The 115,343-nt window shown below is 28.8% G+C and carries 112 protein-coding genes, 1 other RNA gene and 1 pseudogene (1 of these 114 running past the window's edge); 12 read left to right on the plus strand and 102 right to left on the minus strand.

Features of this window, described 5'->3' with window-relative positions:
• Nucleotides 1–137: pseudogene (locus KQI30_RS16945) on the plus strand (IS110 family transposase); the annotation flags it as partial.
• A 227-nt stretch (nucleotides 138–364) separates the two neighbouring features.
• Here the strand turns inward: KQI30_RS16945 and KQI30_RS00005 are convergent.
• Together KQI30_RS00005 and KQI30_RS00010 are read right to left on the minus strand one after the other, a co-directional pair.
• Entirely contained in the window at nucleotides 365–559 is a 195-nt protein-coding gene (locus KQI30_RS00005) for a DUF4250 domain-containing protein (RefSeq protein WP_216461108.1), read from the minus strand.
• A gap of 60 nt (nucleotides 560–619) precedes the next feature.
• Nucleotides 620–1,150, minus strand: coding sequence for a macro domain-containing protein (locus tag KQI30_RS00010; protein WP_216461109.1), 531 nt, complete (start codon nucleotides 1,148–1,150; stop codon nucleotides 620–622).
• Between the two features lie 138 nt (nucleotides 1,151–1,288).
• Here KQI30_RS00010 and KQI30_RS00015 point away from each other — a divergent pair, with 138 nt between their 5' ends.
• Entirely contained in the window at nucleotides 1,289–1,519 is a 231-nt protein-coding gene (locus tag KQI30_RS00015; RefSeq protein ID WP_216461110.1) for a DUF1292 domain-containing protein, read from the plus strand.
• A 77-nt stretch (nucleotides 1,520–1,596) separates the two neighbouring features.
• On the opposite strand, the gene KQI30_RS00020 is transcribed toward KQI30_RS00015, so the two are convergent.
• Nucleotides 1,597–1,935, minus strand: a complete 339-nt coding sequence (locus tag KQI30_RS00020) for an arsenate reductase family protein (protein WP_216461111.1) — start codon at nucleotides 1,933–1,935, stop codon at nucleotides 1,597–1,599.
• A gap of 184 nt (nucleotides 1,936–2,119) precedes the next feature.
• Between KQI30_RS00020 and KQI30_RS00025 the strand changes: the two genes are divergently transcribed.
• A complete protein-coding gene (locus KQI30_RS00025; RefSeq protein ID WP_216461112.1) occupies nucleotides 2,120–3,439 on the plus strand; it encodes an aspartate kinase in 1,320 nt (439 codons plus the stop codon).
• A 136-nt stretch (nucleotides 3,440–3,575) separates the two neighbouring features.
• Here KQI30_RS00025 and KQI30_RS00030 read toward each other — a convergent pair whose 3' ends face one another.
• On the minus strand, nucleotides 3,576–5,027 hold the full coding sequence (locus tag KQI30_RS00030) for a catalase (RefSeq protein WP_216461113.1): 1,452 nt from the start codon (nucleotides 5,025–5,027) through the stop codon (nucleotides 3,576–3,578).
• Between the two features lie 180 nt (nucleotides 5,028–5,207).
• Nucleotides 5,208–6,260 carry a D-alanyl-D-alanine carboxypeptidase family protein gene (locus tag KQI30_RS00035; protein ID WP_216461114.1) on the minus strand — a complete coding sequence of 351 codons (1,053 nt, stop codon included), beginning with the start codon at nucleotides 6,258–6,260 and terminating at the stop codon, nucleotides 5,208–5,210.
• A 103-nt stretch (nucleotides 6,261–6,363) separates the two neighbouring features.
• Here KQI30_RS00035 and KQI30_RS00040 point away from each other — a divergent pair, with 103 nt between their 5' ends.
• Together KQI30_RS00040 and ytfJ are read left to right on the plus strand one after the other, a co-directional pair.
• Nucleotides 6,364–6,939 carry a DUF2953 domain-containing protein gene (locus KQI30_RS00040; protein ID WP_216461115.1) on the plus strand — a complete coding sequence of 192 codons (576 nt, stop codon included), beginning with the start codon at nucleotides 6,364–6,366 and terminating at the stop codon, nucleotides 6,937–6,939.
• A gap of 137 nt (nucleotides 6,940–7,076) precedes the next feature.
• A complete protein-coding gene (ytfJ, locus tag KQI30_RS00045; protein ID WP_216461116.1) occupies nucleotides 7,077–7,481 on the plus strand; it encodes a GerW family sporulation protein in 405 nt (134 codons plus the stop codon).
• On the opposite strand, the gene scpB is transcribed toward ytfJ, so the two are convergent.
• From scpB to KQI30_RS00110, 13 genes are all read right to left on the minus strand, one after another.
• Nucleotides 7,471–8,067, minus strand: coding sequence for an SMC-Scp complex subunit ScpB (gene scpB, locus KQI30_RS00050; protein ID WP_216461117.1), 597 nt, complete (start codon nucleotides 8,065–8,067; stop codon nucleotides 7,471–7,473). The two genes, ytfJ and scpB, sit on opposite strands and share 11 nt — an antisense overlap.
• Nucleotides 8,048–8,797: a segregation/condensation protein A gene (locus KQI30_RS00055; protein WP_216461118.1), complete on the minus strand. Its 750-nt coding sequence runs from the start codon at nucleotides 8,795–8,797 to the stop codon at nucleotides 8,048–8,050. Before KQI30_RS00055 ends, scpB begins: the two co-directional genes overlap by 20 nt.
• 67 nt (nucleotides 8,798–8,864) lie before the next feature.
• Nucleotides 8,865–10,043 (minus strand): D-alanyl-D-alanine carboxypeptidase family protein, encoded by a 1,179-nt coding sequence (locus KQI30_RS00060; protein ID WP_216461119.1) that lies wholly within the window; start codon nucleotides 10,041–10,043, stop codon nucleotides 8,865–8,867.
• Nucleotides 10,044–10,233: 190 nt separating this feature from the next.
• Complete coding sequence (gene fliY, locus KQI30_RS00065) at nucleotides 10,234–11,337, minus strand: flagellar motor switch phosphatase FliY (protein ID WP_216461120.1); 1,104 nt, start codon at nucleotides 11,335–11,337, stop codon at nucleotides 10,234–10,236.
• A complete protein-coding gene (gene fliM, locus KQI30_RS00070; RefSeq protein WP_216461121.1) occupies nucleotides 11,330–12,325 on the minus strand; it encodes a flagellar motor switch protein FliM in 996 nt (331 codons plus the stop codon). The genes fliY and fliM overlap by 8 nt, the downstream gene beginning before the upstream one ends.
• Nucleotides 12,326–12,347: 22 nt before the next feature.
• Nucleotides 12,348–12,740, minus strand: coding sequence for a chemotaxis protein CheW (locus tag KQI30_RS00075; RefSeq protein WP_216461122.1), 393 nt, complete (start codon nucleotides 12,738–12,740; stop codon nucleotides 12,348–12,350).
• A gap of 8 nt (nucleotides 12,741–12,748) precedes the next feature.
• Entirely contained in the window at nucleotides 12,749–13,108 is a 360-nt protein-coding gene (locus tag KQI30_RS00080; RefSeq protein WP_216461123.1) for a response regulator, read from the minus strand.
• A 17-nt stretch (nucleotides 13,109–13,125) separates the two neighbouring features.
• Nucleotides 13,126–13,728, minus strand: a complete 603-nt coding sequence (locus tag KQI30_RS00085) for a chemotaxis protein CheC (RefSeq protein ID WP_216461124.1) — start codon at nucleotides 13,726–13,728, stop codon at nucleotides 13,126–13,128.
• 9 nt (nucleotides 13,729–13,737) lie between these two features.
• The gene (locus tag KQI30_RS00090; RefSeq protein WP_216461125.1) at nucleotides 13,738–15,750 is read right to left on the minus strand and encodes a chemotaxis protein CheA; all 2,013 of its coding nucleotides are present in this window, start codon (nucleotides 15,748–15,750) and stop codon (nucleotides 13,738–13,740) included.
• A 12-nt stretch (nucleotides 15,751–15,762) separates the two neighbouring features.
• A complete protein-coding gene (locus KQI30_RS00095) occupies nucleotides 15,763–16,530 on the minus strand; it encodes a CheR family methyltransferase (RefSeq protein ID WP_216461126.1) in 768 nt (255 codons plus the stop codon).
• A gap of 1 nt (nucleotide 16,531) precedes the next feature.
• Nucleotides 16,532–17,107: a CheB methylesterase domain-containing protein gene (locus tag KQI30_RS00100; protein WP_367397816.1), complete on the minus strand. Its 576-nt coding sequence runs from the start codon at nucleotides 17,105–17,107 to the stop codon at nucleotides 16,532–16,534.
• A gap of 2 nt (nucleotides 17,108–17,109) precedes the next feature.
• Nucleotides 17,110–17,607 carry a chemotaxis protein CheD gene (locus KQI30_RS00105; protein ID WP_216461127.1) on the minus strand — a complete coding sequence of 166 codons (498 nt, stop codon included), beginning with the start codon at nucleotides 17,605–17,607 and terminating at the stop codon, nucleotides 17,110–17,112.
• Between the two features lie 12 nt (nucleotides 17,608–17,619).
• Nucleotides 17,620–18,072 (minus strand): chemotaxis protein CheW, encoded by a 453-nt coding sequence (locus KQI30_RS00110; RefSeq protein WP_216461128.1) that lies wholly within the window; start codon nucleotides 18,070–18,072, stop codon nucleotides 17,620–17,622.
• A gap of 768 nt (nucleotides 18,073–18,840) precedes the next feature.
• Here KQI30_RS00110 and KQI30_RS00115 point away from each other — a divergent pair.
• The gene (locus KQI30_RS00115; RefSeq protein ID WP_253287318.1) at nucleotides 18,841–19,800 is read left to right on the plus strand and encodes an L-lactate dehydrogenase; all 960 of its coding nucleotides are present in this window, start codon (nucleotides 18,841–18,843) and stop codon (nucleotides 19,798–19,800) included.
• 20 nt (nucleotides 19,801–19,820) lie between these two features.
• On the opposite strand, the gene KQI30_RS00120 is transcribed toward KQI30_RS00115, so the two are convergent.
• The 20 genes from KQI30_RS00120 to KQI30_RS00210 all read right to left on the minus strand — a co-directional run bounded on the left by KQI30_RS00120 (nucleotide 19,821) and on the right by KQI30_RS00210 (nucleotide 47,307).
• Nucleotides 19,821–20,642 carry an aminotransferase class IV gene (locus KQI30_RS00120; protein ID WP_216461129.1) on the minus strand — a complete coding sequence of 274 codons (822 nt, stop codon included), beginning with the start codon at nucleotides 20,640–20,642 and terminating at the stop codon, nucleotides 19,821–19,823.
• Nucleotides 20,643–20,767: 125 nt separating this feature from the next.
• A complete protein-coding gene (locus tag KQI30_RS00125) occupies nucleotides 20,768–21,130 on the minus strand; it encodes a DUF1292 domain-containing protein (protein ID WP_216461130.1) in 363 nt (120 codons plus the stop codon).
• 124 nt (nucleotides 21,131–21,254) lie between these two features.
• On the minus strand, nucleotides 21,255–24,773 hold the full coding sequence (gene nifJ, locus KQI30_RS00130; RefSeq protein ID WP_216461131.1) for a pyruvate:ferredoxin (flavodoxin) oxidoreductase: 3,519 nt from the start codon (nucleotides 24,771–24,773) through the stop codon (nucleotides 21,255–21,257).
• 143 nt (nucleotides 24,774–24,916) lie between these two features.
• Nucleotides 24,917–25,996, minus strand: a complete 1,080-nt coding sequence (locus KQI30_RS00135; protein ID WP_301281791.1) for an undecaprenyldiphospho-muramoylpentapeptide beta-N-acetylglucosaminyltransferase — start codon at nucleotides 25,994–25,996, stop codon at nucleotides 24,917–24,919.
• A 74-nt stretch (nucleotides 25,997–26,070) separates the two neighbouring features.
• On the minus strand, nucleotides 26,071–28,020 hold the full coding sequence (locus KQI30_RS00140; protein WP_216461132.1) for a sensor histidine kinase: 1,950 nt from the start codon (nucleotides 28,018–28,020) through the stop codon (nucleotides 26,071–26,073).
• Between the two features lie 83 nt (nucleotides 28,021–28,103).
• Nucleotides 28,104–29,888, minus strand: coding sequence for a single-stranded-DNA-specific exonuclease RecJ (gene recJ, locus KQI30_RS00145; RefSeq protein ID WP_216461133.1), 1,785 nt, complete (start codon nucleotides 29,886–29,888; stop codon nucleotides 28,104–28,106).
• Nucleotides 29,889–29,942: 54 nt separating this feature from the next.
• Complete coding sequence (locus tag KQI30_RS00150; RefSeq protein WP_216461134.1) at nucleotides 29,943–32,006, minus strand: heavy metal translocating P-type ATPase; 2,064 nt, start codon at nucleotides 32,004–32,006, stop codon at nucleotides 29,943–29,945.
• Between the two features lie 19 nt (nucleotides 32,007–32,025).
• A complete protein-coding gene (locus tag KQI30_RS00155) occupies nucleotides 32,026–33,219 on the minus strand; it encodes a M16 family metallopeptidase (protein WP_216461135.1) in 1,194 nt (397 codons plus the stop codon).
• A 116-nt stretch (nucleotides 33,220–33,335) separates the two neighbouring features.
• Entirely contained in the window at nucleotides 33,336–33,899 is a 564-nt protein-coding gene (locus KQI30_RS00160; RefSeq protein ID WP_216461136.1) for a DJ-1 family glyoxalase III, read from the minus strand.
• A gap of 10 nt (nucleotides 33,900–33,909) precedes the next feature.
• A complete protein-coding gene (locus KQI30_RS00165) occupies nucleotides 33,910–36,741 on the minus strand; it encodes a DNA topoisomerase IV subunit A (protein WP_216461137.1) in 2,832 nt (943 codons plus the stop codon).
• Nucleotides 36,742–36,758: 17 nt separating this feature from the next.
• Nucleotides 36,759–38,705, minus strand: a complete 1,947-nt coding sequence (locus KQI30_RS00170) for a DNA gyrase/topoisomerase IV subunit B (protein WP_216461138.1) — start codon at nucleotides 38,703–38,705, stop codon at nucleotides 36,759–36,761.
• A gap of 183 nt (nucleotides 38,706–38,888) precedes the next feature.
• Nucleotides 38,889–39,989: a DUF6398 domain-containing protein gene (locus KQI30_RS00175; RefSeq protein ID WP_216461139.1), complete on the minus strand. Its 1,101-nt coding sequence runs from the start codon at nucleotides 39,987–39,989 to the stop codon at nucleotides 38,889–38,891.
• Between the two features lie 129 nt (nucleotides 39,990–40,118).
• A complete protein-coding gene (locus KQI30_RS00180) occupies nucleotides 40,119–40,322 on the minus strand; it encodes a cold-shock protein (protein WP_216461140.1) in 204 nt (67 codons plus the stop codon).
• A 101-nt stretch (nucleotides 40,323–40,423) separates the two neighbouring features.
• An RNA gene (gene rnpB / locus KQI30_RS00185) (RNase P RNA component class A) lies at nucleotides 40,424–40,762 on the minus strand.
• A gap of 43 nt (nucleotides 40,763–40,805) precedes the next feature.
• Nucleotides 40,806–41,597: a Nif3-like dinuclear metal center hexameric protein gene (locus tag KQI30_RS00190; protein WP_216461141.1), complete on the minus strand. Its 792-nt coding sequence runs from the start codon at nucleotides 41,595–41,597 to the stop codon at nucleotides 40,806–40,808.
• Nucleotides 41,584–42,279, minus strand: a complete 696-nt coding sequence (locus KQI30_RS00195) for a tRNA (adenine(22)-N(1))-methyltransferase (RefSeq protein WP_216461142.1) — start codon at nucleotides 42,277–42,279, stop codon at nucleotides 41,584–41,586. Before KQI30_RS00195 ends, KQI30_RS00190 begins: the two co-directional genes overlap by 14 nt.
• Nucleotides 42,280–42,297: 18 nt before the next feature.
• Nucleotides 42,298–43,179, minus strand: coding sequence for a PH domain-containing protein (locus tag KQI30_RS00200; protein WP_216461143.1), 882 nt, complete (start codon nucleotides 43,177–43,179; stop codon nucleotides 42,298–42,300).
• 82 nt (nucleotides 43,180–43,261) lie between these two features.
• Nucleotides 43,262–44,344: an RNA polymerase sigma factor RpoD gene (gene rpoD / locus KQI30_RS16950; protein ID WP_253287319.1), complete on the minus strand. Its 1,083-nt coding sequence runs from the start codon at nucleotides 44,342–44,344 to the stop codon at nucleotides 43,262–43,264.
• A gap of 22 nt (nucleotides 44,345–44,366) precedes the next feature.
• On the minus strand, nucleotides 44,367–46,136 hold the full coding sequence (gene dnaG / locus KQI30_RS16955) for a DNA primase (protein WP_253287320.1): 1,770 nt from the start codon (nucleotides 46,134–46,136) through the stop codon (nucleotides 44,367–44,369).
• A 142-nt stretch (nucleotides 46,137–46,278) separates the two neighbouring features.
• Entirely contained in the window at nucleotides 46,279–47,307 is a 1,029-nt protein-coding gene (locus KQI30_RS00210; protein WP_216461144.1) for a deoxyguanosinetriphosphate triphosphohydrolase, read from the minus strand.
• 161 nt (nucleotides 47,308–47,468) lie between these two features.
• On the opposite strand from KQI30_RS00210, the gene KQI30_RS00215 reads away from it, so the two are divergent.
• Nucleotides 47,469–48,512: a CotS family spore coat protein gene (locus tag KQI30_RS00215; protein WP_216461145.1), complete on the plus strand. Its 1,044-nt coding sequence runs from the start codon at nucleotides 47,469–47,471 to the stop codon at nucleotides 48,510–48,512.
• 443 nt (nucleotides 48,513–48,955) lie between these two features.
• Here the strand turns inward: KQI30_RS00215 and ppdK are convergent, their stop codons facing one another.
• From ppdK to KQI30_RS00270, 12 genes are all read right to left on the minus strand, one after another.
• Entirely contained in the window at nucleotides 48,956–51,586 is a 2,631-nt protein-coding gene (ppdK, locus tag KQI30_RS00220; RefSeq protein ID WP_216461146.1) for a pyruvate, phosphate dikinase, read from the minus strand.
• Nucleotides 51,587–51,649: 63 nt separating this feature from the next.
• Nucleotides 51,650–52,288 carry a helix-turn-helix transcriptional regulator gene (locus tag KQI30_RS00225; protein ID WP_216461147.1) on the minus strand — a complete coding sequence of 213 codons (639 nt, stop codon included), beginning with the start codon at nucleotides 52,286–52,288 and terminating at the stop codon, nucleotides 51,650–51,652.
• A gap of 236 nt (nucleotides 52,289–52,524) precedes the next feature.
• A complete protein-coding gene (locus tag KQI30_RS00230) occupies nucleotides 52,525–52,881 on the minus strand; it encodes a hypothetical protein (protein ID WP_216461148.1) in 357 nt (118 codons plus the stop codon).
• Nucleotides 52,882–52,905: 24 nt separating this feature from the next.
• Nucleotides 52,906–53,463 carry an elongation factor P gene (gene efp / locus KQI30_RS00235; protein WP_216461149.1) on the minus strand — a complete coding sequence of 186 codons (558 nt, stop codon included), beginning with the start codon at nucleotides 53,461–53,463 and terminating at the stop codon, nucleotides 52,906–52,908.
• A 152-nt stretch (nucleotides 53,464–53,615) separates the two neighbouring features.
• Nucleotides 53,616–53,747 (minus strand): hypothetical protein, encoded by a 132-nt coding sequence (locus tag KQI30_RS17300; protein ID WP_294341624.1) that lies wholly within the window; start codon nucleotides 53,745–53,747, stop codon nucleotides 53,616–53,618.
• On the minus strand, nucleotides 53,744–54,211 hold the full coding sequence (locus tag KQI30_RS00240) for a hypothetical protein (RefSeq protein WP_216461150.1): 468 nt from the start codon (nucleotides 54,209–54,211) through the stop codon (nucleotides 53,744–53,746). Before KQI30_RS00240 ends, KQI30_RS17300 begins: the two co-directional genes overlap by 4 nt.
• Nucleotides 54,186–54,560 (minus strand): type II secretion system protein, encoded by a 375-nt coding sequence (locus tag KQI30_RS00245; RefSeq protein ID WP_216461151.1) that lies wholly within the window; start codon nucleotides 54,558–54,560, stop codon nucleotides 54,186–54,188. Before KQI30_RS00245 ends, KQI30_RS00240 begins: the two co-directional genes overlap by 26 nt.
• A complete protein-coding gene (locus tag KQI30_RS00250) occupies nucleotides 54,553–54,996 on the minus strand; it encodes a prepilin-type N-terminal cleavage/methylation domain-containing protein (RefSeq protein WP_216461152.1) in 444 nt (147 codons plus the stop codon). The genes KQI30_RS00245 and KQI30_RS00250 overlap by 8 nt, the downstream gene beginning before the upstream one ends.
• Nucleotides 54,986–55,360, minus strand: coding sequence for a prepilin-type N-terminal cleavage/methylation domain-containing protein (locus KQI30_RS00255; protein WP_216461153.1), 375 nt, complete (start codon nucleotides 55,358–55,360; stop codon nucleotides 54,986–54,988). The genes KQI30_RS00250 and KQI30_RS00255 overlap by 11 nt, the downstream gene beginning before the upstream one ends.
• Nucleotides 55,357–56,394, minus strand: a complete 1,038-nt coding sequence (locus KQI30_RS17460) for a type II secretion system F family protein (protein WP_367397818.1) — start codon at nucleotides 56,392–56,394, stop codon at nucleotides 55,357–55,359. Before KQI30_RS17460 ends, KQI30_RS00255 begins: the two co-directional genes overlap by 4 nt.
• Nucleotides 56,373–57,395 carry a GspE/PulE family protein gene (locus KQI30_RS00265; protein ID WP_216461155.1) on the minus strand — a complete coding sequence of 341 codons (1,023 nt, stop codon included), beginning with the start codon at nucleotides 57,393–57,395 and terminating at the stop codon, nucleotides 56,373–56,375. Before KQI30_RS00265 ends, KQI30_RS17460 begins: the two co-directional genes overlap by 22 nt.
• Nucleotides 57,396–57,484: 89 nt before the next feature.
• Complete coding sequence (locus KQI30_RS00270; protein WP_216461156.1) at nucleotides 57,485–58,495, minus strand: hypothetical protein; 1,011 nt, start codon at nucleotides 58,493–58,495, stop codon at nucleotides 57,485–57,487.
• Nucleotides 58,496–58,621: 126 nt separating this feature from the next.
• Between KQI30_RS00270 and KQI30_RS00275 the strand changes: the two genes are divergently transcribed.
• Nucleotides 58,622–60,283 carry an Rqc2 family fibronectin-binding protein gene (locus KQI30_RS00275; protein WP_216461157.1) on the plus strand — a complete coding sequence of 554 codons (1,662 nt, stop codon included), beginning with the start codon at nucleotides 58,622–58,624 and terminating at the stop codon, nucleotides 60,281–60,283.
• A 155-nt stretch (nucleotides 60,284–60,438) separates the two neighbouring features.
• Here KQI30_RS00275 and KQI30_RS00280 read toward each other — a convergent pair whose 3' ends face one another.
• Together KQI30_RS00280 and KQI30_RS00285 are read right to left on the minus strand one after the other, a co-directional pair.
• Entirely contained in the window at nucleotides 60,439–61,200 is a 762-nt protein-coding gene (locus KQI30_RS00280; RefSeq protein ID WP_216461158.1) for a hypothetical protein, read from the minus strand.
• A gap of 26 nt (nucleotides 61,201–61,226) precedes the next feature.
• The gene (locus tag KQI30_RS00285) at nucleotides 61,227–62,270 is read right to left on the minus strand and encodes a DNA polymerase IV (RefSeq protein WP_216461159.1); all 1,044 of its coding nucleotides are present in this window, start codon (nucleotides 62,268–62,270) and stop codon (nucleotides 61,227–61,229) included.
• Between the two features lie 264 nt (nucleotides 62,271–62,534).
• Between KQI30_RS00285 and KQI30_RS00290 the strand changes: the two genes are divergently transcribed.
• Nucleotides 62,535–63,950 carry a spore germination protein gene (locus KQI30_RS00290; protein ID WP_216461160.1) on the plus strand — a complete coding sequence of 472 codons (1,416 nt, stop codon included), beginning with the start codon at nucleotides 62,535–62,537 and terminating at the stop codon, nucleotides 63,948–63,950.
• Between the two features lie 73 nt (nucleotides 63,951–64,023).
• On the opposite strand, the gene uraA is transcribed toward KQI30_RS00290, so the two are convergent.
• From uraA to mraZ, 22 genes are all read right to left on the minus strand, one after another.
• The gene (gene uraA, locus KQI30_RS00295) at nucleotides 64,024–65,301 is read right to left on the minus strand and encodes a uracil permease (RefSeq protein WP_216461161.1); all 1,278 of its coding nucleotides are present in this window, start codon (nucleotides 65,299–65,301) and stop codon (nucleotides 64,024–64,026) included.
• A 10-nt stretch (nucleotides 65,302–65,311) separates the two neighbouring features.
• On the minus strand, nucleotides 65,312–65,845 hold the full coding sequence (gene pyrR / locus KQI30_RS00300; protein ID WP_216461162.1) for a bifunctional pyr operon transcriptional regulator/uracil phosphoribosyltransferase PyrR: 534 nt from the start codon (nucleotides 65,843–65,845) through the stop codon (nucleotides 65,312–65,314).
• A gap of 170 nt (nucleotides 65,846–66,015) precedes the next feature.
• Nucleotides 66,016–66,927: an RluA family pseudouridine synthase gene (locus KQI30_RS00305; protein WP_216461163.1), complete on the minus strand. Its 912-nt coding sequence runs from the start codon at nucleotides 66,925–66,927 to the stop codon at nucleotides 66,016–66,018.
• Nucleotides 66,899–67,372, minus strand: coding sequence for a signal peptidase II (gene lspA, locus KQI30_RS00310; protein ID WP_216461164.1), 474 nt, complete (start codon nucleotides 67,370–67,372; stop codon nucleotides 66,899–66,901). Before lspA ends, KQI30_RS00305 begins: the two co-directional genes overlap by 29 nt.
• Before the next feature lie 13 nt (nucleotides 67,373–67,385).
• Complete coding sequence (locus tag KQI30_RS00315; protein ID WP_216461165.1) at nucleotides 67,386–67,967, minus strand: TraR/DksA C4-type zinc finger protein; 582 nt, start codon at nucleotides 67,965–67,967, stop codon at nucleotides 67,386–67,388.
• 70 nt (nucleotides 67,968–68,037) lie between these two features.
• Entirely contained in the window at nucleotides 68,038–68,727 is a 690-nt protein-coding gene (locus KQI30_RS00320) for a 5'-methylthioadenosine/adenosylhomocysteine nucleosidase (protein WP_216461166.1), read from the minus strand.
• A 47-nt stretch (nucleotides 68,728–68,774) separates the two neighbouring features.
• Complete coding sequence (locus tag KQI30_RS00325) at nucleotides 68,775–69,446, minus strand: DivIVA domain-containing protein (RefSeq protein WP_216461167.1); 672 nt, start codon at nucleotides 69,444–69,446, stop codon at nucleotides 68,775–68,777.
• 12 nt (nucleotides 69,447–69,458) lie between these two features.
• Nucleotides 69,459–70,229, minus strand: coding sequence for an RNA-binding protein (locus KQI30_RS00330; RefSeq protein WP_216461168.1), 771 nt, complete (start codon nucleotides 70,227–70,229; stop codon nucleotides 69,459–69,461).
• Nucleotides 70,230–70,232: 3 nt separating this feature from the next.
• The gene (locus KQI30_RS00335; protein WP_216461169.1) at nucleotides 70,233–70,697 is read right to left on the minus strand and encodes a cell division protein SepF; all 465 of its coding nucleotides are present in this window, start codon (nucleotides 70,695–70,697) and stop codon (nucleotides 70,233–70,235) included.
• Nucleotides 70,698–70,708: 11 nt separating this feature from the next.
• Nucleotides 70,709–71,362, minus strand: coding sequence for a YggS family pyridoxal phosphate-dependent enzyme (locus KQI30_RS00340; RefSeq protein ID WP_216461170.1), 654 nt, complete (start codon nucleotides 71,360–71,362; stop codon nucleotides 70,709–70,711).
• Between the two features lie 94 nt (nucleotides 71,363–71,456).
• The gene (locus KQI30_RS00345; RefSeq protein ID WP_216461171.1) at nucleotides 71,457–72,164 is read right to left on the minus strand and encodes a DUF881 domain-containing protein; all 708 of its coding nucleotides are present in this window, start codon (nucleotides 72,162–72,164) and stop codon (nucleotides 71,457–71,459) included.
• Nucleotides 72,161–72,514, minus strand: a complete 354-nt coding sequence (locus KQI30_RS00350) for a small basic family protein (protein WP_216461172.1) — start codon at nucleotides 72,512–72,514, stop codon at nucleotides 72,161–72,163. The genes KQI30_RS00345 and KQI30_RS00350 overlap by 4 nt, the downstream gene beginning before the upstream one ends.
• 12 nt (nucleotides 72,515–72,526) lie before the next feature.
• Entirely contained in the window at nucleotides 72,527–73,267 is a 741-nt protein-coding gene (locus tag KQI30_RS00355) for a DUF881 domain-containing protein (protein WP_216461173.1), read from the minus strand.
• Between the two features lie 8 nt (nucleotides 73,268–73,275).
• Nucleotides 73,276–74,055 (minus strand): cell division protein FtsQ/DivIB, encoded by a 780-nt coding sequence (locus KQI30_RS00360; RefSeq protein ID WP_216461174.1) that lies wholly within the window; start codon nucleotides 74,053–74,055, stop codon nucleotides 73,276–73,278.
• A 346-nt stretch (nucleotides 74,056–74,401) separates the two neighbouring features.
• Nucleotides 74,402–75,538, minus strand: coding sequence for a putative lipid II flippase FtsW (gene ftsW / locus KQI30_RS00365; protein ID WP_437177714.1), 1,137 nt, complete (start codon nucleotides 75,536–75,538; stop codon nucleotides 74,402–74,404).
• Between the two features lie 34 nt (nucleotides 75,539–75,572).
• A complete protein-coding gene (mraY, locus tag KQI30_RS00370) occupies nucleotides 75,573–76,550 on the minus strand; it encodes a phospho-N-acetylmuramoyl-pentapeptide-transferase (RefSeq protein ID WP_216461176.1) in 978 nt (325 codons plus the stop codon).
• A gap of 17 nt (nucleotides 76,551–76,567) precedes the next feature.
• Nucleotides 76,568–77,911, minus strand: a complete 1,344-nt coding sequence (locus tag KQI30_RS00375) for a UDP-N-acetylmuramoyl-tripeptide--D-alanyl-D-alanine ligase (protein ID WP_216461177.1) — start codon at nucleotides 77,909–77,911, stop codon at nucleotides 76,568–76,570.
• Nucleotides 77,911–79,344, minus strand: coding sequence for a UDP-N-acetylmuramoyl-L-alanyl-D-glutamate--2,6-diaminopimelate ligase (locus KQI30_RS00380; RefSeq protein ID WP_216461178.1), 1,434 nt, complete (start codon nucleotides 79,342–79,344; stop codon nucleotides 77,911–77,913). Before KQI30_RS00380 ends, KQI30_RS00375 begins: the two co-directional genes overlap by 1 nt.
• 52 nt (nucleotides 79,345–79,396) lie before the next feature.
• Nucleotides 79,397–81,598, minus strand: a complete 2,202-nt coding sequence (locus KQI30_RS00385; protein ID WP_216461179.1) for a stage V sporulation protein D — start codon at nucleotides 81,596–81,598, stop codon at nucleotides 79,397–79,399.
• Nucleotides 81,599–81,612: 14 nt separating this feature from the next.
• Complete coding sequence (locus KQI30_RS00390; RefSeq protein WP_216461180.1) at nucleotides 81,613–82,095, minus strand: hypothetical protein; 483 nt, start codon at nucleotides 82,093–82,095, stop codon at nucleotides 81,613–81,615.
• An 18-nt stretch (nucleotides 82,096–82,113) separates the two neighbouring features.
• Nucleotides 82,114–83,052, minus strand: a complete 939-nt coding sequence (gene rsmH, locus KQI30_RS00395) for a 16S rRNA (cytosine(1402)-N(4))-methyltransferase RsmH (RefSeq protein ID WP_216461181.1) — start codon at nucleotides 83,050–83,052, stop codon at nucleotides 82,114–82,116.
• A gap of 13 nt (nucleotides 83,053–83,065) precedes the next feature.
• Complete coding sequence (mraZ, locus tag KQI30_RS00400; protein WP_216461182.1) at nucleotides 83,066–83,494, minus strand: division/cell wall cluster transcriptional repressor MraZ; 429 nt, start codon at nucleotides 83,492–83,494, stop codon at nucleotides 83,066–83,068.
• Between the two features lie 315 nt (nucleotides 83,495–83,809).
• On the opposite strand from mraZ, the gene ychF reads away from it, so the two are divergent.
• On the plus strand, nucleotides 83,810–84,904 hold the full coding sequence (gene ychF, locus KQI30_RS00405) for a redox-regulated ATPase YchF (protein WP_216461183.1): 1,095 nt from the start codon (nucleotides 83,810–83,812) through the stop codon (nucleotides 84,902–84,904).
• Nucleotides 84,905–85,067: 163 nt separating this feature from the next.
• Here ychF and KQI30_RS00410 read toward each other — a convergent pair whose 3' ends face one another.
• Complete coding sequence (locus KQI30_RS00410; protein ID WP_216461184.1) at nucleotides 85,068–87,293, minus strand: AAA family ATPase; 2,226 nt, start codon at nucleotides 87,291–87,293, stop codon at nucleotides 85,068–85,070.
• A 401-nt stretch (nucleotides 87,294–87,694) separates the two neighbouring features.
• A complete protein-coding gene (deoC, locus tag KQI30_RS00415; RefSeq protein ID WP_437177715.1) occupies nucleotides 87,695–88,351 on the minus strand; it encodes a deoxyribose-phosphate aldolase in 657 nt (218 codons plus the stop codon).
• Nucleotides 88,352–88,533: 182 nt separating this feature from the next.
• Between deoC and KQI30_RS00420 the strand changes: the two genes are divergently transcribed.
• Nucleotides 88,534–88,962, plus strand: a complete 429-nt coding sequence (locus tag KQI30_RS00420) for a hypothetical protein (protein ID WP_216461186.1) — start codon at nucleotides 88,534–88,536, stop codon at nucleotides 88,960–88,962.
• Nucleotides 88,963–89,174: 212 nt separating this feature from the next.
• Here KQI30_RS00420 and KQI30_RS00425 read toward each other — a convergent pair whose 3' ends face one another.
• Nucleotides 89,175–91,709, minus strand: a complete 2,535-nt coding sequence (locus KQI30_RS00425) for a cation-translocating P-type ATPase (RefSeq protein WP_216461187.1) — start codon at nucleotides 91,707–91,709, stop codon at nucleotides 89,175–89,177.
• A 159-nt stretch (nucleotides 91,710–91,868) separates the two neighbouring features.
• On the opposite strand from KQI30_RS00425, the gene KQI30_RS00430 reads away from it, so the two are divergent.
• Nucleotides 91,869–93,515 carry a putative manganese-dependent inorganic diphosphatase gene (locus KQI30_RS00430; protein ID WP_216461188.1) on the plus strand — a complete coding sequence of 549 codons (1,647 nt, stop codon included), beginning with the start codon at nucleotides 91,869–91,871 and terminating at the stop codon, nucleotides 93,513–93,515.
• A 317-nt stretch (nucleotides 93,516–93,832) separates the two neighbouring features.
• On the opposite strand, the gene KQI30_RS00435 is transcribed toward KQI30_RS00430, so the two are convergent.
• The 25 genes from KQI30_RS00435 to fliF all read right to left on the minus strand — a co-directional run.
• The gene (locus KQI30_RS00435; protein WP_216461189.1) at nucleotides 93,833–94,621 is read right to left on the minus strand and encodes a flagellar hook-basal body complex protein; all 789 of its coding nucleotides are present in this window, start codon (nucleotides 94,619–94,621) and stop codon (nucleotides 93,833–93,835) included.
• A 6-nt stretch (nucleotides 94,622–94,627) separates the two neighbouring features.
• A complete protein-coding gene (locus KQI30_RS00440; protein WP_216461190.1) occupies nucleotides 94,628–95,407 on the minus strand; it encodes a flagellar hook-basal body complex protein in 780 nt (259 codons plus the stop codon).
• On the minus strand, nucleotides 95,400–95,546 hold the full coding sequence (locus KQI30_RS00445; RefSeq protein WP_216461191.1) for a hypothetical protein: 147 nt from the start codon (nucleotides 95,544–95,546) through the stop codon (nucleotides 95,400–95,402). The genes KQI30_RS00440 and KQI30_RS00445 overlap by 8 nt, the downstream gene beginning before the upstream one ends.
• Before the next feature lie 65 nt (nucleotides 95,547–95,611).
• A complete protein-coding gene (locus KQI30_RS00450) occupies nucleotides 95,612–96,040 on the minus strand; it encodes a DUF6115 domain-containing protein (protein ID WP_216461192.1) in 429 nt (142 codons plus the stop codon).
• Between the two features lie 11 nt (nucleotides 96,041–96,051).
• On the minus strand, nucleotides 96,052–96,777 hold the full coding sequence (locus tag KQI30_RS00455; RefSeq protein ID WP_216461193.1) for a FliA/WhiG family RNA polymerase sigma factor: 726 nt from the start codon (nucleotides 96,775–96,777) through the stop codon (nucleotides 96,052–96,054).
• A 105-nt stretch (nucleotides 96,778–96,882) separates the two neighbouring features.
• Nucleotides 96,883–97,743: a MinD/ParA family protein gene (locus tag KQI30_RS00460; protein WP_216461194.1), complete on the minus strand. Its 861-nt coding sequence runs from the start codon at nucleotides 97,741–97,743 to the stop codon at nucleotides 96,883–96,885.
• Nucleotides 97,740–98,882 carry a flagellar biosynthesis protein FlhF gene (gene flhF / locus KQI30_RS00465; protein ID WP_216461195.1) on the minus strand — a complete coding sequence of 381 codons (1,143 nt, stop codon included), beginning with the start codon at nucleotides 98,880–98,882 and terminating at the stop codon, nucleotides 97,740–97,742. Before flhF ends, KQI30_RS00460 begins: the two co-directional genes overlap by 4 nt.
• Nucleotides 98,879–100,951: a flagellar biosynthesis protein FlhA gene (gene flhA, locus KQI30_RS00470; protein ID WP_216461196.1), complete on the minus strand. Its 2,073-nt coding sequence runs from the start codon at nucleotides 100,949–100,951 to the stop codon at nucleotides 98,879–98,881. The genes flhF and flhA overlap by 4 nt, the downstream gene beginning before the upstream one ends.
• A gap of 12 nt (nucleotides 100,952–100,963) precedes the next feature.
• Nucleotides 100,964–102,793 (minus strand): fused FliR family export protein/FlhB family type III secretion system protein, encoded by a 1,830-nt coding sequence (locus KQI30_RS00475; protein ID WP_367397817.1) that lies wholly within the window; start codon nucleotides 102,791–102,793, stop codon nucleotides 100,964–100,966.
• An 8-nt stretch (nucleotides 102,794–102,801) separates the two neighbouring features.
• The gene (gene fliQ, locus KQI30_RS00480) at nucleotides 102,802–103,071 is read right to left on the minus strand and encodes a flagellar biosynthesis protein FliQ (RefSeq protein WP_216461198.1); all 270 of its coding nucleotides are present in this window, start codon (nucleotides 103,069–103,071) and stop codon (nucleotides 102,802–102,804) included.
• 14 nt (nucleotides 103,072–103,085) lie between these two features.
• Nucleotides 103,086–103,850 (minus strand): flagellar type III secretion system pore protein FliP, encoded by a 765-nt coding sequence (fliP, locus tag KQI30_RS00485; protein WP_216461199.1) that lies wholly within the window; start codon nucleotides 103,848–103,850, stop codon nucleotides 103,086–103,088.
• Nucleotides 103,847–104,203 (minus strand): flagellar biosynthetic protein FliO, encoded by a 357-nt coding sequence (gene fliO, locus KQI30_RS00490; RefSeq protein ID WP_216461200.1) that lies wholly within the window; start codon nucleotides 104,201–104,203, stop codon nucleotides 103,847–103,849. The genes fliP and fliO overlap by 4 nt, the downstream gene beginning before the upstream one ends.
• Before the next feature lie 20 nt (nucleotides 104,204–104,223).
• Nucleotides 104,224–104,667 carry a flagellar basal body-associated FliL family protein gene (locus tag KQI30_RS00495; protein ID WP_216461201.1) on the minus strand — a complete coding sequence of 148 codons (444 nt, stop codon included), beginning with the start codon at nucleotides 104,665–104,667 and terminating at the stop codon, nucleotides 104,224–104,226.
• Between the two features lie 2 nt (nucleotides 104,668–104,669).
• The gene (locus KQI30_RS00500; RefSeq protein ID WP_216461202.1) at nucleotides 104,670–105,401 is read right to left on the minus strand and encodes a flagellar motor protein MotB; all 732 of its coding nucleotides are present in this window, start codon (nucleotides 105,399–105,401) and stop codon (nucleotides 104,670–104,672) included.
• Nucleotides 105,394–106,191 (minus strand): motility protein A, encoded by a 798-nt coding sequence (locus KQI30_RS00505; RefSeq protein WP_216461203.1) that lies wholly within the window; start codon nucleotides 106,189–106,191, stop codon nucleotides 105,394–105,396. The genes KQI30_RS00500 and KQI30_RS00505 overlap by 8 nt, the downstream gene beginning before the upstream one ends.
• Nucleotides 106,192–106,219: 28 nt before the next feature.
• Nucleotides 106,220–106,402, minus strand: a complete 183-nt coding sequence (locus KQI30_RS00510) for a flagellar FlbD family protein (RefSeq protein WP_216461204.1) — start codon at nucleotides 106,400–106,402, stop codon at nucleotides 106,220–106,222.
• 137 nt (nucleotides 106,403–106,539) lie between these two features.
• Nucleotides 106,540–107,916, minus strand: a complete 1,377-nt coding sequence (locus tag KQI30_RS00515; RefSeq protein ID WP_216461205.1) for a flagellar hook protein FlgE — start codon at nucleotides 107,914–107,916, stop codon at nucleotides 106,540–106,542.
• Between the two features lie 82 nt (nucleotides 107,917–107,998).
• Nucleotides 107,999–108,376 (minus strand): TIGR02530 family flagellar biosynthesis protein, encoded by a 378-nt coding sequence (locus KQI30_RS00520; RefSeq protein WP_216461206.1) that lies wholly within the window; start codon nucleotides 108,374–108,376, stop codon nucleotides 107,999–108,001.
• Nucleotides 108,376–109,059 (minus strand): flagellar hook assembly protein FlgD, encoded by a 684-nt coding sequence (locus tag KQI30_RS00525; RefSeq protein WP_216461207.1) that lies wholly within the window; start codon nucleotides 109,057–109,059, stop codon nucleotides 108,376–108,378. Before KQI30_RS00525 ends, KQI30_RS00520 begins: the two co-directional genes overlap by 1 nt.
• 12 nt (nucleotides 109,060–109,071) lie before the next feature.
• Entirely contained in the window at nucleotides 109,072–110,358 is a 1,287-nt protein-coding gene (locus tag KQI30_RS17465) for a flagellar hook-length control protein FliK (RefSeq protein WP_216461208.1), read from the minus strand.
• Nucleotides 110,355–110,792 (minus strand): flagellar export protein FliJ, encoded by a 438-nt coding sequence (fliJ, locus tag KQI30_RS00535; protein WP_216461209.1) that lies wholly within the window; start codon nucleotides 110,790–110,792, stop codon nucleotides 110,355–110,357. The genes KQI30_RS17465 and fliJ overlap by 4 nt, the downstream gene beginning before the upstream one ends.
• 16 nt (nucleotides 110,793–110,808) lie before the next feature.
• Complete coding sequence (gene fliI, locus KQI30_RS00540; RefSeq protein WP_216461210.1) at nucleotides 110,809–112,119, minus strand: flagellar protein export ATPase FliI; 1,311 nt, start codon at nucleotides 112,117–112,119, stop codon at nucleotides 110,809–110,811.
• A gap of 11 nt (nucleotides 112,120–112,130) precedes the next feature.
• Entirely contained in the window at nucleotides 112,131–112,877 is a 747-nt protein-coding gene (locus KQI30_RS00545) for a hypothetical protein (RefSeq protein ID WP_216461211.1), read from the minus strand.
• Nucleotides 112,861–113,874: a flagellar motor switch protein FliG gene (gene fliG, locus KQI30_RS00550; RefSeq protein WP_216461277.1), complete on the minus strand. Its 1,014-nt coding sequence runs from the start codon at nucleotides 113,872–113,874 to the stop codon at nucleotides 112,861–112,863. Before fliG ends, KQI30_RS00545 begins: the two co-directional genes overlap by 17 nt.
• Nucleotides 113,875–113,879: 5 nt before the next feature.
• Nucleotides 113,880–115,343, minus strand: the 3' portion of a protein-coding gene (gene fliF, locus KQI30_RS00555) for a flagellar basal-body MS-ring/collar protein FliF (protein ID WP_216461212.1). Its footprint extends 117 nt past the window's final position; the window shows 1,464 of its 1,581 coding nt (coding positions 118–1,581); the start codon falls outside the window, past its right edge; the stop codon is at nucleotides 113,880–113,882.

A 115,343-nucleotide genomic window follows, 5' to 3' on the forward strand; every position in this document is an offset into this window, starting at 1 on the left:
ATGATGAAGCATTAATTCACAAACATAAAAGGGCACTCGCACTAACTGGACGAAAACTTGTAAGATTGATTTTTTCATTGCTACGAAATAATCAACTCTATACCTCTAACGAGGTAGTTGATAAAGTAACAATTTAATAGTCACTTTTGCCGTCTGGTTCCCTGTAAAATTTTGTAATCAGAATGAGCTTTATTAAAGTTACCCTTTTTTTAATAAGACAAACTAGAAAATTTCCAATTTTAAAGTTTTTTTATCTTGACATATTACCAGTCGTCTTTTTTTAATCCCACATTTTAAATATAATTTATTATTAAATATAGAAATAGGGGCTATGCATTTATTTTATGCAGTAGCCCCTATTTTACTATAGAGATACAAAATTATTGGTCTCTTCTTCATATTTATATCCTACTGTTAATAATCTCTCTTTCAAAAGTTCCTTATCTATACCAATATCATCACAATAACTATCCAAATTACTATAAAAGTCCCTAAGTTTCATATTTACAATACTAAGCAGCATAAATGGATCCATTGTTTTTAATTTATTATTGTCCATTTTTTCACGTCCCTTCTAGATATATGATAATAGATTTAATGATTACTTAAAGTGAGTATATCACTTATTCTGTTGTTTTAAAAGCTCATCATATATTTCATAATTTTCTTCATCATATGATACAAATAATACTTCTTCTATTTCCTTATTTTCTTTTAAGAAATCCTCTGTGGCTTTTAAGGCTATTTTTGCTGCTTCTTTTTTAGGATATCCATATATACCAGTACTTATATTAGGAAAAGCAATTTTCTTACACTCTAATCTTACCGATTCTTTTAATGCATTAGTATAACAATTATACAATAATTCTGATTCTCTTTTTTCTCCACCTTTCCATACTGGTCCAACAGTATGAATTACATAACGTGCATCTAGATTTCCGGCATCAGTTACAACAATTTCGCCTGTCTTACATCCACCCAACCTTCTTCTAATATCCATACATTGCTGATCGATAACAATTCCACCAGCTTTATGTATATCTGACGATACTCCAGAAGTACCTATTAATGAAGTATTAGCAGCATTAACGATAACTTCTGTAGAAACCTTTGTAATATCTCCTTTAATAAGTTTTATTCTACGATACATATTCCCATCCCCTAATCTGAAATCGGTATTATAATTATATTACACATTCCATATTTTAACAAGTTATTTTGTATTAATTTCATAATTTAATTTCTTTTACACATACTAACTTATGAAAATATTATAGGAGGCTTGTTTATGAGTAATAAAGTTTATTCTTTTAGAAATGAAAATGGTGATTTACTATCTTACATAGTAAAAGAACAACTTTCTGTCAATTCTAATGATTACATTATCATGACACCAGAAAAAAATAAAAGTAAAATAGAAGTGTATAAATACAACTATGATGAAAATAATGAAGCACTAGAATTAGTAGATGACGAAAAAACCATAAAAATGCTAAAAACCGTTTCTAAAGTAATGTAAAAACTTTTAAAAAGAGATTTTGGAACTATCGTATTAATAGCTATTAATGCGATAGTTTCCATTTTCAATAAACAGAGTTATTCCCACTGATCCCATATGTCTTTTTTATATCCTACAGTAGCATATTTGCCATTTCTAACTATAGGGGTATTTAATAGTTTATAATTTGAAAGCAGCATATCTATTTTACTTTCTGAATTTCTTAACATAGATATATTACTTTTCTTATATTCCTTAGAATTACTATTTATAACATCTACTAATGTTACACTTTTCAAAACACTATTTAATTCACCTTTACTTATATTCTTCTTTGATAAATCTATATATTGAAATGGAATTTTTCTTTCTTTAAAATATCTTTCAGCTTTTTTAGTATCAAAACACTTACTTATCCCAAAAATCTGTATATTCATAATTATCTCCAATCTAAATTATATTTAGATATATTATAATACAATTTTTCAAATTAAAGAACAAAATATCACTATAAAAAAGTATATTCACCACATACATTAGTATTTTCCTTGAATACACAGTAAAGAAATGTTATTATTTATATATTAAACAATATTTTTATCATTAGGGGGCTAATACATTATGAATGAAACAATCGTAACAAAATTTGGGGGAAGTTCGCTGGCAAGCTCTGAGCAATTTCAAAAAGTAAAAAATATAATTGAATCTAATAAAAATAGAAAATATGTTGTTCCTTCTGCACCAGGAAGAAGAAATAGTAAAGATTATAAAATAACAGATCTTCTTTACTTATGTAATGCTCATGTAAATAGCGGTATAGCTTTTGATGACGTTTTTAAATTAATTGAAGATAGATATAAGGGCATCGTTAAAGATCTTAAACTTGACTTTGATATCTCAACTCCTTTAAATAAAGTAAAAGAAAATATAGCTAATGGTGCTTCCTCAGATTATGCAGCAAGTAGAGGCGAATATTTAAATGGACTTATTTTAGCAAATTATTTAGGATACGAATTTATAGATGCTGCTGAAGTAATTGTTTTTGATGAAGGTGGAAACTTTAATCATGAACTTACTAAAAAAGCTATAGCAGCTAGACTTAAAGATACAGAACGTGCAGTAATCCCTGGATTCTATGGTGCTGATACAACTGGAGAAATTGTAACATTTTCAAGAGGTGGTTCTGATGTTACAGGTTCATTAGTAGCTTCTGGTGTAAATGCAAAACTATACGAGAATTGGACAGATGTATCAGGATTTTTAATGGCAGATCCAAGAATTGTTAACAATCCAAAAACTATTAAAGAAATAACTTACAAAGAACTTAGAGAATTATCATATATGGGAGCTTCAGTTCTTCATGAAGAAGCCATATTCCCTGTAAAAGAAGCTAATATTCCTATAAGAATAAAAAACACTAATAGACCTCTTGATGAAGGTACATTAATAGTTAGCGATGTCCATGATTTAAGCACTCTTGGTACAATAACAGGTATAGCTGGTAAAAAGAACTTTTCTGTTATTGCCATTGAAAAAGCTCTTATGAATTCTGAACTTGGATTCTGTAGAAAAATATTATCTATCTTGGAAATGTATGGTGTATCATTTGAAAATATGCCTTCCGGAATAGATACTGTTTCTCTTGTAATAGAAGATTCACAATTAAAAGGTAAAGGTGAAAAAATTGTAGAAGAAATTAAAAAGCAATGTAATCCAGACTTCATCGAGATCCACCCACATATGGCTGTAATAGCTACTGTTGGTAAAGGTATGGCAAGTGCTCCTGGAATTGCAGCTAAATTATTTAACGCTTTATCTAAAGAAGATATAAATATAAAGATGATCGACCAAGGATCTAGTGAAATGAATATTCTTGTTGGTATCGACACTGATGATTTTGAAAAAGCAGTGAACCTAATTTATAATGCTTTTAATAACTAAATAAAAAGAAAAAAGTTATCGCTAATAAAAAATGTCATTAGCGATAACTTTTTTATAGGATAAAATAGTACACACGTGCGTATTTTTCTATCTAGTTATCAACACCTATAGATATTTGTGCTCTAAATTCAAATTTTTATAATCCCAAACCTTTTTTAACTCTAGTTCCATATTCCTTATCAGCACAAGTAAAATATTTTACCATCTTACGTTGTATCTTCTCATTTACCATACAAAGATCCATAACAATATTATGAATTAAGTTGTCTTGTTCTTTCTTTGTAAAAGATCTATATCTTTCTCCTGCCTGCCTAAAATTTTCTTCCTTATCTATTACTTTTCTTACTATTTCACCTTCTATATATAAAAAATCATCTTTATCACAAGGCGCTTCCTTTTTGGGATTCTTTTCTAGCGAACTAGGAAAGTAGTTAACTTTTCCTTTGTTAGGATAAAAATTCATACTTCCATCCTGCATATTATTATCAACTTTAACTCTTGGTTTATTTATAGGTAATTGTATAAAATTAATTCCAACTCTATATCTTTGAGTATCTAAATATGAAAACCCTCTTCCTTGTAACATTTTATCTGCTGAAAATTCAATACCTGGCACTACATTAGCTGGACAAAATGCTGCTTGTTCTACTTCTGCAAAAAAGTTTTTAGGATTATGTGTTAAAGTCATCTTTCCCACCTTAATTAAAGGAAAATCTTCCTCAGGCCATATCTTTGTATCATCTAATGGATTAAAATACTGATTACATGCCTCATCCAATTCCATTATTTGTACATACAATTCATATTCAACTACTTTACCACACTCCAATGTATCATATAAATCTCTAACTGCAACATCAGGATCTGTTCCTGCCAATCTTATTGCCTCTTCTCTTGTTATAGTCTCTATCCCCTCTAAAGGCTTCCAATGATATTTTATATATACCCTTTCTCCATATTTGTTCTTCCATACATAAGTGTTTACCCCAAATCCTTCTATTTTTCTATAACTTTTAATAGTTCCTCTATCAGAATACAGCCATGTTAACATATTAGTGGCTTCTGGTGTGTTAGAAAAGAAATCCCAATACCTTTCTGGATCTTGTATATTAGTATCTGGTGATGGCTTTAACGCATGAATTACATCAGGAAACTTTATAGCATCTCGTATAAAAAATACTGGCAAGTCGTTACCAACGATATCATAGTTTCCTTCCTCAGTATAGAACTTCACTGCAAATCCTCTAGGATCTCTTACAGTATCTGCAGATCCTCTTCCACCTATAACTGTTGAAAATCTAACAAAAACAGGAGTCTCTTTTCCTTCCTTACAAAGGAACTTTGCCTTTGTATACTTTTCCATAGACTTATAACACTTAAATTTGCCATGAGCACCTGCACCTTTTGCATGAACTACTCTCTCCGGGATTCTTTCTCTATCAAAATGCGCCAACTTCTCAATAAGTTGACTATCTTGAATTAGCACAGGTCCATTTTTCCCTACTGTCAAAGAATTGTTATCATCACAAATAGGACTTCCTTGGTTTGTAGTTAAATATCTATCATTTTTACACTCTTTAGAAGACATACGCTCCTCCAAATTATTTATTCTTTTATATTATATTATTAATATAAAAAGATATAACATAATATGATTCACAATTCATTTCATAGTTTCATAATTAACTACATGTTTATGTTTAATCAAAGTTAGCACAGTCAAATAATGATAAAAGACATAAATATATACTTAAGAGTTTATGTTTTTTTATACAATATATAAATTATATGAAATTAATTCTTCATTTTCACAATATACTCTTAATGATCCAAAAGGATCTCCTTTTTCAGGTTTAAACTTCATGATTTTTTCCGGTACTACAATCTCTACTTTATATGACTTATTTTTATTTTTAGGTATTATTATATCTTCATTCACACCTAATTTATAATTATTAGTTCCATAAGAAATCTCCTTTACTATATCATCTTTATTATAAATTTTATCAAAGATAAAGTTATCCTTTACATAATTATGCATCTTTACAATCTGATTGTATCTATCATTACAATTTAAAACTACTTCTATAAGTTCATTGTTATCAATCATAGAAGCACCTACTAAACATTTTCCTGCATTACCTGTATATCCTGTTTTTACACCTGTTGCCTCATTTAATTGATATAACAACTTATTTATATTTCCATAATCTCTTGTAAAATTATATTTATCCCTTGTTATCTGTTTTGTAGTAACTATTTCATTAAACAACGGAATTTTTTTCGCTTCTCTAGTTACTAATGCTAACTCTTTTGCTGTAATAAAATGCTCCTTAGAATCTAGTCCATTAGGTGTTTCAAAATTGCAATTAGTAAGCCCAAGAGTTCTTGCTTTTTCATTCATTAATTTTAAGAACTCTTCTACAGATCCACTAACCCCCTCTGCGATAGCTATAGCTGCATCATTTCCTGATCTCAACATAAGACCAAATAGCAATTCTTTTAATGCAATTTCTTCATTTTCCTTATAGCCAACTTTACATCCATTAATACTAATAGCTCTTTTAGATATTAAAACTTTCTTATCTAAATTTCCTCTTTCTAAAGCTACCAATGATGTAATAATCTTTGTTGTTGATGCCATAGGTATAGGATTGTTTTCATCTTTTCCATATAAAAGTATACCTGTTCTTCCATCTATAACAGCCGCACTTCTAGCTACAATATTTAAATTTTTGTTTTCACTTTTACCTAAAACTGCGCCATTTTTCAATAACAAAATAAATATCAATAATAGCGATATAATTTTCTTAAATCTCATACTATCACCTCAAAACTTATTTTGCCCCAAGGATATAAATATTATTATTATAAAATTTATATATATGGCAATAATATTACTTATAATCATTAGGGGGTATAGTATGTTTTATATTTTTTTTATTATATTATTGCTACTGCTTGTACCAATTAAAATAAATATTCATTTAATATATAAAAACAAAAAAACTACAGTACTTTTATGGAATCATAAAATTGATCTACATAAATTTAATAAGAAAAAATCAAATAATCCAAATATGACATCTTTAGATTATAAAAATACAGATAAGTTGACTGAAAAGAATGAGCCTTCTTTCAAACTAAAATACAAAAAATTTAAAATGTATCACATAGTTTTAAAAAAACTTTTACCAATTAACACTTTAGATATAAAGCTAAAATATGGTTTTGATGAGCCCCATATTACTGCTATTACTTATGGATTTAAAGATTTACTTAATTGCTATTTCATTAATATATTAAACTATTTTTTTAAAATAAAAAATTACTCAATTAATATAATTCCATCATTAAAGGAAAAAGATCTGTATATATCCGTAAACAGTATAATTTATATAAGTATTGGAAAGATTATATTTATAGCGATTAAGTTACTTTTAAAAAAATATAAGAATAAGGAGAATAAAGAAAAACTTCAACAAAATATGAAAGTTTAAAAATAAAAAAGAAAGGAGATGCTACGAAACAAAATATCCAAAATCAAAGTAGTTCTATAGAATAAAATGAAACAAATCGGAGACGGAATAATCTCGATATGGATATATTTGTTCATATTTTCAGTAGCAGATTTACAATGAACCCATTAGATAATCTTATTAATAGCACTCTAGAAAATTTAAGAGAAATAATTGATGTAAATACAATAGTAGGTGATGCAATTCCCCTAAATGATGACGGTGTCATTTTACCAATATCCAAAGTTAGTTTAGGGTTTGTATCTGGCGGTAGCGATATTCCAAGTACTGATCCTCCTGAATATCCTTTTGGCGGTGCATCAGGCGCAGGTGTATCATTAAAGCCAGTAGCTTTTCTTGTAATTAAAAGAGATAACATACGTCTATTACCTTTAGACGCTAGTACTACCATTGATAAGCTAGTAGATAGTGTTCCTCAATTAATTGATATTATAAAAGGAAAAACTAATTGTGATTCGTCAAGTACTTATTCATACAAAAATGAAACAGAGCCTATGGAGTAACCTCTGGCTCTGTTTCTTCCTCAGTATTAGCTGTATAAAAACTATCTAAATTAGGTAATTCTTTAATTGATTCTAAATTAAAATATCTTAAAAATTCATCTGTCGTTGAATATAATATAGGTCTACCTGGAACATCTAATCTTCCACAATCTTTAATTAGATTTTTTTCCATTAGTGTTACTATAGCTCTATCACTTTTTACTCCTCTTATTTCATCAATATCAACTCTTGTAATAGGTTGCTTATAAGAAATTATAGATAAAGTTTCTAGAGCAGCTTGTGATAATGATTGTCTACTATTTTTCTTTAATAATTTCTGTATATAACTACTATTTTCATTCTTTGTTACAAGTTGATATCTATCATTTACTTTAATTATTTTTATTCCTCTATCATTATTTTGACCATAATTTCTAATCATAGCATCTATAGTAGACTCAACCTCATTTTCTGATATATCTAATATATTTGCTATATCTTTTTTTTCTAAAGCATCTCCACTTACAAATAATAATGATTCAATTATTGAGTATCTACTATTATTAATATTCTCTATTTCTATTTGATTATAATTTTTCATTTGCATTTATCCTTTCAATTATAATATCTTGAAAATTTTCTGATTGCAACAATTGAACTTCCCTCAATTTAGCTAATTCTAATAATGCTAAAAATGTAACTACTACTTCCATTTTACATACCGATTCAAAAACAATTTCACTAAAAGCTACCATATCTTTATTACTAATCACTTTTCTTATTTTATCTATTTTATCTTCAATTTTAAAGCTATCTATAGGTATTTCTCTTTCAATTACATTTATATTTTGCTTATTATAATAACTATTTAAAACTTCTTCATATATCTTAAATAGCTTTAACATTGTCACACCTTTTAACAATTCCTCTGTAGATACCTCATGAGTATCTTCTATGATTTCACCCTTTTTACTATAAACAATTTCTGAATTTTTTTCTTTTTCTTTTAAATATAATGCCGCTGCTTTAAACTTATTATATTGAATTAACTTATTTATAAGTTCTTTTGATGGATCTATATCATCAGCATCTTCCTCATCATTTTTTTCTTTCGGTAATAATGCCCTAGATTTTATTTCTATCATCGTTGCTGCAGTTATTATAAATTCAGATGTTACTTCTAAGTCCATTTCTTCTAATGTCTTAATATATTCTAAATATTGAGTAGTAATTTCATACAACTTTATATTATATATATCCATTTTATTTTTTCTTATTAAATGCAAAAGAACATCAAATGGTCCTTCAAAATCCTTTATCTTTACCTTAAGTGACATTATTTTTTCTCCTTTAATTAATAAAAACACTCTATATATTTTAACATATATAGAGTGCTTTTTTCCTCTAAACAGCGCAATTAAATAAATTTTTTATATAATCCTTAAAGTTTTCAAATATAGATCCTCTAGATATATCTCTATCACAATATAAATCTACCTTACCTATTAGATTAGATCCATTATAAAATTCACATGTTCCTATAATTTCCCCAGCCTTTGCACATTTTTTCTTTTCATCTACAGTTATTTTTTGATCTAATTTGAATTCTTCTCCTCTTTCTACAATTGCCTTAACATCATCAACACTTTTTAATAAATAGAACTTTTCGCCATTCTTATCTAAATCTACTCTTTGTACCTCAGCATCTTTTTCAACAAGCTTTTTACATTCAAATTTAGAAAAACCATAATTCATTAAATTAGATGCATCTCTATTTCTAACTTTAAATGATGGTGCTCCCATTATAACAGTTAGCATTCTTACATCATCTCTCACCGCTGTAGCTGATATACAATACATAGCTTCAGATGTGAATCCTGTTTTTAAACCATCACAACCTTTAAAAAATCTTACTAGTTTATTGTGATTAACCAATTCTATAGGAGTCTTTCTTCCCTCACTTATTGTCTCCATGTATGTACCTGTATATTTCAATATTTGAGGATGTTTTAATAGCTCCATAGACATTTTTGCTATATCGCTTGCTGTCGTATAATGATTTGGTGCTGAAAGCCCAGTGCAATTTTGAAAAGAAGTATTATTCATTCCAAGCTCCTTTGCTCTCTTATTCATCATTACAACAAATGCATCTTCAGAACCTGCTAAATATTCAGCCATAGCTACAGCTGCATCATTTCCTGATGCTATACCTATTCCTTTTATTATTTCTTCTACTGTTCTAACTTCATTGTTATCTAAAAGCATTGAAGATCCTCCCATGCTTTTAACTTTCTCTGAACATGTTATTTTATCATCTAATTTAATTTTACCACTATCTACTGCTTCCATTGCTAATAACATAGTCATTACCTTAGTTACAGAAGCAGGTGGATACTTTTCATTAGAATTCTTTTCGAAGATTACTTTTCCACTTACAGGTTCTATCAAAATAGCACTTCTACATTCTGGATCTAAAGGATTATGATTTTCTTCACTCTTTCCACCTTCTGCTAAAGCAACAGAACTAAATGGAAATAATATGACAAATATCAATACAAATGATATAAATCTTAATTTTTTCATTTGTTTTACCTCCTATATAATTTCTATAATCTTATTTTTTCCTTTACTATAGAAATTATCACAGAGCTTATTGATTTTTCATTGTTAACTTAGTTATATTTAACCAATTATCCATATAGATTATTTAGATTTTTTCTAATAAAAAAAGATTGCCGCTAACGAACTTTCCATCGTTAGTGACAACCTCTTTTTACTTTGATAAAGTCTTTATTCTATCTTCATTACTTACTATTGAAGTAATTCTAACTCCAAAGTTTTCATCAACAACAACAACTTCACCATAAGCTATTCTTTTTCCATTTACTAAAATCTCTACCGGTTCTTCAGCAAGTCTATCTAACTCAATTAAGGAACCATTGCCTAGTGCCAATATATCTTTAATAGATTTTTTAGTTCTACCTAACACAACAGATATATCCAAATTTACATCCATTATTAAATCTATGTTACTTGGTAAGTTTTCTCTTGAAACTTCTCTTAATGGCTGAAAACTTGCTTTTTGTACCGAAACTGGAGCTTCTCTTTCCATATATTCTTCTCTAAATGCCGGCTGAGGTTCAACATTTTTCTCTATAACTTTTTTCTCTTCAACTTGTGGTGTTGTCTCCACAGCAACATTTTCCTCTGACTTTTTTTCCTCACCCATCATAATAGAACATATGTACTTTGCAGTTTCTAAAGGATAAATTTGCATTATATTAGAATCTACTAAATCTCCAATTGTAATTCTAAAAGATACTTTTACAATTTCTTTTTCTAATTGAATACCTGACTTTATAGCTTCTTCTGTATTATTCCACACTTCTGATACAGGTGGTGATATATTTACTTCTCTTCCAAGCATTGTTGCCATAGATGTAGCCGCAGAACCTATCATTTGGTTCATAGCTTCTTGAACTGCAGATATTTCTATCTCAGTTAGTTCTGAAACCTCGACCTTTCCGTCTCCACCCATCATTAAATTAGCAATGACACCTGAATCACTTATCTTCATAACTAGAAGATTTTCTCCAACTATTCCAGATATGTATTTTATATTTAATGCAAGATTAGGTATATCAAACTCTTCTCTTAAATCTTCGAATGTTGTAGAAGTAACTACTGGTGTAGTTATATTAACTTTACAATTTATGATTTGAGATAATGCTGTTGATGCCGTCCCCATGGAAATATTTCCAATTTCACCCAAAAGATCTTTTTCTAAATCTGTTAAAGTGTTATTATCTTCTTCATTTTCGATTTCTCCATTTAATAGAGCATTTATTTCATCTTGTGAAAGGAATCCTTCAGTCATCACCATCCACCTCCTCATTATTTACGCTTATAACTTGAACTCCTAATTTTTTACCTATAACTCCAGGTTTCGCAATAAAATGAACCTTATCATCTACTAAAACTTTTAATGGATCATCACATTTAGTATCTAAGGTTATTACATCTCCTGTCATAACAGTTAAAAAGTCATGCACAGAAATTTGGCTCTTCCCTAAAAGAACATTTATAGGTACTTCAACCTTATTTAAGTTTTCTACAATTTTTTCTTCAGTTTCAGCCTTGTCATTTTCATCACTTTCTTGATACCAATAGCTAAAAACGAGCTTGTCTAGTATCTTTTCTACACTTAAATACGGTATACACATATTCAAAAATGTACTGTTTTTCCCAATCTCTACAGATAGGGTAATGAGTACCACTGGTTCATGTGGTGCTAATGTTTGATTCAGTGCTGGATTAGTTTCTATTCCTTCAAACTCTGGCTCTACTGATAATACATCAGACCAAGCAAGCTTTAAATGTGCTACTAAAGCTTGATTTATTTTCATAATTATATTTCTATCAATATCAGAAATATTTCTAGTTTTATATGCACCTTCTCCTTTTCCACCCAATAAAATATCTATTATTTGATATGTAAATTGTTGATTAGTTTCAAACAACAATGTTCCACTAAGTGGCTGTAACTTAAACAAATTTAATATTGTAGGATTAGATATAGAATGCATGAACTCTTCGTATGTAGTCTGTTCTATATATTCTAAGTTTACTTTAACAGTAGTTCTAACTTGTGCCGCAAGGTAATTTGCAATTATTCTAGAATAATTATCATATATAAGCTCTAATGTTCTTATATGATCTTTTGAAAACTTTTGAGGGCTTCTAAAATCATATAACTTAACTTTTTGCTTCTCTTCTTCATTTGTAACTTCTTCCGGCTTTATCTCCCCAGAGTCTAAGGCTAATAATAAGGCGTCTATCTCACTTTGTGACAATACATCTGCCATATCATTCCCTCATTTCTTCTTTTCATAATAATTTTGCTACATCAATTAGTGTAACAATTCTATCCTTAAAATTCAATATTCCTGTGATATATGAATTTCCATCTTCTACTGAATTTCTTTCGACTACATTTTCGTCTACTTCTAAAACTTCTTTAACTTCATCAACAGTAATTCCAATTTCTTCTTCTTCCAATTTTAATATTATTGTATTAGTTGATTCATTATCATTATCTATTCCAAGTAAAAGATTAATATCTAATAGAGTTATTACATTTCCTCTCAGGTTAACTAATCCCTTAATGAATGCTGGAGATTTAGGTACCCTTGTTATGGTCATATTATCTCCTATATTTTGGACCTTTGAAGTTTCTACTCCAAATTCTTCATCCTTTAGTTTAAATATAACAACTTGCATATTATCACCTATCCTATAGCTTTATTAAGTGCTTCTAGAACTCTATCTGCTTGGAATGGCTTAACTATAAAATCTTTTGCTCCTGCACGAATAGCATCCATTACCATTGTTTGCTGTCCCATTGCAGAACACATAACTATTTTTGCATTAGGATCAAAAGCTTTTATTTCTTTAACAGCTTCAATTCCATCCATCTCTGGCATTGTTATATCCATAGTAACAACATCAGGTTTTTCTTTCTTATAAAGCTCTACCGCTTTTAATCCGTTTGGTGCTTCACCAACTATTTCAAAACCATTCTTTCCTAATATATCCTTAATCATCATTCTCATAAATGCAGCATCATCTACTATTAATACTCTAGCCATTTTGTTACCTCCCAAATTTAATTAAATTTTAATTTTTCTAATATATTATCTAATGAACCTGGAACTGGAATAAAATAAAATAAACAATCTTTCTTATCATCCTCTATAGTAAATTCTGTATCTAATTCTAACACAAAATCTTCATGTTGTCCTGATTCTATAAATATTGTTGATAAAATTGCTGTTAACATATCGTAACATAAAGCAGGAACAGATAGTGTTAAACTTTCTTCTGTAAAATTAGCAAAACTAGCTATTGTTTCTAAGAAAGTCCCAGACATAATATTACCAATTTCACACATAAGTGAAGTTCCCATTTCACCAAATATATCTTCCTTACTTCCAATTAAACCTTCAATAAGATTTTTAGCTATTTCTTCATTAAAAATAACTAAAATATTACCTTCAATTCCTTCTAATACTCTCACTACAACTGCAATAACAGCCCTATCTTCTAACTTATCATATATGCTTTCATAAGATATAATTCTTGCACATGGAACACTCATATCTACTTTTTTATTAATAAACTTCGATAAGGATGTAGCTGCATTACCAGCTCCAATATTACAAATTTCTTTTAAAACATCTAATTGTAGGTCACTTAGTCCTGTATTCATAATCTCCTCCTAAATCAATGCAGCTATATCTAAGATTAAAGTTACTAGACCATCTCCTAAAATTGTAGCACCTATATACTGTTTTAGATTCTTTAATATCTTACCTAATGGTTTAATTACAATCTCTTGTTGTCCCATAAGTGAATCTACTAATATTCCAGCAGTTTTTTCACCTACTTTAACTATAACAACAAATCCCTTCTTTTCATTTTGTGATTCTATATCTAATTTTTCATTTATTCTTATTAAAGGAATAATTGCACCTCTATAAATTATAACCTCTTGATTATTAGTCTTTTTGATATCTTCTTCTTTAAACTCAACAATTTCATTGACATAGCCTAATGATATTGCCATAGTTTCTGATCCTACCTTTACCAATAGAGCTTGTATAATTTGTAATGTTAATGGAAGCCTTATTATAAAAGAAGAACCTTCTCCTACCTCTGATATTAAATCTACAGTTCCACCAAGTGCAGCTATTTTTGTCTTAACGACATCCATACCTACTCCTCTTCCTGATATATCTGTTACTTCTTCATTGGTAGAGAACCCTTGATTAAATATAAGATTTTTAATATCATTATCATTCATTCCTTCTGTAGATATTCCTACTCTCTCTGCTTTTGCTTTTATTTTATCTACATTTATTCCTGCACCATCGTCTTGTACCTTAATTACAGCTTTAGTACCTTCTTGATATGCAATAAGCTTGATCTTACCTACTGGATTTTTTCCTGCAGCTTCTCTTTCTTCCTTACTTTCTATTCCATGATCTGCTGCATTTCTAATTAAATGAATTAATGGTTCTCCAATTTCATCAATTACTGTTCTATCTAACTCTGTCTCTTGACCTTCTATAATAAGTTCCATTTCTTTATCTAATTCTACACTTAAGTCACGAACCATTCTAGGGAATCTATTGAAAACAGTGTCTAATGGCAACATTCTAATTTTCATAACCAAATCTTGTAGATCTGATGTTGTTCTTGCAACTTGTTCTAAAGTTTCACTTAAATCTAAAATTCTATGTCCACTTGCTATTTGTTCTAATCTAGTTCTATGAATAACAAGTTCTGAAACCATATTCATAAAATTATCTAATCTTTCAAGATCTACTCTTACTGATTGATGAACTTTCTTATGTTGAGTAGATTTCTTTTCTTCCTTTTTCTTTGTAGATTTACTTGCAGATGGCTGTTTACTCTTTTCAACAACTGGTTTAGCTGCTACTTCTACATTAGGTTTTATTTCTAATTTTTCTTTAAAGCTATCATTTAGGAATTTCACATTTACTGATGCAACTTCTGAAATTCCCATAATTAATTCATAAACTTCATTATCTGTTTTCTTAGTAACATATATTGCTGTAAAATCTAAATCAAAATTTTCATTTTCTATATCTTCTGTTGACGGATGTATTTTAATTATGTCACCACTATCTTCAAGTGCCTTAACAATAAGAAAAGCTCTTGCAGATTTCAATAATGTTTTTTCATCTAAAGTTATATTAACTTCATAAACATTGTATTCTTTTTCTATAACTTGTTTAATAACGCTTATATCATACTCATTTAACACTATAGAACTTACTTTGTCATCTTCACCTTTATTTTCTTTATCTACTGATAAAGGTACTTCCAGGCTTTGAGAATGTAAAGATTCTAATTCTTTAATTATTCCCTCTATTTCTCCTTCTTCATTACCTTCTGATATAGCATCAACCATTTGTTCTAGCTTATCTAAACATGTAAAAAGAACTGTTACAACTTCTTGAGTTACATTTAAATCTCCATCTCTAAATCTTGATAAAACATCTTCCATCTTATGAGTCAATTCTGCCATCTTACTATAGCCCATTGTTGCCGCCATACCCTTTAATGTATGTGCAACTCTAAATATTTCATTTACTTTATCTATATTTTCTGGTTCTTGTTCTAACTGCAATAATGACTCATTTAATGCTTGAAGATTGTCCATAGATTCTTCTAAAAACATTGATAAATATTGTGATGTATCCATGGTATCCCCCTCCTATATTTTTCTATAAATAAATGTAGACACTTTTTCAAATCCATAATTCTTATAATTATATATGCTTTCTGTTGCGCCTACAAAAAATATACCACCTTGCTTTAATGACTTTGCAAATTTATTATATATTTCTTCTTTTACCTCTTGTTTGAAATATATAACTACATTTCTACATAAAATACAATCAAATCCTTTTTCATAATCATCTAATATTAGATCATGCTTTTTAAAAGTAACCATATCTTTTATGTTCTGATTAATGTAGTACTTTCCATCTTCTACTTTAAAATATTTATTTATCATTGTAGAATCCATATTTTTCATTTCTATATTTGTATATTCTCCAACTTTAGCTTTGCTTAAAATTGTAGTGTCTAAATCTGTAGCTAAAATATTTATACGTTTTGTCGTATTTATTTCCTTTACAATCATCGCTAATGAATATGGTTCACACCCTATAGAGCAAGCTGCACTCCATATTTTGTAGGTTCCACTAGAATTCTTTATTCCTTTACTTATCTCATTTTTTAATTCATCAAATAATTCAGGATTTCTAAAAAACTCTGTCACATTTATTGTTATAAAATCTAAGAAAATTTGTCTTTGTTTTTTATCATTCTTCAATAATTTTGAATACTCTTCCAAATCTTTTATATTACACTTATTCATTAATGAAAGTATTCTTCTATCTAATTGAACTTCCTTATATGCAATTAAATTTATGTTAAATTCTTTAAAAACCCACTTTTTAAACTCACTTATGTTCACATCAATGCTCCCCCTTAACATATGACACAATTCCCTTAGCTATATTTTGTAAGGGCATTACTTCATCAATCTTTCCAGTTTCATATGCAGATTTAGGCATACCATAAATTATGCTTGTCTCTTCAGATTCTACTAATACAGTACCACCTCTTGATTTAATTTCTAACACTCCATCAGTTCCATCTTTACCCATGCCTGTTAGTACTATTCCTAATAACTGATTTTTGTAAATCTTAGAAGCTGATATAAATAAATTATCTACTGATGGTCTTACACCACGCACATGTGGTTTCATATTTAGTCCAATTTTATCTTTTGAAGTTATCTCCATATGCTGTCCACCTGGGGCAATATAAACATAATTATTTTGTATTTTCATACCATCTTCAGCCTCAACCACATTTAGTTTGCATTTATCATTTAATCTATTAGCAAAACCTTTTGTTATTCCTTTTGGCATATGCTGAACTATAAAAATTGGCACATTTAAATTATTTGGTAGACTTATTAGGATTTCTTCAATTGCCTTTGGGCCTCCTGTTGATGCTCCAATAACTATTGCTGATATTTTTCCCACTTCTATATCTCCTTACTAAAAACTCCCAATGTTTTGATTTCTACTAAACCGGTTTCCAATTTAAAGATCATAGTACGACCTTTTGTACCACCAATTTCTTCAGCTAAAATAGGAATTTTATAGTAAGCCAATGTTTTTTTTACTGCTTCACTATTCCTTTTTCCTATATCCATCTTTATTTTATTATCACTAAAGTTAAACATAGATGCTCCACCAGCTATTTTAGCTGTAATTCGTGAAAGACTAGCTCCCATTTTCTCCATTTCTTTTATTACTAAAGGAATACCTGTATCAGCATACTTGTATAAATTTTCAACATTACTAAATTTACTACTATCAGGAAGCATTATATGTAATAATCCACCTATCTTGGTTTTTTTATCGTAAAATGCTACTCCTATACAAGATCCTAATCCTATTGTAATTATTCTATTAGGACTTTTTGATACTGCAGCATCGGCTATCCCAACTTTTTTTTCTGTTAGTTTTACAGCATCCATATATCACCTCTTTTATAAAAGCTTCTTTTCATCATCTGTTAAAATTGTACATAAATTAAGTAGAATTACTATTCTATCATCTAATTTTATCAATCCTTTTATATATCTTTCAGATATTCCCTTAACGATTTCTGGAGTTTCTTCTACTATATCCATAGATATATCTTTTACTTCTGAAACTAAATCTACCATTACACCATATTTACATTGTTCTTGTTTTGAAACTATTATCTTAGTTTCATCTTCATTATTTCCAACTAAGTTTTTCATAGAAAACTTTTTCTTAAGATTTATTATTGGAAGAATACTTCCTTCATAATTGATAACTCCTTCAACAAAATTAGGACTGTCCGGAATTTCTGTCAAAGGACTAAATGATAGTATTCTTTCAACTTCCATAATATCTATCCCGAAATACTCATCATTTATTAAAAAAATCAATATTTTCATTTCTTTACTACTCATCATATACCCCCCTCTACATAACTAATCGTTCCACTACTATATCTCCATCTTTATCTAAAAAACAATGAATGTGTATCTATAACTTTTAACAACAATCTATATTCACTGCTTTATTGATCTTATTGATTCCTTTAGTATAGTAACTTATTTATTTATTTCATTTAAAATATCGTTCATTTCTACATAATTCTTTATATTAACTGATACAATTCCTATTAATTTTTCTTTTAAAAAGCACATTTCTTGTAATTAATAGGTAAATAGGTATTTATTAGCCTGTATATAATAACATTTATTTCTTTAAAATGTTTTTATATCAACAATTTAGTATATATTCTATCGTTACATTCGTGCCTATTCTTTCCAATTCATCTTTTTGTAAAATTTAATACATTAATTTTATCTTCAGATTTTTTTCTTACAACATCATGTGCTTTTTCTCTATTTTTTACATAATGTTAAGATTTTATTTTACTTAGATATTTTACCTTGTCTTTGTAAATTCATATATTAATTTTTCTACAAATTTAGATTCAATTATCACATTCTAACTATAATAATGCCATTTTAAATTTATCCCAATTAATCTTTTTAATGAATTTATATAATTGGTATAACTTAATTCTAATAAAGAAATACTAATATCATAAAAATAAATAAATGAAAGAAAATTTTCATTTACAATTGATAAGTTTTCGTAAGTAGGCTATAATGTTTACATGAAACACTATTAATTTATATATTCGCAGGATTGAATGGAGGATTATTATGAGCAGAACTAAAATTTCTATCATTGGAGCTGGAGCAGTTGGTTCAACTACTGCATACGCAATAACTTTAGCTGGTTTAGCATCTGAATTAGTTATCGTTGACATTAACAAGGATAAAGCTGAAGGAGAAGCTATGGATATAGCTGATGGTGGTGCTTTATTTAAACCAGTAGAAGTTAGAAGCGGAGACTATGAAGATACTAAAGATTCTAACATAGTTATTATTACAGCTGGTGCTGCACAAAGACCAGGTGAAACTAGATTAGATCTTGTTAGCAAAAACTATAAAATCTTTTCAGGAATTATTCCTCAAGTAACTAAGTATAGTCCAAATGCAATTTTATTAGTAGTATCTAACCCTGCTGATGTATTAGCTTACATCACTTATAAACTTTCTGGATTCCCTAAAGAAAGAGTTATCGGATCAGGTACTGTTTTAGATACATCTAGATTAAGAACTGAACTTGCTGACCACTTTGGTATCGATGCTAGAAACGTTCACACTTACATCATGGGTGAACACGGTGATTCAGAAGTTGCAACTTGGAGCATAACAAACATTGCTGGTATGAGCATTCAAGAATACTGTGATTCTCACAGCATCAACTGGAATGAATCTTTACAAGAAGATATCCACCACAGAGTTGTTAGAGCTGCTTACGAAATCATTAATAGAAAAGGTGCAACTTTCTATGCAATTGGTGTAGCTGTTAAGAGAATAGTTGAAGCTATCTTAAGAGATGAAAATTCTATCTTAACTGTTTCAACTTTACTTGAAGGTGAATATGGTGTTAGTGATATATACCTTGGAGCACCTTGTATCGTAGGTTCTACTGGAGTTAAACAAGTACTTAACATTCCATTAGCTAAAGATGAATTAGAATTATTCCAATCATCTGCTAAAACATTAAAATCTGTTTTAGATAATGCTGAAAAAGAATTTAATGCAAGCAAATAATTAAAAAAAAGGAGTTGAAATCAACTCCTTTTTTTTATATATTTTTCTGTATTTTCATTAAACTTTTTCATAATTTTTTTCATATTTTTTTCATTACTGGAATTAAATTTCATTTTATTTACTTTTCTTATTGGTAAAGCATCTGGTGATGTACCTGTCATAAATATACCTTTAAAATTTTCTAATTCTGCTACTGAAACTTCTCTTTCTATTATATCTAAAGACAACTCTTTACATATATTAAAAATCCACTTTCTTGTAACACCTGGTAAAACACTTTTTACAGGTGGTGTAATAATTTTATCTTCTAATATAAAAAATATGTTACTTCTACTTCCTTCTGTAATAAAATTTTCCTTATTTACTAATAAAGCCTCATATACATCATTCTTCCTTATTTCCGCATTTACAGCTTTTCTTAAACCCATATCTATTATTTTTGAATTTGGATCTTTTCTCTCAGCATAATATAAAATAGTATCCACACCTTCTATATACTGCTGTTTACTAGGATAGCTGTGTTTTATAAAGTAAGTAATAAAATTTTTATCATCATTATTATAATTCAATATAAATTTTATATTTCCATTTGTAATATTATTAACAGAAATTAGTTTTTTAAGTTTTATTATTATTTCGTCGATAGAAATAAATAAGTCTAACTTATTAAGTTTTAAAGTTAATAATACTCTATCCATATGGTCTTCTAAAAATATCGGAACTCCTTCCTTTACTTTAATAACCTCATACACAGATTTTCCATCAAAAATGTACTTTTCATCAAATTCACTTTTATTCTTTATTTCATTATTAAGTATGAAATATTGCGAGTTACAATCCATATTTATTTACATACCTCCATAATAATAAGAAGGGAGCTCTTACACAATGAAATATCACCGCTTAAGCTCCCTTACTAATATAAATTTTTCTTTATATTGCTATAGATTCTGCATTTACAATACTATTATAAATCACTAGCTTTTAAACTTTCAAAATAAGCAACAGCTTCATTAAATTCCTTTTCTTCTGGAACTTCATAAGCTAATCCTTCTTCATCTTCTACTATTTTAAATAAGTAAATTGATCCATCGTTAGGATTTTGAGCTAAAGCATATTCATTATCTTCAAATTCAAATCCTTCAACTATTTCACATAATATTTCATTTCCTTCTTCATCTTGTAGTGGAAGGAATAATGCTTCTTCTTCATGGCCACCACAACCACATCCGCATGAATGTTCTTCTTCGTGGCTACCACAGCATCCTTCTTCATGATGATGGTGTTCTCCACAACCACATCCATTATTTAATACATTATTTTCATCCATATATTTATACCTCCTTTAGGTCTTCAATTCATTTTAACCTCAATTTCAATAAATTAAAAGCATTTTTTTCTTTAGATATTAATTTATTTTAAATTATATCCTTAAACTGCTCAATTATACAATATTAATCCATTGCTAATCTCTTATATGATGATAATCTATCCATTGCATCTTTCTTAGTTTTCTTAAATAATTCATCAGCAACATCTGGGAAAGATTTCTTTAATGACGCAAATCTTACTTCACCCATTAAGAAGTCTTCAAAATCATCCCATTTTGGTTCTTTTGAATCTAATATAAATGGATTTTTATCTGCATCTTTTAATTCTGGATTGTATCTATATAATGACCAGTATCCACAATTAACAGCTCTTCTTGTTTCTTCTTGAGAACTCATCATACCTGCCTTAATACCATGACTTATACATGGAGCATAAGCTATTATTAATGATGGTCCATCATATGCTTCTGCTTCTGCAATTGCTTTTAAAGTTTGATTTTTATCAGCACCCATACCAATTTGCGCAACATATACATAACCATAGCTCATTGCCATCATTCCTAAGTCTTTTTTCTTAGTTCTCTTTCCTGATGCTGCAAATTTAGCTACAGCAGCTGCTGGTGATGATTTTGAAGCTTGACCTCCAGTATTTGAATATATTTCTGTATCAAATACTAATATATTTACATTCTCTCCTGATGCTATAACATGGTCTAATCCACCGTAACCTATGTCATATGCCCAACCATCTCCACCGAAGATCCATTGAGATCTCTTTACAAAGAAATCTTTTTCTTTATAAATCTCTTGTAATAATTCATCTTTTTCTTTTTCATTTTCAAGAAGTGTGCTTAATCTATCAGCTCTAAATCTAGTTTCATTACCATTATCTATGTTATTAAGCCAATCTTCCATTGCAGATTTTAATTCTTCTGATATATCAAGACTTAATGCATTCTTAACTTTTTCAGCTAACCCTTCTCTCACTTGTTTTGTACCTAGCAACATACCTAATCCAAATTCAGCATTATCTTCAAATAAAGAGTTTGCCCAAGCTGGACCATGTCCTTTGTCGTTTTTAGTATATGCAGTTGCTGGTGCTGAAGCTCCCCATATAGAAGAACATCCTGTTGCATTAGCAACCATCATTCTATCACCAAATAATTGTGTTACTATCTTAGCATATGGAGTTTCTCCACATCCTGCACAAGCTCCTGAGAACTCTACTAATGGAGTTTCAAATTGTGAACCTTTCACTGTTTCTTTCTTCATTGGATTTTTCTTTACTTTAACTTCATTTTTAGCATAATCCCATATTTTTTGTTTATCCATTTGTGTTTCTATTGGCTTCATTACTAAAGCTTTTTCTTTAGCAGGACAAACTTCTGTACAATTTCCACATCCAGTACAATCTAACACATCTACAGCTATTCTGTAATTTAATTCTTTTGCGCCAGTAGCAACCTTAGTTTCAAATCCTTCTGGTGCATTTTTAACTTCTTCTTCATCCATTAAAAACGGTCTTATAGTTGCATGAGGACAAACATATGAACATTGATTACATTGAATACAATTTTCTATTTTCCATTCTGGAACGTTAATAGCTATACCTCTCTTTTCATAAGCAGCTGTTCCTGCTGGTAATGTACCATCAACCATTCCATTTTTGATAAGATCACCTACAGTTATCTTATCACCTTCTTGCTTATTTATAGGTTCTAATATATTCTTAACAAATGAAGGTACTTTTCTTGCTTCAGATACTTCAAGATCTTTTGCATCCTTCCATTCTTCTGGTATCTTTATTTCAACTATAGATTGAACTCCTTTGTCAATAGCAGCAAAGTTCATATCTATAACTTTTTGACCTTTCTTACCATAAGATGATACTACTGCTTCTTTTAAATACCCTATTGCAGTATCTATTGAAATTATATCAGAAAGTTTAAAGAATGCTGATTGCATTATCATATTGATTCTACCACCAAGACCTATTTCTTGAGCAATCTTAACAGCATTTATTGTGTAAAATTTAACCTTTTTGTTTGCAATTTCTCTCTTATAATGAGCTGGTAATTTACTTTCTATTTCTTTTTCAGACCATACTGTATTTAATAAGAAAGTTCCACCTTCTTTTATATCACTTAACATATTATATTTATATACATATGATTGATTATGGCATGCTACAAAATCAGCCTTATTAATTAAATATGGAGATTTTATTTTATTTTTACCAAATCTTAAATGTGATATTGTTATACCACCTGATTTTTTGGAATCATAAGCAAAATATCCTTGAGCATACATATCTGTATGATCTCCTATGATTTTTATAGCACTCTTATTTGCACCTACAGTTCCATCTGAGCCAAGTCCCCAGAATTTACATGCTTTTGTTCCCTCTGGTGTAGTATCAATATCTTCTCCACTTTCAATTGATGTAAATGTAACATCATCTACAATACCAACAGTAAAGTGATTTTTTGGTTCATCTTTATGTAAATTATTAAATACTCCTATAACATGAGATGGTGTTGTATCCTTTGAACCAATACCATATCTTCCTCCTACTATTACAGGTGCATCCTTTTTGCCAAAGAAAGCATTAACTACATCTAAATATAGTGGTTCTCCTTTTGCTCCTGGTTCTTTTGTTCTATCTAATACTGCTATCTTTTTAACTGTTGATGGTATTGCTTTTAATAAATAGTCTGTTGCAAATGGTCTATATAAGTGAACGTTTACTAAACCTACTTTTTCACCATTTTCATTCAAGTAATCTACTACTTCTTCACATAACTCACATATAGATCCCATAGCAACAATTACTCTTTCAGCATCTTCTGCCCCATAGTAATTAAACAAACCATAATTCTTTCCTGTTAATTTATTTATTTTCTTCATGTAACCATCTACTATTTCTGGTAACTTTTCATAGTACTCATTACATGTTTCCCTTTGTTGGAAATATATATCTGGATTTTCTGCAGTTCCTCTTGTCACAGGATGATCTGGATTTAATGCTCTTCTTCTAAAATCATTTACAGCATCCATATTTAATAATTCTTTTAATTCATCATATTCTAATACTTCTATTTTTTGAATTTCATGTGAAGTTCTGAATCCATCGAAGAAATTAATAAATGGTATTTTTCCTTCAATAGATGCTAAATGAGCTACTGCTGATAAATCCATAACTTCTTGCACTGAAGATTCCGCAAGCATAGCAAATCCTGTTTGTCTAGTAGCCATAACATCACTATGATCTCCAAAAATGTTTAATGCAGATGTAGCAATAGCTCTAGCACTTACATGGAATACACAAGGTAATAATTCACCAGCTATCTTATACATGTTTGGTATCATAAGTAGTAATCCTTGTGAAGCAGTAAACGTAGTAGTCAAAGCTCCTGATTGTAAAGATCCATGTAATGCTCCTGCTGCCCCTGCTTCTGATTGCATTTCCATTACCTTTACTTTTTGATTAAAAATATTTTTCTTTCCTTTACTCATCCATTCATCAAAACTTTCAGCCATTGGTGATGATGGTGTAATTGGATAGATCGCTGCTACTTCTGTAAAAGCATATGCAATATATGCTGCAGCAGTATTCCCATCCATTGTTTTCATATTTCTCATGTATTTCACCTCTTTATATAAATCTTCATCGTATATAATTGATAATTATTATTAATAATACTATATAGATAGCTAAATAACAACTGTAAAAACGAGACATATCTGCCTCGTTTTTATATATACTTATTATTTTAGCATATATTCTACTTTTTTTTCTTAATACTTTCTTTAATTATAGCTATTATTTTGTCTATAGCTCCTTGTAACTTAGATTCTCTCATATTATTAATATAAAGATCCCTATTTCTTTCCAATAAGTTGATTTTTTCAATTAATATATCACTATTTAAATCTTCTTCTTGAATAACTATAGAATAGCCTGATTTTTCAAAGGATGCAGCATTTAGAATTTGATCTCCTCTTGAAGCTGCTCTTGATAACGGAATTATTATATTTGGTTTATTTAATGCTAAAATTTCAAATAAACTGTTTGATCCCCCTCTAGTAATAATCATAGATGATAAAGCCATTATATCTTTTAATTCTTCATTAATATATTCAAATTGTCTATAACCTTCTTTACCTTTTAAGGAATCATCCAAATTTCCTTTTCCACATAAATGAACTATATCATATTTTCTAGTTAATAAATCTAAATTGTTTCTTATACTCTCATTAATCACTTTTGATCCTAAGCTTCCGCCCATTATTAAAATAACTGGTTTTCTACCAGAAAAATTTAAAAACTTTAAGGCATTTTCTGCATTACCCTTAAACAATTCTTCTCTTATAGGTGTACCAGTAACTACTCCTTTATTATCCTTTACATACTTGATAGATTCAGGAAATGTTACACATAACTTACTTACATATGGTTGTGATAACTTATTTGCAAGTCCTGGAGTAATATCTGATTCATGGGCTACTACTGGGACTTTTAACATACTTGCTGCTATAACTACTGGTACTGCAACAAATCCACCTTTTGAAAAAACAACATCTGGCTTTTCTTTTCTTATAATAGAAAATGCTTCTGCTAATCCTTTAATTACTTTAAAGGGATCTGTAAAGTTTTTAATATCAAAATAACGTCTTAATTTTCCTGAAGATATAGGATGGTATTTTATCCCTGTCTCTTCTATTAGTTTTCTTTCAATGCCATTAATAGATCCTATATAAAAAATATCGAAACCCTCTTGCTGCAATCTTGGAATCAATGCTAAATTTGGGACAACATGTCCCCCGGTTCCTCCACCTGTCATCAATATTTTATATTTGCTCAAAACACCATCTCCTAAATATTATTACATTTTTATATTATATAAATTCAAAATTTTTTTCAATAATAATATATGTACTACTCAATAACTGAAAATTCAACTTTAACCTTTCTAGAAATCTGATCATATACTCCTCTTTGTATCATATCCTCTTCAGGGCAATGTTCAAATCCTAATTCTATATCAAAGGTAGTTCCACTACCATATACAGAAGATACTTCTATCTTTCCACCCATTGATTCAACAAACTTCTTTACAATAGCTAATCCTAGACCTGTTCCTTCCATTTCTTTTTTCCCTTTACTTGCCTCTACATATTGATTAAAAATTAATGGTAGCTTTTCTTCTTCTATTCCTACCCCTTCATCCTTTATAGATATATATAACTTTGATATTTTTATATTAATAAACAAATTTACAAATATACTTTTCCCACTTGGAGTAAACTTTACAGCATTGGATAACACATTTAAAATTACTCTTTCTAATTTTTCACTATCTATACTTATATATAATTCCTCTATATTAGTATCAAATATAATATTTATATTTTTACTTTTAGAAAAAGATATAATTGAATCTACTAATTCTTCTACAAAACTTACAACTTCTATATTATCTTCATTAAGAACTAGATATCCAGCATCTATCTTTGACATATCTAATACATTATTAACCAACCTCATAAGCCTTCTAGAATTGTTATTTATTGTTTTTAGTATAGCATCAAACTTATCATTTATACTGTCACTATATAATGTATCTATAAGTTGCAATGAAGAATATATTACTGTAAGAGGAGTTCTAAGTTCATGAGAGATCATCGAAAAATATGAATTTCTTATATCTTGTAATCTCTCATTTTCATTAACCCTTATTACCTCATCAGTAATATCAATAGCATGAACATACATAATTGATATTTCTTTGTTATCTCCTATATAAGGATAAAAGAACACCTTCTTATAACGATCTTCATATTTAATTTGATTACAACAACATTTTTCTTTAGTTTGTAATGCCTTTCTATAGTATGGTATCATTTCTAATACTGCGTATTTTTTTAGTTCACCTTCAAATACTTTAAATTCTTCTTTCATTTTATCATTTGAAAAAATTATATTAGAATTATTACAATCTATAACTAAGATAGGAATATCTATATTATTCAAAACATCATTAATATATTTCTTATTTTCCTCTTTTACAACTTTTATTTCAGTATCTTTTGTTACATCCTTAAATGTAATTATTGTATTACTCTCTCCATTTTCGTCTGTAGTATAAGAAATATAAATTTCTATATATTTTTTAACACCATTCTCATTAACTTCTAATTCGTAACCATTTAGCTCCTTACCTTTAGAAATATAATTATTAAGCATCATATTTACTCTATAATCTTCGCTACTTTTATCATTAAAATCAAACCAACTATAAATACTATATCCATGAAAATCTAAAATTTCATAAACTCTATTACTACTAAAAACTATATTATATTTTTCATCATATAAGATATAACCTACTGATACATTGCTCATTAATTTGTTAAATTGATTCATATTCACTCTATATTTTTCTTTAATTTTATTTGATACATCTAATCTAGCCTTTAACGAAATAATACTTTGTAATAATTCATTTGATCCTAACACATCATTCTCAACTTTACTTGTAACGTCAAAAAAATTAATTACTATAGCTATATTGATACCACTATCTTGTAAAGAATACATATTAAAATCATATATTTTACCATTTATACGAATATACTCATGTATAGCAAAAGGCTCATTTATTTCAAAAGTTTCTATAAGCTTATCATATTTCACTTCATATTCTTCACCAGCAAAGTCTTTCATTTTATAATCAGCACATATAGAATATAAGTCTTTATACTTCTTGTTTTTGAAATATTTCCTTGCATTACCATTTAAATACAAAACTTTAAGATTTCTATCTAAATATATCTTATTATAGGGTGAATTTTCCAATTCTTTTTTTAATAAGCTACGTTTTTCCATAAGTAACATATCCCTTCATAGAATAAAATCACTTATATTATATATGAAAACCTGAAATATAGCAAATTATGTAACACATTCAATTATACTTTCATTTTTCTATAATCTACTATTTTTAATTGTATATTAATATTTCCATTATATTTATTAAATGTTGGAGAATATAATATATCCATCTTACAACCTACAGGTAATGTTATCGTTTTATATCTATCATAGCTTACGATTTCTCCGTATTCCTCTCCATACCAGGCTTTTATATTATTACTTACATTTTCGACATTTTCAAATATCATTCCATCAGGACTATTGGCAAATTCAAACTTTATTACATTATTTTCTTCACCAAATGCCAATATTTTATTAACTTCTACACCTTTATCACCTAACACTGGTCTATGATTTCCCTTACCAAAAGGTTCTAACATATTTATGTCATATACCAACTGATTATTAATATTTCCAATTTTAAAACTACAATCTATTGTATACTTTTTAATAAGATCATTTTCATCTAGGGCACAGTTTTCATTTAACTCTCTTCTTAGTTTATCTACATTGCAACTTTCTAGAGACATTCCTGCTGCCATAGGATGTCCTCCAAACTTTAAAAAATTCTCTTTTACCTTTGTAAGCTCTTCAAACATATTATATTCTTCTATAGATCTTCCTGATCCTTTTATTATATTATTGCTGCCTGAAGTAAGCACTATTGTTGGCCTATTATACCTCTCTTTAATTCTTCCTGCTATAATTCCCGCTAGAGACTCATGAATTTCTTTATCTAGTACCACTAAAACTTTATCATTTATAATATCACTGTTTTCTATTTGTTTAATTACAGATTCTACAGCTTCTTCTGTCATCATCTTTCTTGTCTTATTTAATTCCACTAGCTTTTTAGCAATTTCAATACATTTTTCATATTCTTTAGAAACAAATAAGTCAACTGCCATTTTGGCTGTTTCTAATCTTCCTGAAGCATTTATACATGGTCCTAATACAAATCCTATTGAGTATGAGTTAATCTCTTTATCTTGTAAATTACATGCTTCAATAAGTGCTCTCATCCCGACATTATTTACAGTTCCATTTAATACATCAATTGCATATTTAGCAATAACTCTATTTTCATCTATAAGATCAACAACATCACATATAGTTGCTACGCCTGCAAACACTAATAGATCTTTTAATATCGATGTATCAATATTTCTTTTTATATACAAAGCCAATGAAAACTTATATGCTACAGTAGCACCACAAACTAATTTAAAAGGATAATTGCAATCTAATCTCTTTGGATTTATAACAGCATCTGCTTTAGGAATAATTACCTTAGTATTATCACCATCTTCATATGGTAAATCATGATGATCTGTTATTACAATATTCATCCCAAATTCCTTGCACTTTTTAACTTCATTTATAGCAGCTATTCCATTATCACAGGTTAAAATAGTTTTTACTCCCTGCTCTTTCAATGAATACAATGAATTTTCATTTAGTCCATACCCATCTTTTTCTCTATCCGGTATATAATATATTACATTAGCTCCTATCTTTTTTAATGCAATATATAATATAGTTGTTGACGCAACACCGTCTACATCATAATCACCATATATAGCTATTTTATTTCCCGCTGTTATATCTTCTGATATAATGTCTGTTCCTTTATCCATATCTTCCATTAAAAATGGATCATGTGTATCATCTAAACTAACTTTTAAAAACTTTTCTATTTCTTCTGTTGTAGATATATTTCTATTTACTAATATCTTTGCTATTACTTTAGATATGAATGATTTTCTTGATAGTTCTTCTATATTGGCTTTACTATTTTTAATTACCCATCTTTTTTCCATATTATCTCCTATAAAAACGGGGATTACAAAAATATTATTTATCCCCCTGCTTTTTTAATTATACTTTTTATATTCTATTCTAATTGAGTTGAAAATAGCAATCAATGCTACACCTACATCTGCAAATACAGCTTCCCACAATGTTGAATGATTAAATATACCTAATAATAAAATAATAACTTTGACACCAAGACATAATATTATATTTTGCAAAATCACTTTTTTTGTAGCTCTTGCAATTCTTATTATAGTTGGAATTTTGCTAAGGTCATCTCCCATTATTACCATATCCGCAGCTTCTATCGCAACATCAGATCCAAGTCCCCCCATTGCTATTCCAACATGTGCCATAGATAATACCGGTGCATCATTGATACCATCACCTACAAATAACGCAATTTTATTTTTAGACAATTCTTCAAAAGCTTTAATTTTATCTTGAGGCAATAAATCACTTGCTCCTTTCTCTATAGCTAACAAACTCTTTACATCATCTACATTTTCTTTACAATCTCCTGACAAAATATATATATCATTAATTCCTAGCTCTTTTATATCGTTTATAGCTTTATAGCTCTCTTTCTTTATTTTATCATTAAACACAAGTTTTCCAATTGCTTTTCCATTCACAGCTATATATATAACTGTACCAACTTTACTATTATCTTTAACGCTTATATTATACTTACTCATAAGTTTACTGTTTCCAATAAGAATATCTCTACCTTTATATATACATCTATTACCCATACCTACATATTCTTTAAAATTGGACAATAACCTTATGTCTATATTATTATTATAAGAATTTCTTAAAGTTTTTGCTATAGGATGATTTGAATAGTACTCAGCTGCAACTGCTACTTCTATAAGTTCTTCCTTTCTTACATTTATAAACGGTATAACTTCTGTTATATGAAACTTTCCTTCTGTAATTGTTCCTGTTTTATCAAAGAAAATACTTTCTAGATTACAAATACCATCTAAATACTTAGCTCCTTTTATCATAATTCCATGCTTTGCAGCTGCACCAATTCCTGAAAAATATCCAAGAGGTATTGATAATACTAACGCACAAGGACATGATAACACTAAAAATATCAATGATTTGTAAATCCATGCTACTAATTTCCCACCAAAAATACTATACCCGAACACAGTAGTAAATAAAGCTATTATAAGTATAACTGGAGTATATACCCTAGAGAATTTTGTTATCATTTTTTCACTTTTCCCTTTTTTAAGAGTAGAATTCTCCACTAAGTCTAAAACCTGCTTAATTGTAGAATTTTTATATTCAGCTTCTACTTTTATCTTCACCGGATCATTTATATTTATAATTCCACTGTTTACATTATCACCTTTTGTATATACCTTTGGAATAACTTCTCCTGTAAGTGGTGATGTATCACATATACATATTTTATCAATTAATTTTCCATCTAAAGGTATCTTTTCTCCCGCCTTAACTAAAATTACTTCACCTACCATTACCTTTTCAATAGGTTTTCTTATTAGTGTATCTCCTTCGATACAATTAATCTTGGGTTCTTTTAGTTTTAATAGCTCTTTAATAGAATTCCTCGAAGATTCTATAGAAAGACTTTGTATCATTTCTCCAATACTATAAAAGAGCATTACTGCTACAGCCTCTTTATATTGATTGATTCCTATTGCTGTTAACGTAGCTAGTGACATTAAAAAATTCTCATCAAAAATATTACCCTTACTAATATTTTTCACTGATTTTAATATAATTTTTCCACCTATAACTATGTACGCTATAATTAATAAATAAAAAGAATATTTATTATCTAAAACAATTCCTAAAAGAAACATCGTAACAGCCATTATGTATTTTACTATATCTATATTAGATATTTCTTCTTCATGCATATACTTTTTTTCTTCTAAAATACAATTAGGTTCTATAGAATGTATAGCTTTTTTTATTTTCTTATCTACATTTCTTACATTATCTTTTGTTTCTATATAGATTCTTTTAGTTATAAAATCTACTTGTATATCCTTTATAAAATCTAATTTTTTTAATCGTTTTTCAATTTTTTCTCCACAACTTATACAATGTAAATTCTTTAAATAATATTCCTTTCTCATTTTTTACCCCACAAAAATACTAATTATTAATTAATATGGAGTAATTCTTAATTCTATCACACAATTTTAAAAGTAATTCCTTATTTACTAATTCTTTTTTCTTTCCTTCAAAATTATTTTCTTCTGAATACATAATATCTTCCGCTGATAAATCTTTAGCCTTTTGAATCTTTCTCTCCCATCTTATAATTTTATTCATCTTTATTTTTTTTATATAATGTTGCAACTCATCTTCAGTAATATCTGATATATATCTTTCAACATTACTCAATATATCTTCAACTTCAAATGCTACCTCTTCTCCTTGATCTTTACTTGTCATAGCATTAACTAAATATACTTCTACCCCAGAATCAAATCTAATCTCTGTTTCTACATCATAAACTAACGCCTTTGTTGTACGAAGTCTATCATATAATATCGAATTTGTACCATTACCTAAAATATAATCTAATACATACATACATTCCTTTTCTTCTTTATTTAAGCCGTGCAAATCAACTGATGCAAAAACCGTAGCTGTATTACTTTTTTCATTATTTACAACAATCTTATTTCCAGATAAAACCTTTCTTTCAGGATATGAGATTTTATATCCTCTTTTCATAGATGAAAAATTTTCTTCTAAGACTTTCAATACCTCATCACTTTTTAAAGCTGTAACAATAGAGATAGTACAATTTTCTGCTACATATATGCTTTCATATTTCTCTATTACGTTTTCTTTTGTTATTTCTTTTATAGATTCTTTAGTTCCATGAATTATATTTTGCAACCTACCATCGAAAATTTTTGAAAATAATATACTTTCACTTTTTAACTTTTCATTTTGCAACCATTCATCAATCTCTGTATAAATTATATTTTTTTCTCTATTAAGTTTTTCATCAGGAAACGTAGGATTTAATAATATATCACTATATAATTCTATTCCTTTTTTAAAATCTTCATTAAAAGTTGTTCCATAATAAACTACATATGAATAATTAGTCATAGCATTATAAAAACCAAAATATTTATCAAATTCTTTATTTATATCTTCCTCACTTCTATTCTTTGTCCCTAAAAATAATCCATGCTCTATATAATGACATATTCCTAAGTATTCATCATCCTGTAACGCTCCTCCATTAAACCCAACGGTAAAATTAGTCAACTCTCCTTCTGCTTCTTCAATTATAACCTTTATACCATTTGATAAATATTTAATCATATATCATACTCCTTCTTATAAATTTATGCTTTACTCTTACTTATTCACAAAAAAGAACTGCTCACAATATTTATTGTGACACAGTTCCTTGTATTACGATAGCCTCTTTATCATCTCTATATGTTCTTATTGTAGAAATTAACCATCATTGCTTCTCTTAATAAATTTGCTTTATCTTTTAAATCCATAGCTTCAAGAATATTATATGCAAATTCTAATACAGTAGCTGGTCCTCTACTTGTAATAAGATTTTCACTTCTAACTACAACTTCTTCTTTATAATTAAATTTTTCACTATTTTCTAAAGATCCTGGATATGAAGTTACTGCTCTATCTCTTATTATATCTGCTTTTTCTAAAACGATAGGTGCTGCACAAATAGCAGCTACAAATTTTCCTTCTTTGTCAAACTTTTGAACAAATTCTATAATTCTTTTATCATCTCTTAAATTTGTTGCACCTGGTAACCCACCTGGTAATACTATACAATGATATTTATCTATATCTATATTTTCTATTAAAATATCACTTTTTATAGTTATATTATGAGATCCTGTAACATATTCTCCATTAAGAGAACAAATATCAACACTGACACCAGCTCTTCTTAATATATCTACAACCGCTAAACCTTCAACTTCCTCAAAACCTGTGGCGAAAAATACTACTACATTTTTCATCTTATCACCCCTAATTTATTTTATTTACATAGTCATCCATACCTACTGTAAATACACTCTTTCCTCTAGTAGCTCTATTTTGTGTATTTAATTCCTTAGTATTTATAACTTTCTCTTCTTTATTCTTCGAAATCATTTTTATATCATACTCTTTATTTATAACATTACAATAAATGACTTTATCTTCATCTCTTAACGATATTGCAATTACTCCTGAAGCTACTTTCCCCATCTCACTTACTGAACTAGTATTAATTCTAAGAGCCATACCTTTTTTAGTTACCATTATATAATCAATATCATCTTCTATAACTTCTACACGTACTAACTTATCATCAGCAGTTTTAAGTTTATAACCTAACGTGATTCCTTCATCTTTTTTGAATTCTTCAAGTCTAGTTTTCTTTATATATCCAAGTTCAGTAGAGAACACTACTATTCCTTGATAATCATTAGTATAAACTACCTTTATAATTTCATCATTCTTTAAGAAACCTTCATAATATTTAGTTAAATCATAATTTTCTTCTAAATTTTCAAATAACGCAGCACTAACTTTTAATACTGATCCTTTACTTGTAAATAATAATATATCATCATTAGAAGTTATTTTCTTTCCACTATTTTTTTTCTTAATAATACCTTTTTTATTTATATCAAGAGAGAATTCAGCATAAACTCCTTCATTAACTATTTCAGCAGCCATTATCTCATCTTTATTTGGTAAGTATACGAACTTAGAAGTTGCAGCCATTCTTTCACCATCTTGTGTTTCTGGCTCTTCCACAATAAAGTTTAATGCACTTCTAAGTGTTATATTTAAAAATCTACTTTCATTATCTTTAGAAATAGTATCTACCATTACTAATGTTTCATCATTTTTCAGCTTAAGAGCAGCAATCTTCGAATACGCTGTTATAAACTTATCTACTGAAGTTTTCTTATAGAAACCTTTTGACGTTATGAATACAAAATCATTATTTATATTTTCTTGCCCAATAGTTGTAGCATATACTATAGACTCATCATCTAAAGTGCAACTCTTAATGATTTCAGAAATCTTTTCACCTTTTTCTTTCCACTTCATTTCTTTAATATTATTTACCTTAGTCTGATACATATTACCCTTATCAGTAAAAATCATTATATTATCTTTAGTATTTGCTTGTAATAAGAATCTATTGAAGTCTCCTTCTCTATATTCTATATCCTCTACCCCTGATGAAAGTCTATTGAAACTCTTCTTAGAAATTCTTTTTATATATCCTTCATTAGATAAAGTTATTACTACATCTTCTGAAACAATAATATCTTCCATATCAAATTTAGTATCTTCTACTCCATCAAGTATCTTTGTTTTTCTTTCTGTAAAATAATTATCCTTAACTTCTTCTAATTCTTTCTTTACAACTGCTAATAATTCTTTATCATCATTTAATATTCTTCTTAATCTCTTTATTAATTTAGATAATTCTTTATATTCCTTTTCGAAAGCTTTTATTTCAAGCCCTGTTAATCTATATAACATAAGTTCAAGAATAGCATCACTTTGCAATTCTGAGAACTGAAACTTATTCATAAGGTTTTCTCTAGCATTTGCTTTTGATGTAGATTCTCTTATAGTTTTAATTACTTCATCCATTATTCCAATGGCTTTAATAAACCCTTCAACTATATGATGTCTCTTTTCTGCTTCTTTCAATTCTTTTGCAGTTCTTCTTGTTATAATTTCTTTTTGATGATTTATATAATGTTTTAAAATACTCTTTAAAGATAAAGTTTGTGGTTTTCCATCTGCTATAGCAACCATATTAAATGGAAGGTTACATTGAAGTTCCGTCTTCATATAAAGATATTTTAAAACTCTTTTAGCTCCTTCTTCATCAACAGATTTTTTAAATTCAATTACTGCCCTAATACCAGTTCTATCAGATTCATCTCTTATATCCATTATTCCATCAAGAATCTTTGAATGCTTCTTATCCCCGGTCATTTCAGATATTGTTTGAAGCAATTTAGCCTTATTTTTTCTATATGGAAATTCAGTTATAACAATACACCATCTATTGTTTTCATTCTTTTCTACACTAGTTTTTGCTCTTAAAACCACCTTGCCTGTACCAGTTTCATAAGCAGATAATATAGAATCACTTCCAATAAGTTCTCCACCTGTTGGAAGGTCAGGCCCTTTTATATAATTCATTAATTCTTTTGTTGTTATTTCTTCATTATCAATATAAGCTAATATTCCGTCTATTACTTCTCCTAAATTATGTGGTGGAATATTAGTTGAAAGTCCTACTGCAATACCAAAGCTTCCATTAACTAAAATGTTAGGATATCTACTTGGAAGTACGCTAGGTTCTAATTCTGATCCTGAATAGTTATCTACCATATCTACTGTGTCTTTTTCGATATCTCTTAACATTTCTAAAGCAATGCTCGAAAGTCTTGCTTCTGTATAACGCATCGCTGCTGCTGAATCTCCATCTATACTTCCCCAGTTTCCATGTCCATCAATCAACGGTTCTTTTGTACTAAAATTTTGCGCTAATATAACCATTGCATCATATACAGATGAATCTCCATGTGGATGATATTTACCTAAAATATCACCGACAATCCTAGCAGATTTATAATAAGGTTTATCTGGAAATGCTTTTAGCCTATATGCACCATATAATATTCTTCTGTGAACTGGTTTTAACCCATCCCTAACATCTGGCAACGCCCTTTCCTTTGCTACTTCTACCGCATAAGGTAAATAGTTATCTGGCATTGCTTCTTCAATAGGTACTCTAATGACGTTTTTATCAGTTGGTATGTTAATTTTCTTAGCCATATCGTAAGTCCCTTTCTTTAAAATTCAGCATATTTATACATATAATTCTTTCTTGGTTCAACTACATCTCCCATAAGCAAAGATACCATTTTTTCTGCTTTTGCAGCATCTTCAATAGTAATTTGCATTAAATTTCTACTTTCAGGATTTAAAGTAGTTTCCCATAATTGATCTGGATTCATTTCACCAAGTCCTTTATATCTTTGAATCATTGCATTTTTACCGATTTCTTTCTTTACTTTTACTAAATCTTCATCATTATATGCATATTTAGCAATTTCTTTTCCCTTTACAACTTTATAAACTTTATAAAGTGGTGGCTGTGCCATGTATAAATGCCCATTTGCTATCAGTGGTCTCATATATCTATAAATATAAGTCATCCATAAGGTTCTTATATGATATCCATCTACATCGGCATCAGACATTATTATAATTTTATCGTATTTAAGGTCATCTTCATTATAATTTTTAAGAATACCAGTACCAATTGCTGTATTAAAAATCTTTAGTTCCTCTGACGCAAGGACATTTTCTAACTTTTGTTTTTCAGTGTTCATTATCTTTCCCCTAGAAGGCATAACTGACTGAAATCTTCTATCTCTTGCTTGTTTTGCTGATCCTCCTGCTGAGTCTCCCTCAACAACAATAAATTCATTGTACTTTCTATCTTTTGAAGTACATACCGCTATTTTCCCAGCAAGTGGAGATGTTCCTCTTCCTACTTTTTTTCTTTCTAGTTCATTAATTTTCTTAATCTTATCTTTTCTTGCTGCTGCTGCTATAGCATTATTTATAATCATTATAGCAGTTTCTCTATTATCTTCTATCCATTGAGAAATCTTAGTATAAGATAAATCATTCATCATAGTATATGCTTCACTATTACCAAGCTTAGTTTTTGTTTGTCCTTCAAAGATAGGATTAGTTAATGATATTTTTATAATTGCTGTAAGCCCTTCTCTTAAGTCGTCCCCTTCAAATTCCTTATCTTTTTCTTTTACAAGATTTAACTTTTTAGCCCATTCTTTAAAAGCTCTAGTCATACCGGTTTTGAAACCACTTTCATGAGTTCCTGCCTCTGTAGTTGGAATGTTATTTACATAACTCATAATATGCTCTGAAGTTGAATCAGTAAACTCCATGCATATTTCTCCACTCATTTTTATATCACCTATTTCTCTATCTCCTGAAAAAATGATAGGCTCTTTATGAAGTACTGTTTTACTTTCATTTAAATATCTTATAAAATCTAATAGTCCATTTTCAGAGTAATATGTCTTTTTTACTTCCTCTTCTCCTCTTAAATCAATAAGTTCAAGAGTTATGCCTTTATTTTGGAATGATAATTCCATAAGTCTCTGATCTACTATATCAAATTTTATATCTATTGTAGAAAAAATATCTTTATCAGGCATAAATGTTACCTTTGTACCCTGCTTTTCTGTATCACCAACAACTTTTAACTTGCCAACTGGAGTACCAGGCATATCTTTTTTAGCTTCTTTGTCATAGCCATACTGAAATCTCTGCTTGTATATCTTTCCACCTTGAAACACTTCAACTTCAACCCATTTTGATAATGCATTAACAACAGCAGCTCCAACTCCGTGTAATCCACCGGAAGTTTTATAATTGCTATTATTAAACTTACCACCAGTATGAAGTTCTGTAAATACCATCTCTACACCACTTTTTTTCTTAATTGGATGTATTCCTGTAGGTATTCCTCTTCCATTATCTATAACTGTTATACTTTTATCTTTATTTAAAATAACTGCCGCTTTATTACCATATCCATTAGATATTTCATCAATAGCGTTATCTAATATCTCCCAAAGACAATGATGCAATCCTTTTATTCCCGTAGACCCTATGTACATACCAGGTCTTACTCTAACAGGTTCAAGCTTTTCTAAGGAAGTTAAATCTGTTACTTCATAAGTATTGTTACTCATAGTCATTCTAGCCTCCTATTTTTTATACATACTTGATATTTTATATTATATTATATCAAATAGTAAATAGTATCGAACATTTATTCTTAAAAAAATATAAAAAGGCTGTTTACAACAGCCACTATTTTTTACTTCATTATACTATTAACTTGTGTATTTAGCAAAAATTTTCAATATTAATTCATATTTTTATCTGTAATTTTTTCTAAGCCATTGTAATGAACCTAAAATACTTCTCCAAGTAGATAAGGAGTACCAGCAATACATTATTGCTTCTTTTTCATCTCCCGGTGTACAGAAGTCCGGTAAAGATTTAGGCATTGATTTATATCCTAATAAATAAGGTGGTATAAATGAATTTGCTTTTACCGCTTCTTTTAATTGATCTTTAGCTTTATCTACTTCGCCATACTTATAACTTAAAAGTGCTCTAGCATACATAAATATAGCTGTTGTATCATCATCGTACGTAGCTAAAAGTTTTTCCGCCTCTTCATCTTTATTCGTCTCTAGTAACCAATTTATTAGTATATATCTAATTCCTTGTGAATCACTATTATTTAGTTCAATCATTTCTGTATATTCTTTTATAGCTTCTTCTTTTTCACCTAAAGCCCATAATAAATCCCCATATGAAAACTTCGCAAGCATATAAGGTTGAGTTTCTTTTGCTGTCCAAAAGTTTCCTCTTAAATTTTCAAAATCTTCTTTTATTTCATCATACCCTGCATCTAATGCTAGTTTATATGCTTCTTTCTTTTTATTTAAATCCATTATCTCTTCATCAGCTATAATAAGCATAGCATCAACGCATTTATCATATAAACTTAAAGCAAAATATGCTTCATTTATTCTTTCCTCATAATTTTCTATATATATAGCTTCCCTTGCAATATTGTAAGCTATTTCTTTTAATGTACTTTTGTTTTCTTCTGTAACCCAATCTTTTATATCCGCACCTATTACACCATCTCTTATTTCTTTAGATCTGCTTAATGCTGTTGAAGAACTTATATTAAAAGATTTATACAAATCTGAAGCTTTAACATTTATTTTTGAAAACTTCTCAAAATAGAAATTTACTCCTGCTAGAGCATGAACAGCCCCACAAGCCCATCCTTCTAATCTTCCCTTTGAAAAGCCCTTCTCATTAATCTCAATAACTTTATCTATAGCTCTAATACATAACCCTGCAAACTCTTCACTTAAATTTGCATTACAATATTCTTCAATCAATCCTTTAACGTCTTCATATCTTTTTAAAAGATTGTCATCCATAACTTTATTCATTCCATTACTCCATTCTAAAATATAATCGCCATATTATAATATAAACTATATTTATTAATTTGTGGAGTATATTTTTTACAATTCCATATATTACCACATATATTTCTTTAATAAACTTTTCTTTTATCGCTATACTCTATGTACATTAACAGCTATTAATCCTGTAGCACCACCAATTAAATCAAATTTTACTTTTTCACCTTCATATAATCTAACCATATCATCATCAAGATTTATATCACTTATAAAAATGCTTTCACCATCTTTTGTTTCAATAAATCCACATCCTACTTCATTATTGAACCATTTGATAATTCCTTTGCTTTTAGCCATTGTTTTCACTCCTATTGGTTTTTTATTTTATATTATTTCCAAAATAAAATAATTTATCCAAAGAAAAAGAGAGACATTTGACTATAACCAAATGTCTCTCATGTACGACTAAAACTATAAGCCGAGTTCTGTATTTGACGGTCATCTATCTAGGTTTATTGTTACCAATAAACTCAAGCGACACTTCTGAAGCGAGCGAGCAACTCATTGCTTCAAATCGATCTTGCACCAAATGGGGTTTACATAGCCGCAAAGTCGCCATTGCGCTGGTAAGCTCTTACCTCACCTTTCCACCCTTACCTAGAAAGTAAATTCTAGGCGGTATATCTCTGTTGCACTTTCCTTCAAGTCGCCCTGACTGGGTGTTACCCAGCATTCTGCTCTGCGGTGCTCGGACTTTCCTCTCCCTAATTTTAGGCAGCGACCATCTGTTTTACTCGCATATGTATATTAACATAATTAATATATTAAATCAATTAATTTTTAATAATTCTTATATGGAGATTTACTTTTTTCTGATAATTGTACTTCTACGCCATATTTCTCAAGATCTTTTTTTATTGTTTTTGATATTTCTGTAAGCGGTATCCATTCCGAATAAAAATGTTCCATATCTATAATGTTTATTTTTTCTTCACTATAATCTGATACATAGTGATATGTGGTATCTCCAGTTATAATTAAATCGCAACCTTGATCTTTAGCATATTTAAAATAATCTTGTCCTGATCCATTTAATAACGCTACCTTAGTAATTTTATTATCTAATTCTCCACAATATCTTATATTATCCATTTTAAATTTAACTTTTATTTTATCCAGTATATCTTTTAATGTTGTGCTATTACTTACTATACCTATTCTTCCGATACCAGCATTACTATCCATGCAACTACTACTTAATACTTTCATCTCTTCAAGTTCTAATATTTTTCCTAATATATCTGTTATTCCACCTTTAACACTATCTAAATTTGTATGGGCAGAATATAGTGCAATATTATTTTTTATAAGCTTTCTTATTTTAGTACCTTGAATCGTCTTATCTGTAATAGAACTCGGTTTACTAAAGATTAATGGATGATGTGTCAATATTAAATCGCACCCCTTTTCTATAGCCTCTTCAATAACCTCAAGGGTACCATCTAACGCCACTAATATTTTAGATATATCACTTTCACTATCACCTACCATTAATCCAACATTATCAAAATCTTCTTTTAGATATGTAGGCGCTATTTCATTCATATATACTTCAAAATCATTTATTTTCATTTAATATACTCTCCATAAAATTAATTTTATCTTGAATTTCTTTTTTTCTTATAAGTGCAGCTTCTGTTTCTTTTGTTATATAACTTATAATTTCTTTAAAATGATTTATCTTATGCTTTATATACATTAGTTCTTCTTCACTAGGACTACATATTACCTTTTCCCCTAATTCATATACTATATCTGAAAATGATTTTTTTTCATTCTCTCCATAAGATACTTTAATAATAGGATAGTATTTTTCTTCATCATAAACTACTTTTTCTTCTATTAAGTTATAGCCTTTTTCATAAATATATTTTCTTACAACTTCAACATTTTGTACTGGTTGTAATACTAAATAATCCATAGATTTAAAAATATCTAAAGATTCTTCTATTATATCTCTTATAAGATTTCCTCCCATACCTGCTATAACAGCTACGTCTATCTCATCTTTTTTAAACACTTCAAGCCCTGGACCAACTCTAAAGGAAATATCCTCTGAAAACTTAGATCCTTTAACATTAAAAATTGCCTTTCTTAATGAATCCTTACTAATATCTGTAGCTATTACACTATTACATAGTTTATTTTCTATAGAAAATAAACCTATATAACCATGATCACATCCTACATCTCCTAACCTATTACAAGGACCTATAAATTTGCATATTTCTTCTATTCTTTTTGAAACTAACATTTTTTTCTCCTATGTATTCTAAAAATAATATATTGAAAGTATTTGAATTTGCATAAATAATAAAACAACTGCTACTATTAGAGGTAAGTATATATACTTATAACACGATTTTCTATCATATTTGGAATATACATTAGAAGTTAACAACATACATATTAATATCCCTGATGTAATAAGACCATACGATATTTGATTTACAGTAAATTGTGTATATGTCCCCCATTTAATTGGTTCAAATCTTTCATTAAATGATAACGGCATTGAATTTAAAGCATAGTTATCTTTCATTCCCAAAATAAGTGGAATTACCATTAATATTATTATAAGAAACGATGCTGTTATAAATGGTATTAAAAAATACTTATCCTTATATAATGGAACAACCTTTTTACTCTCTACTTTTTTTGAACCTTCTATAGATATCTCATTGCAAATACCATTAATATCTATTGGTGAAATTGCAAAATTACCATTAACAGTTTTAATTAGTAAAACATTTTCAAAATTAGAAACATATGCTCTCGTAGTACCTATGTTTTCTATATATATTCTACCAAACGCAAATTTTTTCATTCCATATCCATCTAAAATCATTCCATCTATTTTATTCTTTTCACGTAAAAGTTCTATTATTTCATTCATAGGTATCTTTATATTTCTTAAATAAAAAAATGTATTAATAATTAAAGAATCTTCATCTATTATATATCTAGTTGTAAACGATATAATTATGTAATATAGTTGATATATATCAATACATATTAAAGATACTAATCCAAATAATTTTATCATATAAGATTTAATAAACATTGAAATAAATAAAAAACCGAAATTAAGAATCAATGTCATGAATATTAAATAAAAACTTCCAACTCCTAGTTTTTGCTTGTAAATCTTCATAACCTCTCCCCCTTATATTATATATAATTATACCATAATAATTACTTACCACCAATAATAAAAGAGCATCAAAAGTGATGCTCTAATCTAAATAATCTTTAAGTTTTTTACTTCTACTTGGATGTCTCAATTTTCTTAACGCCTTAGCTTCAATTTGTCTTATTCTTTCTCTTGTTACATTAAACTCTTTACCTACTTCTTCAAGGGTTCTTGTTCTACCATCGTCAAGACCAAATCTAAGTCTTAATACTTTTTCCTCCCTAGGTGTAAGAGTATCTAAAACATTAATTAATTGCTCTTTTAACATTGTAAAAGCTGCTGCTTCTGCCGGTGCTGGTGCTTCATCATCAGGTATAAAATCTCCAAGGTGAGAATCCTCTTCTTCACCTATTGGTGTTTCTAATGAAACAGGTTCTTGTGCTATTTTCATAATTTCTCTAACTTTTTCAACTGGCATATCCATTTTTTCTGATATTTCTTCCGGTTGAGGAGCTCTTCCTAACTCTTGAACTAATTGCCTCTCAACTCTAATAAGTTTATTTATTGTCTCTACCATATGAACAGGTATTCTTATAGTTCTAGCTTGATCCGCAATAGCTCTAGTTATTGCCTGTCTTATCCACCATGTTGCATAAGTTGAGAACTTATAACCTTTTCTATAATCAAATTTTTCTACAGCTTTTATTAAACCTAAATTTCCTTCTTGTATAAGATCTAAAAATAGCATTCCTCTTCCAACATATCTTTTAGCTATAGATACAACAAGTCTAAGATTTGCTTCTGCAAGCTTTTTCTTTGCATATTGATCTCCTTCTTCTATTCTCATAGCTAATGATATTTCATCTTCTGATGATAATAGTGGAACCTTACCAATTTCTTTTAAGTACATTCTAACAGGATCATCTATAGATATTCCTTCCGGAATTGATATATCAATTTCCTCAGTTGTTTCTTCTACTGCATCTTTATTATCCCCAATTACTTCTATACCCATTGATTCTAAAGCTTCATAAACCTGTTCAATTTGTTCAGGAGTTAATTCTACATCTTCAAGTTCATCTACTATCTCACTATATGTCAAACTTCCTTTTGATTTACCTGTATCAATTAATTTTTTAACTATCTTTAACATTCCAGCCTTGTCTTTTGGATTCACCTTTTCCATGCTAGACCTCCTCTCAATATCCCTAGAGTTCTTTATATTGTTTTTGTTTCTCTTTCATTCTCTTCAATAATGTTATTGTTTCACTAACTGAACCTAACTTCTCTTTATCTTTAATCTCTTTATTTAAGAACTCTATTTCTTCTTCTAGCTTAAATTTTTTAAGTCTTCTTATACAATCAAATATAAGCTTATCGTCTTCATATCCATCTGTAATAATAGGTTCTTCTCTAACTTTTATAAGTGTTTTCAAAGTTCCTTCATCATTACATCTTGCCTCTATATCTTTTGTTATATCAACTTTCCCACTATCGTAAAGCTCTTTAATTTTCTCAAATAAAGGTGTCGTCTCATTTGAATATAAATATTCTTTATCATTGTACTGTGATATTAACTTATAATTCTCAATATTCTTTAAAGATAATTTTAATAATATTCTTTCTATTCTCAAACTACTCTTCTCTAAATGTATATTTTGACCAATATACCCCGAATTATTCACTTTTTCATAATTACCTTTAAAATTCTCCATTTTTCTTAATGTATCTATTATAATTTCTTCTCTAACTTTAGTAATCTCACTTATATTATGTATAAATTCATCCCGTTCTAAACTAGATAAATCTATACAAATTTCCTTCAGAGATTCTTCTATAAAATAGCGCACCTCTTCTGCTTCATTAAGATTATACTTTTCTCTTATAAGTTCAAGTTTATATTCATTTAATGACATAGATTTTTCAACAAGTTCTATAAATTTGTCTCTACCATTTTTTTTAACAAACTCATCAGGATCTTTTCCATCTGGAATCCTCAAAATCTTTATTTTAAGCCCCATATCCTGTAATACTTTAAATCCTCTTTCAGTAGCATTTTTACCTGCTGCATCAGCATCATAACAAATTATAACTGTATCAACAAATTTCTTTAGAAGTTTTCCTTGATTAACAGTTAAAGCTGTTCCTAACGAAGCCACTACATTGGTAATATTATGCTCATGAAGAGTAATTACATCCATATAGCCTTCTACCATAATTATTGACTTTTCAAGTCCACTTTTTATAGCAAAATTTAAGCCATATAAATTATCACCTTTTTTAAAAATTAAACTTTCTGGAGAATTAAGATATTTAGGCTTAGAATCATCTAAAACTCTTCCACCAAATCCAATTACATTTCCTCTATAGTCAAAAACCGGGAAAATCACTCTATTTCTAAATCTATCATAGGTGGATTTTTCACTCTTAATAGCCAATCCTAAGGTTATCAAATCATCTATTTTATATCCTCTTCGTCTTAACTCATTCATAAGTGAATGCCATGAGTCTTCGGCATAACCTAAACCAAATTTCTTAATTGTTGCTATATTCAATTCCCTATCTCTAAAATAATTTTGTGCTTTTTTATTAGTTTTTAAGTTATTAAAAAATATTCTTGCACTTTCCTTATTGATTTTAAGAAGTTTATCTTTAAACTCCTTCCTCTTCTTGGATTCTTTGTTGCCTTCATCAATTTCTATGTTGGCTCTTTCCCCTAAATACTTTACCGCTTCAACAAACGGCAGGTTCTTAGTTTTCATTACATATACAATTACATTGCCTGCTTCTCCACATCCAAAACATTTATATATTCCTTTTTCAGGTGTAACTGTAAATGATGGAGTTTTCTCTTTATGAAAGGGACATAATCCAGTTAAATATTTACCACTCCGTTTGAGTCTGACACCACTTTCTTCAATCACACTAGCAATATCATTTTCATCTTTTATCCTCTGGATTAATTCATCACTTATCAAATAAAAACCACCTCTATTTTTTTCGTACAATTAAATTAATATTCGACATCCAAATTATATTTCCTCTTTTTATTTTTAATTTAAATATATTAATTATGTTATTCTTTTATTATATTATTGCATAGTTCCAAGTCACATATTCTTAATATATTACAAACTTAGGAACATATAATTCATTAAATAAATGAATACAATAATCATCACTCATACCACCTATGTAATCACAGACACCCTGATAAATACCCTCATTTTTTGCAATATTTCTATAAAACTCCGGTAACTTATCTGGATTTTTAATATAAAACATAAATACTTCTTCAAATACGAACTTAGCTTTTTCTCTTTCATTTTTAAGTATATTTCCTTTGTATACTTCCTTGAACATAAAACTTCTAAGTCCTGTTAATGCATAACCGACTTCTTTACTTTGTGTCACCTTTATATTGCCATCTTTTAAATTATCTATAGTATTATATATTATGTCATGAACTAACTTGTTTATTCTATCAGAATTACTATGTCCTAAGATATTAATATATTCTTTGGGAAGATCTTCTTCCACTATTAACCCTGCTCTTATTGAATCATCAATATCATGATTTACATAAGCTATCTTATCTGCATATTTTACTACTTGACCCTCTAATGTAAACGCTTCTTCACCACTTTTGCCAAATCCTGAATGATGCAGTATACCATCCAATACTTCTTCAGTAAGGTTTAATCCAACGCCGTTTTTTTCTAGGTGTGTCAATACTCGTATAGAATTAATATTATGTTTAAATCCATTAGGCATCAATTCATTTAATACTTCTTCACCATTGTGAGCAAAAGCTACATGACCTATATCATGTCCTAATGCTATAGCATCAACTAAATCATCATTAAGTCCTATACCCTTAGCAATAGTTCTTGCAATTTGGGCTACTTCTAGTGTATGAGTTAATCTCGTTCTATAATGATCTCCTGATGTCTTTATAAATACTTGTGTTTTATGCTTTAATCTCCTGAATGATTTTGTATGAACTATCCTATCTCTATCTCTCATAAAACAAGTACGAATATCCTCTTCTTTTTCTTTAACTTTTCTTCCTCTAGTGTTTTTAGATAATACAGCATACTTATTTAATGTAAGTTCTTCTCTCTTCTCTATAGTTTCTCTTATATTCATATAAATCCTCCTGATTAATATTACTTCTTTATAAAATTCTCATTTCCTCTTTTTACTTAATATTATTTTAAAAATTTCTATTCCATTTATTAATATACTTCATGCATAAATATATTATTTCTTTAATATTCTTATACTATAACGATTAAGGAGATTTTTATATGTCTAACTCAACTTTATCTAACAAATTAATTTATGATTTAATTTTAAAAGAATATAATATTAAAGCTAATTCTATTGAACTTGTAAAAGCTAAAGCTACTGCAAAAGATAGAATGGTATATAAAATAGATACAATATCCAAATCATATTGCCTAAAAAAAGTTTATTATGATGAGGAAACACTACTATTTATATATTCATCAATAATATGGTTAAATCTTCATAATATATCATGTCCTATTCTTATTCCTACTACTAACAATGGACGATATTTTAAATATAATAATATGCTTTTCATATTAACACCATGGATTGAAGGTATAAGGTGTAATTATGATATTCTAACTCATTTAGAAATTTCACTAAAAAATCTCGCTAATATGCATATTGCTGGAAAAAATTTTTCACCTATAAAAGGATCTAAGGTTTTAACTGGATCTGATAGTTCATCTTTTTCATACTCAAAACATTTTGGTGACTTAAAAAAGTATATTGACATATGTAGCAATCAAAAAGATATCTTTTCAAAGAAAATTTTTGATTATAAAGACTATATTTTAAACACTGCATATATCAGCGTGTTATATTCAAAATTAATTGACACTAATGCTCTTCCTAAAACTTTATGTCATAAAGATTATGTTAACAAAAATATAATTATTGATACTAATATGAACCCTTGGATTATTGATTTTGATAAATGTAGAATTGATTATAGAATCTCAGATCTCTGTTACTTTTTTAGACGTTTTTTAAGAAGAGAAAATACTAAATGGAACTTTTTTCTTTTCTCATATCTTTTAAATATATATGAGAAAATATCCCCTTTAAATTTTAATGAACATATTTATCTTTTTTCATATCTAAGCTTTCCTCAAAAGCATTGGCGATTATGCAAAGACTTTTTAAATAGACCAACTCTATCTTATGAAGAGTACAATAATCTTTTGAATAAATATAATAACCAAAGTGAAAATCACATAAAATTTATATTTTCATATAAATTTTATATTTATAATCGTTTTAAAAACGAAAGAAACTAGTACTATAATTTTTATTTTTTCAACTTTATCAAAAAAGGAGGTGTCGCATTAACATAAAAAGTTGTTAGCGATACCTCCTTTTATTAGATCACAGGTTAGATGGCACAGGGCACAAGTAAGGTTATAGATATGTCGAGTGCGTATATAAAACTGTTATTCTTAAATGTTGTTTTTTATAAATCATAGATTCATAGTCCAAGCTACATGAAGGTGCAACCTTCATTAGCCCCCCGTAATAGTTCTATATCACATATAAATATCTTAAGAAAACCACCTTACTCTATATACAAAATTATCACACTTAAAATCTCAGAAATTCCCCAAAGGGAATTTCATCCATACCTGTGACTTGTGCCTTGATATCCTATTTTATAAAAAACTGCCGCACTCTTAATCTCTAGCTTCTTTGTGCGACAGCCTCCCTTTTCGTTCCCTTATATATATTATCTAGGATTTTTAACTTGTGCTTGTGCAGCTGCAAGTCTTGCAACTGGAACTCTATATGGTGAACAAGATACATAATTTAATCCAACAGCATGACAGAATTCTACTGATGATGGATCACCGCCATGTTCTCCACAAATTCCAAGCTTAATATCTTTTCTTGTAGCTCTTCCTGCATCTGCTGCCATCTTAACTAACTTTCCTACACCATTTTGGTCAAGTTTTGAGAATGGATCAAATTCATAAATCTTCTTCTCATAATAATCATTTAAGAACTTAGCAGCATCATCTCTTGAGAATCCAAAAGTCATTTGTGTTAAATCATTTGTTCCAAATGAGAAGAATTCTGCTTCCCTTGCAATCTCATCAGCTGTTAAAGCCGCTCTTGGAATCTCAATCATTGTACCTACTTTATATTTCATATCTATTCCACTATCTTTAATAAGTTTATCAGCAACAGAAACTACAATATTTTTTACATATTTTAATTCTTTTACTTCTCCTACTAATGGAATCATTATCTCAGGTACAATATCATATCCTAATCTCTTCTTAACATCTAAAGCTGCTTCTATAACTGCAGTTGTTTGCATTTCTGCAATTTCTGGATAAGAAACACTTAATCTACATCCTCTATGTCCCATCATCGGATTGAATTCATGAAGTGAAGCAATTGTATTTTTTAATTCATTTAAATCTATATTCATTTCTTTTGCTAATGCTTCAATATCTTCATCTGCAGTTGGTAAAAATTCATGTAATGGTGGATCTAAGAATCTTATTGTAACAGCTTTTCCTTCCATAGCCTCATAAATTCCAATAAAGTCTTCTTTTTGCATTGGCAAAATTTTATCTAAAGCCTTTCTTCTTTGCTCTTCTGTCTTTGCTACAATCATTTCTCTAACTGCAGCTATTCTTTCTTCATGGAAGAACATATGCTCTGTTCTACATAATCCAATTCCTTCTGCACCAAATTTTACTGCTTGTTTAGCATCTCTTGGTGTATCAGCATTTGTTCTAACATTAAGCTTTCTTATAGAATCTGCCCATTCCATAAATGTTCCAAAGTACCCTGTTATCTCTGGAGTAGCTGTTTTAATAGCCTTTCCATATACATTACCTGTAGAACCATCTATAGAAATATAATCTCCCTCTTTATAAATATTGTTTCCAGCTTTAAAATACTTTTCCTCTTCATTTACTTCAAGTTCTCCACAACCAGCTACACAACATGTTCCCATTCCTCTTGCAACAACTGCAGCATGAGATGTCATTCCTCCTCTAACTGTAAGAATACCTTCTGAAACAACCATTCCTTCAATATCTTCTGGTGATGTTTCTAAACGTACAAGTACTACCTTTTCTCCTCTATCAGCTGCAAACTTTGCATCTTCTGCAGTAAAGTAAACTTTTCCACACCCTGCTCCTGGTGATGCTGGAAGTCCTTTTGCTATAACTGTACTCTTTTTTAATTCATCTGTATCAAAAGTTGGATGAAGTAATGAATCTAATTGTTTTGGTTCAACTTTTAATATAGCTTCCTCTTTACTTAATAAACCTTCATCTACTAAATCTACGGCAATCTTTAAAGCAGCTTGTGCTGTTCTCTTTCCATTTCTAGTTTGTAAGAAATATAATTTACCCTGTTCAATAGTAAACTCCATATCTTGCATATCTCTATAATGATTTTCTAGTCTATGTGCTATATCCATAAACTCTTTATAGCATTGTGGAAGATCCTCTTCGAGTTTAGATATAGGTTGGGGAGTTCTTATTCCTGCAACAACATCTTCCCCTTGAGCATTAATTAAGTACTCACCATATATTTTATTATTTCCTGTAGCTGGATCCCTAGTGAATGCTACACCAGTTCCTGAATTGTCTCCCATGTTTCCAAAAACCATAGATTGAACATTTACAGCAGTTCCCCAATCAGATGGAATATCATTAAGTCTTCTATATACTATAGCTCTTGGATTTTCCCATGATCTAAATACTGCTTCTACCGCAGCTATTAATTGATCAAATGGATTATCTGGAAAATCTTTTCCCATCTCTCTTTTATAGATATCTTTATATCTAATTACAACTTCTTTTAAGTCATCAGCAGTAAGTTCTGTATCAAACTTTACTCCCTTTTCAGCTTTAATATCATCTAATACGTTTTCAAAATATCTTTTCTCAATCCCCATAGCAACGTCAGAAAACATTTGAATAAATCTTCTGTATGAATCATAAGCAAATCTTTCATTACCTGTTAAATTTGAAAGCCCTATAGTAGCATCATCATTAAGTCCCAAATTTAAAATAGTATCCATCATACCTGGCATAGATACTCTAGCACCACTTCTTACTGAAAGTAATAACGGATTTTCTGTTGACCCAAATGTTTTACCTGTTATTACTTCCAAATTTCTTATAGCTTCTTTCATCTCGTTTTTAACAGATTCTGATATTAATTTACCATCATCATAAAACTTTGTACATGCCTCTGTAGTAACTGTAAATCCTTGAGGCACCGGTATTCCCAAATTTGTCATTTCTGCTAAGTTTGCACCTTTTCCCCCTAAAAGGTTTCTCATTGAAGCATTACCTTCCTTAAAAAGGTATACATACTTATTATTAACCATATAACAACATCCCCTTTGTCATATTAATATATATCTAACGGGATTTTCCCGATAGTATCATTACTATTTAGATGCTGCTTCAACAAATAACTTAGTTATATTAGTCTTCGAAACTTTTCCCACTACCTTATAGCTTTCCTTTGCATCTTTTATTTCCTTTCTTACAACCGGAAGACAGTCAACCTCGTGATCTATAATTTTCTTAGCAGCTGAAATAACTGTATCATCTTCCTCTACAAAAACTATATTAGGCATTCTTGTCATAATAATTCCCACTGGAACTTTATGCATGTCACTACCTCCTATAGCTGTTTTTAGAAAGTCCTTTCTTGATGCTGCACCAACTAAAAATCCATCATTCTCAATAAATAAGGTACCGCTATCATTAAGAAATAATTCTAACACTGCATCATACACCATAGTATTTTCCCCTACTACTACAGCTTTAGACATTATATCTTTTACCTTTGTGGTAAGAGTATTTTCTCCAATTGAAATATTATTTTCTTTATTAGAAAAAATATATCCTACTTTCGGCTTAGCATCAAGCATACCACTCATTGTAAGTATTGAAAGATCTGCTCTCAATGCCGCCCTGGTAAGATTCAACTTCTCCGCTATTTTTTCACTAGTTATAGGTTGAAACTCTTTAACCAATCTCACTATTTCTTCTTGTCTACTTGTAAATTTAATTGTAGTCACCTTCCTTCTTGCGACCATATTTGTATTATATCACTATAATTGTATAATTAGTATAGCACTTACAGGTATAAAAGTCTAACTGTAAGAAATTACCATAACCTACTTTATTTATGCTCTTTATATCTCTATTTTTCTTATTATTTCAATTTTTGTATATTTATTCCTGCCATATTGTTACTCCATATCAAAATAAAGAAATCACTATCTTTATTCTCAGAGATAGTGATTTTAAAATATTATTTCTTTACAAAAGTTACTAAATTTCCGCAATTAGGACAATCAAACTTTTCTTCACTTTCATAAATTTCCTTATCTATATATAGAGATTCCTTGCAACTATTGCAACTAACTTGAATAAATTCTTCTTCGTCAAAATTATCAATTTCTAATTCATCATCTTCTACTGAAAGTACTGATTCTACTTCTCTTAGATCCTCTTCTATAGTATCAATATACTCTCTTAACAAATGATTTTCGTTGCTAAGATTTTCTATTTCACCTTGCAAATCTTTTATTATATCTATAAATAATTTAACTTCACAAGACTTATTTTCAAGATTTTCAAGAGTAGATATTTTTTCATTAATATTCATATACTCTTCCTCTCTTAAGGAAAATTAAACTCTTTCCATGTATTCTCCAGTTCTTGTATCAACTCTTATCATGTCACCTTCGTTTACGAATAATGGAACACCAATTTCAGCACCTGTTTCTAATGTTGCTGGTTTATTTACATTAGTAGTTGTATTTCCTTTTACTCCTGGTTCAGTACTTACAACTTGTAATTCAACAAAGTTTGGTGCTTCAACTGAAAAAGCTTCACCTTTATAGAACTTAATTATAGCAAACATATTTTCTTTTAAGAACTTAATAGCATTTTCAACTTGATCAAAGTTTAATGGAATTTGTTCATATGTTTCTCCATCCATGAAGTAATATAATTCTCCATCAGAATAAAGATATTGCATCTCTTTTCTTTCGATTACTGCTTCTTGGAATTTAGCTGTTGGGTTAAAAGTAGTTTCTGTAACCCCACCATTTATAACGTTTCTAAGCTTAGTTCTAACGAATGCAGCTCCTTTTCCTGGCTTAACATGTAAAAAGTCTATAACTGTATACACTTGTCCATCTAGTTCAAACGTAGTACCTTTTCTTAAATCTCCTGCTGATATCATTAATATCCCTCCAAAATGATTTTCATTATTATTATAACCTATTTAGTTAACCTAATACTATATTTTTAATATTTATTCTTAAATTATAGTATACATACATAAACAACAATGATATTTTATCAAAACTTATGATTATTTGCAAATTAAATACACTAATCTTTGATGTACTGATACTCTATATTCTTTTCTGTGTAAATAATCGTTTGTCTTTCTTTTATTAATATATTGGCTATCATAAACTCTAACATTATCATTACACTCATAATAATTACTATCCATATCATAATAAAGCCTCTTTTTTTATCTTTATACAACAAAAATTTTCCTCCCCACTTTTTGATTTCAAATATATGTATAATAATTTTTCAGAAGGTTCATAGTTAAATTTACATTGATCTATATACCTACTCATAAGAACATAATGTTTATCATCATTATTTACTATATATCTTAATCCTTTATCGCCTTTATTTATTATGTACCTTTTTTTATTATGAAAATAACTTATACTATCATCTTCAATTTTAAGTTGTGTTATTTCTTCTGATAACATGTGTGTTATTTGATCTGTAACACAACTTATATCTATATATTTTCTATTTTCATCAATTTTATTTATATACCTATTTTTTATATTATACATATACCTTAATGTAAATATCATGATTAATACATTAATCATAAGTAGAATTAGCAAATTAATTAAAATCGAACCCCTCTGTCTATTTTTTAATTTTATATACTTCATACCCACCTTCTACTCTTTCATATAATGTAATACTTATATTTTCATTACTTTTATATATATCAACATACTTATCTTTCTTTTTACCACATAGATCATTAAGCTTATTACTTTTTAGTTTTTTAAATTTTAAATTTTCCTCTGGAATTATTATATGATAATCTTTTTTATTATCTGCTATTGTCTTTTCTCTAATTACGTTTAATAACCTCATATTATGTTTAATTCTTTTGTTAGACATTTCTACCTTAGTATTTTTCTCAATAACTTTCATTACAATTACAGACATATATAGAAAAATAGCTATAGATAGTAATAGTTCTATCATTATAACGCCTTTTTTTCTATTCATAAAAAATATTGCTCACTCCTACCCTAATTGAAACATCATATTTCCTATCATACTTATCTTTAAACCTAACTTTTATTGATGTGTTTATATTTCCATCTTTCCCTAAGTTTATTTTTTGTTTATTTACCGTAGTGTCATCTATAAAAGTAAACTCACCTTTTAGGTTATAGTGATCTATTTCTTCTTTACCAATTGTATAAATCATCTTATTGTTTGTAGGCTGAATAACTATAATTCCTTCTTCACCTCTCCTTTTTGATATTTCTTTTCCTCTAAAAATGAAATTACCAATTTCATTTTTTATCATTTCTCCTCTATATAATGTTGCTTTTCTCTTATAGACCTTTATAAATGAACCTAAAGGAATAATTAAGGAAACAACAATAGATAACCCTAATATTACTTCTATTAGAGTAAAACCTTTTCTAATCTCCACTGTAAATTACTTTCCCTTCTAAATACAATTTATAAGTAAACTTTTTATTGTCTAATTTTAACCTTAATTCTTTACCTTTCTCTTTATACTTTACAGACTCTACACCTTCGCCTCCAATAGTAACTTCTAAATCAGTAACAGCTACAGTATTTTCAATTACTTCTTTTAATTGACTTATTTTATCTATACCATTCTTTTCATTATGAGCTTTAACATAGTCATATACTAATACAGAATTTAATATATATTTGTTTTTATCTACATTTTTTCTTATTTCAGTATAATTAGGTGCCACTATAGACATTAATATAACTAATATAGACAATGTTATTAGCACTTCTATTAGTGTAAATCCTTTTTTCACATAATTCCCTCCATATAAGAAAACATAGTTTCCATAACAGAAATAACTATAGATAATACAACTCCACCCATTATAATAAGCATAACAGGTCCTATCTTCTTTACTACTTTATTCAGCTTAATATTAAACTTTTCTTTTTCCATTTCTGTAACCTTCTCTATTGTCTCCGGTAAATATCCACTTTCTATTCCTGTTGTTATTAGTACCATAGATATATCATCAAAAATATATTTTTTATTTAATGCCACCGTTAAGTCGTTACCATTTCTTATATCTATTAATACCTTATTTAAAACTTCTTTTATAAATTTGCTTTTACAATCATATATGATATTTTCTATAGCTGTAGTAATTGGTACGCCATTATTTATAAGTAAGAATAATGATTCATATATTCCTATTCTCAAATTAGATAAGATTAATTCTCCAAAGATCGGTATTTTAATTGTAAAGTTATCATTGTTAGCTTTTATTTTCTCATACAACTTTACAATCAAAACTCCAATTATAAATACCATAGAATTTATAATTATATAGTTTCTTTTAAACCACAATGAAAATCTTACTAAAGTAGATATGTCACTTTTACTTACAGTAATAGTTGATGATAATTCTGGTACAATTATTATAAAAATTATATTAAACAAAATATAACATATAATAAGCACTACAATTGGATATGCCATAGCTTGTAATATACTTCTTCTCGTTTTAATCTTAGATTCTAAATTCTTGTGTATATTATAAAAAACCTCATCAATGTTGCCACTTTCTTCTCCTACCTTAATTGATTGTATTACATATCCATCAAAAATCTTTCTATTAGAGAAAGATTTGTATATGCTCTTTCCTTTTAATATCTCTTCCATTATTTTATTTAAGCTATATCTTAATTTATTATTTTTGCATTGCCTACTTATAATATCTAATGCAACAACTATAGATATTCCTGCCTTAGATAAAATACTTAATTGATAAAATAAGTTACTTATTTCTTTTGGTTGTATCCTTTTTAAACTAATAAAGATAAGTATTCCTCCTTAGGTATAATGTTTCTATCCCACAGCTCTTTGCAATAATTTCTAAGGGATATTTTATTCTTGCATAAATACTCTTTAGATAAATCATTTTTTAAATCATATCTATCATTTACTATATATTCTCCAGCAACAACTTTGCCATCATATCCCTTACCCCGACATATTAAACAATTAGGATCACTATTACAGTTACACCTTTTTTTAAGTAATCTTTGGTATATAACTGCTATCAATGTATCTTTAATAAGAGTTTTATCAATGCCCATATCTACAAGTCTATTAATAGCTCCATAACTATCATTACAATGTATTGTTGATATAACTAAATGTCCTGTAAGTGCCGCTCTAAGTGCTAGTCTTACTGTTTCTTCATCTCTAAGTTCACCTATGACTATAATATCTGGATCTTGTCTTAAAACAGACCGTAATATATTTGAAAAAGTAAAATTAGCCTTTTCATTGACTTCAACTTGGTTTGCAGAAGGTATTATATATTCAACTGGATCTTCAATAGTTATAATATTTTTACCTATAGTATCTATAGAATTTATTATGTTAAATAAAGTTGTTGTCTTGCCACTTCCTGTAGGTCCACCAATTAACAAAAGCCCACTATTAGCACATAATAGCAACTGTAATGTATCCTTAGGTATAAATTTTAATGATTCCAATGAATATGCACTTTTATTTCTTAAAATTCTAAGGTTAATTTTTTCTCCAAATATCGTAGGAAGTGACGAAACTCTAATACTGTATTCTTTTCCTTGAAATTTAATATTGAAACTCCCATCTTGACAAATTCTTTTTTTATCTAATTCTAATTTGCTCCTTACTTTAATTTTTGCAATAACACTTTGAACTTCTTCTTTTGAAAATTCTTTTTCTTCCTTAAGATCACCATTAATTCTAATCCGTAATACTCCTCTATCCTTTTTTTGTTCTATATGTATATCTGTTATATTTTCATTCGTTATATATTCTTCCAACTCATTCATTTTTTCACCTCATTAAGATTATTTGCCACTTCGCTGTAATTAATTCACATATATAAAAAAAAGGTAAGAATGTTTGTACTTTTACATTCTTACCTTATCTTTATTTCATCAGAATAAGTGTTAAATATTGTAACTTCTCTAGACTTAATATTCAATTTGTATAACTTATTATTTTTAAAATCAGCATCGTCGCCGACGAAGTATATATTATTTCCATCACTTACAATACCTCTATCGACATATATACTCTTTGGAAAGTCAAATGTCATTGTTCTCTTTTCACCGTCTGACGATATTTCATATATTCTCGTAGCGTCATCTGTTGTCACTCCAACTATATAATATTTATCATTTACACATAAAAAGTCTTCTATCTTTGTAAAATCATCTCTAGATGTTACTTTTTTACTATCTTTAAATATGCTTAAGTTATAACTTACTCCATCAAAAGTAAATATAACTTCTGAATTTCCAATAGCCTTATAGTACGTAATTATTCCATCTATATCAATTTTTCTTTTAGAAACTTTATCTTTTTTAATATCATATTGATATAATGCTGCTTCATTTCCTTTATTATGCACACCATAAAAATAAACTATATTATTTACAATTGAATAATTATCTCCAGATATTATATATTCACTAGGAATTTCTTTTTCCTCTTTAGTCTCTATATCAAATATTTTTAAACTATCTATAACGTCTTCTTCATTATAAGAATAGTAGCCTAAGTATTTTCCATTGTTGCTTAACTTTATATTTGAATAATTTTTAAAATCCTTCAAAGTTATTATACTATCTTTTGTATATATCTCTATGTAATTTTCATCTGCTTTTTCTTGTTTAATATCTACTACTACTAATGGTTCTTTATTATATAGTACATCTATAGTATTTTCTTCTGTATATAACACCTCATTTAAATCATCAAAATTATAGTATTTTACTCCGTTTCTATCAAAACCGATGATAATGTTTTGTTCAAGTTCTAAATATTTACCATCATTTTTTTTAGTATTCTTTGAAGTACATCCTTGTAACATCAATAATAAAATAAGTGTTAAAGCCATTACCGTCCTATAATACTTTAGCCTCATTCTTCCATTCTCCTTCTACTACTACATACTATATAGTACAATGACTTTTTTGAATTATCAATAGTACTTTATTTTAATTTTTATCAATGTTATACTAATAACCAAAGATAATAAGGAGATGATATCATGGCATTCGACGGTTTATACCTCCATTATGTTATAAATGAACTTAAAAGTATAATTATTAATGGTAGAATTAATAAAATAAATCAACCTGAAAAGGATGAAATAATTTTCACTATAAAAACAAAAAATCACGGGAAGGTAAAACTGCTAATTTCATCTTCCTCATCCTATCCTAAAATACATATTACAAATGAAATTAAAGAAAATCCCCTAACACCACCATTATTCAATATGGTGCTTAGAAAATACTTGAACAATTCTAAAATTATAGATATTGAACAAATAAAAACTGATAGAATAGGAAAAATTTCTTTTCTAACAACTGATGAACTAGGCTTTGATAGTAAATATAATCTATACTTTGAAATAATGGGACGTCACTCAAATATAACATTAGTAAGAGATAGAGATAATGTTATAATGGATTCTATAAAGCACGTAACAGAAGATATAAACAGGTTTAGAACCATTCTTCCATCTTTAGAATTTGTTCTACCACCATCAACTAATAAATTAGATCCATTTACTTTCACTAAAGAAGACTTTGAAGCCATTGCTTCAACTACAGACTTTAATACAGCCTTTGCATCTAAAGTATTTATGGGAATAGGTAAAGATATCTCTAAAGATCTATACCTAAAATATAATAATGAAGATTTATTCTCTTATATAAAAAATTACTTTAGTATATCTCCTGAATTTAATATATATATTGAAAATGGTGTTCCTTTTAATTTTTCATCAATGCCACTTTCATTAGATAATTCAACTTTTAAAAATTATTCCTCTCCTTCTCTACTTATTGAGGATTATTATAAAAAGAAAGATAAAGCAGATAGATTAAAGAATAGGACTTTAACACTTCAAAAACTTATTAATAATAATATTGAACGTTGTGTTAAAAAGGAAAAAATACTTCTTAAAACTCTTGAAGAAACTAAGGATAAAGACAAGTTTAAACTTTATGGTGAATTACTAACATCAAATATTTATGCTATTAAAGATGGCGATAAAGAAGCTAATGTATATAATTATTATACAAATGATTATATTACTATATCATTAGATCCTAATAAGTCTGTTTCCTATAATATTCAAAAATATTATAAGAAGTATAATAAACTTAAAAAATCTGAAGAGATGGCTAATATTCAATTAGAACATAATAAAATTGAACTAGAGTATCTAACCTCTGTTTTAACGAATATTAACTTAATTGAGAACTATAACGAAATAGATGACATAAAAAACGAACTTATTACTGAAGGATATATTAAGTTTTCAAAAAAGAAAAAGAAATCAACTTCAACAAAGCCTTTGAAGTTCATTTCTCCTGATGGAATAGATATTTATGTCGGAAAAAATAATATTCAAAATGATTATCTAACAACAAAATTTGCTTCTAAAAATGACATTTGGTTGCATACTAAAAATATCCCCGGTTCTCATGTAATAATAAAAAGAACCTCTAGTGATATTCCTAATACAACACTTGAATACGCCGCTAACTTAGCTGCATATTATTCAAAAGGAAGATCTGGCACTAAAGTTCCAGTAGATTATACCGAAATAAAAAATGTAAGAAAACCTAATGGTGCTAAAGCCGGAATGGTTATTTACTTAACTAATAAAACCATTTATATTGATCCTAAACCAATTTAAATAAAAAGGTATCGCAAAGTTTGTCAGCGATACCTTTTTATTAACTTCTATAATAATTTTATATCATATACAACTAATTTAATAAAACTAATCTATTCTTTGCAGCAAACTTTAACACTTAATATTTCACAGAAAATTATGCATTGTCCTAAAAATTACTTTCTATCTAACAAAACACAATCTTTTTCTTTTTTATCTCTTCCATCAAAAGGATTGCTTATTACTGCTTTAATAAATAATTGTGGATAGTTATCTTTAAGATATTTCATATATCTTACCCATTCTTTTGCTAGATATCCATAAGCTTTTGAAATATCTGCTGATATATGATTAATTTCATAATCCTCCATATGTTCGCTGCATCTACTATCCAGTTCTTCTCTAAGATGCATAATAGACATCATCATTTCTGTAAATTCTTCATGTTCTAATAATGTAGGATTTGTAATTAGGTTTATAAGTAAATCTTTTTCATTATCTAAAAGATTTCTTAAACTGTTCAAATCAACTTTTCCCATATTCACTTCATATTTATGGTTTTCTACAATCTTCTCTAATTGCTTGAAAGTTGTTTCATTACAATTAAGATTCACTATTGCATTTTCCTTTAAATCTTCTATATCATCATCTGACTCTGCAAATTCATGCAATAATCGTGTACCTACTTCCGTATAAAATACTCCAATTATCATATTTAACTTTTCAAACAAATGCTGATTTTGTCTTTTTTCTAAAAATTTATCTAACACTAATGTAGTAAAAAATACTTCCATAGGTATAAAAGCTATATCTGCAAATAAAAATATCAATGTATGATGTAAATCATTAAAAATAAGATAATGTCCATAATGTAATAATAATGACAAAGCTATTAAAGCTCCCCCTATTATAAATGTTTCTTTACGTCGTTTTTTCATTAGTTTCTCCTTCTCTTTTCCTCATTCTAATAAAATGTTAATTGCTGAAGATTATTATTATCTAATGATGAAATTGTAACCCCAATAAGCCGTATATATTCTTTTATATTAATTTCATCTAAGATCTTACATCCTTCTTCATATATCTCCTTTTCTGATGAAATAAATTTATTGAAAGTTTTACTTTTAGTATGATTTTCAAAAGATGCTGTCTTAATTTTTACAGTTATAGTTTTCCCACATATATTATTTTTCTCCAAATATTGGGCTATGAAATTTGAAAACTCCTTTATGTAGCTTTTAAGTTCTATTATATCTTTAGTATCTTCTTTCAATGTTATTTCCTTACCAACAGACTTTCTTTCTCTTTCTAAAACAACTTCTCTATTATCTATTCCTCTTATCCTATCATAGATTTCTATACCAAACTTACCAAAATATTCACTAAAATATTTTTTAGGCAAACCATATAAATCTTCTATTGTTCGAATACCTATATTATGAAGTTTCCTTGCAGACTGTTTTCCAAGGCCATGAACCCTTTCTATGGGAAGTGGATAGAGAATCATAGGAATCATTTCCTTCGTTATTACTTTTAATCCATTAGGTTTATTCCAATCTGAAGCTAATTTCGCCAAAAACTTATTGTATGAAATACCTACAGAAATAGTTAACCCCAAAGTCATAAGCACCTTACTTTTTATTTTTAATGCAATTAATTTTGGATCTTCATTAATATCTGTAACATCTAAATATGCTTCATCTATACTAACCTTTTCTACATTCTCTGTTATAGAAAATAATATTTTAAATACTTCCTTTGACACTTCTACATATCTACCATACCTCACTGGTAAAAAAACACCGTTAGGACATAACACCTTTGCCTTATATATAGGCATTGCTGATCTTACCCCATATTTTCTTGCTTCATAAGAACATGTAGAAACTACACCTCTTTCCGACTTTCCTCCAACAATTACAGGTTTTCCTTTCAGCCTTGGATTATCCGCTACCTCCACTGCTGAAAAAAAGGCATCCATATCTACGTGAAGAATTACCCTATCCATATTTTCACCTCATATTAAAGAATCACTTTACCTTTATACCCTTTTTATCTAATTTGCTACTTGTAATCTTTCTAACTAGTTCATAAATTACACTTACCGCTTAACTCTTATAAGCATACCTATTAATCTAAAAGCACTTCCACTTAGAGTTATTATACATATTTTTATCTCTCGATACAATAAATCAATATATTATTCTTTAGTATATTTATTTTTTATTTGTGGATACTATTTCTAGTATAAAAAAGAAAGCGGTGACGATATATGAAATTTTCATCAGAGTTTGAGAAAAACGTTTCTGAAATTCGTTCTAGGCTCCCCCTAGAAAAAAGTTTTGATATATTAGAAAGAAATATCACAATTCATAATAAAAAAGCATATCTTATCTTCTTAGATGGATTAACAAAAGATGATGCCCTAAGATCACTTATGAAATCAATATACTTCCTAAAAGAAGATGTATTCAAAAATCTAAAAACATCAAAAGATTTTATAGAAAAAGTTATTCCTAATATTGAAGTAGCAGAAGAAACAGATTTTGATAAAATAATCACTAGTCTTCTCTGTGGTCAAACTATTATGTTAATAGAGGGATATAATTCTGCAATTGTATTAGATATTCGTACTTATCCAGCTCGTGGACCTGAAGAACCAGATAAAGAAAAAGTACTACGGGGTGCTCGTGATGGATTTGTAGAGACTATAGTTTTTAACACAGCTCTTATACGCCGTAGAATAAGAGATACAAATTTAACTTTTGAAATGACAACTATAGGCTCATCATCAAAAACTGATGTAGCTATAGCATATATGAGTAATCTTGTAAACAAAAAAGCATTAAGTACATTAAAAAAGCGTTTAAATTCCTTAGAAGTAGATGCTTTGACTATGGGCGATGAAAGTTTGGTAGAATCTCTCAATTCTAACAGTTGGTTTAATCCATTTCCGAAAGTAAGGTACACTGAAAGACCTGATGTAACAGCAGCTCATATACTAGAAGGTAAGATTATATTATTAGTGGATAATAATCCTACAGCAATGTTAATTCCTACTTGCATATTTGATTTTTTTGAAAATATTGAAGATTATTATTTTCCATTTCTCACAGGAAATTATTTAAGAATAATAAGAAATTTTATATTTATTTCTCAAATTTTTATTACTCCATGCTATCTCTTACTAGTTCAATATGAGAACATGTTACCTACGTCGATGAGGTTTTTGCTACCATCAACTTCTTATACAGTTCCACTAATATTTCAATTTCTATTATTGGAATTAGGTATCGATGGTTTAAAATTGGCATCTTTAAATACTCCTAGTTCACTGGGAATGTCTTTATCAGTTATAGGCGCTCTACTTTTAGGAGAATATACAGTAAATACAGGATGGCTTATACCGGAGACAATTTTATATATGGCTATAGTTGCTCTAGCAAGTTTTACGCAACCAAGTATCGAATTAAGCTATGCTATAAAATTTCTTAGACTTATGATATTAATTTTCACTAGTATATTTCACATTTGGGGATTTATTATAGGAATTATATTATCAATAATAATTTTAGCCTCTACCAAAACTTTAACTGGCGAATCATATCTTTATCCATTAATACCATTTGACGGACCAGCTCTTAGAAAACTATTATTTAGATCTAGAATTAAATCTAATAAATCTTAAAAAGCTGCTGCACTTCTGTGCAACAGCTTTTAAGATTAAGTATACAATTTTTCACATACAATAGAACTTAAATTTATGATACTTCCTTTTTCTTTGGAAGAATTAAATTTAACGCAATTCCTACTATAGTAGATAAAGCAATCGTATCAATTGTTACTGGTATTGCTCCTATGTTAAATTCTAAAACAGTTTTTCCTATTCCTAATATCATAATTACTGAAACTATGATTAAATTTCTTTTATCTGCAAAATCTATTTTATCATCAACAAATATTCTAAATCCAGATGATGCTATTATTCCAAACAATAATATTCCAACACCACCAATAACAGGACTAGGTATATTTTTTATAAGTGCTGCTACCGGACCAATAAAAGACATTATTATAGAAAGAACTGCTGCACCACCAATTACCCATACAGAATAAACTTTAGAAATAGCCATAACTCCTATATTCTCTCCATATGTAGTATTTGGAGGACCTCCTACTAACCCTGCAAAAGTTGTAGCTAATCCATCACCTAAAATAGATCTATGTAATCCAGGATTCTTTGTAAAATCTCTTCCTACAACACTATTAACTACATATAAATGACCTATATGTTCTGCTAATGTAACAAAAGCTATTGGTGCCATTATAACTACTGCATTTATTGAATCTTTATTGAATTTTGGCAACATAAATTGTGGCATTTGAAAAATTGGCGCATTTACTATTTCTTTTATTGCTTCTTCTGGAACTATTCCAACTACAAAGGATAAAACATATCCAGATATCATAGCAATAAGTATTGGTATAACTGAAAGAAATCCTTTAAAATACGTAGTACCTATTATAGCAATTGCTAAAGTAACTATTGCCACTAAAATAACTAATGGTCTATTTTCTACTGGTGAGGACAATGAAAAGCCTGCCATTTCCACAGCAGTAACTGCTAATGATAATCCAATCAAAGCTACTACTGATCCTACAACTACTGGCGGTAAAGCTTTATCAATCCACTTAATTCCTACTAACTTTATAATTCCTGCTACAATAATGTATACTAATCCTGCTGCAATTACTCCAGATAACATTACTGGTGTTGAATATTTGTCTTTAACTAAAATAATAGCTCCTATAAATGCAAAAGACGAACCAATAAAAGATGGTATCTTACCTTTTGTTGCAAATATATATAGTAATGTTCCAATTCCTGAACAAAATAGTGCCATAGCTGGTGGCAATCCTGTAAGTTGTGGTACTAATATTGTAGCACCTACCATAGCAAATAAATGTTGCAATGATAACGGAATCGTTTTAAGGATTGGTAATTTTTCTTCTACATCAACATAATCTTTTTTATCCATGATTTTCCCCTTATTCATATATACTTACTAAATCTTTATTATCTATTTCAACAAGAGATACTTTTATCATCTCATGCCTAGAAGTTGGTATATTCTTTCCAACATAATCAGCTCTTATAGGAAGTTCTCTATGCCCTCTATCAACTAACACAGCTAATTGTATAGAATTAGGTCTTCCAACTGCTATAATAGCATCAATTGCTGCTCTAACAGTCCTTCCTGTATAAAGAACATCGTCTACTAATATAACTTTCTTATCTCTAACTTCTACTCCTAAATCCATATTTTCTATTGAACTATCACCTAGAAAAGTATTTACATCGTCTCTATATAATGATATATCAACATCTCCAACGGGAATTCTATTTCCTTCAATAGTTTCTATAAAGTTGGCAATTCTATTAGCTAAAGGAACACCTTTTCTCTTTACTCCAATTAAAACTAAATCATCAGTTCCTTTATTTTTTTCTATTATTTCATGAGAGATTCTTTTTAGTGTTCTTCCTATTGCTTTTTCATCTAGAAGTTCTGCTTTCAAATTCATTTAATCACCTCAAAGTAATATTTTATAAGTTAACTAAAAAAGCCTACTTCTCACGAAGTAAGGCATTAATATACAAACCTATAATTATGTTTCACTAGCCTAACCTTGTGACCTCACGGGATCAATTAAAGATTAATTCTAATGTATTATATCAAATCTTCTCTACGTCATCAAGTATTTCCTAATGCTTGTAATACTTTTTGAAATTCCTTTGGCACATCACTAGTAAATTCCATATATGTACCTTTGGTAGGATGTATAAAACCTAGTTTAGCAGCATGAAGCATTTGTCCATTGACTTTAAACTTCTGCTTCTTATACCCATATACTGGATCTCCTACTAAAGGATGACCTATTGATGCCATATGAACTCTTATTTGATGAGTCCTTCCAGTTTCCAAAGTGCATCTTACCATTGTATTACTCTTAAATCTCTTTTCTACAGAATAATGAGTAACAGCCCTTCTTCCACCTTCTACAATAGCAATCTTTATTCTCTCTTTGGGATCTCTAGCTAATGGTTTATCTATTGTACCACTATCACTTTTTATTACACCTTCTGTAATAGCTACATATTCTCTAGTTATAGAATGCTTTTTAAAATCCTCACTTAATTTCATATGTGCAAAATCATTTTTAGCTATTACTAGTATTCCCGAAGTATCTTTATCTATTCTATGAACTATTCCCGGTCTTACAACACCATTTATACCAGACAAATCTTTACAATGATATAATAATGCATTTACTAAAGTTCCAGAATAAACCCCAGGAGCTGGATGTACAATCATACCTTGAACTTTATTAACGATTATTATATCATCATCTTCATATAATATTTCTATTGGGATATTTTCTGGCTTAATAGTGCCCTCAACAGCATCAGGAAACTTAACTTCCACTATATCATTTTCTTTTAATTTATAGTTACTTTTTCTTACACTATCATTTACTTTTACTAAATCTTCTTCAATAATATTTTGAAAAAAGCTTCTTGATTTATCGCTAAATATAGTTGTTAGGAATTTATCCAATCTACTATTATTGTATTGTTCACTTACTACTACTCTTTCTTCTTTCATCTATTTCTTCCTTTATAACATATAAAATTAAAAATCCTGCTCCTATACATACCAATACATCAGCCACATTAAAAATAGGAAAAGTATATTTATTATAATAATGTAACTTAAAAAAGTCTATAACATATCCTTGAAAAAATCTATCATACATATTTCCTAATGCTCCTGCAATTAGAAAAGACAATGATAAATCAAAGATTCTATTTTTCTTTCTATATTTTAATAGTACCACTGTCATTAAGATAACAGCTATTAATGAAACAAAAGCTAACAGCATCGTCTTAGTTGAAAGCATAGAAAAAGCCGCACCAGTGTTTTCATAATACTCTAATGAAAATAGACCTTTTATAATTTGCTTTTCGTAACCTCCACCTAAAGCATCAAATGCCATTACCTTTGTAACTCTATCTAAAATAAAGCCTAAAACTATTATTATTAACTCCATTTTTCCCCCAAAACTACAATGTTCGTTTATAATACTCATTACTTATATTATCTAATGGATCCACAACATCACTATAATCAATATCTTCACCAAATTCATATATATTATCAATTTGATTAAAGGATTCCACTGATTCATAATATTCTACAGGATTTGGTGCAGCAGTATATTTATCTGCTACAAAAGGTGATTGTTCTTTAAATCTATCAAACTCATTTCTATCCTGAAATGAACTAGAATTTTGACATTCCACACAATATTCTGCATAAGGTATAAATTGTAGTCTTTCTTTATTTATTTCTCTGCCACAACTTTTGCATATACCATAGCTACCATTGTCTATATTGGCAATTGCATTATTAACTTTAGCTAATATTCTATCTTCATTATTTTTTAATGCAATAGATTTAGATGTTTCTGTCACTTCACTGCCAATATCTCCTGTATGATTATCATATAGAGACAATTCAGAGAAGTTTTGTGCATCTTCTCCTATTGTCTCATTTTTGTTCATAAGACCTATTATATCTTCAATCCTATTTTTTTCTTCTATTAATTTATTTTTAAAATATCTCTTCTCATCATTAGTTAACATAATTAATCACTCCTTATACAATAATATTGTTATCTAGTGATTAATTTTTTATTACTCTATAAATTTACCATTACATTTCTGATATCATATTCTTTAAAATATTAGTTGAGTTCTTTATAGCTATATCTTGGAACTTATCGTAATCTAAATGTGCTCCATTATCTGCATTATCAGAAATACTTCTTATAACTACAAAAGGTACACTATTTAGATAACATACATGAGCAATACTACCGCCTTCCATCTCGCAAGCTATTGCACCAAAAGTTTCTTTAATCCATCTTACCTTGTCAACAGATGCTATAAATTGATCTCCTGTAGCAATTTTACCTGTAAAGCATTTATGATCTAAAGTACCTTCACAAGCCTTTTTAGCTAATTCTACTAAATTATCATCACATTTAAATTCTAAAGTATCTAATCTTGGTATTTGACCTAACTCATATCCAAAATTAGTAGCATCTACATCATGTTGTACTAAAGATGTACCAACAACAACATCTCCAGGGCAAACATCTTTTCCAATACCACCTGCTATACCTACATTAATTACTTTTTCTACTTTAAAATCATCTACTAAAATTTGTGTACATATTGCAGCATTAACCTTACCTATTCCACATCTAACAACTACAATATTTTTATTATCTAATGTACCTACCTTAAAATGCATATCAGCCTTTACTATTTCTTTTTCTACTTTCATAAGATTTAATAATATAGCTAATTCTTCATCCATTGCACCTATTATACCTATCATTTTATGTAAATCCTCCTTTAAGATAAAAAACCACTTAAGGTAAGTGGTTATTTATCATCTTCTACAAAATAATTTTTTACATCTTCTAAGTTAGCAGTAAGCTCAAGTTCTGGAATTGCTTTTACTTCTTCAGCTGCTACTTCCTTAAAAATGTCTTTTTTAGTTTCATTTGCTTCTTTTTCTTTTATATCATCAGATATAACTTTTGTATCTATTGTTTCTACAACTGTTTCATCTTTTTCATTTGTAGCTATATTATAATTCTTTAAGAAATCTTGTTCAAGACCTTTAAACATATCCATTTGAGTTTGTAAGAAATTATTATATTTTGCTCTAAACTTCATAAAGTCTTGTTTTATAACTTCATAATCATCATTTATCTTAATTACTTCAAAATTAGCTTTATCTATTATTTTCTTTGCACTTTCATTAGCAGAATTCAAAATCATTTCTGCTTCCTTTTGAGCTACCAATTTAGCTTGCTCAGCAGCATTTTGTGCTAATAAAAGCGTATTTTGTATTGTTTCTTCAATTTGCTCATAATGTTTAATTCTATCATTATTAGCCTTAATTTTTTCTTTTAATGATGAATTTTCTTTATATATAAATTCATAGTCTTCTACTACCTTATCTAAAAATTCATCTACTTCTTCACAATCAAATCCTCTTAAAGATTTTTTAAATTCTTTGTTTGTAATATCCATTGGAGTTAATCTCATTTCTACACCTCTTTAAACATATTTCTTTATTTTCACCTTAATTCTTCCACTTCTAGTGCTAGATATCACTTCATCTAATTTAAATTTACCATATCCTCTTACTGTAATTACATCATTAATTTTCACTTCTTTACTTTTATCCCTAATATCTAAATAATTAATTTTGCAACTACCAGAATTTATAAGATCCACTGCATAATTTCTTGATTTATTACAAATAGAACTAACTATTGAATCAAAACGAAGTGAAGATACAATTTCTATTTTTTCTTGAAACTTTTTTTCAAAGTTCTTACATTCCTCTAAACTTAAAGTTTCAATATCACAACTACTATTTTTAATTTTTACTAAGTTTGATATTATATAGTCCTTTATATCTTCATGCACAACAACTAACCCATAAGACTCTTCTATAATTAAATCACCTAATTTTTCTCTCTTTATTCCTAAAGACATTAGGGCACCTAATATATCCCTATGAGTAACTGATTGAAATTTTATAGAGAACTTAATTTTTATAAGCTCCATTGGATATGGAGTTTTATAAAAATTATTAAATGATAACATTGCCCTATCACAATTATCGAATCCCCCAAAATATTCTGCAGCAACTCCCATAGATTCAGCTATCTTTACTATTTCTCTACATAATAGCTCTGGTAAAAATTCATTACTAAACGTTACAATACCTGACCTGTCACTAAGGTTAATTTTTTCATAAATATTACTTAATACATTTACGTCTTCCCCTAAAAAATGTTCTAAAAAAGTTTTTTTATTCACTCTTTACTCCTCAGAATCTAAAAATCCTCTTTTAGTAGCAAAAGTTTTACCTATTTCTTTTGAAACTTCTACATTTGATGGTGATAACACATATACACCTTTTTCTACTTCTTGAATTTCCCCATTTACTGCATAACATGCACCAGATATAAAGTCTAATAATCTTTGTGCAACTTTAGTTTCTAAATTACTTGTATTTACAACTACTATTCTTCTATTTCTTAAGTCATCACATATTGCAGTTGCTTCATCATAATTATTTGGTTTTGAAATAACAACTTTAACTGATGCTGAAGTATGTATATTTACAAGCTTGTTTTCTCCATAAGAATTATTCTTCTTTGTATTAAAAATAATATCTTTTTCTTGAGAGTTTGTTTCCTCTTCGTTTTCTCTATTCTCTTCCATTTCATCAATGAAGTCATCTTCATCTTCAAGACCAATAATTTCTTTAAATTTGTTAAACATAATATCCTCCTTTATCTTTCACCAAAAATTTTTCTACCCACTCTTACCATATTGCTTCCTTCATCCATAGCATATAGATAATCATTAGTCATTCCCATTGATAAAAATTTCATATCAATATTCTTAAAGCTTTCTTTACTTAACTTATCGAAAGTATTTTTCATATCTTTAAAGTACTTTTTCAATATTTCCTCATTTCCTTTAGGTAATATTGCCATTAAGCCCTCTATTTTTATAAATTCACTTTTTTCAACCTCTTCGATTATATCATAAAGATCTTCCTTTAGTACTCCAAATTTGCTTTCTTCCCTACCAATATTTATTTGTATCAATCCTCTACAAATTCGTCCTTTGTTTCCATACTTTTTTTCTATCTCTCTTACTAATTCTACAGAATCAATAGAATGTATAAGACATTCTCTATCAACTAAGTATTTAACCTTATTTTTTTGAAGATGTCCTATAAAATGCCACTTTATTGGATAATCTTTTAAAACATCCATTTTAGCAATTAAATCTTGTACTTTGTTTTCACCAAAATTTCTTATGCCCCCATCAAAAGCTTCTTTAATCATCTCTACGGGCTTAGTCTTAGACACTCCTATAAGTGTTACCCCATCTTTAATAGTATTTAGAGTTTCTATGCTATTCTCTTTAACTGTCATACCATCGCCACCTCAAAAAGAAATAATTTTAATAATATATTCTTCAAACAAATTAAATTTCCTTTTATTTTTTAATAATATTAATACAATAATATTATTTAACTTCTTTCATATACTTGTAAGTTCTATCATTACTTACAGCATTTATAACTATATCGTTTTTTTCTTCAAACTCCCTTATAAGCCCGCTCCTATAAAACTCCAAAGCGCCAAAATAATACTCACTAGTATTAACTGCTTTAAGTTTTTCAACGTCTCCAATAGCTTCTATAGTAAATGGTGCTGGAAGAACTATATCATTTATTTTAATTAATGCACCATAGCACTTAATCTCTGTAGTATCTAAAACTCTAACTTTATTTACAGCTATAGCCTCAGCACCTAAAACCTTTAAATCATTAACTATATATCTAAGATCACTATCATGTATCAAGTCATAATTAGTTGCATATACATCTTTAGCATCATCTAAAGTTATAACAACTCCTGGACCTCTTATATCAGCCATTCCAGTTAACCCTTTGTATGTTAATAGCTCCTTTTCTAATTGTCTTTGTACCTTTGGATCTTCTACTCCCATATCAGTATATAATTCTTCTTTATCTTTTAACTCATTATATTTTCTATATAAATCATCAATCTCATTTATTAATGATATTTTTTTATTATACTGATTGCTATACTCTTTACTATCTAAATAATTGAAGGTACTACCTCCACCTATTTTTAAATTAGATGCAACAAGAAAGCCTATAAGCACTGAAGCTATCAAAATGAAAATTGTAGCTTCATTTTTTTTCATTTTTTCACCTCATTATGTAATCTCAATTTATCTATTATCAATCTTCTTATAATAGCAAAGTTGTTAAATATTCTTCCACCAAATACAATTACTGCAGCAAGATATACTGGTATACCTAGCTTATCACCTAAAAATACTAATGCTACCGCAAGAATGGCATTGCCAAAAAAACCAGAAATAAAAATATCAGTTCTAAATGTTTTTTCAAGCGTACCCCTAAAAGCACCAAAAACTGAATCTAAACATGCGAAAATTGCAACAGATAAATATGGTGATAAACTTGGTGGTATGCTTATATCCCAAAATACTCCTATAGCAATTCCTATAATTAATCCTATTAAAGCTATCATTTTTTCACCTCTCTAATCGCCTTTTATTACTTTTGAATATTTAAATTCACTGGTATAATTAGTTTTTTCTATTTTTATACTATCTTTTTTCTCAACAGAACAAGTGTATGAACCTTCTATATCTTTAAATGTACCATAAAAGTTCATTGCTGCACTAAGTTGATCTTTACTTCCTATAGCTTTAATTGTTATTGTTTCATAAGGAGATATTCTTTCATTACCAATAAATATAGTTTTTACACCATCAGATGAACGAATTCCTTTATTACTGGTAAGTCTATATCCATTAATAGAAATTGCTTCTGCACCAGCAAAATTTAATTCATTAACATATGTAATAAGATCCTTATGTGTAATAATAACATTCTTATTACTACTATCCATATTTAAAACCTTTGGTGCTATAGTAACTACTACCCCAGGTCCTTCAACATCAGTTTCTCCTAGTAACATACGACTTTTTTCAAGTTGTTTATATAATTGCTGATTATTACTATTACTATACGATGCCTCTTTTTCAAATTTTGATACTGTCTTTTGAAGAGCATCAACTTTTTCAGTTAATTCCTCTTTCTCTTTTGATAATTTAGATACTTCACTAGTTATATCTACATCTGCTGTGTTATCATAAGCAGTTTTTTCTTCTCTAGAAATATACTTAAGTTGGTACGCTATTATAAAGCCTAAAATTCCAAGAACTACTGAAATAGCTATCTCTCTTTTAAGCTTTTTATAATCTACTTTTCTTCCCATCTATTCTCCTACCCTTCTATATGAACTGCTGGCAACTTATAATAACTAACATCTATATATCCTATAGAATCTTGATATTCCTTCTCTTTTATTATTTGAAATGCCTTATTTAGCTTATCTAAGATTTCTTCATCTTTTCCAAGTTTTATTGTCAAGTTTTTATACTTAAATGAACAATTAAAAAACTCAGGTATCTCTATAAGTGATATATTTTTTTTGTCAAAACTATCATCTATAGGGTTTGAAATATTTAAAAATAAATCTGATATATATTTAACTTTTCTTTTATTATCTTTATTAAACACTATTGATTCACCTAACTTAATATCTCCTAATTCTAACCCTACTACTTCCGGCACCTCTAAATCTGCCATTGAATCTTTTATATCTATTAATTTGGCATCTTCTGAAAAAACATAATATTTTTTCTCATTGTTTATGTAAAAAAAAGGCTTTTTCTCGTTAACTTTCACAATTATAGTTGACGGCAGTTTTCTCTCTATTTCTACGCTATCAACATAAGTATTTTTCTTTATCTCTTTTTGTATACTATCTAATTTGGTATAAAAAATATTTTCCCCCTTTACCTTTTCACCTATAGCATATATTTCTTCAGTAGAAACTATATTATTATTTTGTACTTTAATATGCTTTATATCAAAGTACGGTATTTTGTACACCAAATTTATTAATATTATTACTAAAACTATAAGTATTATAATATTTCTAAATCTTTTTTTTCTCTTTCTCTGACGTTCTTTTTTCTGTATAAACTTATTCGCACCCATCTCTAACACCTTATATTAATTTTGTATTATCTAATAACTATAATATCATATATTAATTGGTAATTACATAATCTTTATAGTATTTTTATATAATATTAAAAAATTGCAGCAAATCAATGTATAAATATACGTTTAGCATATACATTTATACCCGGAACTTCAATGGTTAATTTCTAAAATTTGAAGCAGTTAGATTAAAATTAATTAATAGATTAATCTCCGTATCCTACTACCAATTCTAAATATAAATTATTGATCCTAATTAGAAATTACAAAATACAAATTAATAAAAAGGTATCGCCAACAAATTCTACCTTGTCATGCGATACCTTTACTTTCTAATAAACTATTTCTTTTTACTAATCTTTCGCTTTTTACTATGTATCGATATATTTAAAAGCACCCCTGCTGCAAATAGATTAATCATAAGTGCCGTTCCTCCATAACTTATAAATGGTAATGGCACCCCTGTAACTGGCATTGCTCCAGATACTACTGCAATATTAATAATTGCTTGTAATCCTAATACACAAGTAATTCCTAGCGCTAATAACATTCCATGAATATCTTCTGCATTTAAAGCTACCTTAAGTCCTCTTGTTAGCAGTAATATTATTAACAAGATAAGTAGGAAACATCCAATAAACCCAAACTCTTCTCCTATTATTGCAAATATGAAATCATTATGTGGTTCTGGTAAAAAGAATGCTTTCTGTCTTGACTGTCCAAGACCTTGTCCTATTACACCACCTGAAGACAAAGCAAACCAAGATTGTATAAGTTGATATCCTTTCCCTTGTGGATCTTTAAAAGGATCTAAGAAAAACATTACTCTGGCAATTCTATAAGGCTCTACAAGTATGAAAAATGTACCAAATCCAATAGCTCCTACTCCCAAAAGAGCAATATGAGCTATTTTAATTCCCCCAACTATTAACATTATTATTGTAGTTCCTAAAATTATTGTTGCAATACTAAGATTCTTACCTAAAAGAACAAGCCCTGCAAACGCTCCAGCAACTGCCAAATACGGTAATACACCATATGTAAAACTCTTCATTTTTTCACCTTTTCTAGCTATAGAAGCTGCAGAAAAAAATACAACTATATACTTTGCTAATTCAGAAGGCTGAAATCCAAGTGGTCCTAATCTTACCCATCTTCTTGCACCATTTATTTCAGGAAAAAACAATGCGGCTATTAGCGATACTGCTGTTATCCCCATTCCCCACAAAAGAAACTTCTTTTTTTTGTACTTCTTGTAATTTATTCTAGATACAAAGAACATCATTATTACACCTACTACTGCGAAAGAGCCCTGTCTTAAAAAGAAATACATTTGATTATTCCCATATATCTTCGAATGTAATGATATATATGATGATGCACTAAAAACCATTATTACACCAATTGACACTAATAATAATATAGTTGAAAGAAGTATAAAGTCTACTGATCCAGTATCATCACATAATTTCTTAATTTTCTTTATCATAAACTCCCCCCTTACTTATATATTAAAAAGTAAAGTATAATGCCACTATTCCTAATATGCATAAGAAAAATGTTACTATAGTAAACACTGTAACAACCTTAGTTTCTTTCCAACCTAATGCCTCAAAATGATGGTGTACTGGTGCCATCTTGAAAAATCTTTTCTTTGTCTTTTTATAATAAGTAACTTGGATTATAACTGAAAGTGCTTCAAAAACATATATTCCCCCTACTATTATCACAAATATAGGAAGTTTTAAAACCATAGCTGTAGCACCTACAACTCCCCCTAAAGCTAATGAACCTGTGTCACCCATGAAAATCTTTGCTGGATAAGCATTATTTTTCAAAAATCCTAATAAGGCTCCTATTGTGATACCTGCAAATATAACTATATTTAACTTTCCAAACATAAATGCTGTAACAGCAAAGAATGTCATAACCATCAATGTAACTGAAGTAGCAAGACCATCTAATCCATCTGTCAAATTAACAGCATTAGTTACTGCAGCATAATAAAATATCATTAATAATACATAAGGAATAAAACCAATATTTATTGTGTTTTCTATAAATGGAATTTTTAAATCAGTTCCAATAACCTTAGCTCCTAAAACACTTAAAAAAGTAGATACAATAAGCAATAATACCATTTTCTCCATTGGCTTAAGACCTTCATTTTGCTTTTTAATTATCTTAATAGAATCATCTAAAAGTCCAATAATACCAAAACCAAATAATGCGAATAAAGGTATCATACCATCAATTTTTAAAAGTTTAAAATTTAAAATCATAACTAAAAGAATTGATATCATAAAAGTAACTCCACCCATAGTAGGTGTACCAGCTTTCTTTTGATGACTCTTAGGACCTTCTTCTCTTATTGGTTGCCCAAACTTAAATTTGTGCAAAAGAGGTATCATTCTTGGACATACAATAAGTGTTATCATTAGTGCTAATAATATATCAAATAATAATGTTAAATAAAAGTTAATATCCATTGTTTCTTCCTTTCAAGCTAAATTAAATTATTTACTATTTCTTCAAACTTACTTCCTCTAGATGCTTTTACTAATGCAGCATAATTCTTATCTAAAGCTTTTATATAGTTAGCTATAGATAATTTATCTTCAAAAACCAAAGTATTTTCACCAAATCCATCTTTATATGCTTTAGAATATTCTCCTGTAGTTAATAATAGATTTACACCTTTTTCTCTTGCATATTCTCCAACACTTCTATGAGCATTATAACTTTCATCACCAAGTTCTCTCATATCACCTACTACTAGAATGTTATAAGGTTTCTTTAGATTCATAAGAACATCTATCCCAGCCTTCATAGAGTCAGGGCTAGCATTATAAGTGTCATTAATGATAATATTGTTATCTTTTTCTTTAACATCAAGTCTCATAGATGTAGCTTCTATATTTTTAAATCCTTCATTAATTTCTTTATCATTAAGCCCTAATTTTCTTCCTACTGCAATAGCTAAAAGTCCATTTAGTACGCTATGATAGCCTAATTGGTCAATTGAAAATAAAGACTTATCTACAGTAAATTCTACACTTTCTTCACCAATTTTTATGTTTTCAGCTTTAATATTATAATCATCACTGTTTGCACCGATTTTTATAACTTCATAATCTTTTTCTGATATTGTCTTTAATAAATCATTTTCTCCATTTACAATAAGGACATTTTCTTTATTAAATCCTGTAGTTATTTCCATCTTAGCTTTTAATATATTATCTCTAGTTTTTAAATTTTCTATATGAGACATTCCTATATTAGTTATAACTGCTATATCTGGTTTTCCTGCCTTCGCTAATCTTTCTATCTCTCCAAGATTACTCATTCCCATCTCTAATACAGCAATATCATAGCTATTATCAAGACTGAATATCATAAGAGGTACACCTATTTCATTATTAAAGTTACCCTTTGTTTTAAACACCTTATACTTGCTACTTAATGCCGCTGCCACCAAATCTTTTGTTGACGTCTTTCCAGTAGATCCTGTTATTCCAACTACTTTTATATCTAATTTTCTTCTATAATAAGCTGCTAAATCTAAAAGAGCCTTTCTTGTGTCTTCAACTATTATTATGTTTCCTAATCCTTTAGTTTTTAAAGCATCAAAAGCTATTTCATCTATTATTACTGTTGAAGCACCATTTTTTAGTGCAACATCAGCAAACTTGTTACCATTAAAATTTTCTCCTTTTAATGCTATAAATAAAGCTCCCTCTTTTATCTTTCTTGTATCTGTTTCTACATAAGTTATTTTTCTTTCACCATTATATTCTAGATATCTTCCGTTAACAGCTTCTAGTATTTCATTAAATGATAAATTTTCCATTAGAATAACTCCTTTATTAGTTCTTTTACGATAACTCTCTCATCAAAAGCTATTGTCTTATCTTTTAGTATTTGATAATCTTCATGACCTTTACCTGCAATTAATAATACATCTTTTTCTTTAGCCATCATCATACCTTTTTTAATAGCTTCTAATCTATTCTCTTCAACAACATAATTATCACTATTTATACCACTTAATATATCCTTTATAATTGCCCCTGGCTCTTCTGTTCTTGGATTATCAGATGTAACAATTGCTATATCTGACAATTCTGTGGCAATTCTTCCCATAATAGGTCTTTTAGTTTTATCTCTATCTCCTCCGCAACCAAAAATAGTTATAAGTCTTCCTTCAGTAAGCTCTTTTAATGTTTTTATTATATTTTCTAATCCATCTGGTGTATGTGCATAATCAACTATTATATCAAAAGGAATATTCTCTCCAAAAGATACTAATTCACATCTTCCTGGTACAGCTTTTAATTTCTTCATTCCATCCGCAATCTCTCTTAATGTCATTCCTTCTTGTAAAGCTACACCTATAACCCCTAATGCGTTTTCTACATTGTATTTTCCTGGAATGTTTATTGATATATGCTCTACTTTATCTTTATATGCAACATCAAACTTTACTCCTTTAGAACTTATATGAAGATTAGTAGCATTTAAATCTCCATTTTTATCGACACTATAAGATAATGCTTCACTATATTGATTTTTTAAATCTATTCCATACTCATTATCTATATTAACTACTTTATTTATAGATACTTTAAAGAGTTTCTTCTTTTCATTAAAGTAATTTTCAAGAGTTTTATGAAAATCTAAATGATCTACAGTAAGATTAGTAAACACACCAGTAGAAAATTCTATTCCATATACTCTATCTAATGCTAAAGAATGAGAAGATACTTCCATTACACAATAATCCATATTTTCTTCTACCATATCATTAAATAACTTATATAATTCCAATGATTCAGGAGTAGTTCTTTCAGTTTTTAATTTTTTTTCTCCTATCATATTGCATATGGTTCCTATTAAACCAACCTTGTAGCCCTTAGATTCTAATAGAGATTTCATCATAAACGCAGATGTAGTCTTTCCATTTGTACCTGTTATCCCTATTATCTTCATTTTCTTTTGTGGATTATCAAAATAGTTTTTTGCTAAAGTTGCTAGAGCTTTTCTACTATCTTCAACTTTTATATATAATGCATTTTCTATAACTAAATCTTCTTCTCCTATTATAACCTTTGCACCATTTTCTATTGCCTTATCGATAAATTTATGTCCATCTACACTAAATCCCTTAATAGCAACAAAAACATCTCCATTTTTGACCTTTCTTGAGTCATATTGTATCTCATTAATTTCCTCATTATATGTTTTACCTAAATTTAAATCCTTCAATAAGTTATCTAAATTCATTTATATCTCACTCCTTATAAAGAAACACAATACTTACGTATTGTGCTTCAAATTAGTCTCCAACTTCTTCTAACGTTAAAGTAATAGATGTTCCTACAACAACTTCAGTTTCCTTGCTGATGCTTTGCTTAACAACTATTCCATTGTTTCCAATAAAATTACACTTAAGCCCAATAGAATTTAAAGTCTCTATAGCTCTTTCTTTACTATACCCGCGTAAATTAGGTACACCTACCATATTATTATAATTTCCATCATCACTAGTGTAAAGAACAATTTTTGTTCCTTCCTCTACAGCAAAACCAGGCTTAGGATTTGTATCTGATATTTTAGTACCATCACCATTTATTTCATATTTCAATCCTTTTTCTTTTAATATCTTTATTGCCTCTTCTTTTGATTTTCCTCTAATTTCAGGAATCATAACATCCTTTGTAACTTCTGGCTTAAAGTCATATGAACTTGGTCCTAATGCTAGATAATTAAATATATCACTAAATATCTCCCTTCCAACTGGAGCTGCTATTTGTCCTGCATAATATTTAGCAGGATCTGGTTTTAAAATAGAAATCATTACTGTAATTTGAGGATTTTCAGCAGGTGCCATACCTACAAAAGTTGAAAGATATTTACCTGGTTCATATCCTCCTCCATTAGGATTCGGTATTTGAGCTGTACCAGTCTTTCCTGCAATATTATATCCTTCTACATAAGCATTTCTTCCTCCACCCTCAGATACTACCTTTTCAAGACATTCTCTAAGAGTTTTTGTTGTTTCAGTATTTAATATTTTTTTATCTATTTTAGGCTCATATTCTTTTTCTACTACATCATTACCTTTACTATCTTTTCCTACTATCTCTTTCATAAGATGTGGAGTTATATATTGACCCCCATTTGCAACAGCATTAAATGCAGCCATATATTGTATCATAGAATTGGTATCTGCTTGACCAAAAGAAATTGTAGCTGTATCTATTGGATACATATCACTAGCTTTTTTAACTATTCCACTTGTTTCTCCTGGTAAATCTATACCAGTTTTGCTTCCAAAGCCAAATAGCTTTGCATATTTTTCTACTCTTTCAGCTCCAAGCTTTTCTCCAAGAGATCCAAAACCTGGATTACAAGAGTTTTGTAATATCTGTTCAAAACTTTGTGCTCCATGACCACCATGTTTCCAGCAATGGAAACTACTTTTTCCAACATAATGAGTTCCCGTACAATTAAAGTCAACCTTTGTTACATCTGTTACAATACCTTCTGCAAGTGCTGCATAAGCTGTTATTACTTTATATACAGATCCTGGTTCCATAGCATCACTAACTGCTCTATTTCTCCAAAGCTTTTGAAGTTCGTCTCCATCTACACCATCAACCCAAGGATTATTAAGGTCATATCCCGGAGCTGTAGCCATACCTAATATTTCACCATTATTAGGATTCATAACAATGATAGATACTGCCTCAGCACTATTATTAGTAAGAGCTTCATTAGCATACTTCTCTGCAAAACCTTGAATAGTTTCATCTAATGTTAATACAACATCCTTTCCATCTACAGCTGGATAATATTGAGCTATTCCGTAAGGTAAATCTTGTTGTATATTATCTCTTTCTGTTAATATTTCTCCTGATATTCCTGATAATTCATCGTCATATTGATATTCTATACCTGTTAATCCTTTTCCATCAGAATTGGTATGTCCAATAACTTGTGATGCAAAATTACCATTAGGATAATATCTTTTAGTATCTGGAGAAATTATAATACCGTTAGCTTCCTTTTCTAAAGCCAATGCTTTTAGTTTATTAGCGACATCATCTTCTATTCTTCTTTTAAGAATTGAATATCCTAAATCTTCACCTTTTGATCCTTTTATTGTTAACTTTTTATAAACTTCGTCTTCTGTCATATCAACTATAGGTGCTATATCCTTTGCAAGTTCTTCTAATGTGAATTTATTCTTCTTTACACCATCTCTTAAAGTATTTAAGTCTAAATCCACTCTAAACAAATTTCCTGATATAGCCAACTCTTTACCTCTACGATCTAAAATACGACCTCTTTTAGCAGCTATTTTTACTTTCGAAGTCCACTGTCTCATAGCTTTCTCCTTAAGCCCCTTAGAATCAAGAACCATAACCCTAAATAAAACAGTTGTTAATCCTACAAAAAGTAAAAGAAGTATGCCATAAATACTTATAGCTCTCCTTTTAGATATGTACCTGTCACTATATTTTTTTTTACTCAAAATTGATACCTCCGCTAGAATAGACCTTTTATTTTGTCAAATATATTGTCTTTTTTGTCTACCTTTGTTGGCTTCGCGAATGTTTTTTCATTTCCTTCTAATACAATAGCTGTTCCCTTTTGTGGAAGAACCATGTTATGACTTTCCTTTGCAGTATTCAAAACATCCTTTTCTTCTGCAACTTTTAGTAAATCAATTTTTAATTTTTCATTGTATCTTTCAGCTACACCTAACTCATCTTTTGCATCAAAATACTGATCTTGCAAAGAATATATCATACTGTATCTAGCAACTAAAGTTATTCCTGTAACTAAAACCATAAATATACTAAGTAATACAGATACTCTTAACCTAACTAAATTCTTTTTAGCTTTTTGTTTAGACCTTACCCTTTGTTCCCTAAGCTTTTCATATTCATTTTCCCTTTGTACTTCAATAGCACTTTGCTTTAAAGCATTGCTTCCTTTAATTATGTATTCCTCTTTCTCCAATAACATATTTATTCCCCCCTAGTGCTATTTAGAACTTTTCTTCTCACAAATTCTAAGCTTCGCACTTCTACTTCTATTATTAAGATTTAATTCTTCACTACTACATTCAATTGGCTTTCTAGTAATAATTTTTACTTTAGGTTTTTTCCCACAGATACAAATAGGAAATTCACTTGGACATGTACATGGTTTTTCATTATCCCTAAAAATATTCTTTACTATTCTATCCTCTAATGAATGGAAAGTTATTATAGATAGTCTTCCCCCATCATTTAACCTATCTATAGAATCATTTATCGCCTTATCCAAAATTGATAACTCACTATTTACTTCTATTCTTATTGCTTGAAATGTTTTCTTACCAGGATGTCCATCCTTTCTAAACTTAGCTGGAATAGATTTCTTTATAATTTCTACCAATTCGAATGTAGTTTCAATAGGCTTAATTTGTCTATCAATAACTATATGCTTAGCAATGTTTTTAGCAAATTTTTCTTCACCAAAATCTCTTATAACCTTATATAATTTTTCTTCACTATACTCATTAACCACATTATAAGCAGAAAAATCTTTTTCTCTATCCATTCTCATATCAAGCGGGGCATCTTTATGATAACTAAATCCCCTTTCTGCTCTATCTAATTGTGGTGATGATACTCCAAGGTCCATAACAATACCATCAACTTTTTCAATTCCTAAATCATCTAACACCTCTGATATATTGTAAAAGTTGTTATGTACATACTCTACATTACTAAACTTACTTAATCTTTTTTTAGATGCTTCAATCGCCATAGTATCTTGATCTATACCTACAAGTTTTCCAGTTCCATCCAACCTTTTTAAGATTTCTTCGGAATGACCTCCTCCACCTAAAGTACAATCAACATAAATTCCATTTTTTCTTACATTTAAGCCATCCACTGTTTCTGTAAGCATTACCGTATAATGACTAAACTCCATTGTATTTCTCCTTCTATATTCCTAATTCAGACATTTTTTCACCGATTTCATCCATATTTATGTCACTTTCCGTATAGCTGTTCCACTTTTCCTTACTCCAAATTTCAATTCTATTAGATACTCCAATAGACACAACTTCTTTGACAATCCCCGCATATTGCATTAAGTTTTGTGGTATTAAAGTTCTTCCTTGTTTATCAAAAGTCATTTCATTTGCTCCTGAAAAGAAAAATCTCACAAAAGCCCTAGCATCTTTAGATGTTAATGGTAATGACTTTAACTTTTCTTCTAGTATAGCCCATTCCTCTCTAGGGTATACATAAAGACATCCATCAAGTCCTTTGGTCATTATACATGCTTCACCTAAACCTTCTCTAAACTTTGAAGGGAGAATTATTCTGTTTTTAGCATCAATGGCATGTCCATATTCACCTATAAACATAAGCTCACCCCAACTTCATAACTTTGAACCACTTTAAACCACTTTAAACCACTTTACTTATATTTTATATTCATTTTCATATCTATTCAACCATATATGAAAATTTTATTTAAATTTCATAACATTTTTTATATTAATACGTTATTTTAAAACTTTTATTCCTTTTACTGGAATTAATCTCCATAAAAATATCATTTCCGGTAATTGTTTTTTTTATGATTATCCTTTGCAATTCTATCTTTCTTGAAATCTAATACATCGTAATATATAATCTATAGTTAGATATTATATGTATATTAGAAAGGATTTTTTAAGATGAAATTAGGTATAGTTGGTCTACCAAACGTAGGTAAAAGTACATTATTTAATGCAATAACAAAAGCTGGTGCTGAATCAGCTAACTACCCATTCTGTACAATTGAACCAAACGTTGGTGTTGTTAATGTTCCAGATAAAAGATTAGATGTATTAGAAAAAATTTATAATACAAAGAAAAAAGTATATGCTAGCATAGAATTTTATGATATAGCTGGACTTGTTAGAGGAGCTTCAAAAGGTGAAGGATTAGGTAATAAATTCTTATCACATATAAGAGAATGTGAATCTATTGTTCATGTTGTTAGATGTTTTGATGATGAAAACATAGTTCACGTTGATGGTAGTGTAGATCCTATTAGAGATATTGAAACTATCAACTTAGAACTTATATTATCAGATTTAGAAATGGTAGAAAGAAGATTAGAGCGTACAATGAAACTTGTTCGTTCTGGGGATAAAAAAGCAAAAGCAGAATATGCTCTTCTTGAAGAATTAAAAGCACATTTAGAAGCTGAAAAACCAGCTAGAAGTTTTGAATGTGATGAAGAACAAGCTGCATTCTTAAAATCTTTATTTTTAATAACTTTAAAACCTGTTTTATATGCTGCTAATGTGTCTGAAGATGATATAATTTCTGGAGAAGAAAATCAATATGTAGCAAAACTTAGAGAATATGCTTCAAATGAAAATTCTGAAGTAATGGTTGTATGTGCTTCTCTTGAAGAACAATTAAGCGGGCTTGATGAAGAAGAAGAAAAAGAAATGCTTGCTGAATATGGTCTTGAAGAATCAGGACTTGATAAACTTATAAGAGCATCTTATAAATTACTAGGTCTTATGAGTTTCTTAACTGCTGGTGAAATAGAAGTAAGAGCTTGGACTATAAAAATAGGAACAAAAGCTCCTGCTGCTGCTGGTAAGATTCATTCAGATATAGAAAGAGGATTCATTAGAGCTGAAATAGTATCTTATGATGACTTAGTAGCTTGTGGTAGTGAAGCTGCTGCAAAAGAAAAAGGATTATATAGACTTGAAGGTAAAGAGTATATAATGAAAGATGGCGACATCGTAAACTTTAGATTTAATGTTTAATAGACTAAGACTATAGCAATGCTATAGTCTTTTTTTATTATTGTATTATTAATTTAATATAGATGTATAATTGAAATATTAATTTTAATAGTCTCTCAATGAATATACGAACTTACCTCAAAACTATACTGTTTTCTTTATGAAAAAATATCTAAAATCAATTCTATATATACTTAATTATTTCCTCTCTCATAATATTTATTATTTCCTCTTTGCTCTTATCAAACATTACTTCTACAGCATCATCAATACTATCCATTATATAAATTGAAAATTTCTCTTCTTTTATAGCATTTTCAACATCATTATTTAAAACTAAATTTCTAATATTAGCTCTTGGTATCAAAACACCTTTTCCTTTATAAGTATCTACTAAATTGCAAACTTTAAAGAAACCTTCTATTTTTTCATTTACTCCACCAATAGGTTGTATTTCTCCCATTTGATTCATTGATCCCGTTATAGCAATATTTTGTTTTAAAGGAATTCTAGTAACAGCAGAAATCATTGATAAAAATTCAGCTACAGAAGCAGAATCTCCCTCCAAATTACTATAGAGTTGTTCAAAAGATATATAAAAATTTACAGGTATGTTATAAATTCCATCTAAATACCTTAAAAAAGCACCTTTAAGAATTAGAATTGACTTACTATGAATTTTACCACTTAAACTACTTTCCTTATGATTATCTACAATATCTCCATTTCCTCTAGAGCAGACACAAGTTATTCTTATAGGTTTCCCAAAGGAAAAATCTCCTCCATCAATAACAGATAATCCATTAACTTCTCCAATCTTTTCGCCTTTTACAGAAACAAATATTTCCTTATCTTTATAGCTCTTTAAATACTCTTTCTCTATTTCATCTTCTTTAAATAGAAAGCTATATACTGAGTTATAAGTTAGCTTATTATCCACTCCACCTAAAAAAGCTATGTCCTCCAAAAATTCGTAATCAAATATAATCTTTTCTTTACTTTCATTTCGTCTCATAAAACCCTTTAGTATTATCAAATATATACTCTCATCCTCTATTTCAATAGAGTTATTTTTACAAATATCCTTAAACTTTTCTAATAGTATTATAAAATTATTCTCTTCTAATATTTTATTATTAACTACTTTCACCCTAAATATATTTTTAAAATCGTTATCAATATTATATAGAGTTTCAAATATTTCATACTCACCTATAAGTACAATTTTTGTATTTGCCTCAACATCTTCAGGCATAAATCCATTTAAAGTAATATAATCAATTGATGACGTTATCTTGTATCCTACTTTACCACTATACAAAAAATTCTTTAGAAATTGATATCCTTGAGGATAACTGATAAGATCTTCAGCTCTTAATATTAAACACCCTTCATTAGCCCTCAAAATAGCACCCGGTCTTAACATTGATATATTTGTAACATAAGATCCATTAATACTTTCAGATTCAAATCTACCAAATAAATTACTTATATTAGGTTCATCTTCAAAATAAACTAGTGGATGTTTTCTATCACTATTGTCTACTATTACATTAATATCATATTTTTTTAATATATCATCAATTGTGCTTCCATCTTCCTCTTTAAAAATTTTTTTATCCATTATTTCATCAATTATTACATCAACAAAATTTAATAAGTATTTCTTTCCTTCTTCCTCTTCAATAAATTCTTCCTCTATTTCATCTTTACATATAATCTGAAAATCAATAATTTCTTTTTTAAATATCTCTTCTATCTCTTTGTTTTCTTTATCATCTATATCGCCAATATCTTTTACAATTCCCTCTGTTATCACTTTTAATTCTTCCAATTTCTCTAATATATCATCCCTATTTTCTTCATCTAACTTATTAAATTCATCTTCACTAAGTAATTTCCCATCTATAATAGGAGTAAAAGCAAAACCTTTTTCACTAAAATCTAATTCAAATCCATTTTCCTTAGATATTTTTAATAACTTATCCATTAATTCATCTTTTTCATCTTTATATTTTTCTACTATTGCATTCTTTTCATCTATATCATCATTTGATAAGAAATTGCTTATATTAGCATTTAATGATTCTTTTATATCTTCTATTTTCCTTTTTATTTTTATTCCATAACCATTTGCAACCTTTATAGCATAAGGATTTTTACTCTCCTTTAATGCAACATAGCATATATCTTTAGGCGCTTCTTTTTTTCTATAATACTCCTCTATTATCTCAATTAACTTTTCTCTACAATAATTGGAATATTTATCTACAAAAAATAGATTATAGCCTCTTCTATTAACTGATAAAGCCTTGCTAATTTCATCTTTAATAGAAGCCTGATAGTTTCTATCATTATCTTTACTTATTGAAACCTTAAGGGATATATCATCATAAGATAACTTTTCCATACATAACCCTCCCCCCGATATTAAAATGTATATTCAAAATCAAATGTATTAATTACCTATCTTAAATAAAACTTAATTTTGAATATAGTTTGGAGGACTGCATAGTGAATTATATAAATTTATCTTTGCAGGGCACATATAAAAGGCACAAGTATATATCAGTGTACAATTGTCAGTTCACAGTTATTGCGAATTGAACATATGATATTTTCCCCACAGAGGAAAATTAACCGAAACTGTGCACTGAAAATACCCTTACTTATGCCTTGTTCCATCTAACCTGTACCCTGTCTTGTGCCATAATAAAAGGAGGTATCGCTCTAACAACTTTTCATTTGTTAATGCGACAACCTCCTATCTAACTTATGCTTTGTGCCCTGAAATCTGTGCACTTATATCCATTAATAATTCATATCTTTATTACTATCAACTTTGTTTACTATGTTTATAGATGCTGATGCACCAATTCTAGTAGCTCCTGCATTTATCATTTTTATAGCATCAGAATATGTTCTTACTCCACCTGATGCTTTAACACCCATTTCTTCTCCAACTGTTTCTCTCATAAGTCTTATATCTTCTTCTGTAGCTCCTCCAATTGAAAATCCTGTGGATGTTTTTACAAAATCAGCTCCTGCTTTTTTACTTAATAAACAAGCTATTTTCTTTTCTTCATCATTTAGTAAGCAAGTTTCTAAAATAACCTTAACTATAGCTTTTCCTTTTGCTGCTTCTACAACAGCTTCAATATCTTTTAAGACATAGTCATAATCTTCTTCTTTTAACTTACCAATATTCATCACCATGTCTACTTCTGTAGCTCCATCCTCGATTGCTACTTTAGTTTCAAATTTTTTTACTTCTGTAACATTCGCTCCTAATGGAAATCCTATTACTGTACATACTTTTACGTCAGTACCTTGTAATTCTCTCTTAGCTACTGAAATATTAGATGGATTTATACATACTGATGCAAAATTATATTCTTTTGCTTCTTTACACAAGGCTTGAACCTCATCTTTAGTTGCATCTGCTTTTAGGATTGTGTGGTCTATCATTCTGCTTAATTTATCTTTTTCCAAAAATATCACTCCTTGCAATTGATATTTTATATCACTCTTATAATTAATACAATATACTATTATTAAATTTCTTTCCTTTTTCTTTTAAATATATTTAAAATATGATATACTTGTGGTGTTTATCAATGAATTATTTTAATGTAAAGGAGCAATTCTATATGGGATTTAGAGATAAAATTCAGCAATATTATATCAACTCATATATGAAAAAGTACGGAGATAGATTAACTCAAGTTCAAGGTAAAGTACTATCTTGTAAAGTTGAAAAAAAATCTATTATTGGTATATTTCATAAATTAAAAGTTACTTTAGTTGTAAAAAATGACCACTCTCGTTCTATCGCTAATTGTGTATATAAGAAAAATAAATGGTTTAAGAAACCAACATTTATACATATTTCTCAAGGTAACTCAATATTAGTTCAATGTTTAAAAGGTAAAAAAGATACTACTAAGAAAAACCATGTTTCTTCTGAAATATTAGAAATCATAAACGTTAGAAACTTTACTACTAAAGAAGATTTATCACCGATAGATGGAGGCCCAACAAGCCCACAAACAGTACAACCTAAATATAGAAATAAATAAGAGAAACTATCGCAATAACGAATGATTTTTCGTGAGCGATAGTTTATTTATTACAATTCACAATTTAAACATTTCACATATAACTTAAAAAATTACTACAGCAAGGAATTTTCCTCCTCTCTCTTCACTGTCTTATATCTTATGCAAACTGTACATTCTCTGTAAAAAGTAAGACTGTAGCAGTAATTGCAACAGTCTTACTATAAATCTATTTACTTTTCCTTATCAATCATATTAAATAAAGAATTTATAAATGAAATAATTAAAGAGAAAAATAAGATTATTGCCCATTGCATCAATGTTAATTGTGCTGTATGAAATACTGATGATAAAAATGGTATATAAATTACTGCAATCATCATTAAAATAGATGATAATACAGCAAGAACTAAGTATTTATTATTAAATATATCAATCTTAAATAAAGGTACTTTTTCACTTTTACACTCAAATACATGAATTAATTGGGACAAAACTAATGTTGTTAATGCCATTGTTCTACAAGTCTTTAAATCAAAACTAAAATATGTGCCAACTATAAAGCTTAAAACTGTACAAACCCCGATAAGAACACCTCTTACAAGAATCTTTTCTTTTAACCCTCTTGCAAATACTCCTTCCTTCTTATCTCTAGGCTTTTCATCCATTATATTCTTTTCCCCAGGATCCATTCCTAATGCTATTGCTGGTAATCCATCAGTAGCTAAATTTACAAATAATATTTGTATTGGAAGTAGTGGTGTTGGTAATGCAAAAAGACTAGATAAAAACATAGTTAATACCTCTCCCAAATTACAAGATAGCAAGTATCTAATAAACTTTCTTATATTACCATAAATTACTCTTCCCTCTTCTACTGCTGAAACAATAGTATTGAAATTATCATCTAAAAGTACCATCGCAGCAGCTTCTTTAGTTACATCTGTACCATTTACCCCCATTGCTACCCCTATATCAGCTTCTTTAATCGCCGGTGCATCATTAACACCATCACCTGTCATAGCAACAATTTTATTCTTCTTCTTAAATGCCTTAACTATTCTTAATTTGTCTTTCGGACTAACCCTTGCAAAAATTCTAATATTGTCTAATCTTTTATTCAATTCTTCATCAGATAATTTGTTTAATTCAGCACCATCAATAACTTCTCCGCTATTATTACATATGTTTAAATCCTTACCTATAGCATAAGCAGTTTTTCTATAGTCCCCGGTAATCATTATAGGTGTTATCCCAGCCTTGATACACTTATTAACAGCCTCTTTTACTTCTTTTCTTGGTGGATCTATCATTCCAACAATACCAACAAAAATCAAATCCTCTTCCAAATCACCTTCATTATATTTAAATGCCCCTCCTAAACACCTAAGAGCTCTATCACTCATTTTATCAATAGCATTTTGTATATTCTTTTTATCTACATTAGATATAGGTCTTATTTTACCATTTATATATATTTGTTTACACCGATCTAACACTCTTTCTGGCGCACCTTTTACTAAAGTAATTCGCTTTCCACCTTCATCAATTCTTATACTCATCAATTTTCTAATTGAATCAAAAGGATTTTCTTTGATTTTATTAAAAGATGATACTCGTTTTTCGAATTCTTTTATATCATCATAATATGCTAATATTAACGCTTTTTCTGTGGCATCGCCAATTAAAGCATCTTTTATTGATTCTTCAGCAATATCTATATTTAAATCGTTACAATATGTAAATATTTTTTTCAACATTTCATTATTATCTAATTTATTGTCATCTATATTTTTCATCTTTTCATCATAATAAGCAGCTTTAACTGTCATTTTATTTTGAGTAAGCGTTCCTGTTTTATCTGAACATATAACAGATGTACATCCTAATGTTTCTACTGCCGGTAACTTTCTTATTAATGCATTCTTTTTAAGCATCTTAGATACGCCTAATGCTAGACATACAGTTACTATTGCCGCTAATCCCTCTGGAATGGCTGCTACTGCCAATGATACTCCAAGAAGAAACATTTGATACTTATCTTGTCCTCTTATTATACCCATAACTGTTACAACTACGCATATAGCCACACAAATTACTACTAATACTTTACCCAAAGATGTTAACTTTTCCTTTAAAGGTGATTTTTCTTCTTTTATATTATTTAATAAATGAGCTATTTTTCCCATTTCAGTGCTCATACCAGTATTGGTTATAATTCCTTCACCTTTACCATTTATAGCTGTAGTACCCATAAAAAATTTGTTTTCATCTGCAATATTTTTTTGTACTCCCACTGATTCTCCTGTCAATAATGACTCATCAACGGATAATGATGCTTCCTTAACAAGATAACCATCTGCTGGAATCTTATCTCCACTCTCAAATACTATGTAATCTCCCGGCACTAAATCTTCTGCATTAACTACTTTAATTGCACCATCACGAATTACTTTAGCTGTAGGTGATGCCAATCTTTTTAATTCCTCTAAAGACTTTTCTGTTTTAAATTCTTGAACAAATCCTAAAATTGCATTCATTATTACGATAATAATTATTGTTACTGCATCGGCAACTTCCCCCATAAGTCCTGAAAGAATTGTAGCACCTATAAGTACCCATATTATAAAATCATTAAATTGAGCAAGGAACATACCTATCGCTGATTTTTTTTTACTTACCTCTAGAACATTATGTCCACATTCTTTAAGCTTTTCCTCAGCTTCAACTGTGGTCAATCCCTTTTCTCTTATTTTTAGTTGTTCCATATTCCCCCTCCTAGAACTAAATTATATTTTAATATATGAACCTTTATTTTAAATTATGAGTATTATAATCATCTTTAGTACTTTACAAAGATTTTATTTAATTATAAAATTTATACGAATAGTATTTAACATACGATTAAATTATAGGAGGACATTTTTATGCATAATACAATTTATGTAAGTGGACATAAAAATCCAGATTCTGATTCTATATGCGCTGCTATTGCCTACGCTGAACTTAAAAATAGAATGACACTTGGCAAAACATATGTACCAATAACACTTGGTGAAATTTCAAGAGAAACTCAATATATATTAGATTACTTTGACGTAGACGCACCTAATCTAGTAAAAACAGTTAGACCACAAGTTAGAGACTTAGATATAGATCAAATAACACCTATATCACCAGAAATTTCTCTAAAGCAAGCTTGGTCTATTATGAAAAAACATGATGTTAAAAATCTTCCAGTAGTAGATGAAAATTCAAAACTACTTGGTCTAGCATCTGTTTCAAACTTAACTACAAACTATATGGATATTTGGGACAACAATATCATTGGAAAGTCTAATACTACACTTGAAAACATAGTAAATACTTTATCAGCAAAAGTTATATTTGAAAACAAAGCTACAAAGACATTTACTGGTAAAATTGTCGTAGGTGCTATGACTCCAGAAAGTGCAGAAGAACATATTGAAGAAAATGATATTGTAATATGTGGTAACAGAACTGATACTCAAAATGTTGCAGTATCTTCAAAGGCTTCTCTTCTTATTATTACTGGAAACTTACCAATAGAAGAGGAAATAATCGAAAAAGCAAAAGTAAGCGGTACTTCAATAATTTCAACTCCTCACGATACATTCACCGCTTCAAGAATTATTGTACAAAGTATTCCAATAGAGTATGTTATGACTAAAGATGATATAGTATTCTTTAGAAATAGCGAATTTGTTGAAGATGTAAAAGAAATTATGTTACAAAACAGATATAGAAGTTATCCTGTACTTGATGAACATGACAGAGTTATAGGTTCTATATCAAGATTCCACTTAATTTCTCAAAATAAAAAGAACATAATATTAGTAGACCATAATGAAAGATCCCAAGCTGTAGACGGAATTGAAGAAGCAGAAATATTAGAAATAATTGACCACCATAGAGTTGCAAACATAGAAACTGCTAAGCCAATATACTATAGATGTGAGCCTGTTGGATCTACAAGTACTATAGTTGCAAACCTTTATTTTGAAAATGGCATAAGACCATCAAGAAAAGTTGCAGGCTTATTATGTGGTGCTTTAATATCTGATACATTACTTTTAAAATCACCAACAACAACTTTAACTGATAAACATACATTAATGAAGTTAGGTGAAATTGCAAATATTGATATCGAAGAATTTGCTATGAATATGTTTAAAGCAGGTACTTCTCTTCAAGGTAAAACTTTAGAAGAAATATTCTATCAAGATTGCAAAACATTCGAAATGAATGGTAAAAAGATAGCTGTTGCTCAAGTTAACACTATGGACATTGAAGGTTTCGAATCAATGAAAGCTGATATGTTAAACTTAATGAATACAATAGCTGAACGTGATGGATTCAACTTAGTATTATTATTATTAACTGATATAATAAAAGAAGGATCTCTTTTACTTGCAGTAGGTAAAGATACTGAGTTAGTTAACACTGCATTTGGTGTTAAACTTGAAAACTCTTGCGCTTATAAAGAAGGTGTAGTTTCAAGAAAGAAACAAGTTATTCCACCTCTTACAAGTGCTATAGAACAAGCAAAATAGTATAATAAAAAAGGAAGCTGTTGCACGAAAGTGTGGCAGCTTTTTTTCAGTAGGATTATATATAGAGAGTCAAGTTTATATTAGTACCTGTTCTAGTTAGGTAGTAGTAAAACTGTATATCTCCCATAAAATACACTAGCTATCCGCAGGATTATAATAAAATTCCTCGCAAATAGGAATTTTCACCTTACTTGTGTCCTGTGCCTTCTAACCTGTGCCATAATAAAAGAAACTATCACTGACGAATTTTCATTCGCTATTGTGATAGTCCCTTTATAATGAATAATTAATATGTAATAAATAGTTGCTTAAAAATATTACTTTCTAAGATTATTCACCATTCCATACATTTCATCACCAGTTTGTAGCATCTTTGAGTTCATTTGAAAAACTCTTTGAGTTATAATAAGATCACTTAATTCATCAGCCATATCAACATTAGAATTTTCTAAATACCCTTGATATAATTTACTACTTTCATCTTTATATATGTTACTTCCATCCGCTTGTACATATAATGAGTCAGCAACAGAAACAAACCCTCCACTACCAATAGTATTATATAGGCTTATATTTCCTACCTTAGTAGTGGTATTTCCATTTGAAACATATATATCTCCACTTTTTCCTACTTCAAAATTATTTTCCGTAAATCTTGTATTTTCATAACCTGGTAAAAAGTCTATATCTAAAAAATTTCCTTTTTCATCAACTATTTTACCATTTACATCAACTTGAAGAGATCCATTTCTTGTGTATCCATATTCTTGTCCATTTATCGGAGTACCTAATTTTACTCTAAAGTATCCTTCTCCATCTATAGCAACATTAGTAGAAAGTCCTGTTGCTAGCAAAGATCCTTGTGAATGATTCCTTACAGTTGAACTAACTCTTACACCATTTCCATGGCTAGGAGAAGTTAGATTATTATCTCTTGAATTAGGTACACCTTTTCTATCTATATTTTCATATAATAAATCACTAAAATTTGCTTGTACCTTTTTATATCCTGTAGTTGTTGAGTTAGCTATATTATTTGATATAACTTGTAACTTTTGTTCAGAGGCATTCATAGCACTTCTTGATGTCCAGTATATAGTATTCATAAATTTCTACCCCCTTACACTTCCTACAGTATTAATTAACTTTCCAAGACTTTCATCCATAGTTTGTACTAATGTTTGATTACTTTCAAAATCTCTCATTACAGACATTAGATTTACCATTTCATTCATGATGTTTATATTAGAACCTTCTACAGATTTATGTTGAACTCTTCCATTTATATCTATAGCATTATCTCCAGAGTATAAATTATCTCCAACTTTATTCAATGTTGTATAATCTTCAAAATCTACAATTCCAAGAGAATAATTATTTACAGTTCCATTATTGTTTTCTATAGTTAAGTCACCATTGTCATTAGCAGTAATTTTACCATCACCTACGTATATTTTATTAGAATTTTTATCTAATACATAATCACCATAGTCATTTACTAAATATCCTTGAATATTTACTTGAAAATTACCATCCCTAGTATAATATTCTTCTGCTATGCCATTATTTTCTCTAGACACTTTAAAAAATCCATTTCCTACTATAGCAAAATCAGTATCATTTCCTGTTTCTTTTATAGTACCTTGTGAAAAATCACTATAAACTCCAGCTACAGATGAACCCAATGACATTGTTCCAAGTTGTACTTTTTGTGATCCTGATGATGTTCCCTTATCATGATTTATCATCATTACATCTTTAAAAGATTTTGCAATTAAACTATCACTTTTAAATCCAACTGTTTCTGCATTAGCTATATTATTACTAATTACATTTTGCTTATTTTCTTGAACAATCATCCCTGATACGGCTGTATACAACCCTCTAATCATTCTTTTCTTCCCCCTTAACATCGACTTTGTAATTTTCAGGATACTCCATTCCCATGGCACGTGCCTTATTTTCAATCTTTCCTGAATCATTTATATCTTTAAATTTAACCGGAAGCATTAATGTAGAGCCTACAATCATACCAATACCAATACCTAAAATTATCTTTTTATCAATAAATTTAGTATACTTTTTTATTTTTTCACCTATTGTTTGTATAAATCTTTTATTAATAGTACCTCCCCCTTTCCAATAGATAATATCCTACATATATCATCTATAGAAACACCCTGTTCTATTAATCTTTTAACTTCTTCTACATCATTTGATTTCCCTTCATCTTTGAAATCACTTTTTACAATACTTTCTTCGGTTTTTTCAATATTTTTATTTACATATTGTGTACCTTTTAGATTATCGATGTCTTCACTCAAATTCTTAATATCCATTTGTAGAATACCTATTGTTTCTGCAAAATCTCTTCTAAGATTTTGTATTTCAATCTCTACATCTGAAATTGTATCCTTTTTATTGCTTAGCACTTCCTTGAACTCCGCGCCCTTAACTTGGAATTCTTTTCTATTTATCCATATTAAAATTATTCCAACTACAACTATTAATATATAAATAATCATATATGTATCACCTAATCATATTTTAACTTTTTCATATTAGCTCTTAGATGAACTATAGCCCTAGTATGTAACTGACAAACTCTTGATTCTGAAACTTCTAGTATCTTACCAATTTCTTTTAATGTTAATCTTTCTTTATAATAAAGATTAAGAACTAATTGATCTTTTTCATTTAGCATATCAATAGCTTTATATAAATGAACAATTTCCTCTTTACTTTCAAGAGTTTTTTCAGGACTTGGACTTTTTTCATCTTCAATCTTTCCTATTAAAGGCATATCGTCATCTTCTGAATATATAAGTTCTTCTAGTGATACCTGTGAAAGATATCCAATATATCCTTCTACTTCTTTCACTTCATATATAGTCATCCCAAGTTCCCTTGCAATCTCAGCATCACTTGGTTCTCTCATAAATTGGTTCTGTAACTTCTCTACAGCAGCATTATATCTATTAAGCTTATCCATAGCCCCCTTAGATATAGGGCTGTTTTTTCTAAGCTCATCAATCATTGCACCTTTTACTCTTATTGAAGCATACGTAGAAAACTTCATTCCTTTTGACTCATCAAATTTATTAAATGCATCAATTAATCCTACTACTCCATATGAAACTAAATCTTCATACTCTATATGTCTACTTTTCCCGATTATTACTCTCGATGCTATATACTTCACTAATGGAAGATATTTCTCTATTACTTCTTGTTTATAGCTATCTGCTTGCATTATAGCCATAAAATCCCCCCCTAAACATTAATTTAATTTTAATTAGTGTAATTATCTTATTTCCCCTAATACCTTCACATAATAACTTTATATTTAATATTATAAATATAAATGTTACCTAAATAATTGAAGTATATTCTTAAACAAGTGATTTACTCTTTTATCTTCTTTATTCACTATATTATTATTATCAATAATCTTAGCTATAGTAGATATATTTTTTGAAACTTTACTATTGGGAAATGACACTACTATCGGAACTTGTTTTCTAACAGCCTCCGTTAACTTTTTATCTTCTTCTACAGTCCCCATAAAGTTACAATCGATAGATAAAAACTTCTTGCTTGCATTATTCAGCTTTAAGAAAGTTTTTTCTCCCTCTTTTTCATTATACACTCTGTTAACGACAATTGATACCATATTTTTAACATTAAAATATGACACAGTTTTTAATAAGGAATATCCATCCATTATTGATGTCGGTTCTGGTGTAGTTAACAAAATAAACTCATCACTAAAACCTATAAAGTTTATTACAGTTTCATTAACTCCGGCTCCTGTATCCATTATTATATAATCATAGTCTTCCAATTTTTCTAACTTACTTAATAAAATTCTTATTTCTTCCTCTTGTAATTCTCTTATCTTATTGAGGCCTGTCCCACCAGATATCAATTTTACTCCTTCTGGCCCTGTAATCATAATATCCTCTATATCCAAATTTCTATTAATACAATCAAGTATATTGTATTTTGGAACAAATCCCATAAGAATCTCATCATTTGCCATTCCTATATCAGCATCAAAAATTAGGACTTTCCTTCCCATTTTTTGAAGCATTATAGATAGATTTACAACAAAATTACTTTTACCTACTCCACCTTTACCTGATGTTACTGTTATTACTTTTGTAGTTTTTTCACTTTGCTTACTACCTCTTGCAAGTTCCCTTAACCTATCTGCTTGATCTCTCATATAACCTTATCTCCAACAATTAAATCAATAATAAAGTTTTTAGATACTTTTTTAATATCATCTGGAACACTTTGTCCTAACGTCATATAACTTATAGGTTTATTTCCATCTATTAACGCATCTATTAATATCTCATAATTTGATGTTTCATCCAATTTTGTTACAATAATTGAATCAAAATCTATAACACCATATCCTTGTAGAATCACTTTTATGTCCTTATTTTTTATAGTAGAACTAATTACTAAATGAATTAGTTTATTTGGAATCTTATTAATGTATGCTCTAAGTTCTGATATTTGCATAGTATTTTTTGCACTTCTACCTGTTGTATCAATAAAAATACTATCACAATCTTTTAATTCTTCTAAAGCTTCGTCCATCTCTTTTATTGAATATACAACCTTGAAAGGTATATTCATTATCTCCGAATAAGTTTTTAACTGTTCTACAGCACCTATTCTATAAGTATCAATTGTGATAAGTCCTACCTTCTTTTTTTCTAATAAAGCCTTTCTACCAGCCAATTTTGCAATTGTAGTTGTTTTTCCAACTCCAGTAGGTCCTATAAGAATTTCTATCTTTCTTTCTTTATCTTCATATTCTGGAACAATCTTCTCTAAAGATATTTTAAACTTTTCTTCTATATCATTGTCACTATCAATCTTTAATATTTCTTCTATAATTCTTTTCTTAGATTCTTTAGATATATCTAAGGAATCTATAAAAGAATCAATATCATTCTCATCTTTCGTTTCCATTCTATTACTTTGCAATTCTTTTATCATATTTTTCATTTCAATAACTTCTTTTATGATATTTTCATTAGCACTATCTGTATTCTCAATTATCTTATCCTTCTTATCAATTTGTTTTTCACTAATTAATGCTCTTTTCTGCTCTTCTTGTTTGTTATATATCAAAGCTTTTATAGAATCCATAGACTGCTTTTTTTCATTATCTTTGTTATATCTATCAAGAGCAGCAGTAACTTCTATCATCTTAGGTGTAAAGTATCCTTTTATTCCTTCTTTTCTTACTTTCCTTTGTGATACTATAATTGCATCTTTTCCTAGTTCATTTCTTATTTTAGCCATTGCTTCATTCATATTTTTAACAACATACTTTTTTACCTTCATGTTAATTCAACTACACCTCCAGTTCTAATCTCAATATTATTCGGTATTTCATTTAAAGATAATACTGTTAAATTTGGGAATACCATTTCTACTAATCTCCTAAATGCTGGTCTAATTTTTGGAGATACTAATATCACTGGAATATTATTATTGAAATATACTCTCTCTACTGTATTTCTTATACCATTTAAAATACTTTGCGTTGTTTTTGGATCTAGTGCCGGAAAAGTTCCTTGTATAGATTTTTGAAGATTATTTCCTATAAGTTCTTCGATTTCCCCATTTAGTGTAACAACAACCAAAGCATTATTTTCATCTAATAAAGGCATTGTTATTGTTCTTCCTAATGATATTCTTACGTATTCAGTTAATAACTCTATATCTTTACTAGTTCTAGATTGATCCGCTAGTGTTTCTAATATAGTAACCATATCTTTTATTGGTACCTTTTCCATTAAAAGATTTCTTAGAACTTTTTGAATCTCACCAATAGTCATAAGATCTGGTATTAATTCATCTATAACTGCTGAATATTGGTCTTTTAAAGAATCTATAAGTTCTTTTACTTCTTGTCTTCCTAAAAGTTCATATGAATGAGCTTTTATAGTCTCTGTTAAATGAGTAACCATTACTGTTGTTGGATCTACAACGGTAAGTCCTTGTATCTCTGCTTCTTCTCTACTATCTTTATTTATCCATAATGCAGGTAATCCAAATGTTGGTTCTACCGTCTTAATTCCTGGTAAATTTATTTCATTAGATGTAGGATCCATACAAAGGAACATACCAGGCATAAGCTCACCTTTTTCTATAACAGTTCCTCTAATCTTAACTACATATTCATTATTTTTTAATTGAAGATTATCTCTTATTCTTATAGGTTGTACTATAACACCCATCTCAATAGCACATTGTCTTCTTACAGAAGCAATTCTTTGAAGTAAATCTCCACCTGTAGTTTCATCTGCTAAAGGTATTAGACCATATCCTATTTCTATCTCCATAGGCTCTACCTTAACTAAATTCATAACATTTTCAGGTTCTTTTTGCTCTGTTTCAATAATCTCCATTTCTTTTTCTTCAATAACTCTTTGTTTTTCACTTTCTTCTTCTTTATATAATATATAAGCTATATATCCTGTTATTGCTGACATTGCTAAAAATACTAATGTAGGAAGTCCAGGTATTATAGCAAAAACTAATAATACAAAAGAAGCTATAGCTATTACCTTAGGGAATGTAGTCATTTGTTTAACTATAGTATCCCCAAAATTAGACTTATTGTCTGAACGAGTTACCAAAATACCTGATGCTGTAGAAATAAGTAATGCTGGTATCTGAGATACAAGTCCATCTCCCACTGTTAATTTTGTAAATAACTCTGCTGACTCACCTATACTCAACCCTTGCATTGTCATTCCTATTACAATACCTGCTATAATATTTATTGCTGTTATTATAAGCCCTGCAACAGCATCTCCCTTTACAAACTTAGAAGCACCATCCATTGACCCATAAAAATCTGCTTCCATTTGTAATTCTTCTCTTCTTTTTTTAGCTCCAGCTTCATCAATAAGTCCAGAGTTTAAATCTGCATCTATACTCATTTGCTTACCTGGCATTGCATCTAATGTAAATCTCGCTGTTACCTCTGATACTCTACCAGCACCATTAGTAATAACCATAAACTGTATAATTACAATGATTAAAAATATAATTATACCTACTACATAACTATCTCCTACTACAAAATCTCCAAAAGCCTTAATAATATTACCTGCATCACCAGAACTTAAAATAAGTCTTGTTGAAGAAATATTAAGTGCCAATCTAAATAATGTAGTAATTAATAATATAGATGGAAAAACTGAAAACTGAAGAACATTAGTTGTAAACATTGTAATAAGTAAAATAACTAATGAAAGCGCTATATTAAATGCTAATAATATATCTAGCATCCATGTTGGAAGCGGTATAATTATCATCATTACAATTAAAATTACTACAAATGCTACAATTAAATCTAAATTATTTTTTGCTGATAAAGAAAATTTCTTTTTTTCATCCATTGTCCCACCCCACTATTTTTCATTAATAACTACTGCTAGTATTTCAGCCACTGCTGCATACATCTCAACAGGTATCTCTGATTCTAATTCTACCTGACTATATATCATCCTCGCTAAAGGTTTGTTTTCTACTACAGGGACCTTATTATCCATTGCTATTTCCTTAATTTTTAGTGCTAAATTATCTGCTCCTTTTGCAACTACTTTCGGTGCACTTTCGCCACCCTCTTCATATTTAAGCGCTACAGATATATGCGTTGGGTTTGTAATTACTACCGTTGCATTTGGGACTTCTGCCATCATTCTTCTTCTTGACAATTCCCTCATTTTTTCTCTTCTTTTCGCTTTAACTTCTGGGTTACCTTCCATTTGCTTATACTCTTCTTTTACTTCTTGTTTTGTCATTCTCATATCTTTTTTATATTTCCATTTTTGATACACAAAATCACCAAGAGAAATAATCATCATAGCTATACCAATAAGTGAAAACAACTTTACTCCTACAGAAATCATTTTTGATGGAATTTTATCTATTGATAATAAAGAAATTCTCATAACATCATCTAATGTAGAAGTATAAAATTTTACTGCTATAAAACCAATAACCGTTATTAGTAAAATATTTTTAAATAAACTTACTACACTTCTCATTGAAAATATATTTTTAAATCCATTTATAGGATTCATCTTCTTAAAGTCAGGTTTTAATGGCTCTGATGTCTTTATAAAACCTGTTTGTGCTATATTTGCTGCAACACCAACAATCATTATTACAGCTGCAAACAAAATTACTATTAAGAGTCCCCTACCTATGTACGATAATATAATTGAGAAGAGAGCTGCTTCACTTAATTCTTTTATAGCTGTGGATTTAAATCCATTAGCCATGATTATTTTTAATTGTTCAATTAGAAAATCACCAAAAACTAAAAACATAAGTGTAGCTGCAAGTAATGTAAATGTTAAAGCTATATCTCTTGATTTAGCAACTTGACCTTTTTTCCTTGCATCTTGCAACTTCTTTCCCGTAGCTTCTTCTGTCTTTTCTCCAGCTGATGAAAAGATAAATATTATAGGAAAAGCTTTGTATAAACTTCTAAATGCTCCTGGTAATTGTTCAAAGGCATATTTTATCAGCTTTAATGTTACTGGAAACATTCCTATAATTAATACTAATGTTATAAGTAATTTTACTGGTGTTCCTAAAATCATAACATTTAGTTGTGGTACAGTTCTTGACACTATTCCAAGTACTATATCTGTTAATAATAGTACTAAAATTATTGGTAATGCAATTCTAAAGCCAATCTCAAAAAAATTGATAAATATTTTTAAAAATGAAGATATACTATCCTGACTTATTACATTTTTTCCAAGCGGTATAGTGTTAAAAGTATTAATTATAGCCTTCAAAATTATATGATGTCCATCAAAAACAAATACTATTGTCAATGCTAAGTACGAATATAGCTTTTCTACCAAAGCAGCATTACTTCCTGTTGTAGGATCATACATACTCATCATTGAAAGCCCTGCTTGGAAATCTATCAATGCTCCTGCAAACTTTATAGCTTCAAAACACATATAGGTAACAAAACCAAATATTAATCCTGTTAGCACTTCATTAATACATACAATAATAAAAATCATGTTATTTTCAATAAATCCCTCTATACCATCTAGAGATACTAAAGGAGTTATAACATATGAAAGTGATACTATAAAAATCACTTTTACTATATTAGGTGTAGGTTTTGGTAATAGTATTTGTGATGATACAAAAAAAGCACTAATCCTCAGCATTACCAAAACAAAACCCACTAAATAAACCATATTTATCATAATTTCACCTATTTAGTTATATTTGAGATAATAGAGAAAATTCTCTCTGTAAATCCTTCTAAAGTATGCAACATAAAACTTCCAAGTAATAACCCCACTAAAGCTACACATAATACCTTAGGTAAAAATGTTAATGTCTGTTCCTGTATTTGAGTAGTAGCTTGAAAAATACTAACAATAAGTCCTACTACTACAGCTACTATAAGAAGTGGTCCAGCGATAATAATTGCTGTAGTTATTGCATCTTTTAATATAGAAATAACCATACTTTCACTCATTTACTATCACCTCTCTAAAATCCCATTATCAATGACTTTACAATTAGATTCCATCCATCAACCATAACAAATAATAATAATTTAAATGGTAATGATATCATCATCGGTGGAATCATCATCATTCCCATAGACATTAAAATAGAACCAACCACTATATCAATAATTAAAAATGGTAAATATAAAAGGAATCCTATTGTAAATGCTGTTTTTAATTCTGAAATTATAAAAGCAGGTATAACAGCAATCATAGGTAAATCCTCATTTTTCACCTTTTCTGAAACTCCGTTTATGTCCATAAACATTTTTAAATCTTTTTGTCTCGTTTGTTTAAGCATAAACTTTTTCAAATAACCTGATCCTATATCTATCGCTTCCTCTTGCGATATTTTCTCTTCTGTATAAGGTTTAATTGCATCATTATTTATATTAGTAAAGGTAGGTGCCATAACAAAAATAGTTAAAAATAATGATAATCCTATTAATATCTGATTAGATGGAGCTTGTTGTGTTCCTAACGCATTTCTTAAAAATCCAAAAACAACAGATATTCTTGTAAAACTTGTCATTGTTAAGATAAGCGACGGTAACACAGAAAGAGCTGTTAAGAATAAAAATATCTTTATATTTTCTACATATTCTTTAGGGCTTTCACTTCCATCTACAGATATATTTACCTTTGGTACAGTTAAATTGGTAGGCTCTGCATGGGCCACTAAAGATGTAGATACTATTAAAATTAATGTAACTATAAAAGTTAGAATTAAATATTTCCTTTTCATTTCTTTTCCTCATTTTTCCCAAATTTAGATTTTAAATCACTAATAAAATCTTTAAAATTATCATATTGTGGTATTTCCTTATTTTCCTCTAACTTAATAACCTCATCTTTAGATAATTCTTTAATAACTTCAAATGATCCATTATTAGAACTGGCAACATAGTACTCTTGTCCCAATTTTATAAGATAAATGCTATTTTCTTTATTTAAAGGTACTCTTTCAATTATCTTTATATATCTACCCTTATTTAAAGTTTCTAACTTTTTTCCTCCTACTTTAATTGATATATATATCAAAATTAATATTATAGGAAGTACTAAAAATATTTGAAGTATTGCAATAAATATGTCCATGTGTCCTACCTCATATTTCTTTAAGTATAAATTATATCTCCAAGCCAAATATCTACAACTTCACCATGTTCAATTAATGGTGCTATAGCATTCTTAATTTCTTCTTTAATTTTTGCTTTTCCATCACCTTTAAAATCATTAACTGTTTTTGATGAAATGACATTAATTACTGCGTCTCTAAGAGGTCCATCTTTCTTTTTTTCTAGCTCTTCTTTTGTTTCATCTCCACCTCTATATCCCATTTGTAATGTCAATTGTACATACTTTCCTTCATCTGCTAGATTTAATTTAAAATCTCCAAGTGAATAAAATTCCACACCGCTTAAAGCATGCTTATTTACTTCCTCATTAGGCTTTTTAAATAAAAGCATATATGAAGTAAAACCTACCGAAACAATTAACAATAAACTTAATAGTATTACAACTATTTTAAGAGTTCCGCCCTTCTTTTCTTCTTTTGCCATGTTTAGTTCCCCTTCCCACTTACTTCGATTAATATATTAACTCTTCTATTCATAGATTTATTTTCTTCTGTATCATTAGGTGCTACTGGTGAAAACTCTCCCATTCCCCTATAATTTAACCTATTACCTGGTATTCCTTTATTCTTATAATACTCTAATACTGCATATGCTCTGGCTCCTGATAAAGAAAAATTATCTTTATATGTAGAATTTGATATAGGCTCATTATCTGTATGCCCTTGTATTTCTATTGTATTTGGTAATTTTTCTATTACATCATAAATCTTATCTAGTACTGATAAAGACTCTTTCTTTACATCAGCCTTCCCAGAATCAAACAAAATCTTATCTTTTAATTCTATTATTACTCCTCTATTATCTTCTTTAACTTGTGCTACATCTTGAAGATTATTTTCATCTATAACTTCTTCAACAGCACTATAAATTTTTTCATATTCGCTATTATGTCCTTGTTCCATACTAATTTCTGCTTTAGCCCCTGTGGTATCTTCAAGCCCTTCTGATAATGTATTATCAAGAACTGTTGAACCAGATTCTCCTGATAAAACAGACTTAAATGCATTAGCTAAAGCTTCAAATTTTTGTGCATTTACTGTAGACATTGAAAACATTAATATAAAAAACGTTAGAAGTAATGTAACCATATCTGCATATGTATTTAGCCACTCACTACCACCACCTGAGTCACTACTTGGTCTTTTTCTTCTAGCCATTGTCTACATCTCCACTATTATTAGCTATTAATTCTCTTTCTTTTGGTGGTAAATATGTTATTAATGTTTCTTCAATAATTCTTGGATTTACTCCTGATTGAACTGCTAAGATACCTTCAATCATAAGTTCCTTTGCCTCAATTTCTATTTCAGTCTTATGATTCAACTTATTAGCAATCGGTAAAAATAATACATTTGCAATTAATGATCCATATAATGTTGTAATAAGTGCTGTAGCCATACCTGAAGATATAGTAGATGGATCATCAAGTTTAACCAACATATTGATAAGTCCGATAAGTGTACCTATCATACCAAATCCTGGTGCAAATGTTGCTAGTTTATTAAACATACTTGAACCTATTATATGTCTATCTTCTATCTTTTGTATTTCAAGCTCTAAAATATCTTTTATATTCTCTGGTTCAACACCATCTATTACCATTTGCATTCCCTTTTTAAGAAACTTATCTTCAACATCTGCCATTGAATCCTCTAATGATAATAAACCTTCTCTTCTAGCTTTTTTTGAAAAATCACTAAACATTTCTATTATATCAACTTTTGATATAACATCTTCTTTCATCGCTAATGCAATAAATGTTGGTATTTTTTTTACTTCACTTAACGGATATGCTATAAATATCGCTGCAAATGTTCCTCCTACAGTTATTGCTAATGATCCAACATCAATAAATGATGCTAGTGTTCCTCCACTTAAAATCCCATATAGTATAAGACCTACTGCCAATATTAACCCAACTGGTGTCATTATATCTAGCTTAGTCATTATTTCGTCCCCCCCTTAAAGTAAAACCTTAAATATGTATCCTTCTTTTATAATCTATTACTTTTTCTATTACCTCATCCACAGTATCCTTAACAATAATCTTTTTTCCATTTACTAAAGTAACTAATGTTTCTGGGACCTCTTCAATCTTTTCAATAAGTTCACTGTTTAAAACTATCTCTTTACTATTAAACCCAATTAACTTAATCATATTGTCTCCTTTTTGCAGTGCACAGTTTTCAGTGCACAATGCACAGTTATGGTGGAAATTCCTACGAAATTTCTTATACTGTGCACTGTGAACTGTGCACTAACCTTGTAAATTGAAAATTAATTTATATTAAACTTCTATCTTTTAAGGTTAACTAACTCTTGTAATATTTCGTCCCCTGTTGTTATCATTTTACTACTTGCTTGGAATGCTCTACTTGCAACTATCATTTCTGTAAATTGTTCTGATAAATCTACATTAGACATTTCTAAATAACCATTTAAGGCAGAACCGAATCCTGCAGAGTTATCATTTATTTCATCACAACCTGTAGCACTTCTTACAACTGCATCTCCTGAGTTTGATGAAACAGAATATAAGTTATTTCCTTGCTTCTCTAATCCAGCTGGGTTTTTAAAAGATGCCATAGCTATTTGACCAAAAACAGTAACTCTACCGTCTTCAAGAACTCCCTTAACTACTCCGTCTTTTTCTATAGAATAGTTTCTTATCTTCTTATCTGATTCTGCATATACAACTAAGTTAAAAGAATCCTTTTTGGCAGCATTCACATCAGTTTGAACTCCAGTATAATTATCTAAACCATTGATAGTAATACCTAAGTCAGCTAATGTAGTTTCTTTTCCATCTACAGTTAATCCTGTTTTTGCAGTTTTATAACTATTAGCATCATCTATACTTACAGGAGTATTACCATTTACAGATATCATATATTTTTTACTTTCTGCATTAAATGATACAGTGATATTTAAATCACCATCATATTTATATGAACCATCTGTTGACACAGTAATTGGATTTACATCTGCAACCTTTCCTGATCCTGTATAGGACATTTCCATGTTTTTATAATTACTAGCTGAGACATGAACTGTATCTGTGATTTTTAATGGCACTAAATTATCTGAAGAAGCTACTATCCCCTTATTAGAATTTGAATTTACAAAATTACAAGTACCATTACTTGAATAATCTATACTTGATACATTACCACCTTTTTCTGATAATGGATATCCCATAACTCTATATCCATCTGAAGTTAATAAATTTCCTTCTGAATCTAATGCAAAAGAACCATCTCTAGTATAACTTACTTCTAGACCATTTCCTGCTCCCATTGTATGATATGTAGAATCTACACTAACACTAGACTCATTAGATGATGGTGTTGCACCTCTAGCTACTATAAAGAACCCCTCTCCATCTACTGCTACATCAAGACTACTTCCTGTTGTTTGTAAATTACCTTGTGCCATATTGGTTACTATTGAACCTACTTGTACCCCAAGTCCAATTTGTGATGCATTAGTACCCCCAACACTATATCCTGGTGCTGATGAACTATTTAAAGTTTGACTTAATGCATCTTTAAAATTAACCCTTTGAGACTTAAACGCTGTTGTTCCTACATTTGCTATATTATTCCCAATAACATCTAGCTTAGTTTGATTTGCCTTTAATCCCGTTATACCTGAATACATACTTTTTATCATTTTTTTCTTCCCCTCCACTAATCACTTCGATGATTTTTTACTTCTGTCATTCAGTAAAAATTAGCCTCCTTATTAGGTCCAGCTACAATAAAATCACCGAATCTACATTTGTAAATATATTTTCTTCCCCTTTCGGCATAGCTGTAATTATAGTTCTATTTTTAATAGATGCTACAAATGCTAAATCCTTATACAAAATAACCGAATCAGTTGCCCCTTTATCTTTTGCTTTATCAAAAGCATCACTTAGTTTTCCCATATCTTCATCAGATAGTGTTATATTTCTTTCAGCAAGTCTCACATTAGCATGTTTTGATATATTAATATCTTTCTTTAATTTCGAATTTAATATATCGCTAAAAGATGTTTTACTAACATCTCTATTTACAGTAGTTCTATTACTACCTATATCTAATGGATTTACTGAAACAATATTTCCATTTACAATTCTATAAGTCATTAACTTTCCTTATTGTTTTCAACTTTACTATCTTCAGTTTTTTCTCCATTAAAGGCATTAGGATCCTTGACACCTATGATATTTTTAATTCCTACTGTAGTTTCTGTAGTCTTTCCATCTTTTTCATACTGAATCTTAGCATAAATTCCATCATATCCATTAATAACTTGAATAACCTTACCTTCTAAGAAATTATCATTAGAATCCATTAAGTTTGTGATTACAGTTTGTCCAAGATATTTTTGAGAATCCACTAAAGTATCCCCATTTACAACTTCTTTTATATCACTAACTTTAAATTCGGTATCTTCATATCCTTCTAGTACCACAGTAGTTTCGCTACCACGTCTACTAACATATAATACTGTCCCTGATATTGGTGTATTATTATCATCTACATATTTTGTCATAACAAATTTACCAACCATATTAGTAGCACTCATATATGACATTGTTTCATTTAAATTCGTCATTTGTTCAAGAGATGTAAATTGTGCCAATTGAGATACATATGCAGTTGAATCTACAGGCTCTGTAGGATCTTGATTTGCTAATTGAGCTGCAAGTATCTTTACAAAAGAATTTTTATCTAAATCATTAGTCGTTGTTACTATTTTTGTACCGTTAGAGGTCTTTCCAGTATTTAATGTGTCCACTGTACCTGCTAAACTTAAATTTGCCATATTTCCCCTCCCCTATGCAAGCATATCTATATTAGAATAAGTTTCATCACTTATTTCTTCAATCACATCATCATCTACACTAATAAATGACGATCCATTACTTCTTTGGAAGTTATTCTTCTCATTACCTTCCTTATTTTTTTCGCCATACTGACTATTATTCATATAAGTTAAATCAAAACTTTCTACTTTAAATTCATCTAGTATCCTATTCATTTCTTCTATTTTTGCTGCTAATAAATTGTAGGTATCAGCATTATTAGTAGTGACATTAGCTTTCATAACACCTTTATCCATTGAAAGTGAAATTACTACTTCTCCTAAACTTCTAGGAACTACTTTAAGTACAATCTCTTTCACTGACTCATCTCTCATGTATTTCACAGACTTTATTACATCTTCAATCATATTAGTCTTATTTGTTATAAGTGGTGCTGATTCCTTTACATCTTTTAAAGGTTCAAATACCATTTTAGGAACTTGTACTAAGGTTCCTTCATTTTTCACATCGGTATTTTCTTCTATCAATGATGTAAGAAAAGTATCTTCTTTATCTAATCCTTCTTGACTTTTTTCTTCACTACTAGCTTCACTATTTTTAGCATCAAAACTTGTACTTCTGTTTTCTTCCTTTGTAGTATCAGTCACTGTAGTTTTAATTTCCAAAATCTCATTATTATCAGTATTAGATTCTTTATCTATATTAGTTTTAATAAAGTTTATAAGTTCTTTGGGAGATTCTATCTCACTACTACTTTCTTTTACTGACTCTAACAAGTTTTTAAGCGTTTTTTCATCTATAGATGAATCACTTTTTAATAATTCCATAATATCAGCCATAAAAGTTTCTTTTTTACCTTCTTTTACAACTTCATTATTACCTATTTCAGTAGAATTATAACTTGAAACAAAATCAATAAGCATAGTTTTAGTCTCTTCTGAAAAGAGTTCATTTTCATTGATTATCTTTTCATATTTACCCTCTACATTTACTTCAGTATCTAAAAGTAAAGACATTAATTCTTCTATAACTTCATCTTCTTTGTTATCAATTTCTTTATTTTCTACCTTTTCTTCTACAACTTTTTTATCTTTACTATTTTTTGTCTTTGAAGTATTTTTTATGGTAGAATCTACTTCTTTACTATCGTCATTTTTAACACTTTTACTTTTAATGTTTAGACATTCTTTAAAACTATTCTCTTTAACATTTAAGTTTTTTACTGCAGTATTTTCTACAGAATTTGTATTACTTACATTACCTGTAAAGCTCGCTATAATATTCCCTATTTTCCTCACCCCCTTTCAGTATTTCTAATAAATCCATACAAAGCAAATTCATCATTATTTTTTTGCTCTATAGCTTGTACCTCTTTAACATATTCTAAATACTTATTTTCTCTTAATTTTTCCACTGCTTGTCTATCCCTTTGTTTATCTATTAATTCTTTTCTTTTTTCTTCTACTGCTATGGTCTTATTTTTAAGATTTATTTTTTCTTCTGCTATCCTTTTATCTAGAAAATTCATATAATTATTGACTATTTTATATTCTAGAATTGAAGTGCAATTTTTATTTTGAGAAGTTTCCCTATACTTCTCCTCTAAACTTTGCAACTCTTCTTCTACTTTTAACTTCTCATCTTGAGCATTTTTAAAGCTTCTTTTACTTTCATCCTCTAAGCTTCTTCTTATTTCCAATAACTTTTCTAATCTAAAATGAAACTTTTCCATATAAACTTTCCTCCATTTAAACAGAAATACTTTTCGCTAATTTTTCCTTAATTTCTTCAAATGAATTACTCTCATCAATACCTTGCTTTAAAAATTTTAGAATTGAATCATGACATTCAATTGCCTTATCTATATTAGGATTACTTCCTTTTACATATGCGCCTATATTTATCAAGTCTTCTGAATTTTCATAAGTTGCTAAAAGATCTCGAAATCTTGATGCATTGCTTTTATGCTCTTTATCAGCTATCTCACTCATAAGTCTCGATACTGACTTTAACACTTCTATAGCTGGATAATGATTTTTAGCAGCAAGAGCTCTTGATAATACTATGTGACCATCCAGAATCCCTCTTACAGCATCTGCTATTGGTTCATTGAAGTCATCACCATCAACTAACACAGTATAAAAAGCTGTTATAGATCCTTTATCACTAGTTCCAGCTCTCTCCATAAGCTTTGGTAACATAGAAAAAACTGATGGTGTATACCCCTTAGTTGCTGGTGGTTCCCCTATAGCAAGACCTATCTCTCTTTGAGCCATTGCAAATCTTGTAACAGAGTCCATCATAAGAATTACTTTTTTCCCTTGGTCTCTAAAATATTCTGCAATTGCTGTAGCTGTAAAAGCTCCTTTAAGTCTTACTAATGCTGATTGATCAGAAGTAGCACAAACAACAATAGATCTTTTCATTCCTTCTTCACCAAGATCACGTTCTATAAAATCTCTTACTTCTCTTCCTCTTTCTCCAATAAGCGCAATTACATTTATATCGCCTTTTGCTTCTCTTGCAATCATTCCAAGAGTTGTACTTTTCCCAACACCGGACCCTGCAAATATACCTACCCTTTGACCTTCTCCCATTGTAAGCAATCCATCTATCGCCCTTACGCCTGTAGGAAGAATGGTACTAATCCTTTTTCTTCTTAATGGATCTGGTGGCATTGCTTCTAAAGGATACATAACACCTTTTTCTCCATTTTCACCATCCAGAGGATTCCCTAAACCATCTAATATCTTACCTAATAAATGTTCTCCACAATTAACAGAAAGAGGATGTCCCAGTGGTTCCACTTTACACCCTGGGGCTATCCCAATTAATTCACCTAATGGCATCAATATCACTGTATCTTCTTTAAATCCAACTACTTCACATTTAATAATATCTTTTTTGATATTGTATATAATACATACCTCACCAACAGCTGCCTTAATCCCCTCCGCTTCTACAGTAAGACCTATAACTCTAGATACTGTTCCTTGATACTTATAAGGATTAATTTTTTCTATCCTGCTTGCTATCTCTTGAAAATCAATATTAATCATCGTTATACCTCTTAATAATTCTCAATTACATTTTTTATTTCATCTAAACTACTATTTAGATTAATCTCAACTTTCCCTTTTTCACCTATAATAATACCTGTGCCATCTTCTATATATTTATCTTCCACAATGTTGATTTCTACATTATGAAGCAACTTTTCCCACTCATCTTTTCTATCCAAAAGATGTGAATAGTATTTTTCATTAACTTTAATATAAAAGACTTCACCAGTTAGTGACTCCTCTAATTGAGAATATAAAATATCATCCAGTATATTTTCATTATTAAATGCTTTAAGAAATATTTTTTCATATCCATTAACTATAAGTTTCTTTATATCATCTTTTTTACTCAATAAATATTCTTTGTATACATTATTTGCATTTAATATAATTTCATCACAACGATTCTCTGCATCATTTATAAGACTTTTGGCAACTTCTTTACCTTCTTCTATTCCTTTTTCATAACCTTCTTTATATGATTTCTGTCTTATAATACTTGCTTCATTTCTAGCTTTTTCTAAAATTTTATTTTTTTCTTCTTCAGCTTTTTCTAATATTAATCTACTTTCATTTTTTGCATTACAAAGCATTTCTTCAATAGCTTCATGAGGTTCTATTACCTCTTCATTCAATATATCTAATTCTTCTTTTGAAATTTCTAATTCATCGTTTAATAGAATCTCACCTTTTGTAATAATTTCTTTCGATTCTCCGATTGAAGTATTTCTAATAACATTAGATGATAACAGCATCTTCTCCACCTCTAGCAATTACAATTTCTCCACTTTCGTCTAATCTTCTTATAACAGCTAAAATTCTAGTTTGTGCCTTTTCAACATCAGCAATTCTAACTGGCCCTAAGAATTCTATATCCTCCTTCATTGAAGCAGCAGCTCTCTTTGATTGATTTCTGAAAATAGCTTCTGATACTTCTTCTGAAGATCCTTTTAATGCTAATGCTAACTCTTTTCCATCTACCTCTCTTAATATTCTTTGAATTGCTACATCATCAAGAGCAATAATATCTTCGAAGACAAACATTGATTCCTTAACTTTTTCAGCAATTTCTGGATCCTGTCTTTCAAGAGCCTCCATAATATTCTTTTCTGTACTTCTATCAACTTGATTTAATATATCAACAATTGATTGAAGTCCACCAATTGATGTAACTTCATTTCTTACTATAGATGATAATTTCATATTTAATGTTTTTTCTACTTCTTTTATCACTGTAGGTGACGTTGTATTCATAACAGCTATTCTATACGCTACTTCCTCTTGTACCTCTTGAGGCAATTCTGCTAATATTTGAGCTGCTTTCTCTACATTTATATGACAAAGTATCAACGCTATAGTTTGTGGATGCTCATTTGAAATAATATTTAGTAACTGTATTGAATCCGCTTTTCTAGCCAATGCAAAAGGTCTATACTGTTGGGTTTCCTCTGATACCTTATCTAAAATTTCTTTTGCTTTTTGATTTCCTAAAGCTTTACTTAAAAGATCTTTAGCATAATCAAATCCACCTTCTAGAATATAATCTTTAGCTTTATTCATTTGAATAAATTCTTCAAGTATATCTGACTTTTCTGTATTGCTTACTGTTGTAGTATTGGCAATCTCATATGTAATTCTTTGAATATCTCTTTCTGGCAATTTATTTATTATATTTGCAGAGGCTTCTGGTCCTAAAGTAATAAATAAAATTGCTGCTTTTTGAACTCCTGTTAATCCTTTTTCTTTAGCCACCATCATCACCTCTCATCACTAGAAATCCAAGATTTAATTATCTCTAATACTTGATCTGGTTTTTCCTTAGCATATTTTTTAAGTTCATCTTCTAATACCTGCTTATTATTTGGTTCATCGAAGTTTACAGGTTTATATACTTCTGTTTTGTCTATTTCATCATCAATGACTGCATCAAGAGTATTTTCTTCTTCCTCTTCTATTTCTTCGTCATCTTTCTTCTTTCTTCTTTTTAGTAGTATTATAGTCATTAATACTACTAATGCTACAGCCGCAATACTTGAATACATTATAATTTTTTCTTTCTTTTCCTTAGCTTCAGCCTTTTTCATCTCTTTTAAAGCTTCTGCTGCTAATTCTTTTGTTTCAGAATCAAATTCTTTACCCATAACTACTGTATTTTCAACATTAGATTGTCCTATAGTCTTATTTACCACTGATTGTACATCTTCTTTTTCTACTACCCCTAAACTTGGTGTATCAATAATTACAGAAGCATATACATTTTTAACTTTTCCTGGTGCCTGAACTCTATTTTCTTCTGTCTTACCTGATGTATTATAGTTAGTTATTGATTCATAACTTGTTACTGAACTATTGTTTATAACTTCATCTTCAATTTTATTTGACATATTTTCATCAACTGGTGATTGAGATACCGCTCCATCATCACTATTATCTTTATTTATTGTTATTTGTTCACTTTCCTTTGCGGGATCCTTCTCCGTTGTAACAGAATTCTGTGTATAACTATCAAAATCCATATCTACATTAACTTTTACTTTTACTTTGCTCTTACCATATACAGGTTCTAATTGCCCCTGAACTTTCTCTTCTAGATATTTTTCATATTTTGCTTTATCTTCTAATTGTTTTTCAACAGAACTATTTGAACTTGAACTAGAATTTCCACTCTCATCAAATAACCCATCTGTTAACAAATTACCATTTGTATCTGCAATAGTTATATTGTTTGTTGGTAAGTTTTTAACTGACATTGATACTAAATTAACTAAAGCTCTTACTTGGCTTTCTTCTAATGTCTTACCTGCCTTTAATTTTACAACTACTGCAGCAGTTGCATTAGTAGGATCCTTAACAAAAGTAGAGTCTTCAGGCATAACTAAATTGACCTTAACATTTTCTACTTCGTCCAAATTTTTTATAGTTCTTTCTAACTCCCCTTGAACTGCTCTTTGATATTTAACAGAGAACTCTGAATCTGTAAGTCCAAACTGACTAGACTCATCAAATATCTCAAATCCAATAGATCCATTTGATAACTCAGAAGCCAAACTTAGCTTTAAAGTTCCAACTTGATCCTCTGGTACTAAAATAGAATTGCTATTATTATCTACTTTGTACTTAACACCTTTACTATCTAATGAGTCAATTATTACCTTAGAATCATTTGCATCCAAATTAGAAAACAAAGTAGTATATTTTGTTTTCAACATATGAGTACTTAG

This window comes from Clostridium bornimense, from assembly GCF_018917145.1.
Classification (GTDB): Bacteria; Bacillota; Clostridia; order Clostridiales; family Clostridiaceae; genus Clostridium_AN; species Clostridium_AN bornimense_A.

What these genes read in the sequence shown, in the direction of transcription:
- KQI30_RS00005 (WP_216461108.1), bottom strand. Translation starts at nt 559, where the DNA reads ATGGACAATAATAAATTAAAAACAATGGATCCATTTATGCTGCTTAGT.
- KQI30_RS00010 (WP_216461109.1), bottom strand. Translation starts at nt 1,150, where the DNA reads ATGTATCGTAGAATAAAACTTATTAAAGGAGATATTACAAAGGTTTCT.
- KQI30_RS00015 (WP_216461110.1), top strand. Translation starts at nt 1,289, where the DNA reads ATGAGTAATAAAGTTTATTCTTTTAGAAATGAAAATGGTGATTTACTA.
- KQI30_RS00020 (WP_216461111.1), bottom strand. Translation starts at nt 1,935, where the DNA reads ATGAATATACAGATTTTTGGGATAAGTAAGTGTTTTGATACTAAAAAA.
- KQI30_RS00025 (WP_216461112.1), top strand. Translation starts at nt 2,120, where the DNA reads ATGAATGAAACAATCGTAACAAAATTTGGGGGAAGTTCGCTGGCAAGC.
- KQI30_RS00030 (WP_216461113.1), bottom strand. Translation starts at nt 5,027, where the DNA reads ATGTCTTCTAAAGAGTGTAAAAATGATAGATATTTAACTACAAACCAA.
- KQI30_RS00035 (WP_216461114.1), bottom strand. Translation starts at nt 6,260, where the DNA reads ATGAGATTTAAGAAAATTATATCGCTATTATTGATATTTATTTTGTTA.
- KQI30_RS00040 (WP_216461115.1), top strand. Translation starts at nt 6,364, where the DNA reads ATGTTTTATATTTTTTTTATTATATTATTGCTACTGCTTGTACCAATT.
- ytfJ (WP_216461116.1), top strand. Translation starts at nt 7,077, where the DNA reads ATGAACCCATTAGATAATCTTATTAATAGCACTCTAGAAAATTTAAGA.
- scpB (WP_216461117.1), bottom strand. Translation starts at nt 8,067, where the DNA reads ATGCAAATGAAAAATTATAATCAAATAGAAATAGAGAATATTAATAAT.
- KQI30_RS00055 (WP_216461118.1), bottom strand. Translation starts at nt 8,797, where the DNA reads ATGTCACTTAAGGTAAAGATAAAGGATTTTGAAGGACCATTTGATGTT.
- KQI30_RS00060 (WP_216461119.1), bottom strand. Translation starts at nt 10,043, where the DNA reads ATGAAAAAATTAAGATTTATATCATTTGTATTGATATTTGTCATATTA.
- fliY (WP_216461120.1), bottom strand. Translation starts at nt 11,337, where the DNA reads ATGACTGAAGGATTCCTTTCACAAGATGAAATAAATGCTCTATTAAAT.
- fliM (WP_216461121.1), bottom strand. Translation starts at nt 12,325, where the DNA reads ATGGCAGATGTATTGTCACAAAGTGAGATAGACGCCTTATTATTAGCC.
- KQI30_RS00075 (WP_216461122.1), bottom strand. Translation starts at nt 12,740, where the DNA reads ATGCAAGTTGTTATATTTAAACTAAAGGATGAAGAATTTGGAGTAGAA.
- KQI30_RS00080 (WP_216461123.1), bottom strand. Translation starts at nt 13,108, where the DNA reads ATGGCTAGAGTATTAATAGTAGATGATGCTGCATTTATGAGAATGATG.
- KQI30_RS00085 (WP_216461124.1), bottom strand. Translation starts at nt 13,728, where the DNA reads ATGAATACAGGACTAAGTGACCTACAATTAGATGTTTTAAAAGAAATT.
- KQI30_RS00090 (WP_216461125.1), bottom strand. Translation starts at nt 15,750, where the DNA reads ATGGATACATCACAATATTTATCAATGTTTTTAGAAGAATCTATGGAC.
- KQI30_RS00105 (WP_216461127.1), bottom strand. Translation starts at nt 17,607, where the DNA reads ATGGATGCTGTAAAACTAACAGAAAAAAAAGTTGGGATAGCCGATGCT.
- KQI30_RS00110 (WP_216461128.1), bottom strand. Translation starts at nt 18,072, where the DNA reads ATGAGTAGTAAAGAAATGAAAATATTGATTTTTTTAATAAATGATGAG.
- KQI30_RS00115 (WP_253287318.1), top strand. Translation starts at nt 18,841, where the DNA reads ATGAGCAGAACTAAAATTTCTATCATTGGAGCTGGAGCAGTTGGTTCA.
- KQI30_RS00120 (WP_216461129.1), bottom strand. Translation starts at nt 20,642, where the DNA reads ATGGATTGTAACTCGCAATATTTCATACTTAATAATGAAATAAAGAAT.
- KQI30_RS00125 (WP_216461130.1), bottom strand. Translation starts at nt 21,130, where the DNA reads ATGGATGAAAATAATGTATTAAATAATGGATGTGGTTGTGGAGAACAC.
- nifJ (WP_216461131.1), bottom strand. Translation starts at nt 24,773, where the DNA reads ATGAGAAATATGAAAACAATGGATGGGAATACTGCTGCAGCATATATT.
- KQI30_RS00140 (WP_216461132.1), bottom strand. Translation starts at nt 28,020, where the DNA reads ATGGAAAAACGTAGCTTATTAAAAAAAGAATTGGAAAATTCACCCTAT.
- recJ (WP_216461133.1), bottom strand. Translation starts at nt 29,888, where the DNA reads ATGGAAAAAAGATGGGTAATTAAAAATAGTAAAGCCAATATAGAAGAA.
- KQI30_RS00150 (WP_216461134.1), bottom strand. Translation starts at nt 32,006, where the DNA reads ATGAGAAAGGAATATTATTTAAAGAATTTACATTGTATAAGTTGTGGA.
- KQI30_RS00155 (WP_216461135.1), bottom strand. Translation starts at nt 33,219, where the DNA reads ATGATTAAATATTTATCAAATGGTATAAAGGTTATAATTGAAGAAGCA.
- KQI30_RS00160 (WP_216461136.1), bottom strand. Translation starts at nt 33,899, where the DNA reads ATGAAAAATGTAGTAGTATTTTTCGCCACAGGTTTTGAGGAAGTTGAA.
- KQI30_RS00165 (WP_216461137.1), bottom strand. Translation starts at nt 36,741, where the DNA reads ATGGCTAAGAAAATTAACATACCAACTGATAAAAACGTCATTAGAGTA.
- KQI30_RS00170 (WP_216461138.1), bottom strand. Translation starts at nt 38,705, where the DNA reads ATGACTATGAGTAACAATACTTATGAAGTAACAGATTTAACTTCCTTA.
- KQI30_RS00175 (WP_216461139.1), bottom strand. Translation starts at nt 39,989, where the DNA reads ATGAATAAAGTTATGGATGACAATCTTTTAAAAAGATATGAAGACGTT.
- KQI30_RS00180 (WP_216461140.1), bottom strand. Translation starts at nt 40,322, where the DNA reads ATGGCTAAAAGCAAAGGAATTATCAAATGGTTCAATAATGAAGTAGGA.
- KQI30_RS00190 (WP_216461141.1), bottom strand. Translation starts at nt 41,597, where the DNA reads ATGAAAATAAATGATTTTGAAGTATATATGAATGAAATAGCGCCTACA.
- KQI30_RS00195 (WP_216461142.1), bottom strand. Translation starts at nt 42,279, where the DNA reads ATGTTAGTTTCAAAAAGAATAGAAGAAATATGCAAATTTATAGGTCCT.
- KQI30_RS00200 (WP_216461143.1), bottom strand. Translation starts at nt 43,179, where the DNA reads ATGAAGATTTACAAGCAAAAACTAGGAGTTGGAAGTTTTTATTTAATA.
- rpoD (WP_253287319.1), bottom strand. Translation starts at nt 44,344, where the DNA reads ATGGAAAAGGTGAATCCAAAAGACAAGGCTGGAATGTTAAAGATAGTT.
- KQI30_RS00210 (WP_216461144.1), bottom strand. Translation starts at nt 47,307, where the DNA reads ATGAATATAAGAGAAACTATAGAGAAGAGAGAAGAACTTACATTAAAT.
- KQI30_RS00215 (WP_216461145.1), top strand. Translation starts at nt 47,469, where the DNA reads ATGTCTAACTCAACTTTATCTAACAAATTAATTTATGATTTAATTTTA.
- ppdK (WP_216461146.1), bottom strand. Translation starts at nt 51,586, where the DNA reads ATGGTTAATAATAAGTATGTATACCTTTTTAAGGAAGGTAATGCTTCA.
- KQI30_RS00230 (WP_216461148.1), bottom strand. Translation starts at nt 52,881, where the DNA reads ATGAATATTAATGAAAAAATATCTACTCTTGAAAATCTTGAAAATAAG.
- efp (WP_216461149.1), bottom strand. Translation starts at nt 53,463, where the DNA reads ATGATATCAGCAGGAGATTTAAGAAAAGGTACTACGTTTGAACTAGAT.
- KQI30_RS17300 (WP_294341624.1), bottom strand. Translation starts at nt 53,747, where the DNA reads ATGATATGGATAGTAATTATTATGAGTGTAATGATAATGTTAGAGTTT.
- KQI30_RS00240 (WP_216461150.1), bottom strand. Translation starts at nt 54,211, where the DNA reads ATGAAGTATATAAAATTAAAAAATAGACAGAGGGGTTCGATTTTAATT.
- KQI30_RS00245 (WP_216461151.1), bottom strand. Translation starts at nt 54,560, where the DNA reads ATGAATAGAAAAAAAGGCGTTATAATGATAGAACTATTACTATCTATA.
- KQI30_RS00265 (WP_216461155.1), bottom strand. Translation starts at nt 57,395, where the DNA reads ATGAATGAGTTGGAAGAATATATAACGAATGAAAATATAACAGATATA.
- KQI30_RS00270 (WP_216461156.1), bottom strand. Translation starts at nt 58,495, where the DNA reads ATGAGGCTAAAGTATTATAGGACGGTAATGGCTTTAACACTTATTTTA.
- KQI30_RS00275 (WP_216461157.1), top strand. Translation starts at nt 58,622, where the DNA reads ATGGCATTCGACGGTTTATACCTCCATTATGTTATAAATGAACTTAAA.
- KQI30_RS00280 (WP_216461158.1), bottom strand. Translation starts at nt 61,200, where the DNA reads ATGAAAAAACGACGTAAAGAAACATTTATAATAGGGGGAGCTTTAATA.
- KQI30_RS00285 (WP_216461159.1), bottom strand. Translation starts at nt 62,270, where the DNA reads ATGGATAGGGTAATTCTTCACGTAGATATGGATGCCTTTTTTTCAGCA.
- KQI30_RS00290 (WP_216461160.1), top strand. Translation starts at nt 62,535, where the DNA reads ATGAAATTTTCATCAGAGTTTGAGAAAAACGTTTCTGAAATTCGTTCT.
- uraA (WP_216461161.1), bottom strand. Translation starts at nt 65,301, where the DNA reads ATGGATAAAAAAGATTATGTTGATGTAGAAGAAAAATTACCAATCCTT.
- pyrR (WP_216461162.1), bottom strand. Translation starts at nt 65,845, where the DNA reads ATGAATTTGAAAGCAGAACTTCTAGATGAAAAAGCAATAGGAAGAACA.
- KQI30_RS00305 (WP_216461163.1), bottom strand. Translation starts at nt 66,927, where the DNA reads ATGAAAGAAGAAAGAGTAGTAGTAAGTGAACAATACAATAATAGTAGA.
- lspA (WP_216461164.1), bottom strand. Translation starts at nt 67,372, where the DNA reads ATGGAGTTAATAATAATAGTTTTAGGCTTTATTTTAGATAGAGTTACA.
- KQI30_RS00315 (WP_216461165.1), bottom strand. Translation starts at nt 67,967, where the DNA reads ATGTTAACTAATGATGAGAAGAGATATTTTAAAAATAAATTAATAGAA.
- KQI30_RS00320 (WP_216461166.1), bottom strand. Translation starts at nt 68,727, where the DNA reads ATGATAGGTATAATAGGTGCAATGGATGAAGAATTAGCTATATTATTA.
- KQI30_RS00325 (WP_216461167.1), bottom strand. Translation starts at nt 69,446, where the DNA reads ATGAGATTAACTCCAATGGATATTACAAACAAAGAATTTAAAAAATCT.
- KQI30_RS00335 (WP_216461169.1), bottom strand. Translation starts at nt 70,697, where the DNA reads ATGTTTAACAAATTTAAAGAAATTATTGGTCTTGAAGATGAAGATGAC.
- KQI30_RS00340 (WP_216461170.1), bottom strand. Translation starts at nt 71,362, where the DNA reads ATGACAGTTAAAGAGAATAGCATAGAAACTCTAAATACTATTAAAGAT.
- KQI30_RS00345 (WP_216461171.1), bottom strand. Translation starts at nt 72,164, where the DNA reads ATGAAAAAAAATGAAGCTACAATTTTCATTTTGATAGCTTCAGTGCTT.
- KQI30_RS00350 (WP_216461172.1), bottom strand. Translation starts at nt 72,514, where the DNA reads ATGATAGCTTTAATAGGATTAATTATAGGAATTGCTATAGGAGTATTT.
- KQI30_RS00355 (WP_216461173.1), bottom strand. Translation starts at nt 73,267, where the DNA reads ATGGGAAGAAAAGTAGATTATAAAAAGCTTAAAAGAGAGATAGCTATT.
- KQI30_RS00360 (WP_216461174.1), bottom strand. Translation starts at nt 74,055, where the DNA reads ATGGGTGCGAATAAGTTTATACAGAAAAAAGAACGTCAGAGAAAGAGA.
- mraY (WP_216461176.1), bottom strand. Translation starts at nt 76,550, where the DNA reads ATGGATATTAACTTTTATTTAACATTATTATTTGATATATTATTAGCA.
- KQI30_RS00375 (WP_216461177.1), bottom strand. Translation starts at nt 77,911, where the DNA reads ATGGAAAATTTATCATTTAATGAAATACTAGAAGCTGTTAACGGAAGA.
- KQI30_RS00380 (WP_216461178.1), bottom strand. Translation starts at nt 79,344, where the DNA reads ATGAATTTAGATAACTTATTGAAGGATTTAAATTTAGGTAAAACATAT.
- KQI30_RS00390 (WP_216461180.1), bottom strand. Translation starts at nt 82,095, where the DNA reads ATGTTATTGGAGAAAGAGGAATACATAATTAAAGGAAGCAATGCTTTA.
- rsmH (WP_216461181.1), bottom strand. Translation starts at nt 83,052, where the DNA reads ATGGAGTTTAGTCATTATACGGTAATGCTTACAGAAACAGTGGATGGC.
- mraZ (WP_216461182.1), bottom strand. Translation starts at nt 83,494, where the DNA reads ATGTTTATAGGTGAATATGGACATGCCATTGATGCTAAAAACAGAATA.
- ychF (WP_216461183.1), top strand. Translation starts at nt 83,810, where the DNA reads ATGAAATTAGGTATAGTTGGTCTACCAAACGTAGGTAAAAGTACATTA.
- KQI30_RS00410 (WP_216461184.1), bottom strand. Translation starts at nt 87,293, where the DNA reads ATGGAAAAGTTATCTTATGATGATATATCCCTTAAGGTTTCAATAAGT.
- deoC (WP_437177715.1), bottom strand. Translation starts at nt 88,351, where the DNA reads ATGATAGACCACACAATCCTAAAAGCAGATGCAACTAAAGATGAGGTT.
- KQI30_RS00420 (WP_216461186.1), top strand. Translation starts at nt 88,534, where the DNA reads ATGGGATTTAGAGATAAAATTCAGCAATATTATATCAACTCATATATG.
- KQI30_RS00425 (WP_216461187.1), bottom strand. Translation starts at nt 91,709, where the DNA reads ATGGAACAACTAAAAATAAGAGAAAAGGGATTGACCACAGTTGAAGCT.
- KQI30_RS00430 (WP_216461188.1), top strand. Translation starts at nt 91,869, where the DNA reads ATGCATAATACAATTTATGTAAGTGGACATAAAAATCCAGATTCTGAT.
- KQI30_RS00435 (WP_216461189.1), bottom strand. Translation starts at nt 94,621, where the DNA reads ATGAATACTATATACTGGACATCAAGAAGTGCTATGAATGCCTCTGAA.
- KQI30_RS00440 (WP_216461190.1), bottom strand. Translation starts at nt 95,407, where the DNA reads ATGATTAGAGGGTTGTATACAGCCGTATCAGGGATGATTGTTCAAGAA.
- KQI30_RS00445 (WP_216461191.1), bottom strand. Translation starts at nt 95,546, where the DNA reads ATGATTGTAGGCTCTACATTAATGCTTCCGGTTAAATTTAAAGATATA.
- KQI30_RS00450 (WP_216461192.1), bottom strand. Translation starts at nt 96,040, where the DNA reads ATGATTATTTATATATTAATAGTTGTAGTTGGAATAATTTTAATATGG.
- KQI30_RS00455 (WP_216461193.1), bottom strand. Translation starts at nt 96,777, where the DNA reads ATGGCTATAATGCAAGCAGATAGCTATAAACAAGAAGTAATAGAGAAA.
- KQI30_RS00460 (WP_216461194.1), bottom strand. Translation starts at nt 97,743, where the DNA reads ATGAGAGATCAAGCAGATAGGTTAAGGGAACTTGCAAGAGGTAGTAAG.
- flhF (WP_216461195.1), bottom strand. Translation starts at nt 98,882, where the DNA reads ATGAAGGTAAAAAAGTATGTTGTTAAAAATATGAATGAAGCAATGGCT.
- flhA (WP_216461196.1), bottom strand. Translation starts at nt 100,951, where the DNA reads ATGGATGAAAAAAAGAAATTTTCTTTATCAGCAAAAAATAATTTAGAT.
- KQI30_RS00475 (WP_367397817.1), bottom strand. Translation starts at nt 102,793, where the DNA reads ATGATAAATATGGTTTATTTAGTGGGTTTTGTTTTGGTAATGCTGAGG.
- fliQ (WP_216461198.1), bottom strand. Translation starts at nt 103,071, where the DNA reads ATGAGTGAAAGTATGGTTATTTCTATATTAAAAGATGCAATAACTACA.
- fliP (WP_216461199.1), bottom strand. Translation starts at nt 103,850, where the DNA reads ATGAAAAGGAAATATTTAATTCTAACTTTTATAGTTACATTAATTTTA.
- fliO (WP_216461200.1), bottom strand. Translation starts at nt 104,203, where the DNA reads ATGGACATATTTATTGCAATACTTCAAATATTTTTAGTACTTCCTATA.
- KQI30_RS00495 (WP_216461201.1), bottom strand. Translation starts at nt 104,667, where the DNA reads ATGGCAAAAGAAGAAAAGAAGGGCGGAACTCTTAAAATAGTTGTAATA.
- KQI30_RS00500 (WP_216461202.1), bottom strand. Translation starts at nt 105,401, where the DNA reads ATGGCTAGAAGAAAAAGACCAAGTAGTGACTCAGGTGGTGGTAGTGAG.
- KQI30_RS00505 (WP_216461203.1), bottom strand. Translation starts at nt 106,191, where the DNA reads ATGACTAAGCTAGATATAATGACACCAGTTGGGTTAATATTGGCAGTA.
- KQI30_RS00510 (WP_216461204.1), bottom strand. Translation starts at nt 106,402, where the DNA reads ATGATTAAGTTAATTGGGTTTAATAGTAAAGAGATAGTTTTAAACAGT.
- KQI30_RS00515 (WP_216461205.1), bottom strand. Translation starts at nt 107,916, where the DNA reads ATGATAAAAAGTATGTATTCAGGTATAACGGGATTAAAGGCAAATCAA.
- KQI30_RS00520 (WP_216461206.1), bottom strand. Translation starts at nt 108,376, where the DNA reads ATGACTTATAGAATTGTAAATGGAAATATTGTTTCAGTAAATCCATTA.
- KQI30_RS00525 (WP_216461207.1), bottom strand. Translation starts at nt 109,059, where the DNA reads ATGGCAAATTTAAGTTTAGCAGGTACAGTGGACACATTAAATACTGGA.
- fliJ (WP_216461209.1), bottom strand. Translation starts at nt 110,792, where the DNA reads ATGGAAAAGTTTCATTTTAGATTAGAAAAGTTATTGGAAATAAGAAGA.
- fliI (WP_216461210.1), bottom strand. Translation starts at nt 112,119, where the DNA reads ATGATTAATATTGATTTTCAAGAGATAGCAAGCAGGATAGAAAAAATT.
- KQI30_RS00545 (WP_216461211.1), bottom strand. Translation starts at nt 112,877, where the DNA reads ATGCTGTTATCATCTAATGTTATTAGAAATACTTCAATCGGAGAATCG.